The 112419-nt window shown below is 62.8% G+C and carries 110 protein-coding genes, 1 tRNA gene and 3 pseudogenes (1 of these 114 only partly in view); 50 read left to right on the top strand and 64 right to left on the bottom strand.

Annotated elements, in window-relative coordinates:
* On the top strand, positions 1–237 hold a 237-nt coding region (locus NP945_RS25180), incomplete at its 5' end, for a hypothetical protein (protein WP_256747854.1).
* Between the two features lie 56 nt (positions 238–293).
* Here NP945_RS25180 and NP945_RS25185 read toward each other — a convergent pair.
* From NP945_RS25185 to NP945_RS25220, 8 genes are all read right to left on the bottom strand, one after another.
* The gene (locus tag NP945_RS25185) at positions 294–1727 is read right to left on the bottom strand and encodes an aldehyde dehydrogenase family protein (RefSeq protein WP_256747855.1); all 1434 of its coding nucleotides are present in this window, start codon (positions 1725–1727) and stop codon (positions 294–296) included.
* A gap of 161 nt (positions 1728–1888) precedes the next feature.
* Positions 1889–2272, bottom strand: coding sequence for an ACT domain-containing protein (locus tag NP945_RS25190; RefSeq protein WP_256747856.1), 384 nt, complete (start codon positions 2270–2272; stop codon positions 1889–1891).
* Positions 2273–2287: 15 nt separating this feature from the next.
* Entirely contained in the window at positions 2288–2767 is a 480-nt protein-coding gene (locus NP945_RS25195) for a GNAT family N-acetyltransferase (RefSeq protein ID WP_128288590.1), read from the bottom strand.
* Between the two features lie 218 nt (positions 2768–2985).
* Entirely contained in the window at positions 2986–3726 is a 741-nt protein-coding gene (locus NP945_RS25200) for an SDR family oxidoreductase (RefSeq protein WP_128362937.1), read from the bottom strand.
* Positions 3727–3790: 64 nt separating this feature from the next.
* Positions 3791–4360 (bottom strand): flavodoxin, encoded by a 570-nt coding sequence (locus NP945_RS25205; RefSeq protein WP_256747857.1) that lies wholly within the window; start codon positions 4358–4360, stop codon positions 3791–3793.
* A gap of 54 nt (positions 4361–4414) precedes the next feature.
* Complete coding sequence (locus tag NP945_RS25210) at positions 4415–5404, bottom strand: aldo/keto reductase (protein ID WP_256747858.1); 990 nt, start codon at positions 5402–5404, stop codon at positions 4415–4417.
* Between the two features lie 5 nt (positions 5405–5409).
* A complete protein-coding gene (locus NP945_RS25215) occupies positions 5410–5745 on the bottom strand; it encodes a carboxymuconolactone decarboxylase family protein (RefSeq protein ID WP_256747859.1) in 336 nt (111 codons plus the stop codon).
* Positions 5746–5802: 57 nt separating this feature from the next.
* The gene (locus NP945_RS25220; protein ID WP_256747860.1) at positions 5803–6198 is read right to left on the bottom strand and encodes a cupin domain-containing protein; all 396 of its coding nucleotides are present in this window, start codon (positions 6196–6198) and stop codon (positions 5803–5805) included.
* A gap of 153 nt (positions 6199–6351) precedes the next feature.
* On the opposite strand from NP945_RS25220, the gene NP945_RS25225 reads away from it, so the two are divergent.
* The 3 genes from NP945_RS25225 (at position 6352) to NP945_RS25235 (ending at position 8953) form a co-directional block, all read left to right on the top strand.
* Positions 6352–7245, top strand: coding sequence for a LysR family transcriptional regulator (locus NP945_RS25225; protein WP_256747861.1), 894 nt, complete (start codon positions 6352–6354; stop codon positions 7243–7245).
* A 151-nt stretch (positions 7246–7396) separates the two neighbouring features.
* Positions 7397–7774, top strand: a complete 378-nt coding sequence (locus tag NP945_RS25230; protein ID WP_256747862.1) for an ester cyclase — start codon at positions 7397–7399, stop codon at positions 7772–7774.
* A gap of 123 nt (positions 7775–7897) precedes the next feature.
* Positions 7898–8953 (top strand): YeiH family protein, encoded by a 1056-nt coding sequence (locus NP945_RS25235; protein WP_256747863.1) that lies wholly within the window; start codon positions 7898–7900, stop codon positions 8951–8953.
* Positions 8954–8966: 13 nt separating this feature from the next.
* Here NP945_RS25235 and NP945_RS25240 read toward each other — a convergent pair whose 3' ends face one another.
* The 3 genes from NP945_RS25240 to groES form a co-directional block, all read right to left on the bottom strand.
* Positions 8967–9464, bottom strand: a complete 498-nt coding sequence (locus tag NP945_RS25240) for a GAF domain-containing protein (RefSeq protein ID WP_127271638.1) — start codon at positions 9462–9464, stop codon at positions 8967–8969.
* Positions 9465–9726: 262 nt separating this feature from the next.
* Positions 9727–11358 carry a chaperonin GroEL gene (gene groL / locus NP945_RS25245; protein WP_127255944.1) on the bottom strand — a complete coding sequence of 544 codons (1632 nt, stop codon included), beginning with the start codon at positions 11356–11358 and terminating at the stop codon, positions 9727–9729.
* Between the two features lie 33 nt (positions 11359–11391).
* On the bottom strand, positions 11392–11730 hold the full coding sequence (groES, locus tag NP945_RS25250) for a co-chaperone GroES (protein ID WP_127383388.1): 339 nt from the start codon (positions 11728–11730) through the stop codon (positions 11392–11394).
* 250 nt (positions 11731–11980) lie between these two features.
* Between groES and NP945_RS25255 the strand changes: the two genes are divergently transcribed.
* Positions 11981–12229 carry a hypothetical protein gene (locus NP945_RS25255; RefSeq protein WP_127269690.1) on the top strand — a complete coding sequence of 83 codons (249 nt, stop codon included), beginning with the start codon at positions 11981–11983 and terminating at the stop codon, positions 12227–12229.
* Positions 12226–12492 carry a DUF1488 domain-containing protein gene (locus NP945_RS25260; RefSeq protein WP_127269692.1) on the top strand — a complete coding sequence of 89 codons (267 nt, stop codon included), beginning with the start codon at positions 12226–12228 and terminating at the stop codon, positions 12490–12492. The genes NP945_RS25255 and NP945_RS25260 overlap by 4 nt, the downstream gene beginning before the upstream one ends.
* 28 nt (positions 12493–12520) lie before the next feature.
* Here NP945_RS25260 and NP945_RS25265 read toward each other — a convergent pair whose 3' ends face one another.
* The 3 genes from NP945_RS25265 to NP945_RS25275 form a co-directional block, all read right to left on the bottom strand.
* Positions 12521–12712, bottom strand: a complete 192-nt coding sequence (locus NP945_RS25265; protein WP_127269694.1) for a hypothetical protein — start codon at positions 12710–12712, stop codon at positions 12521–12523.
* 5 nt (positions 12713–12717) lie between these two features.
* Positions 12718–12921, bottom strand: coding sequence for a hypothetical protein (locus tag NP945_RS25270; RefSeq protein ID WP_127326527.1), 204 nt, complete (start codon positions 12919–12921; stop codon positions 12718–12720).
* A 190-nt stretch (positions 12922–13111) separates the two neighbouring features.
* Positions 13112–13187 (bottom strand) — tRNA-Cys (locus NP945_RS25275).
* A gap of 422 nt (positions 13188–13609) precedes the next feature.
* On the opposite strand from NP945_RS25275, the gene NP945_RS25280 reads away from it, so the two are divergent.
* The 5 genes from NP945_RS25280 (at position 13610) to NP945_RS25300 (ending at position 19903) form a co-directional block, all read left to right on the top strand.
* Complete coding sequence (locus NP945_RS25280) at positions 13610–14653, top strand: LacI family DNA-binding transcriptional regulator (RefSeq protein WP_256747864.1); 1044 nt, start codon at positions 13610–13612, stop codon at positions 14651–14653.
* Positions 14654–14715: 62 nt separating this feature from the next.
* A complete protein-coding gene (locus NP945_RS25285) occupies positions 14716–15963 on the top strand; it encodes a sugar ABC transporter substrate-binding protein (protein WP_127326526.1) in 1248 nt (415 codons plus the stop codon).
* Positions 15964–16134: 171 nt separating this feature from the next.
* Entirely contained in the window at positions 16135–17055 is a 921-nt protein-coding gene (locus NP945_RS25290) for a carbohydrate ABC transporter permease (protein WP_127381884.1), read from the top strand.
* Positions 17055–17912: a carbohydrate ABC transporter permease gene (locus NP945_RS25295; protein WP_127272570.1), complete on the top strand. Its 858-nt coding sequence runs from the start codon at positions 17055–17057 to the stop codon at positions 17910–17912. Before NP945_RS25290 ends, NP945_RS25295 begins: the two co-directional genes overlap by 1 nt.
* A 14-nt stretch (positions 17913–17926) precedes the next feature.
* A complete protein-coding gene (locus tag NP945_RS25300) occupies positions 17927–19903 on the top strand; it encodes a glycoside hydrolase family 127 protein (protein ID WP_256747865.1) in 1977 nt (658 codons plus the stop codon).
* Here the strand turns inward: NP945_RS25300 and NP945_RS25305 are convergent.
* Complete coding sequence (locus NP945_RS25305) at positions 19890–20624, bottom strand: gamma-glutamylcyclotransferase (protein ID WP_127322398.1); 735 nt, start codon at positions 20622–20624, stop codon at positions 19890–19892. The genes NP945_RS25300 and NP945_RS25305 overlap by 14 nt on opposite strands.
* Positions 20625–20776: 152 nt before the next feature.
* On the opposite strand from NP945_RS25305, the gene NP945_RS25310 reads away from it, so the two are divergent.
* Positions 20777–21469 (top strand): DUF2270 domain-containing protein, encoded by a 693-nt coding sequence (locus NP945_RS25310; protein ID WP_256747866.1) that lies wholly within the window; start codon positions 20777–20779, stop codon positions 21467–21469.
* Positions 21470–21573: 104 nt separating this feature from the next.
* Here the strand turns inward: NP945_RS25310 and NP945_RS25315 are convergent, their stop codons facing one another.
* On the bottom strand, positions 21574–21717 hold the full coding sequence (locus NP945_RS25315) for a hypothetical protein (protein ID WP_023809352.1): 144 nt from the start codon (positions 21715–21717) through the stop codon (positions 21574–21576).
* 417 nt (positions 21718–22134) lie between these two features.
* Here NP945_RS25315 and NP945_RS25320 point away from each other — a divergent pair, with 417 nt between their 5' ends.
* From NP945_RS25320 to NP945_RS25330, 3 genes are all read left to right on the top strand, one after another.
* Positions 22135–22578, top strand: coding sequence for an SRPBCC family protein (locus NP945_RS25320; RefSeq protein WP_256747867.1), 444 nt, complete (start codon positions 22135–22137; stop codon positions 22576–22578).
* A gap of 149 nt (positions 22579–22727) precedes the next feature.
* Positions 22728–23876, top strand: coding sequence for an amidohydrolase (locus NP945_RS25325; RefSeq protein WP_256747868.1), 1149 nt, complete (start codon positions 22728–22730; stop codon positions 23874–23876).
* A 43-nt stretch (positions 23877–23919) separates the two neighbouring features.
* Complete coding sequence (locus NP945_RS25330) at positions 23920–24393, top strand: VOC family protein (RefSeq protein WP_174800353.1); 474 nt, start codon at positions 23920–23922, stop codon at positions 24391–24393.
* Between the two features lie 20 nt (positions 24394–24413).
* Here the strand turns inward: NP945_RS25330 and NP945_RS25335 are convergent, their stop codons facing one another.
* From NP945_RS25335 to NP945_RS25345, 3 genes are all read right to left on the bottom strand, one after another.
* On the bottom strand, positions 24414–25415 hold the full coding sequence (locus tag NP945_RS25335) for an NADP-dependent oxidoreductase (protein WP_256747869.1): 1002 nt from the start codon (positions 25413–25415) through the stop codon (positions 24414–24416).
* A gap of 59 nt (positions 25416–25474) precedes the next feature.
* Positions 25475–26341: an alpha/beta fold hydrolase gene (locus tag NP945_RS25340; RefSeq protein ID WP_256747870.1), complete on the bottom strand. Its 867-nt coding sequence runs from the start codon at positions 26339–26341 to the stop codon at positions 25475–25477.
* 85 nt (positions 26342–26426) lie between these two features.
* On the bottom strand, positions 26427–27242 hold the full coding sequence (locus NP945_RS25345; protein ID WP_127395716.1) for an oxidoreductase: 816 nt from the start codon (positions 27240–27242) through the stop codon (positions 26427–26429).
* A 103-nt stretch (positions 27243–27345) separates the two neighbouring features.
* On the opposite strand from NP945_RS25345, the gene NP945_RS25350 reads away from it, so the two are divergent.
* Positions 27346–27909 (top strand): TetR/AcrR family transcriptional regulator, encoded by a 564-nt coding sequence (locus NP945_RS25350; protein WP_256747871.1) that lies wholly within the window; start codon positions 27346–27348, stop codon positions 27907–27909.
* Between the two features lie 52 nt (positions 27910–27961).
* Here the strand turns inward: NP945_RS25350 and NP945_RS25355 are convergent, their stop codons facing one another.
* From NP945_RS25355 to NP945_RS25380, 6 genes are all read right to left on the bottom strand, one after another.
* Complete coding sequence (locus NP945_RS25355; protein ID WP_256747872.1) at positions 27962–29593, bottom strand: ABC transporter ATP-binding protein; 1632 nt, start codon at positions 29591–29593, stop codon at positions 27962–27964.
* Positions 29583–30467 (bottom strand): ABC transporter permease, encoded by an 885-nt coding sequence (locus tag NP945_RS25360; protein WP_256747873.1) that lies wholly within the window; start codon positions 30465–30467, stop codon positions 29583–29585. Before NP945_RS25360 ends, NP945_RS25355 begins: the two co-directional genes overlap by 11 nt.
* Positions 30464–31510: an ABC transporter permease gene (locus NP945_RS25365; RefSeq protein WP_127395714.1), complete on the bottom strand. Its 1047-nt coding sequence runs from the start codon at positions 31508–31510 to the stop codon at positions 30464–30466. The genes NP945_RS25360 and NP945_RS25365 overlap by 4 nt, the downstream gene beginning before the upstream one ends.
* Positions 31511–31598: 88 nt before the next feature.
* Positions 31599–33206 (bottom strand): ABC transporter substrate-binding protein, encoded by a 1608-nt coding sequence (locus tag NP945_RS25370; protein ID WP_256747874.1) that lies wholly within the window; start codon positions 33204–33206, stop codon positions 31599–31601.
* A 121-nt stretch (positions 33207–33327) separates the two neighbouring features.
* Positions 33328–33681 (bottom strand): Rieske (2Fe-2S) protein, encoded by a 354-nt coding sequence (locus NP945_RS25375; RefSeq protein WP_023809364.1) that lies wholly within the window; start codon positions 33679–33681, stop codon positions 33328–33330.
* An 11-nt stretch (positions 33682–33692) separates the two neighbouring features.
* Positions 33693–34775, bottom strand: coding sequence for an amidohydrolase family protein (locus NP945_RS25380; protein WP_127381872.1), 1083 nt, complete (start codon positions 34773–34775; stop codon positions 33693–33695).
* 134 nt (positions 34776–34909) lie between these two features.
* Here NP945_RS25380 and NP945_RS25385 point away from each other — a divergent pair, with 134 nt between their 5' ends.
* Together NP945_RS25385 and NP945_RS25390 are read left to right on the top strand one after the other, a co-directional pair.
* Positions 34910–35767 (top strand): LysR family transcriptional regulator, encoded by an 858-nt coding sequence (locus NP945_RS25385; protein WP_023809366.1) that lies wholly within the window; start codon positions 34910–34912, stop codon positions 35765–35767.
* A gap of 212 nt (positions 35768–35979) precedes the next feature.
* Positions 35980–36936 carry a hybrid-cluster NAD(P)-dependent oxidoreductase gene (locus NP945_RS25390; RefSeq protein WP_206517159.1) on the top strand — a complete coding sequence of 319 codons (957 nt, stop codon included), beginning with the start codon at positions 35980–35982 and terminating at the stop codon, positions 36934–36936.
* A gap of 108 nt (positions 36937–37044) precedes the next feature.
* Here the strand turns inward: NP945_RS25390 and NP945_RS25395 are convergent, their stop codons facing one another.
* A complete protein-coding gene (locus tag NP945_RS25395; protein ID WP_127270219.1) occupies positions 37045–37242 on the bottom strand; it encodes a hypothetical protein in 198 nt (65 codons plus the stop codon).
* A gap of 119 nt (positions 37243–37361) precedes the next feature.
* Complete coding sequence (locus NP945_RS25400; protein WP_127270217.1) at positions 37362–37595, bottom strand: hypothetical protein; 234 nt, start codon at positions 37593–37595, stop codon at positions 37362–37364.
* 412 nt (positions 37596–38007) lie between these two features.
* Between NP945_RS25400 and NP945_RS25405 the strand changes: the two genes are divergently transcribed.
* Genes NP945_RS25405 through NP945_RS25420 form a run of 4 tightly spaced genes read left to right on the top strand, consistent with a single transcriptional unit; the run spans position 38008 to position 41896 of the window.
* A complete protein-coding gene (locus NP945_RS25405; RefSeq protein WP_127271023.1) occupies positions 38008–39012 on the top strand; it encodes a substrate-binding domain-containing protein in 1005 nt (334 codons plus the stop codon).
* Positions 39009–40010, top strand: a complete 1002-nt coding sequence (locus NP945_RS25410) for an ABC transporter permease (protein WP_127319368.1) — start codon at positions 39009–39011, stop codon at positions 40008–40010. Before NP945_RS25405 ends, NP945_RS25410 begins: the two co-directional genes overlap by 4 nt.
* Entirely contained in the window at positions 40007–40771 is a 765-nt protein-coding gene (locus NP945_RS25415; RefSeq protein WP_127396575.1) for an ATP-binding cassette domain-containing protein, read from the top strand. The genes NP945_RS25410 and NP945_RS25415 overlap by 4 nt, the downstream gene beginning before the upstream one ends.
* 39 nt (positions 40772–40810) lie before the next feature.
* The gene (locus NP945_RS25420; RefSeq protein ID WP_256747875.1) at positions 40811–41896 is read left to right on the top strand and encodes a Gfo/Idh/MocA family protein; all 1086 of its coding nucleotides are present in this window, start codon (positions 40811–40813) and stop codon (positions 41894–41896) included.
* A gap of 15 nt (positions 41897–41911) precedes the next feature.
* On the opposite strand, the gene NP945_RS25425 is transcribed toward NP945_RS25420, so the two are convergent.
* Complete coding sequence (locus tag NP945_RS25425) at positions 41912–42187, bottom strand: hypothetical protein (protein ID WP_027035353.1); 276 nt, start codon at positions 42185–42187, stop codon at positions 41912–41914.
* 148 nt (positions 42188–42335) lie between these two features.
* On the opposite strand from NP945_RS25425, the gene NP945_RS25430 reads away from it, so the two are divergent.
* The gene (locus tag NP945_RS25430; protein ID WP_256747876.1) at positions 42336–44360 is read left to right on the top strand and encodes an amidase; all 2025 of its coding nucleotides are present in this window, start codon (positions 42336–42338) and stop codon (positions 44358–44360) included.
* 10 nt (positions 44361–44370) lie between these two features.
* Here NP945_RS25430 and NP945_RS25435 read toward each other — a convergent pair whose 3' ends face one another.
* From NP945_RS25435 to NP945_RS25475, 9 genes are all read right to left on the bottom strand, one after another.
* The gene (locus tag NP945_RS25435; RefSeq protein WP_127269153.1) at positions 44371–44784 is read right to left on the bottom strand and encodes a hypothetical protein; all 414 of its coding nucleotides are present in this window, start codon (positions 44782–44784) and stop codon (positions 44371–44373) included.
* A gap of 93 nt (positions 44785–44877) precedes the next feature.
* Positions 44878–45222 (bottom strand): hypothetical protein, encoded by a 345-nt coding sequence (locus NP945_RS25440; protein ID WP_256747877.1) that lies wholly within the window; start codon positions 45220–45222, stop codon positions 44878–44880.
* Between the two features lie 59 nt (positions 45223–45281).
* Entirely contained in the window at positions 45282–45929 is a 648-nt protein-coding gene (locus NP945_RS25445; protein ID WP_256747878.1) for a ThuA domain-containing protein, read from the bottom strand.
* Between the two features lie 37 nt (positions 45930–45966).
* Positions 45967–46989, bottom strand: coding sequence for an LLM class flavin-dependent oxidoreductase (locus NP945_RS25450; protein WP_256747988.1), 1023 nt, complete (start codon positions 46987–46989; stop codon positions 45967–45969).
* 70 nt (positions 46990–47059) lie between these two features.
* Positions 47060–47947 carry an ABC transporter permease gene (locus NP945_RS25455; RefSeq protein WP_256747879.1) on the bottom strand — a complete coding sequence of 296 codons (888 nt, stop codon included), beginning with the start codon at positions 47945–47947 and terminating at the stop codon, positions 47060–47062.
* Positions 47944–48903, bottom strand: a complete 960-nt coding sequence (locus tag NP945_RS25460) for an ABC transporter permease (RefSeq protein ID WP_127269148.1) — start codon at positions 48901–48903, stop codon at positions 47944–47946. The genes NP945_RS25455 and NP945_RS25460 overlap by 4 nt, the downstream gene beginning before the upstream one ends.
* A 7-nt stretch (positions 48904–48910) precedes the next feature.
* Entirely contained in the window at positions 48911–50548 is a 1638-nt protein-coding gene (locus NP945_RS25465; RefSeq protein ID WP_256747880.1) for an ABC transporter substrate-binding protein, read from the bottom strand.
* A gap of 34 nt (positions 50549–50582) precedes the next feature.
* Positions 50583–51359: a DUF427 domain-containing protein gene (locus NP945_RS25470; protein WP_256747881.1), complete on the bottom strand. Its 777-nt coding sequence runs from the start codon at positions 51357–51359 to the stop codon at positions 50583–50585.
* 21 nt (positions 51360–51380) lie between these two features.
* Positions 51381–52739 carry an LLM class flavin-dependent oxidoreductase gene (locus tag NP945_RS25475; RefSeq protein WP_256747882.1) on the bottom strand — a complete coding sequence of 453 codons (1359 nt, stop codon included), beginning with the start codon at positions 52737–52739 and terminating at the stop codon, positions 51381–51383.
* 190 nt (positions 52740–52929) lie between these two features.
* On the opposite strand from NP945_RS25475, the gene NP945_RS25480 reads away from it, so the two are divergent.
* The 4 genes from NP945_RS25480 to NP945_RS25495 all read left to right on the top strand — a co-directional run bounded on the left by NP945_RS25480 (position 52930) and on the right by NP945_RS25495 (position 59563).
* Entirely contained in the window at positions 52930–54738 is a 1809-nt protein-coding gene (locus NP945_RS25480; protein WP_256747883.1) for an ABC transporter ATP-binding protein, read from the top strand.
* A gap of 256 nt (positions 54739–54994) precedes the next feature.
* On the top strand, positions 54995–55417 hold the full coding sequence (locus tag NP945_RS25485) for a cupin domain-containing protein (protein WP_127270176.1): 423 nt from the start codon (positions 54995–54997) through the stop codon (positions 55415–55417).
* Positions 55418–55808: 391 nt separating this feature from the next.
* A complete protein-coding gene (locus NP945_RS25490) occupies positions 55809–57671 on the top strand; it encodes an ABC transporter ATP-binding protein (protein WP_256747884.1) in 1863 nt (620 codons plus the stop codon).
* Positions 57671–59563, top strand: a complete 1893-nt coding sequence (locus NP945_RS25495) for an ABC transporter ATP-binding protein (protein ID WP_127408479.1) — start codon at positions 57671–57673, stop codon at positions 59561–59563. The genes NP945_RS25490 and NP945_RS25495 overlap by 1 nt, the downstream gene beginning before the upstream one ends.
* A gap of 26 nt (positions 59564–59589) precedes the next feature.
* Here the strand turns inward: NP945_RS25495 and NP945_RS25500 are convergent, their stop codons facing one another.
* The 8 genes from NP945_RS25500 to NP945_RS25535 form a co-directional block, all read right to left on the bottom strand.
* Positions 59590–60372 (bottom strand): ABC transporter ATP-binding protein, encoded by a 783-nt coding sequence (locus NP945_RS25500; protein WP_127269920.1) that lies wholly within the window; start codon positions 60370–60372, stop codon positions 59590–59592.
* 10 nt (positions 60373–60382) lie between these two features.
* The gene (locus tag NP945_RS25505; protein WP_256747885.1) at positions 60383–61150 is read right to left on the bottom strand and encodes an ABC transporter permease; all 768 of its coding nucleotides are present in this window, start codon (positions 61148–61150) and stop codon (positions 60383–60385) included.
* Positions 61151–61250: 100 nt separating this feature from the next.
* Positions 61251–62258, bottom strand: coding sequence for an ABC transporter substrate-binding protein (locus NP945_RS25510; RefSeq protein WP_127269923.1), 1008 nt, complete (start codon positions 62256–62258; stop codon positions 61251–61253).
* 200 nt (positions 62259–62458) lie between these two features.
* The gene (locus NP945_RS25515) at positions 62459–63757 is read right to left on the bottom strand and encodes a hypothetical protein (RefSeq protein WP_256747886.1); all 1299 of its coding nucleotides are present in this window, start codon (positions 63755–63757) and stop codon (positions 62459–62461) included.
* Positions 63758–63863: 106 nt separating this feature from the next.
* Positions 63864–64595, bottom strand: coding sequence for a histidine utilization repressor (hutC, locus tag NP945_RS25520; RefSeq protein WP_013530484.1), 732 nt, complete (start codon positions 64593–64595; stop codon positions 63864–63866).
* A gap of 32 nt (positions 64596–64627) precedes the next feature.
* A complete protein-coding gene (locus tag NP945_RS25525; RefSeq protein ID WP_256747989.1) occupies positions 64628–65653 on the bottom strand; it encodes a zinc-binding dehydrogenase in 1026 nt (341 codons plus the stop codon).
* Between the two features lie 15 nt (positions 65654–65668).
* Entirely contained in the window at positions 65669–66991 is a 1323-nt protein-coding gene (hisD, locus tag NP945_RS25530) for a histidinol dehydrogenase (protein WP_127326496.1), read from the bottom strand.
* 206 nt (positions 66992–67197) lie between these two features.
* Positions 67198–67971, bottom strand: coding sequence for an SDR family NAD(P)-dependent oxidoreductase (locus tag NP945_RS25535; RefSeq protein WP_128309466.1), 774 nt, complete (start codon positions 67969–67971; stop codon positions 67198–67200).
* Positions 67972–68103: 132 nt separating this feature from the next.
* On the opposite strand from NP945_RS25535, the gene NP945_RS25540 reads away from it, so the two are divergent.
* Both NP945_RS25540 and NP945_RS25545 read left to right on the top strand, forming a co-directional pair.
* Positions 68104–69207, top strand: a complete 1104-nt coding sequence (locus NP945_RS25540) for a histidinol-phosphate transaminase (protein WP_256747887.1) — start codon at positions 68104–68106, stop codon at positions 69205–69207.
* Positions 69208–69419: 212 nt separating this feature from the next.
* Complete coding sequence (locus tag NP945_RS25545; RefSeq protein ID WP_127272455.1) at positions 69420–69680, top strand: hypothetical protein; 261 nt, start codon at positions 69420–69422, stop codon at positions 69678–69680.
* A 138-nt stretch (positions 69681–69818) separates the two neighbouring features.
* On the opposite strand, the gene NP945_RS25550 is transcribed toward NP945_RS25545, so the two are convergent.
* From NP945_RS25550 to NP945_RS25570, 5 genes are all read right to left on the bottom strand, one after another.
* On the bottom strand, positions 69819–70502 hold the full coding sequence (locus NP945_RS25550; RefSeq protein WP_127271777.1) for an SGNH/GDSL hydrolase family protein: 684 nt from the start codon (positions 70500–70502) through the stop codon (positions 69819–69821).
* Positions 70503–70566: 64 nt separating this feature from the next.
* Positions 70567–71520, bottom strand: a complete 954-nt coding sequence (locus NP945_RS25555; protein WP_256747888.1) for an ABC transporter permease — start codon at positions 71518–71520, stop codon at positions 70567–70569.
* 3 nt (positions 71521–71523) lie between these two features.
* Positions 71524–72486, bottom strand: a complete 963-nt coding sequence (locus tag NP945_RS25560; protein ID WP_256747889.1) for an ABC transporter permease — start codon at positions 72484–72486, stop codon at positions 71524–71526.
* 8 nt (positions 72487–72494) lie between these two features.
* Positions 72495–74006, bottom strand: coding sequence for a sugar ABC transporter ATP-binding protein (locus NP945_RS25565; RefSeq protein WP_256747990.1), 1512 nt, complete (start codon positions 74004–74006; stop codon positions 72495–72497).
* An 81-nt stretch (positions 74007–74087) separates the two neighbouring features.
* Positions 74088–75167: a substrate-binding domain-containing protein gene (locus NP945_RS25570; protein WP_127271056.1), complete on the bottom strand. Its 1080-nt coding sequence runs from the start codon at positions 75165–75167 to the stop codon at positions 74088–74090.
* Positions 75168–75510: 343 nt separating this feature from the next.
* On the opposite strand from NP945_RS25570, the gene NP945_RS25575 reads away from it, so the two are divergent.
* The 9 genes from NP945_RS25575 (at position 75511) to NP945_RS25615 (ending at position 83829) form a co-directional block, all read left to right on the top strand.
* Complete coding sequence (locus NP945_RS25575; protein ID WP_023809404.1) at positions 75511–76161, top strand: SGNH/GDSL hydrolase family protein; 651 nt, start codon at positions 75511–75513, stop codon at positions 76159–76161.
* A gap of 57 nt (positions 76162–76218) precedes the next feature.
* Positions 76219–77313 (top strand): ROK family transcriptional regulator, encoded by a 1095-nt coding sequence (locus NP945_RS25580; protein WP_127326628.1) that lies wholly within the window; start codon positions 76219–76221, stop codon positions 77311–77313.
* A 135-nt stretch (positions 77314–77448) separates the two neighbouring features.
* On the top strand, positions 77449–78141 hold the full coding sequence (locus tag NP945_RS25585; RefSeq protein ID WP_127319887.1) for a helix-turn-helix domain-containing protein: 693 nt from the start codon (positions 77449–77451) through the stop codon (positions 78139–78141).
* Between the two features lie 3 nt (positions 78142–78144).
* On the top strand, positions 78145–79224 hold the full coding sequence (locus NP945_RS25590) for an extracellular solute-binding protein (RefSeq protein ID WP_127319889.1): 1080 nt from the start codon (positions 78145–78147) through the stop codon (positions 79222–79224).
* 24 nt (positions 79225–79248) lie between these two features.
* Positions 79249–80157 carry an ABC transporter permease gene (locus NP945_RS25595; RefSeq protein WP_256747890.1) on the top strand — a complete coding sequence of 303 codons (909 nt, stop codon included), beginning with the start codon at positions 79249–79251 and terminating at the stop codon, positions 80155–80157.
* On the top strand, positions 80154–80942 hold the full coding sequence (locus NP945_RS25600; protein ID WP_256747891.1) for an ABC transporter permease: 789 nt from the start codon (positions 80154–80156) through the stop codon (positions 80940–80942). The genes NP945_RS25595 and NP945_RS25600 overlap by 4 nt, the downstream gene beginning before the upstream one ends.
* A gap of 1 nt (position 80943) precedes the next feature.
* Positions 80944–82053 (top strand): ABC transporter ATP-binding protein, encoded by a 1110-nt coding sequence (locus NP945_RS25605; RefSeq protein ID WP_127267128.1) that lies wholly within the window; start codon positions 80944–80946, stop codon positions 82051–82053.
* Positions 82054–82080: 27 nt separating this feature from the next.
* Positions 82081–83463 (top strand): FAD-binding oxidoreductase, encoded by a 1383-nt coding sequence (locus NP945_RS25610; RefSeq protein WP_256747892.1) that lies wholly within the window; start codon positions 82081–82083, stop codon positions 83461–83463.
* Positions 83464–83472: 9 nt separating this feature from the next.
* Complete coding sequence (locus NP945_RS25615) at positions 83473–83829, top strand: cupin domain-containing protein (protein ID WP_127267126.1); 357 nt, start codon at positions 83473–83475, stop codon at positions 83827–83829.
* A gap of 250 nt (positions 83830–84079) precedes the next feature.
* Here the strand turns inward: NP945_RS25615 and NP945_RS25620 are convergent, their stop codons facing one another.
* From NP945_RS25620 to NP945_RS25645, 6 genes and pseudogenes are all read right to left on the bottom strand, one after another.
* On the bottom strand, positions 84080–84337 hold the full coding sequence (locus NP945_RS25620; RefSeq protein WP_127267125.1) for a BrnA antitoxin family protein: 258 nt from the start codon (positions 84335–84337) through the stop codon (positions 84080–84082).
* A 95-nt stretch (positions 84338–84432) separates the two neighbouring features.
* The gene (locus NP945_RS25625) at positions 84433–87264 is read right to left on the bottom strand and encodes a nitrate reductase (protein ID WP_256747893.1); all 2832 of its coding nucleotides are present in this window, start codon (positions 87262–87264) and stop codon (positions 84433–84435) included.
* A gap of 3 nt (positions 87265–87267) precedes the next feature.
* A complete protein-coding gene (gene nirD, locus NP945_RS25630; RefSeq protein ID WP_127267123.1) occupies positions 87268–87597 on the bottom strand; it encodes a nitrite reductase small subunit NirD in 330 nt (109 codons plus the stop codon).
* A gap of 5 nt (positions 87598–87602) precedes the next feature.
* Positions 87603–88352: pseudogene (locus NP945_RS25635) on the bottom strand (nitrite reductase large subunit); the annotation flags it as partial.
* A gap of 59 nt (positions 88353–88411) precedes the next feature.
* Positions 88412–89191: pseudogene (locus NP945_RS25640) on the bottom strand (branched-chain amino acid ABC transporter permease); the annotation flags it as partial.
* A gap of 1 nt (position 89192) precedes the next feature.
* Positions 89193–90110 carry a branched-chain amino acid ABC transporter permease gene (locus tag NP945_RS25645; RefSeq protein ID WP_023809431.1) on the bottom strand — a complete coding sequence of 306 codons (918 nt, stop codon included), beginning with the start codon at positions 90108–90110 and terminating at the stop codon, positions 89193–89195.
* A 193-nt stretch (positions 90111–90303) separates the two neighbouring features.
* On the opposite strand from NP945_RS25645, the gene NP945_RS25650 reads away from it, so the two are divergent.
* The 6 genes from NP945_RS25650 to NP945_RS25675 all read left to right on the top strand — a co-directional run bounded on the left by NP945_RS25650 (position 90304) and on the right by NP945_RS25675 (position 97105).
* The gene (locus NP945_RS25650; RefSeq protein WP_256747894.1) at positions 90304–91434 is read left to right on the top strand and encodes a branched-chain amino acid ABC transporter substrate-binding protein; all 1131 of its coding nucleotides are present in this window, start codon (positions 90304–90306) and stop codon (positions 91432–91434) included.
* A 92-nt stretch (positions 91435–91526) separates the two neighbouring features.
* The gene (locus NP945_RS25655) at positions 91527–92621 is read left to right on the top strand and encodes an ABC transporter ATP-binding protein (RefSeq protein ID WP_256747895.1); all 1095 of its coding nucleotides are present in this window, start codon (positions 91527–91529) and stop codon (positions 92619–92621) included.
* Positions 92618–93517, top strand: a complete 900-nt coding sequence (locus NP945_RS25660; RefSeq protein ID WP_256747896.1) for an ABC transporter permease — start codon at positions 92618–92620, stop codon at positions 93515–93517. Before NP945_RS25655 ends, NP945_RS25660 begins: the two co-directional genes overlap by 4 nt.
* Complete coding sequence (locus NP945_RS25665) at positions 93514–94302, top strand: ABC transporter permease (RefSeq protein ID WP_256747897.1); 789 nt, start codon at positions 93514–93516, stop codon at positions 94300–94302. Before NP945_RS25660 ends, NP945_RS25665 begins: the two co-directional genes overlap by 4 nt.
* A 104-nt stretch (positions 94303–94406) precedes the next feature.
* Complete coding sequence (locus NP945_RS25670) at positions 94407–95438, top strand: extracellular solute-binding protein (protein ID WP_128308734.1); 1032 nt, start codon at positions 94407–94409, stop codon at positions 95436–95438.
* 56 nt (positions 95439–95494) lie between these two features.
* Positions 95495–97105 carry a GMC family oxidoreductase gene (locus NP945_RS25675; protein ID WP_256747898.1) on the top strand — a complete coding sequence of 537 codons (1611 nt, stop codon included), beginning with the start codon at positions 95495–95497 and terminating at the stop codon, positions 97103–97105.
* 165 nt (positions 97106–97270) lie between these two features.
* On the opposite strand, the gene NP945_RS25680 is transcribed toward NP945_RS25675, so the two are convergent.
* Both NP945_RS25680 and NP945_RS25685 read right to left on the bottom strand, forming a co-directional pair.
* Positions 97271–97459, bottom strand: coding sequence for a hypothetical protein (locus NP945_RS25680; RefSeq protein ID WP_127380980.1), 189 nt, complete (start codon positions 97457–97459; stop codon positions 97271–97273).
* Between the two features lie 85 nt (positions 97460–97544).
* Positions 97545–97727, bottom strand: a pseudogene (locus NP945_RS25685) (GntR family transcriptional regulator); the annotation flags it as partial.
* A gap of 530 nt (positions 97728–98257) precedes the next feature.
* Here NP945_RS25685 and NP945_RS25690 point away from each other — a divergent pair.
* Positions 98258–99391, top strand: a complete 1134-nt coding sequence (locus NP945_RS25690) for an NAD(P)/FAD-dependent oxidoreductase (protein WP_256747899.1) — start codon at positions 98258–98260, stop codon at positions 99389–99391.
* Here NP945_RS25690 and NP945_RS25695 read toward each other — a convergent pair.
* The 6 genes from NP945_RS25695 to NP945_RS25720 all read right to left on the bottom strand — a co-directional run bounded on the left by NP945_RS25695 (position 99381) and on the right by NP945_RS25720 (position 105869).
* On the bottom strand, positions 99381–100202 hold the full coding sequence (locus NP945_RS25695) for a carbohydrate ABC transporter permease (protein WP_127321544.1): 822 nt from the start codon (positions 100200–100202) through the stop codon (positions 99381–99383). The two genes, NP945_RS25690 and NP945_RS25695, sit on opposite strands and share 11 nt — an antisense overlap.
* Before the next feature lie 2 nt (positions 100203–100204).
* Positions 100205–101071, bottom strand: a complete 867-nt coding sequence (locus tag NP945_RS25700; RefSeq protein WP_127399326.1) for a carbohydrate ABC transporter permease — start codon at positions 101069–101071, stop codon at positions 100205–100207.
* A gap of 56 nt (positions 101072–101127) precedes the next feature.
* On the bottom strand, positions 101128–102423 hold the full coding sequence (locus NP945_RS25705; RefSeq protein WP_256747900.1) for a sugar ABC transporter substrate-binding protein: 1296 nt from the start codon (positions 102421–102423) through the stop codon (positions 101128–101130).
* Between the two features lie 81 nt (positions 102424–102504).
* A complete protein-coding gene (locus tag NP945_RS25710) occupies positions 102505–104082 on the bottom strand; it encodes a putative N-acetylmannosamine-6-phosphate 2-epimerase (RefSeq protein WP_256747901.1) in 1578 nt (525 codons plus the stop codon).
* Positions 104083–104150: 68 nt separating this feature from the next.
* Positions 104151–104900: a GntR family transcriptional regulator gene (locus NP945_RS25715; RefSeq protein ID WP_127380992.1), complete on the bottom strand. Its 750-nt coding sequence runs from the start codon at positions 104898–104900 to the stop codon at positions 104151–104153.
* Between the two features lie 129 nt (positions 104901–105029).
* On the bottom strand, positions 105030–105869 hold the full coding sequence (locus tag NP945_RS25720) for an IclR family transcriptional regulator (RefSeq protein WP_164749416.1): 840 nt from the start codon (positions 105867–105869) through the stop codon (positions 105030–105032).
* Between the two features lie 40 nt (positions 105870–105909).
* Here NP945_RS25720 and NP945_RS25725 point away from each other — a divergent pair, with 40 nt between their 5' ends.
* The 5 genes from NP945_RS25725 to NP945_RS25745 all read left to right on the top strand — a co-directional run.
* Positions 105910–107013 (top strand): succinylglutamate desuccinylase/aspartoacylase family protein, encoded by a 1104-nt coding sequence (locus NP945_RS25725; protein ID WP_256747902.1) that lies wholly within the window; start codon positions 105910–105912, stop codon positions 107011–107013.
* Positions 107003–107941 carry a threonine/serine dehydratase gene (locus NP945_RS25730; protein WP_256747903.1) on the top strand — a complete coding sequence of 313 codons (939 nt, stop codon included), beginning with the start codon at positions 107003–107005 and terminating at the stop codon, positions 107939–107941. Before NP945_RS25725 ends, NP945_RS25730 begins: the two co-directional genes overlap by 11 nt.
* A 158-nt stretch (positions 107942–108099) precedes the next feature.
* On the top strand, positions 108100–109119 hold the full coding sequence (locus NP945_RS25735; RefSeq protein WP_013530435.1) for a sugar ABC transporter substrate-binding protein: 1020 nt from the start codon (positions 108100–108102) through the stop codon (positions 109117–109119).
* 116 nt (positions 109120–109235) lie between these two features.
* Positions 109236–111779 carry an ATP-binding cassette domain-containing protein gene (locus tag NP945_RS25740; protein ID WP_256747904.1) on the top strand — a complete coding sequence of 848 codons (2544 nt, stop codon included), beginning with the start codon at positions 109236–109238 and terminating at the stop codon, positions 111777–111779.
* Positions 111780–111789: 10 nt separating this feature from the next.
* Positions 111790–112419 carry the 5' portion of a Gfo/Idh/MocA family protein gene (locus NP945_RS25745; protein ID WP_127271524.1) on the top strand. 393 nt of this gene lie beyond the right edge of the window, so 630 of the gene's 1023 nt are visible here — the first part of the coding sequence; its start codon is at positions 111790–111792; its stop codon lies beyond the right edge, outside the window.

Genomic DNA, 112419 nt, shown 5'->3' on the forward strand with positions numbered 1-112419 from the left:
CCGCAGCGCCGCGCCAACCCAACCGTTTGGCGCTGCCGCGAACCCATCATAAGGGGGAAAACTGTTACCTATCTATCCGGTTCAAACTGTTACCCATCTATCGGCTGGACAGATGGCCGCATCGCTGGCGCCTATTCTGCAACATTGGAGATTGGCGAAACCGTCCATGACGGCGTCTTTCTCCCCCGTCACTATACGGGGAGAAATGCCCGGCAGGGCAATGAGAGGCGGCGCTGACCTCGGCGATACCGGACGGACAGCGCGCCACATATCGTGGCGCGCCCTGACCAATTTTACTCCGCCGCCTCATACCCCGCGATGCCCTTGATCTCCAAAAAATCCTCGAGCCCGTATTCGGCATATTCGCGGCCATTGCCGGACTGCTTGTAGCCGCCGAACGGCAGGCCGGCGTCCCACTGGGGATAGTTGATGTAGACATTGCCGGTGCGCATGCGCGCCGCGACTTCGCGCGCCTTCTTCATGTCCTTGGCCTGGATGTAGGAGGCGAGACCGTAGACGGTGTCGTTGGCGGTCTCGACCACTTCGTCGACGCTGTCGTAGGGCATGATCGCCAGCACCGGCCCAAAGATCTCCTCGCGCGCGATGCGCATGTCGTGGGTGACGTCGGCGAACACCGTCGGCCTGACGTAATAGCCGCGATTGAGTTCGGCCGGACGGCCGGGGCCGCCGGCGACCAGCGTCGCACCTTCATCGATGCCGGCCTGGATCAGGTCCTGGATCTTGTCGAACTGGACCTGGCTGACGACCGGGCCGAGCTTGGTGCCGGCGGCGTCGGCGGGGCCGACGGTGAACTTTTCCGCAGCCGCCTTGGCATAGCCGGCTGCCTCGTCATGACGGTCGCGCGGCACGAACATGCGCGTCGGCGCGTTGCAGGACTGGCCGCTGTTGCTGAAGCAGCCGGCGACGCCCTTGCTGACGGCGCTTGCGAGGTCGACATCCCCGAACAGGATGTTGGCCGACTTGCCGCCAAGCTCCTGATGCACGCGCTTGACCGTGTCGGCGGCGGCCTTGGCCACCAGGATGCCGGCACGGGTTGAACCGGTGAACGACATCATGTCGATGTCAGGATGGCTGGACAGCGCCTGGCCGACGCCCGGTCCGTCGCCATTGACGAGGTTGAAGACGCCCTTCGGCACGCCGGCCTCGTCGAGGATTTCGGCGAAGATGATGGCGTCGAGCGGCGCGATCTCGGAGGGCTTCAGCACCATGGTGCAGCCGGCAGCAAGCGCCGGGCCGACCTTGCAGGTGATCTGGTTGAGCGGCCAGTTCCACGGCGTGATCAGCCCGACGACGCCGATCGGCTCCTTGACCACCAGATGGTTGCCCTTGACGTGGCGGAATTCGAAAGTCTTCAGCACGTCGGCCATCTTCTGCAGATGCGCAAGACCGATGCCGACCTGGCTGTCCAACGCCATCTGGCGCGGCGCGCCCATTTCGCGCGACACAGCGACAGCAAGATCGGCGCTGCGCTTCTTGTAGACGGCGACGATGCGGTTCAAGAGGTCGAGCCGCTCGCCAACCTCGGTGAAACCAAAGCTGTCGAAGGCGTGCCTGGCGGCGGCGACCGCCTTGTCGACATCGGCCTTGGAGCCGAGCGAAATCTGCGCGAAGGCATCCTCATTCGAGGGATCGATGACGTCGAATGTGTTGGGCACAACAGGATCGACCCACGCGCCATCGATATAGAACTGCAGATTGTGTGACATGGTTTTCTCCTTGGCCGCATCGTCGCGCCGGGCCGTCATATCTGGCTGGAGATAACGATGCACAAACGCCGCTGTCAAACGCAACCCCCGAAGTGGTTGAGCCAGTGCGGCAGTGATTGAGCCAGAGCGGTTGGGCCAGCAACCGGCTTGGTGAGGATGGACTACAGCAGGATATGCCCGGCCTCGACCAGAAACCGCCTCGCCGCGGCCTGATCCGTCGCTTTCACCAACAGATGGTCGCCATCGAAAGTGGACACCAGGAAGATGCCCAGCCCGTTTTCCGACAACGGCCTGATGACCGAGAGCACGATACCGGTTTCGTCGAAGGCAAACGGGCCCACGAGTTTGAAGGCCACCCAGTCACCGTCCTGCCTGACACTATCCGGCACACGATCCTGCAGGCAAACGATCGAAAGCTCGTCGTCAGTCCTTGTGATGCTGACGAAGCCTGGCCCGTCCGCCCAACCGGGGATGGTCTCCCCCGCCGCCAGCCGGGCAACCGCGTAAAACCCTGGGAGTTGTTTGAGCCTGACGCAGATGGCCATTGTCGAACCCCTCCCTCAGATCGCCGGTGATCCCGCCAGCTTCTTGCTCATGTGGACCGTCATACCGTTCATGAACGGCTCTTCCCGGTCCACGATATAGCCCTGCCTCTTGTACAGCGACACATTCGCCGCGAACGCGCCATTGGTCAGCAGACGAAGCTCGGCACGTCCTGCTTCGATCGCCTTGCGCTCGGCAAGCTCCAGCAACAACCGGCCAATCCCCCTTCCCTGCGCATCCGGTGCCACGCAGACATTCTCGATCCACAGGTGGTCCTCGGCCAGCACGGTTTCGATCATCCCGACGATCCGATCATCCTCGACGGCGAGATCGAACGGATGCTCGGCAACGGCCTTGTCATAGTCGGCGCGCATAGGCAGCGGCTCGCGGCCGATCACCGGCACCCATTTGGCATAGGCGGCACGAACGATATCCCGGATCGCGGCGGCGTCAGCGGGCTCGGCCGGCCGAAGCCGGATGGAAAAATTGTTGGTCATCAAAGTGCTCCAGACATGAAAAACCCCGCCGGCGGTTTCGCGGGCGGGGCTGGAAACGAACGAACCGGGTCTATCCTGCCGGTCTTTGTCGTCGCGCAATCAGTCTGCCGCTCCGCATTGTGCAGGGGCGACGTCGCTTGGTGTTGGTGGGCGCGAGGAAGAACATGGCGCCAAGCTGGAACAGGAAGCGCGGCGCGTCAAGACACCTACAACGGCTTCTAGTATTCCTGCGCCGTCGGCCGGAACAATATCTCGTTAATGTCGACCTCGTCGGGCTGGCTCATGGCGAACACCACCGTCCTGGCAAAAGAATCGGCCGGAATGGCCACCCGGTCGTAGAGTGCGCGTACGCCCTCGGCGACATCGGGCTCGGTGACGCTGCCGGGCAGTTCGGTCGCCACGGCACCGGGCGAGATGATGGTGGTGCGGACGTTGTAGGGTTTCACTTCCTGGCGCAGACCTTCCGAGATGATGCGCACCGCGTGCTTGGTCGCGGCATAGACCGCTCCGCCCGGCCCGACCTTGTGGCCGGCGACCGACGACACGTTGATGATGTGGCCGCTTTTCTGCGTCTTCATGTGCGGCAGTGCCGCGGCAATGCCGTAGAGCACGCCCTTGATGTTGACGTCGATCATGCGGTCCCAGTCCTCGACCTTGCCGCGCTCCAGTGGCGAGTGCGGCATCAGGCCGGCATTGTTGATGACGACGTCGACGCGGCCGTGCGTCTTGACCGCATGGTCGACCAGACGCCGGACCTGGCCGACATCGGTGACGTCGGTCTGAAGGATGGCGCCCTCGCCAAGTGAAAGCGCGCCGGCCAGCGCCTGCAACCGGTCGAGGCGGCGTGCGCCCAGCACCAGTTTCGCGCCCTCCCTGGCCAGAAGCCGTGCGGCGGCTTCGCCCAGCCCGCTGCTGGCGCCAGTGATGACGACGACTTTGTCCCTGATGTTCTCGGCCATGATTCTTTTCCTTCTGATCTTTGGCTTCGCTGCCCCCGGCAGCCTGGGCGGTCGCGTTGGCGGCTCAGCCGGGCAATTCGACCCGACCGAGCCAGCCGGTGACCTCTTCAAGCGTCTGGCGTTCCTGGTCGCACTGCTTGGAAAAACCCTCGATGAGCCGAGCCCCTGGTGCATGATCTGCGAGGACTTTCAGGCTCTGCCCTGTTCCGTAGCCGCCATGGGTGATGAACGGCACCAAGGTCTTGCCGGCCAGATCGTGTTTCGACAGGAAGGAGCGGATCACCGAAGGCGCGGTCATGCCCCAGATCGGAAATCCGAGGAACACCGTCTCGTAGGTTCCGATATCAGGCACCGTGGCGGCCAGCGCCGGTTCGAAACCGGACTCCCGCTGCTGCTCCGCCACCGCAACCTGCTGCTTGTAGTCTTCCGGGTAGGGATCGACGGTCGCGATCTCGAAAATATCCGCTCCCAGAGCCCTGCTGATCTGGGCCGCGATGACCCGCGTGTTGCCGGTGCGGGTGTAGTAGGCCACCAGCCCCTTGGCACCGCCCGCCAGTCGCGCGCTCGACGCTCTGGCGGGCCGGCTCGATCCGGGACTCAATCCGGCGCCCAAAGGCAGTGCAAGCATGGTCATCAGTGCACCTCGTCTTGAGACCGGTTGACGCATATGGCTCTCCTGCGCATGGCTCTAGCGATCGATCCTTGCTTCCTGTTGCGGAGAATAGCGCGCTCCCTTCACCGCGATCGCCGAGACCGCATTCTCGATGTCGGCAAGATCGTCCGCCGTCAGCGCGATGATGGCCGACGCGATGTTCTCTTCGAGGCGATTGAGCTTGGTGGTGCCGGGGATCGGAACGATCCAGGGCTTCTGCGCCAGCAGCCAGGCGAGAGCGACCTGTGCTGATGTCGCCTTCTTCTCGGCAGCGATCACGCCGATCGCGTCGACCAGCGCCTGGTTCGCCTTGCGGGCGTCTTCCGCAAAACGCGGCACGGTGTTGCGGAAGTCGCTGCTGTCGAACGTCGTGCTGGCATCGATGGCGCCGGTGAGGAACCCCTTGCCCAGCGGGCTGAAGGGCACGAAGCCGATCCCCAGTTCTTCAAGCACCGGCAGGATCGCCTCTTCCGGTTCACGCCACCAGAGCGAATATTCGCTCTGGACCGCGGCGACCGGCTGTACCGCATGCGCGCGCCGGATCGTGCGTACGCCCGCCTCGGAGAGACCGAAATGCTTCACCTTGCCTTGGCTGATCAAGTCCTTCACAGCGCCCGCCACCTCTTCGATCGGCACGACCGGATCGACGCGGTGCTGGTATAGGAGGTCTATGTGGTCGGTCCTCAGCCGCCTGAGCGAGGCCTCGACGACGTCACGAATATGCTGCGGCCGGCTGTCCATGCCATCATGTCCGGCTGTCCCGGCGATGTCGATGCCGAATTTGGTGGCGATCACCACCTGGTCGCGGATCGGCTGCAGCGCCTCGCCGACGACCTCCTCGTTCGTGAACGGTCCATAGACCTCCGCGGTGTCGAAGAAGGTGATGCCACGTTCGAACGCCGCCCTGATCAGGTGGACTGCATCCGCCGTCTCCATCGGCTGCCCGTATGACTGGCTCATTCCCATGCAGCCGAGCCCGATGGCCGAAACGTCGAGACCGCTGTTTCCAAGTGTGCGCATCTGCATTGTCGTTATCCCTTCTTCTCGGCGTCGGCTTGTTCGAAGACCTTGCGGGCAATGCCGATCGCAGTGCTTGCAACGGGCCATCCGGCGTAGAAGGCGAGATGCGTAATGGTTTCGATGAGTTCGTCGCGGGTGACGCCATTGTCGAGCGCGCGCTTCATGTGGAAAGGCATTTCGTTGATCCGGTAGCCCGAAATCAGGCTGGTGACGGTGACGAGGCTGCGGTCCCGCGGCGATAGGCCGGGGCGCTCCCAAACGTCGCCGAACAACACATCGTCTGTGTATCTGCCGAGCGCCGGAGCGATATCGGAGAATGGGCTTTTCAGCCTTGGAACGTCGGTCATGGTGGTCTCCTTCGTAGAGTTCGGGCGTTGAACTCGGCGCCACGCGCCGATACTTGGTCAAACCCCGTATTGTTCGTCGCTGACATGCTCCAGCCAGTCGACGACCTTGCCGTCGAGCGCTTCGGCGATAGCGATGTGGCTCATCGCGGTGGTCGGCGCGGCGCCATGCCAATGCTTCTCTCCGGGCGCGAACCAGACGATGTCGCCGGGCAGGATCGGTTTGATCGGGCCGCCCTCGCGCTGCACCAGGCCGGCGCCCGAGAGGACGATCAGCGTCTGGCCAAGCGGATGCGTGTGCCAGGCGGTGCGCGCACCGGGCTCGAAAGTCACGGTGGCGCCGCCGACGCGGGCGGGCTCGCTGCCCTTGAACGGCGCGTCGATGCGCACCGCGCCGGTGAAATAATCGGCCGATCCCCTGGCCGAGGCTTGAGAGCCGTTTCGCGTGATGTCCATGGTTTTGTCCCTTCCTGGCAACAGGCGTGACACGACCGCCGGTCTTCAGAGGCTGCCGGTAGAGGCGCCCGGTGTGATGACGCCTATCTAGGGTCTGCGATTGGTGCCGATTAGGTGCTATATCCAGCATGATCTTATGAAAGGGGCTCATGAATGCCGCGAGACAATCTGAATGAGCTAACCGCATTCCTCGCCGTCGCGCGCGAGGAAAGCTTCACCAGGGCGGCGGCCAAGCTCGGGGTTTCCCAATCGGCGCTCAGCCACACGGTGCGGGCGCTGGAGGAGCGGCTGGGCGTACGGCTCCTGACTCGCACCACGCGCAGCGTGTCGCCCACCGAAGCCGGCGAGCGGCTGGCTCGCACCGTGGGGCCGAGGCTCGATGAGATCGAGGCCGAGATCGCGGCACTCAGCGCCTTGCGCGAAAAACCCGCCGGCACCATCCGCATCACCGCCGGGGAGCATGCCGCCGATGCGATCCTGTGGCCTGCCCTGGCGACATTCCTGCCCGACTACCCCGACATCAAAGTCGAGATCATCGTCGACTACAGCCTGACCGACATCGTTGCCGAGCGCTTCGACGCCGGCGTGCGGCTGGGCGAACAGGTGGCGCGCGACATGATCGCGGTGCGCATCGGCCCCGACATGCGCATGGCGGTGGTCGGATCGCCGGCCTATTTCGCCAAATGGCCGAAACCGCGCACGCCACAGGACCTGACCACCCACAATTGCATCAATCTGCGGCTGCCCACCTATGGCGGGCTCTACGCCTGGGAGTTCGAGAAGGCCGGGCGCGAGCTGAAAGTGCGGGTCGAGGGCCAGTTGGTGTTCAATACGTCCGCGCTGCGCATGAACGCGGTGCTCGCCGGCCTCGGCCTTGCCTATCTGCCGGAGGAACAGGTAACGGCCCATCTGGCCGACGGCCGGCTGGTGCGGGTGCTCGCCGACTGGTGCGCGCCTTTCCCCGGCTACCATCTCTATTACCCCAGCCGCCGGCAAGCGACGCCGGCCTTCTCGCTGCTGGTCGACGCGCTGCGCTACCGAGGCTAGAACAGGAAACCGGGTTTCCGAAAAAGATCATGCTCAAAACGAGCAGATAGAGCCCCATCCCGATTCGGGAACAGGCTCTCCATCTGGACTGTGCCCGCCGTCGTTCTATCTTCCGGATCGAGCAGATCTGACGAAATCCGGAGCTATCGCCGTGACCGTGACCGACCTTTATCGAGGCTACATCGCCTGCCTCAACAATCAGGACTGGCAGAAGCTGAATCGCTTCGTTCATGACGAGGTGCACTACAATGGCGACCGCGTCGGGCTGTCGGGATATCAAGAAATGCTGGAGCGCGATTTTCGGGAGATCCCAGACCTCTATTTCGACATCCAACTGCTGATCGCCGAACCGCCGTTCATAGCCAGCCGGCTCCAGTTCAACTGCACGCCGAAGGGAACCTTCTTCGGCCTGCCCATCAACGGCGGGAAGGTGTCCTTCAGCGAGAACGTCTTCTATGAATTCCTCGACGACAGGATCAGGAACGTCTGGTCGGTGATCGACAAGGCGGCCATCGAAGCGCAGCTTTAATTCAGGCCGGCCAGAAGATGACGCCGATCGTTCGTAAAAATCGATCATTATGACGAAAATAATTCGTTGGAAAGATTATTTGAGGAATGGCATTCCTCCGGCACACCCCCCTGGAGCATTGCATTGTCTTCCGTTTCCCACTTCGCGAACGATATTCCGAAAAGCGCGTTTCCTGCCGATCTGACACAAGGGCGAAAATCCCTCAACTGGAATGGCATCGTCCCCGGCATCGTCTTGGTCACGATGATCACTGCGGTCGCCTTCTCGGCCCGCAACGTCTCCGGCTTCGCTTTGTTCAGCCCGATGATCCTTGCCGTCGTTGCCGGCATGATCTACTCCAACGTGCTGGGCACACCGGTGCACGCCAAAGCCGGGATCGCATTCTCGCAAAAGCGCCTGCTGCGCTTCGCCATCGTTCTGCTCGGCTTCCAGCTGACGCTGGGCCAGGTGATCTCGATCGGCGCCGGCGGCGTCGGCATTGTCGCGGCGACGCTTGGCGCCACCTTCGTTTTCACCATCACGCTCGGTCGGCTGATCGGCGTCGACGCCAAGCTGGCGCAGCTGATCGCCGCCGGCACCTCGATCTGCGGCGCCTCGGCCATCGTCGCCACCAACATCGTCACCGATGCGCGCGACGAGGACGTCACCTACGCCGTCGCCTCGATCACCTTGTTCGGCACCGTCGCCATGCTCGGCTTCCCGCTCATGGCGCCCCTGCTCGGCCTCGACCAGCACGCTTTCGGCCTGTGGGCCGGCGCCTCGATCCATGAAGTGGCGCAAGTCATTGGCGCTGGCTTCCAGAACGGCACCCAGTCCGGCGAGATCGCTACCGTCGCCAAGCTGACCCGCGTCACCATGCTGGCGCCGATGGTCGTCGCGCTCGGCCTGATGGCGCGCCGCAGGAGCAGCAGTGAGGTAGCGGCGCGGCCGCCCATGCCGTGGTTCGTCGCCGCCTTTGTCGCCATCGTGGCGCTGAACAGCCTCGTCACGGTGCCAGCCGAGGTGAAGTCGGCCATGGCGCTCGCCACCACCATCATGCTGACCATGGGGCTGGCCGCCATGGGCCTGCAGGCCGACATCTCGCAGCTGCGCTCGCGCGGCCTGCGCCCGCTGGCGCTCGCCTTCTCGGCCTTCCTGTTCATCGGCTGCTTCAGCCTGATGCTGGTGAAATTCACCTAGTCTAAACCGGGCCTCAGTCCTCGAACGAACTCGACGCGGCATAGATCGCCGCCAGCGTCTCGATGCCGGCCTGGTCGGCCTTGTCGAAGCGGCCGGGCAGCGGGCTGTCGAGATCGAGCACGCCGAAGACGCCTTCATCGTCCTCGAGCAGCACCACCAGTTCCGAGCGCGAGTCGGCATCGCAGGCGATGTGGCCGGGAAAATCATGCACGTCCTTGATCAGCATCGAGGTGCCGAGTTCGACCGCCGTTCCGCACACGCCCTTGCCGACGGCGATGCGCACGCAGGCTGGCTTGCCCTGGAACGGCCCGAGTACCATTTCCTCGTCCGATTGCAGGAAATAGAACCCGGCCCAGTTGAGGTCCGGCACCATCTGGAAGATGAGTGCTGCGGTGTTGGCGGCGTTGGCGATCGAATCGCGCTCGCCGTCGAGCAGCGCCTTAAGCTGAGTGGCGAGGTCGCGGTAGAACGCGGCCTTGTCTGAGGTGTCGATGGCCTTGGCCGCAAACATGAACGTGTCTCCGTATAGGGGATGGCGGTTCGTCCGATCGCTTGCCAAAGTCCGGCGAGCTCCGCAACCAGACGGCCGCCTGGACAGTCTAGCGTGGATTGCGTCCTCTCCGAAAGCCGCAAGATCAGGATTGCCTCCCGGCGCTGAGCCGGTCGGCAAGGCAGCTATGCGTAAACTTTGCGATGGATCATCTTGAGAATCATGACGGCCCCGATCGGGGGCCGCCATTCACATCTCAAACAGGTCGAACAAGTCCTGGGTTTTAGTAGCCGCCCATGCCGCCACCGCCGCCACCCGCAGGCGCGGCATCCTTGGCCGGGATGTCGGTGATCATCGCTTCGGCGGTGATCAGGAGGGCTGCGATCGAACCGGCATCCTGCAGTGCGGTGCGCACCACTTTCGCCGGATCCACGATGCCTGCCTTGATCATGTCGACATAGACCTCGTTCTGGGCGTCAAAACCCTGATTGTGGTCCTTGCTGTCGGTGAGCTTGCCGACGACGATGGAGCCCTCGACGCCGGAATTCTCGGCGATCTGGCGGATCGGCGCTTCAAGCGCCCTAAGCACGATCGTGATACCGGCCGTGACATCGGCATTGGCGCCGGTCAGGCCGCCAAGCACCGAGCGGGCACGCAGCAGAGCCACGCCGCCGCCGGGCACGATGCCTTCCTCGACCGCCGCGCGGGTGGCGTTCAGCGCATCGTCGATGCGGTCCTTCTTTTCCTTGACTTCCGACTCGGTGACGCCGCCGACGCGGATGACGGCTACGCCGCCGGAGAGCTTGGCCAGCCGCTCCTGCAGCTTTTCCTTGTCGTAGTCGGAGGTCGTCTCCTCGATCTGGCCCTTGATCTGGGCGACGCGCGCCTGGATGGTCGCCTTGGTGCCGGCCCCGTCGATGATCGTGGTGGTGTCCTTCTCGATCAGCACACGCTTGGCGCGGCCGAGCATCTCGATGGTGACGTTTTCGAGCTTGATGCCGAGGTCTTCCGAGATCATCTGGCCTGATGTCAGCACGGCGATGTCTTCCAGCATTGCCTTGCGGCGATCGCCGAAGCCCGGCGCCTTGACGGCCGCGACCTTGAGGCCGCCGCGCAGCTTGTTGACGACCAGCGTCGCCAGAGCCTCGCCCTCGACGTCCTCGGAGATGATCAGCAGCGGCCTGCCGCTCTGCACCACCGCTTCAAGGATCGGCAGCATCGCCTGCAGATTGCCGAGCTTCTTCTCGTGGATGAGGATGTAGGGCTCTTCCAACTCGACGCGCATCTTGTCGGCATTGGTGACGAAATAGGGCGAGAGATAACCGCGGTCGAACTGCATGCCTTCGACGACGTCGAGTTCGGTCTCGGCCGTCTTGGCTTCCTCGACGGTGATGACGCCGTCATTGCCGACCTTGTCCATCGCCTTGGCGATCATCTCGCCGACGCTGGCATCGCCATTGGCGGCGATGGTGCCGACCTGTGCGATCTCGGCCGACGACTTGACCTTCTTGGCGCGCGCCTGGATTTCCTTGACCACGGCGGAAACCGCCTGGTCGATGCCGCGCTTCAAATCCATGGGGTTCATGCCGGCGGCGACCAGCTTGGCGCCTTCGCGCAGGATCGAGGCGGCCAGCACCGTGGCGGTGGTGGTGCCGTCACCGGCGAGGTCGTTGGTCTTCGAGGCCACTTCGCGCACCATCTGGGCGCCCATGTTCTCGAACTTGTCGGCAAGCTCGATTTCCTTGGCGACGGTGACGCCGTCCTTGGTGATGCGCGGCGCGCCATAGGCCTTGTCGATGATGACGTTGCGGCCCTTGGGGCCGAGCGTGACCTTCACCGCATTGGTGAGGATCTCGACGCCGCGCAGCATGCGGTCGCGCGCGTCGGTGGAGAATTTGATTTCCTTGGCAGACATGATTTTTATCCAGTTCGTTCGGAGAAAATGAGGTCAGGCAGCTTTCTTGGCGGCCACGGTCTTGTCGGTTGCGGCCGTCTCGCTCTTGTCGATAACGCCCATGATGTCGGCTTCCTTCATGATCAGAAGGTCCTCGCCGTCGATCTTGACCTCGGTGCCCGACCATTTGCCGAACAGGATGAAGTCGCCGGCCCTGACGTCGAGCGGAACAAGCGTGCCGTTTTCGTCGCGTGCGCCAGGGCCGACGGCGATGACTTCGCCCTCCTGCGGCTTTTCCTTGGCAGTGTCGGGGATGATGATCCCGCCCTTGGATTTGATATCGCCTTCGGCGCGACGAATGACGACGCGGTCGTGGAGTGGCCGAAATTTCATGGGAACTTTCTTTCTGGGGCCGGCACAGGCGGCCACGCCCCTCCTCTATAGACGCGTTGGCACTCGATAGATAGGAGTGCCAAAAATTATTCGCGGGCCAAATTAAATATTCAAAAGTATTATTTCAGCTGGCCGTTTCGTGATATCCGCAGAATGTCAAATAATTCAAAAGATTGAATTTTGCCGATCGAGTGCCTATTTATCGGACAAGTTCACTTTCACGATTTCAGGCACAAGGGAGATTTCTTCGATGGCCGAAGGCAATCAGACGATCATGGAAAAAGCTGAAGCCCGCTTTGTCGACAAGCAGAAGAAGACAGCGGAGAAAAACAAGGCGACCGCCGAATATATGTCCGAGGCAAGAGCCAGGGAGATCAAGACGGCAAGGCTGAGGGAGCTTCGGCTGGCCAAGGAAGAGGCCGATCGTGTCGCCGAGGCCCTCAATCCTACGCCGAAGAAGAAGCGGGCGACCAAGAAAGCCACGGAGGCCAAGACATGAGCCTCACCTTCCCCAACCCCAGCCGCAGCTATGACGAAGCGGGCCAGCGCATTCGTTTCGTCGGCCATGACGGCATGTTCCAGATCTCATTTTCCGTCGCTGCCGACGCCATGGCCAAGATGCGGCCGGGCACTGCTGCCGATGAAGCCGGTTATCTCCAGACATTCGACACCGAGAGCAGCGCCATCCGCGAGGTGGCGTCGAAGGCCTACGACCGCACCCGCAAGAGCATGTATGTGCTGACGGCGGCCGATTTCGGCTGAAATGGCGGCGAGTTGGCGCTGACCGCGATCAGGTCTTGCGCTCGGCCCTTTCGCGGCGTTTGACGTCGCGGACATTCATCTGCACGACCATGTCCTCGGCCTCGCGCGGCCCCATCCCGACCATCACCTTTTGCCGGACAACCGCAGGCTGGCCGGTGAAGACATCGATGATGCTCCAACTCTGGGGAAGCTCCATGCGCACCGTGTAGCGGTTGGCCATGCCGGTCAGCCTTGCATCGTGAAAAACACGGCGCCCAGGATCAGCACCGTCCAGGCGACGACCGACAGTTTCAGCACCATGCCGCCATGCGCGGCCAGAAGCTTCCGCAGGTGCGGCACACCTGCCGGCGAGACCGGTGCCGCCGCCAAGGCGACAGGGGTCTTGAGGCCAAGTTTTCCAAAAACGGGCAGCAGCGACGGTTCACGCACGAAAGGCCTCGAATGTCAGGAAAAAGCGAAGCAACAACGCTCGCCTCCCTTCCATAGCACTCTTTTCGCGAGCGCCTGCATGCCAAATTCAAGACAGGACTGCTTTGACGGCCGGTCCGCACTGCCTTCGCAACACACAATCTATTCGTGGGAACTGACTGCGCTCGGGGCAGATTGGGACGCGAAATTTTGGAGGCCTCGCCTCGGGATCGAACCGAGGCTTCAGAGATTTGCCGTCTCCAGCGTAGCCGCTCCGCCACGAGGCCATGGCTGTCGAAGTAGCGGCCAAATATTTACGGAAAGGTTAATCCCGAGGGATTGTTCAGAATTTTCGGCATCGAGTTTCAGAGCGTTCGTCAGCAAACCTTGCCGGGCCTCGCTTCCGGCGCAGAGTTGCGATCCTTCACGCCCCAAGCGGCAGCCCGCCCCGTGTCGACCGAGGGCCTCCAGCACTGCGACTGACGTTCTTCCCCTGAGCTACCGCTTCCGAGGCTGCTTTTACCCCGCGTTGCATTTCGGAGGAGAGGAGCGGAGGCCAACCAACTTTCCCCTTGAACAGCGATTCGATCTGGCTTAGCTTCATCTGAGAAAAGGTTTTCCCAAGCAATCGTCGTCGGGCTCGGCCACCTGCCGGGCCTCATCCGGCCCGGTAAGAGAAAACCTTTTCCCAACCAAGGATCTCGGCGCGATGCCATCGGACGATCTGCCTGCTCCGGTCTTTTCCAAGCCAGTCACCTTGCGTGACGTGGCCGCCCAGGCCGGAGTCAGCGTCGCCACCGCATCCAAGGCGCTCAACGGCCAGGGCCGGATGACAGCCGAGACGCGCGAACGCATTCGCGAGACCGCCCGGCGGCTCGGTTTCCGGCCCAACAGCCTGGCGCAAAGCCTGCTCCGGCGCCGCAGCTTCACCGTCGGCCTGCTCACCAACGATACCTATGGCCGCTTCTCGCTGCCGCTGATGTCGGGCATTTCGGACGCGCTGGTCGACAATGGCGTCTCGGTGTTCCTGTGCAATGTCGAGGAGGATCCGCGGCTGGGCCAGATGCATGTCGACGCCATGCTCGACAAGCGCGTTGACGGCATCATCGCCACCGGCAAGCGCATCGATCGCCATCTGCCCGTCGACCTCTCCAATCTGCGCGTCCCGGTGATCTATGCCTTCACGCAGCCAGATCCCGGCGCCGTCGCCTTCGTCTCGGACGATGTTGGCGGCGCCCGGCTGGCCGTCGAGCATTTCTGCCGGCTGGGCCGCAAGCGCATCGCCCATGTCACCGGGCCGGCGAGCTTTGCCGTGGTGCACGCGCGCGTCCAGGCTTACCGCGACGTGCTGGTCGAAAACGGCCTGACGGTCAGCGAGCCGCTGCTCGGCTCCTGGTCGGAAGCCTGGGGTCACCAGGCGGTTGCGCAACTGTTCGACGGCAAAAGCGAAAGGCCGGACGCGGTCTTCTGCGGCAACGACCAGATCGCGCGCGGCGTCATCGATGCGCTGCGCGAACGCGGCCTCGACGTCCCCAGTGATGTCGGCGTCATCGGTTTCGACAATTGGGAGATCGTGGCCGAGGCGACGCGCCCGCCGCTGACCTCTGTCGACATGAACCTTGTCGCGCTCGGGCGCGAGGCCGGGTTGACCCTGCTTTCGCTGGTCGGCGGCAAGCCCGCCGCGCCAGGCATTCGAAAACTGCCGTGCCGGCTGGTGGTGCGGCAGTCATGCGGCCATCCGCCGGGTGGCTGAAAACGAAGCGCCGCGCAATCGGCGCCAAGCCGCGGACCGCGGCAACCTTGGAGGAGGAGAACATGAGGAACCTGATTGCCAAACTGACCCTGGCCGCTGCCGTTCTGGGTGGCGGTCTCGGCACTGCCGCCGCCGAGACGGCCAACATCTGGGTGCGCGCCGACGGCTCGAATTTCATGCCGAGGATCGTCGATGCCTACAACAAGGCGCACACCAACCAGGTCAAACTCGACATCATTCCCAATGCCGAGATCATCCCGAAATACGGCGCCGCGGCCGCCGGCGGCACGGCGCCCGACGCGCTGTCGCTCGACTTGATCTACACGCCCTCATTCGCCGCAGCCGGCCAATTGGAGGACATTACCGACTGGGCAAAGTCCCTGCCCTATTTTGCCAGCCTGTCGCCTGCGCATGTGAAGACCGGCACCTACAAGGACCACATCTACGGCCTGCCCTTCTCCGCCGACGCCTCGGTGCTGATCTGGAACAAGAAACTGTTCAAGCAGGCCGGCCTCGACCCTGAAAAAGGCCCGGCCAACTGGGCCGAGATCGCGGCCGATGCCGAGAAGGTCAACGCGCTCGGCGGCAACATCAAGGGCTTCTACTTCTCCGGCAATTGCGGCGGCTGCAACATCTTCACCTTCACACCGCTGATCTGGGCGTCGGGCGGCGACATCCTGAGCGAAGACGGCTCGAAGGCGACGCTGGACAGCCCGCAACTGCGCGGCGCCATCGATCTCTACCGCTCGATGGTCAAGAAGGACCTGGTGCCGGCGGGCGCGCAGACCGATACCGGCGCCAACTTCTTTGCGGCATTTGCCGCCGGCAATATCGGCATCTCGCCGTCCGGCGCCTTCGCCATCGGCGCGCTCAACACCCAGTATCCCGATATCGACTACGGCGTCACCTTCCTGCCGGGCAAGGACAGCGGCTGGTCGTCCTTTGCCGGCGGCGACAATTTCGTCGTCACCAAGGGCACCACGAAACTGCCCGTGGTGAAGGAGTTCCTCGACTTCGCCTATTCGCTTGAAGGCCAGACCATCCTTGCCAAATACGGCAGCCTGCCGGTGCGCGGCGACATCGCCAAGGAGGCGCTGAAGGATCTCGATCCGCGCTACCAGGTCGCCGCCGAGGCCATGACCAAGGGCAAGACGCCCTATTCGGTGGTGTTCAACGACCTGATCAACTCCGCCAACGGGCCGTGGACGCAGATGATCAACGAGGTCTTCTTCGGCGACGATGTCGACGGCGCCATAGCCAACGCACAAGAGACGATGCAATCGATCATCGACCAGGCGCCGCAGAAATAGCCCAACCTCACCTCCCCTTGAGGGGAGGTCGGACCGCAGGTCCGGGTGGGGTCGCCACCGCAGTGCTCGACGTTTCTTGATGTCGGCGCGCTCCGCAGAGGACCCCACCCCCGGCCCACGGCCGGACCCTCCCCTCAAGGGGGAGGGGGACGCAGCGCCAAGGGAACAGCCATGACCATCACCGCAGCAACCCCCGCCCCGCCCCGCGCCCGCAGGGTCGCCAGCCGCCAACAATGGATCGGCCTGCTCTATGTCGCGCCGGCTGTCGCGCTGGTCGTCGTCTTTTTCCTGATCCCGCTCGGCATGACGGCGTGGATGTCGCTGCACAATTGGCCGCTGATGGGCGAGCACAGCTTTATCGGCCTCGGCAATTACGTCGCCATCCTGCGCGACACCAGGTTCTGGAACGCGCTGCGCTTCACCGCCTTCTACACGGTGATCGTCACCATCGCGATCTTCGTGGTGGCCTTTCCGCTGGCGCTGTTCGTCGAACGGCCGCGGCCGCTGACCAATCTCTACCGCACCATGTTCTTCATGCCGGCGGTTGTCGGTTTCGCCTCGGCCAGCCTGCTCTGGTCGTGGTTGCTGAATGTCGATTCCGGCCTGTTCAGCCCGGCCGCTTACGACCTCGGACTGATCGACAGGAAGTTCAACCTTCTGGCCACCTTCCAGCCGGCCTTCTGGTCGATCATCGCCATGGTCGTCTGGAAGGTCGCCGGCTTCACCATGATCATCCTGATGGCCGGCCTGCAATCGATCCCGCAGGACCTGCAGGAGGCGGCCGTCATCGACGGTGCCGGGCCTTTCGCCAGGTTCAGGGCGATCACCTTGCCGCTGATGCGCCGCACGCTGGCGCTGGCGCTGATCCTGTCGGTCGCCGGCTCGATCCTCGCCTTCGACCAGTTCTACATCATCCTGCGCGGCGGCCCGCGCAACCAGACGCTGACGGCGGTCTACTGGATCTTCAACCAGTCCTTCGTGTCGTTCAAGCTCGGCTATGGCGCGGCACTTTCCATGGTGCTGCTGGTCATCCTGGTGGCGCTCAGCCTCGTCCAGCTATGGTTGTTGCGCAAGCCGGAGGGTCTCGACTGATGGCGCAGGCCGCCTCCCGTAGCCGCCGGCTCCTGAGCCGCGTCGCAGAGCATTCTACCGGCATCGTCGCCTCGGTGCTGTTCGCCGCGCCGATTGTTTGGGCGGTGCTGTCGGCGTTCAAGCCGGCGGCCGAAGCACGCCTGCCGCCGCTGCCGCCCTGGCCGACATCAGGCTTCTCGCTGGAGAACTATGCCACGCTCAACAGCTTCGGCGACGGGCTGTGGGTCTCGGCGCAAAACAGCATCTATGTCTCGGTGATGACGGTCGTGCTGTCGGTCGCCGTCAGCGTGCTGGCCGGCTACGGCTTTTCGCGGTTCCGGTTTCCGTTCAAGGACCTGTTCTTCATCCTCATCCTGTCGACGATCATGATCCCGTTCCAGTCGATCCTGACGCCGATCTTCCTGGTGCTGACCAAGCTTGGCCTGCACAACACCCTGACCGGCCTGGTCGGCGTCTATGTGACGCTGCAACTGCCGTTCTCGATCTTCATGATGCGCAACGCCTTCGACGCGGTGCCGCGCGAGATCGAGGAGGCCGCCCGCATGGACGGCGCCAGCAATCTCACCATGCTTTTGAAAGTGATGCTGCCGCTGGTCTGGCCGGGCGTGGTCACCATCGCCCTGTTTGCCTTCCTCGGCGCCTGGAACGAATTCCTCGCCGCCCTCGTGCTGATGACCGACCAATCCAAGTTCACGCTGCCGGTGATGATGACCGCACTGCAGTCGGGCCGCTTCGGAGCCATCGACTGGGGCGCGGTGCAGGCGGGCGTCACCGTGATGATGGTGCCGTGCCTCATCCTCTTCCTGGCGCTGCAGCGCTTCTACATCCGCGGCCTGATGGCCGGGGCCGTCAAATAGAATGGAGTAAGTTCATGACCCCATCGCCATCCGCAAAAGGAAAACCGAAGCTCGCCTTCCGCCCGCTGCCGGTGCCGCAGGTCGACGTGCACGGCTTCTGGGGCGACCGCGCCGACGCTGTCGCCACACGCACCGCCGACATCCTCTACGAGCGCTGCGTCGAGGCCCGCATGCTGGAGCAGATCGATCCGGACCGCCCCTCGCCCGGCATAGTCATCCCCTTCCACTCGCCCTCCCCCGACGAAGCCGACCGCCAGGGCGCGGAATTCACCGGATCGACGGTGACCACGCAGATGTTCTGGGATTCCGATCTCGGCAAGACGATCGAGACCGCGGCCTATTCGCTTTACCGGCGCAAGAACCCCGAACTGGAGAAGAAGATCGATGCCGTCATCGACATGTATGGCAAGCTGCAGCAGGAGGACGGCTATCTCTCGAGCTGGTATCAGCGCATCCAGCCCGGCAAGCGCTGGACCAATCTGCGCGACTGCCACGAGCTCTATTGCGCCGGCCACCTGATCGAGGGCGCGGTCGCCTATTACCAGGCGACGGGAAAACGCAAGCTGCTCGACATCATGTGCCGCTATGCCGACCATATCGCGTCGGTGCTCGGCCCCGAGCCCGGCAAGAAGAAGGGCTATTGCGGACATGAGGAGATCGAGCTGGCGCTGGTCAAGCTGGCGCGGGTGACAGGCGAGCGGAAATACATGGAGCTGGCCAGATACTTCATCGACCAGCGCGGGCAGCAGCCGCATTATTTCGACGAGGAGGCCCGCGCCCGCGGCGCCGACCCGAAGGCCTATCATTTCAAGACCTATGAATACAGCCAGTCGCACATCCCGGTGCGCGAGCAGGACAAGGTCGTCGGCCACGCGGTCAGAGCGATGTACCTCTATTCCGGCATGGCCGACATCGCCACCGAATATGGCGATGACACGCTGCGGTCGGCGCTCGACCTTCTGTGGGACGATCTCACCACCAAGAGCCTCTATATCACCGGCGGGCTCGGGCCATCGGCGCACAATGAGGGGTTCACCAGCGACTATGACCTGCCCAACGAGAGCGCCTATGCCGAGACCTGTGCAGCGGTGGGCCTGGTGTTCTGGGCCAGCCGCATGCTCGGCATGGGGCCGAATGCGCGCTACGCCGACATGATGGAACGCGCCCTCTACAACGGTTCGATCTCGGGCCTGTCGCTCGACGGCTCGCTGTTTTTCTACGAGAATCCATTGGAAAGCCGGGGCAAGCACAACAGGTGGAAATGGCACCGCTGCCCGTGCTGCCCACCCAATATCGGGCGCATGGTCGCCTCGATCGGCAGCTATTTCTACAGCCTGGCCGACGACGCGTTGGCCATCCACCTCTATGGCGACTCGACCGCCCGTTTCGACATATCGGGCGTCCCGGTCGGCGTGACGCAGACGAGCCGCTACCCCTGGGACGGCGCCGTCGAGATCGCGCTCGAACCGCAGGCGCCGGTCGAATTCACCTTGCACCTGCGCATTCCAGCCTGGAGCGCCAGTGCCCAGTTGAAGGTGAACGGCGAGGCCATCAAGCTGGCTGAGATCACCAGCGACGGCTACGCCGCGATCAAACGGACATGGACGAATGGCGATGATGTCCGGCTCGATCTCGAAATGCCTATCGAGCGGCTTTATGCCAACCCGCAGGTGCGCCAGGATGCCGGCCGCGTCGCGCTGTCGCGCGGCCCGCTGATCTATTGCGTCGAGGCATCAGACAATGACAGCCAGCCGCATCGCCTGACGCTGCCGCGGACGGCCACCATCGAAGCGCAGCACCGGCCGGAACTTCTCGGCGGTGTGGTGACGCTGTCGACCGCGGCACTTGCCGATGCCGCCGACGGGTGGCGGGACGGGCTCTACAGGCCCGAGCCGCCGGCCACCGCCGAGACGCGCCTGACCGCCATTCCTTATTTCGCCTGGGACAACCGCGAGCCCGGCGAGATGCTGGTATGGCTCAGGGACGGGTGAGTTGTGATGTTAGCCCGATCTCTTCGGCCACCAGTTCCTGCAGCCGCCACAAATTGCGGTCGCGGATGCCGCAGGCTTCGAGGTGGCGGATCGTCTCGAAAAGATATTGCGCGCCCGAGCCCCAATGACCAACGGCTGTCACCAGCGTCGCCGCGATCGCCTGCTTGTCGAGGTTGCCGGCATAACGCGGATTGGCGGGATCGACGACGAAGCCAAGCGCGCGACATGGGCCGCCTTCGGTCCTGACCTGCAGCCAGCGCGGCACGTTGACGGCGGGCAGGATAGTCATTTCGCGGCGCAGGAGCGCTTCGAGGTTAGCCGCCACCGGTTCCGCGATCTCGAACACCATGCCCTGGCACTGGCCGCCGCGATCGAGCGCCATCATCAGGCCGGGCTGCTCGACCGTGCCGCGAAAACGCTGCACCGTGAAGCAGAACGAACGATGCCAACCGCTGGCCACCGCGCGTTCTCCGCCCCTCACCTCGCCGGCGGGCTTCCACAACAGCGAGCCATAGGCAAATAGTTTCAGCGGCCCGGCCGGAGCGCCGGCCAGCACCTCGTCGCGGATGCGCGCATAGTCGGCATCGGTCATGTGAACCATGCCCGGCGTCGGCCCGGCATCCTCGACAGCACGCATGGTGCGCGCGACCAACGCCTCGGTCAGCGCCATCGGCGTGTTGCGCGGGACCCTCGATGATGCGGTGGAAATGGCCTTGCTCATCTTCGCGCTCCCAGTCCTACCGCCATGTTGCCGAAGGCTGAAGGATTCTCAAGGGCCGTGCAGCCGAGATCGAGTGGCCGATGCCGCTCTTGCGTGATGCGTCTTGGAACGATGTTGCCGGCAAACTGTTCTGTTCCTTGCCGGAGGATGCCATGAACGACGCGTCGGCACAGCCCGCTGGCCCCGTCCTTTCATCGGCGGAGCGCGTCAACACGCTGTCCCATTTCCACCGCGCCGAGATCGCTCGCATGGCGGGATGGCGCGACCGGCTCGACCTGACGACCAATTGGGCAATCACGGTGGTGGCGGCGCTGCTTTCGGTATCGCTGTCGACGGCCAGTGCGCATCACGGCGTGCTGCTGTTCGCCATGCTGCTGATCCTGCTGCTGCTATGGATCGAGGCGCGCCGCTATCGGTTCTTCGATTTCTATCGGGCGCGCGTACGCCAGTTCGAGCGTCACTATTTCGCCCAGATCTTTTCCCCACAGCCCGACTTCGCCTCGGACTGGCTGCTCATCGTCGGCGAAGGCCTGCGCGCGCCGAAATTCCTGCTGTCGCAGCGCGTCGCGCTAGCCCGTCGGCTGCGGCGAAATTACATCTACCTGTTCCTGATCCTCTTGCTGGCCTGGGTGCTCAAGATATCCACACCCAGCCTTCAAACCGTAGGCGTCAGGACCGGCTTTGCCGGCTCGCTTCGCGAGGCGGTGGACAGCGCCGCCCTTGGCCCCGTTCCCGGTGTGGCGATCGTGGTTGTTGTGGCCGCATTCTATGTCGGGTTGCTTGCCATCGTCTTTTTCACGGCCGATGACGACGGCGAACTGTCCTTTGGCGACGTGCATGTTTGACGTTGATGTCCGGCGACACGCCGCTGCAATGTCAACGGCACCCTGCGGCGTTGACATGGTTGGTCCGCCGGGACGTTTGGGGACGGAAGACCCTGTCTTCGCGGCTAGATGCCGAAGAACTGCTTGCCAATCATGTAGCCCAGTGCCGCCACGACCAGCGGAAAAAGTGCCGGCGCGGCTTTGCCTAGAAGGGAGACCTGCTGGTCCTTCGCCGGCGTATGACGTGCATTGCCGAGATTCTTGGTCATTGCTTGCCTCGGGTTCGAAAGACTCATTAGCAAGCGCTGATTAACAGCATGGCCGCATTAACGGCCTGATAGGAAATCAACTCTGATCAGATGCAAATTCTAATGATCGGCACATGGACGGCAAAGACGCGCTGCCCTATTTAGCGCGTTCGAAGCATTGGCCGGGACGCGCGGCCGTTCGCGCCAATCGGTAAAACCGCGCCTGAACAATAAGATAGCTCAGGAACCCGATTTAGCAGATGACGCCAGATCCAGAGCCGCCTCGCCCGAGCCTGGTGTTGATAAGCGCTGGTCGAACGGCAGGCCCGCGGCGTACACAGGCCGCACGCTGTCAAAAAATTCGCAAACCAATGTCGGACTGGCCAGGCTTCGTCCGTCCTTGGGGTATCCAACAGGCATTGATGAAAGGATCCAGCTATGCCCGGCACCGTACGTTTGCACCGCGTCCTGACGACCAGCCCGGAAAAGGTCTATCGCGCCTTCGTTGAAGCGGACGCGCTGGCCAAGTGGCTTCCGCCAAACGGCTTCACCTGCACGGTCCATAGTTTGGAGGCAAAGGTCGGCGGCACGTTCAAGATGTCGTTCCGCAATTTCACCACGGGCGACAGCCACTCCTTCGGCGGCGAGTATCTCGAACTCGTTCCGGGCGAGCGCCTGCTCTACACCGACAGGTTCGACGATCCCAACCTGCCCGGCGAGATCCGGGTGACCGTGATCTTGAAAAAGGTGTCGGTCGGCACGGAAATCGACATCACCCAGGCCGGCATTCCGGACGTCATTCCGGTCGAGGCCTGCTATCTCGGCTGGCAGGAGTCGCTCAGAAACCTGGCAAAGCTCGTCGAACCCGAAATCAAGCAATAGGCTGGGGCCGGAAGAACGGGTCGTTTCTGGCCTGCCGAAGCGTGAGACTTGGACTGTGGCGGGAACTGCCCTTTGTCGCTAGCAATTCATCATCGACATCCCCTGTGACTGGACGTGTCAATGAAGAATGCAGCGGAGGCTGAAAAAGCATGACTCTGACCAACCGAGACATCATCGAGTTGACCGCGTGGCGGCGCCAGCTGCACCAGGCCCCGGAAATCTCGAATGAAGAGGAAAAGACGGCAAAGGAGGTCGTCGCCTTCCTCGCCGATACGGGGCCGGACAAGGTGCTGACACAACTCGGCGGGCATGGCGTCGCGGCCATATATGACAGCGGCAAAGCGGGGCCGACGGTGCTGTTCCGTTCGGAACTCGATGCCTTGCCTATCGAAGAACTTTCAGGCGTACCGCATTCGTCGCGCGTGCCGGGCAAGTCGCATATGTGCGGCCATGACGGACACACCACGATCCTGGCATCCCTCGGTCGTCAGTTGGGGCGCGAGAGGCCTGCAAGCGGCCGCGTCGTGCTGATGTTCCAGCCGGCGGAGGAAACCGGCAATGGCGCGGCCGGCGTCGTCGCCGATCCGCGCTTCGGCGAGATCGCTCCGGATTTCGCTTTCTCATTGCACAACCTGCCCGGCGTGCCGTTCGGCGAGGTGCGGCTCAAGCCCGGCGTGGTCAACTGTGCGTCACGCGGCATGCGCATCGTGCTGGAGGGCAAGACCGCCCATTCGTCCATGCCGGAGACCGGCATTTCGCCGATGCTGGCGATCAGTGAGCTGATGCCGGCGCTGCCGGCGCTCGGGCGCGGGACCTTCGCCGACGACGACTTCTCCATGCTGACGGTCACCCATGCCGCGATGGGCGAAGCCGTGTTCGGCATCTCGCCGGCTCACGCCGAGGTGTGGGCCACGCTGCGCACCCGGCGTGACGAGCGCATGGCAAACCTGTGCGCTGCTGCCGAAGCACTGGTCGCCAGGATCGCGGGCGAGCATCGCCTTTCCGTCCGCTGGGACTATCACGAGATCTTCGTCGCCAGCGTCAACGCGCCGGACGCGGTGGAGCATCTGCGGCGCGCACTTGATGAAGAGGGCGTCGCGCACGGCGAAGAAGCCCTGCCGATGCGCGCCTCTGAAGATTTCGGCCTGTTCGGCCACAGTGCCAAGTCGGCGATGTTCTTCCTCGGTGCAGGCGAGCGGCACCCTGCCTTGCACAATCCCGACTATGACTTTCCCGACGACCTGATCCCGATCGGGTCAAGGATCTTCATGCGCACGGCACGTAATTTGCTGGGCTGACCTCCGCCGACCCCAACACCGAAAGGAACACGCAATGCCAACGATGCCAAAGAACACGATTTGCCTCTGGTTCGACAAGGACGCCGAGGCTGCGGCTCGCTTCTACGCGGAGACCTTTCCCGACACCAGGGTGGGCGCCGTTCACCGTGCGCCGAGCGACTTTCCGTCCGGCAAGAAAGGCGACGTGTTGACGGTCGAATTTACCGTTGCCGGCATTCCCTGCATCGGATTGAACGGCGGCTCCACATTCAAGCAGAGCGAGGCCTTCTCGTTCCAGATCGCCACCGACGATCAGCAGGAAACCGACCGCTACTGGAACGCCATCGTCGGCAATGGCGGCCAGGAGAGCGCGTGCGGCTGGTGCAAGGACAAATGGGGCGTGTCCTGGCAAATCACGCCGCGCACGTTGACCGAGGCCATGGCGGCCGGCGGCGAGGAAGCCAAACGCGCCTTTGATGCAATGATGGAGATGACGAAGATCGACGTTGCGGCGATCGATGCAGCCCGGCGCGGCTGACCTCGATCGCAGCTGAGTTGCTATCGGACCTTGATGACGACCTTGCCCTTGGCACGTCCTGTTTCGACATAGGCCAGCGCCTCGTTGGTCGCCTCGAAGGGAAAGACCCGATCGACGACGGGGCGGATCGCGCCGGATTCGATGAGCGATGCGATCTTGCTCAACTGCTCGCCCTGCGCCCACATGAAGAGAAACGAGAACGTCACGCCACGGCGCTTGGCTCTCGCTCGAATACCGCGGCTCAGCAGGCGAAGCACCAGCCTCAGCACCATGTTCAGTCCCTTTTCCCTGGCGAAGTCCGGATCCGGTGGGCCGGAGATGGAGATGAGCTTGCCTCCCGGTTTCAGCACATTCAGTGACTTTTCAAGTGTCTTGGCGTCCTGGCTGTTCAAGACGACGTCGTAGCCCGACAGGACTTTTTCGAAATCGTCTTTCCTGTAGTCGACGACGACATCGGCGCCGAGCCCCTTGACCAGACCGGCACTCGCCGCGCTGGCGGTGGTCGCAACGGTCGCGCCGAGATGCTTTGCCAGTTGGATGGCGAATGTCCCCACGCCGCCGGATCCGGCTTGAATGAAGACCTTCTGTCCCCTCTTCAGGCTGGCCCTTTCGATGAGCACCTGCCAGGCGGTCAGGCCGACCAGCGGGATCGAGGCCGCCTCTTCCATGCTGAGGTTCCCGGGCTTCAGGGCCACGTCGGCTTCATCCATGGCTATGAACTCGGCGAACGTCCCGATCCGGCCATCGCGCGGCCGCGCATAGACGTCGTCGCCGAGTTTGAACTTGCGGACTTTCGATCCCACGCGGACAACCCTCCCGGCCACGTCGTGACCCAGGATGAACGGCCGGCGATAGGGCAGGATCAGCTTGAACTCTCCGGTTTTGACCTTGGAATCGAGCAGGTTCACCGCCGCGGCGTGGACCTCGACCAGGACATCGCTGTCCCCGAGTTTCGGCTCCGGCATTTCGGCCAGCCGCAGCGTGCCGTTCTTGCTGTATTTGTCGACGACGAATGCCTTCATGGCAGTGACTTTCTGAGAGATTGTTGATGTTCGGGACGAAAGCCGCCCGGTGAGAGGTGTCAGGCCTCGAGAAAGGCCAATGCTTTCGGAACGAAATTCGCGTGGTTCTGGAACACCCCGCCATGGCCGGCATCCGCATAGATCACCAATTGCGCCCCCGGAATGCGGCGGGCGAGATCGTGGGTATTGACGCTCGGCACCATCCTGTCGTGATCGCCATTTGCGATCAGCGCAGGGACGCGGATGGCGCTCAAATCTTGCGGCGCCTGTAGTCCATAAGCCTTCACCGCCCGGAGTTGCGCGCCGAACGCGCTAAGCGATATCGGCCTGTCGCGGTCGGCCTTGCGCTCTGTCAGCCGCTGCAGGAACGCCTTCGCGGCGCGGCTCCCGTTCACCGTTCTGGTGAAAAACAGATAGTATTTCGGATCCCGAAAAGTCAGCGCACCCTTGATCATGTCCACGATCGTCAGTGGCGTCATCTTGTCGATGCCTTGGCCGCCGGCCGGCCCGGTGCCGGCCAGGATGAGCTTGCGCACAAGCCCGGGCTCGGTCAGCACGATCTCCTGCGCCACGAAGCCGCCGAGTGAGAAACCGAAGAGATCGACTTGATCGAACCCCAGCGCCCGGACAAAGGCGACCGCATCCCGTGCCATCTCGGCGATGCGTGACGGCGTTTTGCCGCCTGAAGCACCAACGCCCCTGTTGTCGAAGGCAATCACCCACCGGGTCGCGGCGAGGCCATCGACGATGCGTGGATCGAAATTGTCCAGTTGAGCGCCGAGATGGTTCAGCAGGATTACCGGCACGCCCGTCCTTGGTCCGAGCTGCCGATAGACGAATGCCGTGCCGCCGACATCGACGGAGTGCGTTGGCGCGTCCTGGAACGATGCCCGTAAGTGGGGCGACCGCTTGAACCCATGTGTCATGCTTGGCACCTCCGCCTTGCGGGGGCTGGCCAATCGTGTTGTCGTTGCCAGTCGCATGTGCGTAAAATCCTCTGCTCGCTTTTGGTCAAACCGGCAGGCGGAACTGTTTGCGCAGGCTCTTGTCGAATATCCCCGCGGGAGCAAAGCGGCGCAGCAGACTGACCTGGCGCGCTGCCCTGCCGGCGGTGTAGCGCCGTTGCGGACGGGCATCGGTCGCTGCTTTGACGACCACCTGCGCCACCACTTCGGGCCGATCGGCTACGGGCATCACATCGCGAAGCAGCGCTTCCAGCGTAGCTCGAGCCTGATCGTATTCCTGCAACGGCGAATCCGGTTGGATCCCGTTCTGGTCGAAGACAGTGCGAACGAATGCCGGCTCGATGACCGAGACGCGGATATTGAAGGCACGAACCTCGTGGTCGAGCGATTCCGAATAGCCCTCGAGCGCGTGCTTGACCGCCGAATAATGCGCTGAATACGGCGCCGGCACCAGTCCCAGCACAGAGCCGATATTGACGATGCGCCCCTCGCCACGCCGCCGCATCGACGGCAGCACCGCATTGGTCATGCGAATGACGCCGAACAGATTGACGTCGAACAAGGCCTGCACCTGTGCAATCGAGAATTCCTCGGCGCCTCCAAGCTGGCCGACGCCGGCATTGTTGACCAAGAGGTCGATCCGGCCGGTCTGCGACAGCACCGTCGAAACGAGTGCGGCAACGGCCTCACCGTCGGTCACGTCGCAAACCAGCATGGTCACCCCGTCCGGGCCGTTGTCGGCCTTGCGCCGGCTGGTTCCGAAGACTGTGAACCCCGCCTTTGCCAGAGCCTCGGCACTGGCGCGGCCAATGCCCGAAGAGGCTCCCGTCACAACAGCGGTTTTTTCGGAATTCGCATTCATTTCGTGCTCCAAAATCATGAGGGCTAGCTTTTTTGCGCCCGTTGAATTACAGTCGTAATATCAGATTACACTCATAATGCAATAGCAGAAAGGAATAGCAGCCATGCGCTACGAAAAGGGCCGGAAGGACGCCTCGCGCGGACGGATCCTGGAGGTCGCGGCAGAACGCTTTCGCGGCGACGGCATCGCCGCGTCCGGACTGGCGACCATCATGGGCGACGCCGGGCTTACGAACGGCGCCTTCTATCCGCACTTTCAATCCAAGGCGCAGCTTGTCCGCGAAAGCGTGGCGGCGGCGATGGAGCTTCAGGCGCAGCAACTGGCGGAAGCATTGGCTTCGGGCGTGGAGATGGCCATCGGCACGTATCTGTCGGCCGAGCACCGGGACAATCCCGGAAAGGGCTGCGCGTCAGCCGCGCTGCTGCCGGAGCTCGCCCGTCAGCCGCCTGAGACGCGTGAAGCCTATACAGACCACCTGCTGGCTTTGGTGCGCCAGTTGGCGCAAGCGCTACCGCAGGCCAAGGATCCGGAGGGCGTGGCGCTGGCTGTCTTCGCAACGCTCCTCGGCACGCTGCAAATGGCCCGCGCCGTGGGCGGAACGGAATTGTCCGATCGCATCCTCTCGGTGGGGAAAGATGCGGCGAAGACGCTGATCGAGCAGCGTTAGCGCTCCAGGAAGCTGACAGTGAGGAACATGCCGGGCGCGGATAGCCGATCCGTCAGATCTTCCGGCTGGCCAGCAGCCTTGTCAGCCAGTCCGGATTCATTTCCGGAACAGAGGACAAAAGCCGTTCGGTATAGGCCGCGTGCGGTGGCGTGAGAACTTCGCTCTTCAATCCCTGCTCGACGACTTTGCCGCGGTGCATGACGACGATTTCGTCGGCTATCGCGCGCACGGTAGCAATGTCATGGGTAATGAAGATGTAGCTCATTCCGAGTTCACGTTGGAGACGTATGAGAAGCTTGAGAATTTCCTCTTGGACGATCTGGTCGAGCGCGGACGTGATCTCGTCGCAGATGATAAGCTCCGGATCGGCAGCCAACGCCCGGGCAATGCAGACGCGCTGTTTTTGGCCACCCGACAGCTCGCCAGGCAGGCGTTCCAGAAAATCTTCGCTCATCTCGACCATGTGCATGAGTTCGCCGATCCGGCGATCCCTCCGCGCGCCCTTAAGGCCGAGGTAGAATTCGAGCGGCCGAGCTATGACTTCTTCGACCGTTTGGCGCGGATTCAGGGCGTTGTCGGGCATCTGATAAATCATCTGTATGCGGCGCAGGACCTCTTTCGGCCGCGTCTTCAGGCTCGTGGGAAGAAGCTGGCCGGCAAAAGAAATCGAACCTGAAATTGGCGGCAAAAGGCCGGTGACGACTCGAGCGAGCGTCGATTTCCCCGAACCGGATTCGCCGACCACAGCCACGGTTCTTCCGCGCGGAACCTTGATGGAGACATCCTGGAGCACCTTGACCTTTCCTGCATAGGCCGCGGTAACGTTGTCTATCGTCAGCAGATAGTCATCGGCTGGAACTTCGGGCTTGGCGAGCTTGCGTACGGCCCACAGCGTTTTTGTATATTCCTGGCTGGGCGAGGCCAGCATCTGGCGTGTGTCTGCCTCCTCCACGGTACGTCCGTGGCGCAGAACCATGATACGATCCGCCATTTGCGCCACCACCGCCAGGTCATGCGTCACATAGATTGCAGCGGTGCTGAATTCCTCCACGATGTTGCGAATGGAAGCTAGAACTTCAACCTGCGTGGTCACATCGAGCGCCGTTGTTGGCTCGTCGAATATTATGAGGTCCGGACGACAAGCCATTGCCATCGCTGTCATTGCCCGTTGCAACTGCCCGCCGGAGACCTGATGAGGATAACGAAAGCCTATGGTCTCCGGTTCTGGGAGTTGAAGGCGTCGATAAAGATCGACGGCGCTCCGGTTCGCCTCTTCCCGGCCAGCAAGTCCATGCGCCACCGCGGTTTCGACGGTTTGTTCCAAGAGCCGATGTGCCGGATTGAAAGAGGCAGCCGCGCTTTGCGCGACATAGGCAATGCGGGAGCCCCTGAGGCGACGGCGCCCTTTTTCATTGACTGCCAGAAGATCAATCCCGTCGAACAGGACCGAGCCTTGCGTGATCCGGCAGCCCGGCTTGGCATAACCCATTGCGGCAAGGCCAATGGTGGACTTGCCGGCGCCTGACTCTCCGATCAGCCCAAGAACCTGGCCCCGCTTCAGCGTCAGATCGATCCCGTGGACAATGGGATGCCACCGCTCATCCGAGAACCCCTCCACATGCAGATTGCGGATTTGAAGCAGATCCTTTCCTTTTTCGCGTGGGCCTGGGCCGCTACTTTTCATCCCGCAACCCGCTTGTTGCGTGCAGGAACCAGTCCACAACGAAATTCACGGACACCGTAAGGAGAGCAATCGCGCCGGCCGGAAGTAGCGGGGTGACATCGCCGTAGGTGATCAGGGTCGCGTTCTCGCGCACCATTGATCCCCAATCGGCCGTCGGCGGCTGAATACCGACGCCGAGAAACGACAGCGCCGCGACTGTCAGGAACACGAAGCAGAATCGCAAGCCGAACTCGGCGACCAGTGGCGGCATGACATTGGGAAGTATTTCCTTGGCGATGATCCATTTCGGTCCCTCGCCGCGCAATCGTGCCACCTCGACATATTCCATCACCGCCACGTTAAGCCCGACGGCGCGAGAAAGCCGAAAGACCCGGGTGGAATCGAGAAGCGCAATGATGACAATCAGGCTGGTGAGCGACGAGCCGAAGATCGTCAGCAGCACCAGCGCGAAGATCAGACTCGGGATTGACATCAGCACGTCCACCGCACGCGACAAGATCTGGTCGAGCCACCCCCTGTACAATGCGGCAAGAAGGCCGAGCGAGACGCCGACCGCGAAGGACAGCAACGTGGTCGCGACCGCGATAGCGATGGTGTTGCGCGCACCGTAGATCAAGCGGGTGAGCATGTCGCGGCCGAGCTGATCGGTTCCCAGTTTGAACTCCTGGCTCCACGGCGCGAAGGCTTCGCTGAAAACCTGCGTCTCGCCATATGGGGCTATCCAGTGCGCTAAGACCGCAACAAAGACGTAGCCGAGGATCACGACGATGCCGAACCATGCGCTGAACGGTGCCTTCTTCAGCGCAGTTTTCGCCCGGGTGGCACGCGAGCGCCTCAGCCTTTGAACCGCCGCGACAGATTCGGATCTGGTCATCGCGGGTGCAAGAGCCTGGGATTGGTGGCGATGGAAATAATGTCGGCCAGCAGGTTGAGAAGGATGTAAGTCGCGGCGAAAATCAGGGCGCAGGCCTGGACAACCGGAACATCCCTGGATTTCACCGCGTCAACCATCAGCTGGCCGATGCCGGGGTAGACGAAAACGACCTCGACCACGACCACTCCGACGATGAGATACGCCAGGTTGAACGCCACCACAGTGACGATCGGAGCCCAGGCATTGGGCAGGGCATGCCTCAGCACGATCACCATCGGGGACATTCCCTTGAGGCGCGCCATATCGATATAGGGGCTTGCCAGCATGTTGATGATAGCCGCTCGGGTCATGCGCATCATGTGGGCCACGATTACGAGCGTAAGCGTGATTGCCGGCAGGGCGACTTTCCAGAGATGCTCCCAAAATGGCGTCTGATCGTTCACATTCGACAATGTCGGAAATTTGGGAACCGCATTGAGCATCCAGTTCAGCAAGACAGTGAGCCAATGAGGCAGCGTTTGAGCGAAATCGGATCCGATGAACGTGTCGCGCGAGATCACCAGGTAGGCGAGCATATAGGCGACGAAAAATTCCGGGAATGAAATGGTTGTCAGTGTCGCGACATTCACCAGCCGGTCGAACCAGCCGTTGCGGTACAGCGCAGCCAGAATGCCAAGCCCCAAGGCCAGAGGAACAGCTATCAGCGCAGTCACCGCTGCAAGGAACATTGTGTTGTAGAGGCGTGGTGCGATGATCTCGGCCACGGTACGCCGATATCCGGTGCGGCTCGCAAACGAAGAGCCGAAATCGCCATGGAGCATCTGGGCGACCCAAACGAAGTAGCGCTCGACAGGCGGACGATCGATGCCGATTTCCCGCTGGAACGCGGCGACCGTTTCGGGCGTCGCCGATTGCCCGAGCGTGGCCTTGGCGAAGTCGCCTGGAAGCATTGCGATCGCAGAGAAGATAATGATGGACACGATGAACAAAGTGACCAGGCCGAGGCCAAGGCGCTGCAGGACCGTTCTTGCGACGGGGTTCATGTGCGTGGCGTTTCCCTTTGGGCGGCAGCCCTGCACTCGGAGCCAGCTGACCGGAGCCTCAAAACCATCGCGGCTCCGGCCCGCCATCTCATGCCGTGGCGATCCACCAGCGTTCGGCCATTTTCAGTCCATCGTTCTCCCAATTGGGCGCCACATCACCGTGTGCGAGCTTTTTGGATTGGGCGCTGACGAAATTGTTGAAGACCAGCACGATGCTGCCGCCGTCATCGTGGGTTAACTGCTGCATCTCGGCATACATCGCCGCTCGCTTGGCCTCGTCCGTCTCGGCGCGCGCCTGGACAAGCAGTTCGTTGAAATGGGGATTTTTCCAGAAGGACTCATTCCAACTGGAGTCGGCGGCGAAGGCTTGCGTGAACATCCAGTCGGCCGTGGCCCGACCGCTCCAATAGGAAGCGCACCAGGGTTTCTTCAGCCAGACATTGTCCCAATAAGCGTCCTCGGCCTCACGCACGACATTGACGTCGATGCCGCATTGGGCTGCCGTTTCGCGAATGAGCGAAGCCGCGTCCACGGCGCCGGCAAAAGCGGCATCGGCGACCGAGAGGTCCACCTTCAGGTTCTCCATTCCTGCCTTTTTCAGGTAGTGCTTGGCTTTTTCCGGATCGAAGCCGTGTTGCGGTTGCGGATCCTTGGCGAATTTGATGGCCGGCGCGATCGGGTTGTCGTTGGCCACAGTGGCGTGGCCAAGAAAGATCTTGTCGACGATTTCTTGGCGATTGATCGCCCATTTCAATGCCATTCGCACGTCCGGATTATCAAATGGCGCCATCGTGACATTCATCGGCAAGGTATAGTGCCCATAACCAGTGACTTCGACGATCTCCACCTTGGGATTGCGTTTCAACATGCCGAGGGTCTTCAGGTCGGCGCGGCCGATATAGTCCACCTCCCCCGTGGACAGCGCCGCCATGCGAGCGGCAAGATCCGTGATGGCGATGAACTCCACCTCATCGAGATAGGGCTTGCCGTTCTTGAAGTAGTTTGGATTGCGCTTGAGCTTGGCCGAAACGCCGGGCTGGAAATTCTCGACGACGAAAGCACCGGTGCGAACGCCTGAAGCCCAATCCGCCTTGCCATCCTTGGCCGGCATGATGACCAGATGGTAGTCACTCATAATGTAAGGGAAATCGGCGTTGCCGCTCTTGAGCGTGAAAACCACCGTTTCCGGGCCATCCGCCTTGATGTCGGCGACGGAGTCCAACAGCGATTTCGCCGCCGATTTGGTGTCCTTGCCCATGTGATATTGCAAGGAGGTCACGACGTCATCCGCCGTCACGGTCTTGCCGTTGTGAAAGGTTGCGCCTTTGCGCAGCTTGAAGGCCCAGGTTTTGGCTCCATCCGAAGTTTCAAAGCTCTCGGCGAGGTCCGGTTGGACATTGCCTTTGGCGTCGACCTCAGTGAGGCTGTTGGACAGCGAGCCCGAAAATGCGGTTTGTGTGAACGTGTCGGGGTAGCCGGCCGGATCGATCGAATCCGTCGTCGCGCCATGAGCCATGCCGAGCTTGGCGAAGCCGCCCTGCATTGGTTCGGCCCGCGCCGTGCTCACGAACAGCCGGTCGGCGGCGGCAACGGTCAGGCCCGCGGCCAGCCCAAGATGAATGAAGTCGCGGCGGGAAACCTTGCCGCCTCCGATCAGGCTTTGCGCGATACCAAGCTTGTATTCAGATTCTGACATTTGACTCTCCCATTGCGGAGTTCTCCGCGTTATTTCTCGTCAAGCACCGGCGAACAAATCTGCTTATCGGCTCCCGCCACCTTTCCTTCGAATTTTTCCAATCCCAATCGGCTTGCGCCAATCAGGCCGTCACGTAGATGCCGCCGGCTTCGACGGTGACTGGAAATGTGCGCGCGCGAACGGACGGATCGACCAAGGCCGCGCCTGACTTGATGTCGAACTCCCAGCCGTGCCAGGCGCATCGAACGATCTCGTTTTCGCGATGATAGATGAATTGCGCCTGTTCAACGGGCGCGGTTGTGCCGCATTGCGGCCCCTCGCAAAGCGGAGCGCCGCGGTGCGGACAGACATTCAGCAGCGCGTGGAATGAATCTCCGATGCGGAAAATCCCGACCGAAAGGCTGCGGATCTTGGCGATGAACGGAGACCCTGTTTCGATCTCGTCGACGCGGCAGATATATGTCTTCTCGGGCATCGTATGCTTCCTCAGGCGGCATTCGCGGCTTGCGCGCGGGGGATGCGTTTGTAGACTTCCAGCGCGTTCAGTCCCATGATCTTGCTCCTCCAGGCAGGAGGGATTTGCAGCGTGTTGGCATCGTCGTAATCCCAGTGCGGATAATCCGATGCAAACATCAGCGTGTTTTCTCCGTCCATCGCTTCGAGCGTGGACCAGAGATGTTGGATGTTTGCAGGCTGCTCCAGCGGCTGCGTGGAAAAGCGGATGTTGCGCCGGCAATATTCAGACGGCAGCATCTTCAGCCATGGCGTCTCCTTGCGCAGCGCTTTGTAATCAGCGTCCAGGCGCCAAAGGACCGACGGAACCCAGGCGACGCCGCATTCGATGATCACGAAGTAGAGGTCCGGCCATTTCTCGAAGACGCCATGGGCGATCATGCTTGCCACGTGCGACATCGCCGACATGTGCAGAATGGCATGCGTTTCCCAGAAGAATGTTGTCGGGGCGGGAGCAATGGCAGTTGAATTCACGCCGCCATGCCCGCCCAGATGAATGGCGAATGGCAACCCCACTTCCGCGCAGGCTTCGTAGATCGGATGGTAAAACGGGTCGCCATACGGCTTGACGGACCCCTGGGAGGCGAGAACCTGGACCATGCGCGGATGACTGCCAAGACGGCGTATCTCGGCGGCAGCGAGCTTCGGATCCTGTGGCGCGATGATGATCGAGCCCATGAAACGATCGTCTTTCGGCAACCACTGATCGATCTGATAATCGTTGTAAGCGCTGACCAGAGCGCTGGCATAGTAAGGGTTAGCCAGGGTCGACGCCTCGATAGGCTCATCGCCGGTCAGGATCGCCACGTCGACCTTGTATTTGTCGAGGTGCTTCTCTTTCATGATGAGATAGTTGTCGGCTTCCGTTTTCGGACGGATGTCCTTGCGGGAGAAGTCCTGCGGGTGGAACCAGGGCCGATGGCCATGCGGAAAGGCGCCAACGGGACCTGTTTTCTCGCCCTCGATGAACATGTCTTTCCACAAGCCGGAGAGATAGGGCTCCAACACGGTGGCGCTTGACCAGTAATTATGACAGTCGCAGTCGACTATGAACACTTCTTCCGCTCCGTATCCGTATCTCGTCCCGGCGGCGCTGCCGGCCGTTGATCTGCTGCAGCTTCCGCCTTGAGTATTGTTTGATCAAGCTTATGATACGTGGAATATGATCGAGTTTTTCGATTGGAGATTTCATGCAACTTGATCACATCGAGACCTTTCTCGACATCATCGAATCGAGAAACTTCAATCGCACCGCGGATCGGCTGGGATTGACCCAGTCGACGATCAGCACCCGCATCAAGAACCTCGAGAGCGCAATCGGGTCCGAACTGTTCCAGCGCGGACGCGCCGGGGCGGAGCCGACCGCCGCAGGGCGCCGGTTCGAAGCTTATGCAAGATCCTTGCTGTCCACATGGTCGCAGGCTCGCCACGATGTCCGGGCGTTCAATCGTTTCGAAGGCACCTTGCGCGTCGCCGCGCAGGTCGGGATGACCCGCTCGGTTTTGCCGGGTTGGGTGGAGACGCTGTGTCAGGCTCTTCCCAAATCGTCGATCCATGTCGAGTCGGATTATTCAAACCAGATGGTCAGCGACCTGAGCATGGGAAATCTCGATATTGCAGTGCTTTATGCCCCGCGATACCTACCCGAAATCTCCTATGAGCATTTGATGGTTGAGGAATATGTGATGGTTTCCACGGTGGCCAGAACCCTCTCCGAGGTCGATCCCGAAACCTACATTCGTCCGGGCTATACGGTCCTGCTGGAGAAGGCCCATGCCGAATTGCTCGGCGAGTTGGCGATCTGTCGCCTTTCCATGGGATCGGAAACCTTGGCGGAGATGATGCTACGGCGCACGGGCGGCACCTGCTATATGAGAAGTGACGATGCGCGCAGGTTCGCCCTCGAACGCCCATCGTTCATCGTCGAAGGCGCTCCGACGCTGCATCAGCCGGTCCACACGGCCATCCTGGCGCGCCGCAAACACGAACCGATCATCCGCAAGGGAATCCGCGCCCTTCACGTTGCCGTGATGTCACTGGATATGTAATCGAAATAATCGATCATAACTCGGGAGGGATGCTTCTGTTGCGGGAGGCCTGGAACTGGCATCTTGGGTTCGACTTCGAACCGAGATGAATGATGAACGCACACGTTTCCTTGGGGGCCCCCGACCTCCTGCCGATGAGGCATCATCGGCAATGGGCACAAACCACATCGCAGCTTGTACTCTGCCGTCGTGTAATCGAGGAAACGCCCGATGTGAAAACTTTCGTTTTCACATCCCCGACGGATCGGATGTTCTGCTTCAGCGCGGGCCAGTATGTACTCGTGCACCTCAAGATCGAGGGTGCCGCGGTGACACGCTCCTACTCTGTTTCGTCACCACCGACGCGACCGCTCGACCTGCAGATCACGGTGAAGCGAACACCGGGCGGCCTGGTTTCGAATTGGCTCCACGACAATTTGGGGGCGGGCGACGAGATCGAGATCGAAGGGCCGCTCGGCTCATTCAATCTCGATGACCTACCCTATGAAAAGCCGCTCTTCCTTTCGGGCGGCAGCGGGATAACGCCGGTGATGTCCATGCTGCGTGCGCTTACCGACCGCGCGGCCGACCAGGATATCTCATTCGTTCATAGTGCCAGAACGCCTGGTGATATAGTCTTTCGACGGGAATTGGACGCACTTGCCTCTCGCTTTCCCAACGTAAAAGTAACGTGCGTTTGCAGCCAGGAAGATCCCACCTGGAGGGGGCCGACTGGCAGAATAGACAGTCAGATGCTGCTGACCCTCGTTCCCGATCTCCACAACCGCACTATCTTTGCCTGTGGCCCTGAAGCGTACATGAAAGCCGCACGTGCCTGCCTGGATGCGATTGGCGTGGCTCCGTCACGGTACCACCAGGAGAGCTTCGGCGGCGGCAGCAGCCCCCAGTTGGAACCGGCCCCGACAATACCATCTTCGGTCCGTTTCGTCCGCTCCGGGATCGTGCATAACTGCTTGCCCGGAGAGACGCTGCTGGAGGCGGCGCGCCAATGTGGCGTCTACGTCCCAACCGCCTGCCAGCAGGGAGTTTGCGGCACATGCCGCATCGCCAAGCTGTCCGGCGAAGTCGCCATGGAGGATCTCGGCGGGCTGGCCCCTGAAGAGAAGTCGGCCGGCTATGTCCTGGCATGCTGCAGCCACCCTCAGGGCGCGGTTTCGCTCGATCTTTAACCCCGGGTGCTTGGTTCAGCATTGAAGCCGGCGCAGTAAGTGTTGAACTGCCGGTGAAGGCGTTGCGGGCGTAGCGGACTGATGCGCATCGACCTCAGCCGATATTGCTCAGAAGTCGAGAGCAACCATCATGCCACGGACTTCGGCCATTTCCAGCAGCAGGTCCTGCAGTCTGTCGTCCAGCGCGGCACCGGTCAGCGCCAGAAGCTCGGTGATGCTCTCTCTCATCGATATGACGGCGGCGCCTGTCTTCTCGGCGAGCAGCCGTCCGATGGCAGCCCGGATCAGCTCGTCCTGATCAGACATGCTTCACCTCCCGACGCACTGCAACCTCCCCTTGCTTTCCATGCCTCACCACCGCTTTCGACAACAGGGCGTGATTTCCCATACGGTATGTTTTTTGATGCGATCCCCGGCGGCTTTGCTCACGCCAGCAGATCGTCTTTATCGACCTGCCAGTCGTTCAAAGCCGCCAATGAAGGCAGCGGCGAAAAATCGCCGGGTTGGACCGTTTCAACCGCTGCAAGCAGCTCCTGCGGCACTTCGTGCCGATAAAGCCCGGTGCATGCGCCCTCTTCGACCATTGCCGGCAACCCCGTGATCGCGTCGAAAATCGAAAATGTACCCGTTGGTTCTTCCAGGATCTCTAAACGCCTCACCCGAAACCTCCCTCTTGCGCAAAAGTAGCGACTAACGCCGCTATCCCCAAGTGGTTCCCCAGGCCGGCACATTTTTTCGCGCCTTGGTTGTAGCGCATGCCGGCAGGGCAGTCATGCCCCCAGGGTGCATAGCCAAAATCGCTACGCACCACTTTTAAATCTTGACGCGTGTCAATTTTTTATAAAACATGCGCAAATGCCGGATTGGCATCGGCCGGCGCTCTGGGAGGAGCAATGCCTGACATCGAAAAGTGCCCGACCTGGGCTGCAGTCCGCACATTCCAAAGCGGGCAGCAATCTGTTGGCGAACCATCGCGCCAGGCGCCGGGATCGCTTGCGCGCCGTCTAACATTGCAGTCACCGGACAGCGACATTGATGCAGCCCATAAAACAATCAGGAGGAGGAAAAACCATGCGTATGTTCAATTGCCTGAAGCTTGGCACGAACCTGCTTGGCGCAGGCATGCTTGCAGCCATCGTCGCAGCGCCCGCCCATGCCGAGGATACGGCGAAAGTCGCGGCCATCGTCAAAGGCCTCGACAATCCGTTCTTCCAGACCATGCAGAAGGGCATCGAGGAACAGGCCAAGGCAAACGGCGTGAATGTCAGCGTCCAGGCCGCCGCCAATATGGGTGACGCCACCGGCCAGGCCGACCGCCTGACCGCCATGGCCATGCAGGATTTCGATTGCTACCTGGTCAACCCGATCAGCGTCTCCAATCTCGTCCAGGCGCTGGTGCCGGTCGCCCAGAAGAAGAAGCCGATCGTCAACATCGACTCGACCATAGACCCGGAACAGGCCAAGGCCGCCGGCTTCGCCGTCTCGACCTATATCGGCACCGACAATGTCGCCGCCGGCGCGCTGGCCGGCGAAGAGATGCTGAAGCTGGTGCCGAAGGGCTCCAAGGTCGCGCTGGTCGCCGGCATAGTCGGCGATGTCGGCTCCAACGCCCGCATCAAGGGCTTCAAGCAGGCGGTGGAAGGTAAACTCGACATCGTGGTGATGGTCAGCGCCGACTGGGATCGCGAAAAGGCGCTGACCGCCGCCACCGATATTCTCGCTGCCCATCCGGACCTCGCCGGCTTCTTCGCCGCCAACGACATCATGGCGCTCGGCGTCGAGCGCGCCGTGCGAACCTCGGGCAAGGACGTCAAGGTGATCGGCCTCGACGGCATCGTCGACGCGCTCAAGTCGATTGCGGCAGGCGAACTCACCGCCACCGTCGCCCAATATCCCTATGTCGTCGGCGCCATGGGCCTCGAGGCCTGTGCAGTGGCGGCCAAGGGCAAGGAACTGCCGGCCAACGTGCCGGCGCCGGTGCTGTTGATCAACAAGGACAATGCCGAAGCCTCGCTGAAGAACTTCCCGCGTCCCGGCGGCGACTATCCCGATCCCTTCCGCGAGATGCTGAAGTGAGCACACCTGCAGACAACGCACCCGCCGCCCATTCGGCGGGTGCGGAGGAGAGCCGCCCCTCCCTGGCGGCTCTCCTCCTCGATCCCTCCTTCTGGGCCGACTGGGCATCCGTCGTCGGCCTGGTCGGCCTCGTCATCGTCTTCGGCATCGCCCAGCCGGTCTTTCTCAGCGTCGCCAATCTGCAGGCGCTGCTGCTGGCGGCTGCGATCCTGGTCGTGCTGTCGATCGGCCAGACCTTCGTCATCGCCACCTCGGGCATCGACCTGTCGCTAGCGGCAGCCGTCATGCTCGGCGCCATCATCCTCGGCCTCGTCAACGCCGCCGGCTACGGCATCTTTGTCGCCTGCGTGCTCGCGGTTCTCGCCACCAGCGCCGTCGGCTTCCTCAACGGGCTGATCATCACCGCAGGCAAGATCCCCGACTTCGTGGTGACGCTCGGCACGCTGTCAGGCATCACCGGCCTTGGCCTCATCCTGTCGGGCGGCGAGCCGACCATGGTCGGCTCGACCTTCCTGCTCAGGCTCGCTTCCGGCTCGCTCGGACCGTTCGGTTATCCGGTCTGGGTAGCAATCGCAGCCGTCATCGTCGCGCATATCGCACTCTACCACACACGCTTCGGCGTGCATCTGCTGGCGACCGGCGGCCAGACCGAAAGTGCCGGCGCGCTGGGCATCCGCACCAACCGGGTCAAGATCGCCGCCTATACAATCTCGGGCTTCTGCGCCGGCATCGCGGCCATTCTTCTGGTCGCCCGCATCGGCTCGGCCGAACCGCAGATCAACACCAGCCTGCTCTTGAACTCGGTGGCGGCGGTGGTGCTGGGCGGCGTCAGCCTGTTCGGCGGCCGCGCCAGCATTCTGGGACCGGCGATCGGCGCGCTGATGCTCACCGCACTCGTCAACGGCCTGACCTTGCTCAACGTCTCGGCTTTCTACCAACCGCTTGCCGTGGGCGCCATCGTGGTGCTGGCGGCCCTGATCATGCGGTATCAGAAATGAGCGCGCCCCATCACATCCCCGCCGCTGAGGCGATCATCGCCTGCGAAGGGCTGAGCAAGCATTTCGGCGGCATCCGCGCCTTCACCGACGTCGCCTTCCAGGCCCGCCGCGGCGAGGTCACCGCCGTCATCGGCGACAATGGCGCCGGCAAGTCGACGCTGATCCGCAGCCTGGTCGGCGTGCATCAGCCGGACACCGGCAATTTGTTCTTCGACGGACGGGCGCGGCCCTTCGCCAACCCCGACGAGGCACGCAAGGCCGGCATCGAGACCGTGCACCAGAACCTGGCGCTGATCGACGAATTGACGGTCGCGCAGAACCTGTTCCTCAACCGCGAGATCGTGCGCCGCATCGGGCCGTTCGCTTTCCTCGATCGCAAGGCGATGAAGCGCGAGGCCCGTTCCATGCTGTCGCGGCTGTCGATCAACGTGCCGTCGATCAACCAGCGTGTGCGGCGCTTGTCGGGCGGCCAGCGGCAGGCGATCTCGATCTGCCGCGCTGTCGGCTCCGGCGCCAAGCTGGTGGTGATGGACGAACCGACGGCAGCACTCGGCGTGCAGGAGACCGCCAATGTCGAGGCTCTGATCCGGCGTCTGCGCGAGCAGTCGGTCTCAGTCATCCTGGTCAGCCACAATTTCGATCAGGTCCGCCGCCTGTCCGACCAGATCTGGGTGATGCGGGCGGGAAAGATGGCGGCGACCGTGCGCGCTTCCGAAACGTCCGGAAACGAGCTCGTCGCGCTGGTAACCGGCGCGGCATAGTCCTGCAGCATCAGACTTGAAATCAAAGGGAGTTCGCCTGTGGCACCAATTCGTGTCGGACTGATAGGTCTTGGAGAGGTCGCGCAGTCGATCCATCTGCCTGTGCTGGGCGATCAGCGCGACCGCTGGGTGATCGCGGGCGTGTACGACGTGTCGCCCAGCCTGGTGTCACTCGTCACCTCCGAATTTGCGACGGCAAAGGCCTTCGACACGGCCGAGGCGCTGATTAATTCGCCCGACATCGACGCGGTGTTCGTGCTGTCGTCCGACGACACCCACAGCCGCTTCGTGCGGGCGGCGATTGCTGCCAACAAACATATCCTGCTGGAAAAGCCCGCCTGCCTGACAGTGCGCGAAATCGACGATCTGCTGGCGCTGATGCCGGGCTACGACAAGACCCTGTTCGTCGGCTATATGCGCCGCTACGCGCCGGCCTATCTGGCGGCCAGGGACGAACTGCCGGCATACGCCGACATCACCCATGTCCGAATCTTCGACCTGATCTCGGAAGGCCGGCACTTTCTCAAGAAGAGCCAGAACGTCCTCTATCCCAACGATATAGACCCTACCCTGCTGGCGCGTGGCGCAAGCGAACGCGACGCACTGATCCGCGAAGTCGTCGGCGCCGACGCGCCGGCCGACCTGGTGCGCGCCTATCGCGGCCTGACGGCGCTCTCCTCGCATCACATTTCGGCGATGCGCGGGCTGATCGGCGAGCCGGCGCGCGTGCTGGCCGCGCACCGCACCAATGGCGGCGCCAACACATCAGTCACCTTCGACTACGGCCATTTCGCTTGTCTCTACGACGCGGTGGTCGACGATCTCGGCCTGTTCGACGCCATGATCGAGGTGCGCTCGAACACCAGGCGTGTGCGCATTCTCTACGACACGCCCTACATCCGAAGCCTGCCGACGCGGCTGGAGGTCACCGATGCCGGCCCGCTCGGCCCGGTGACGAAAACCTTCGGGCCTCTCTACGGCGATGCTTTCTCGAATGAACTCGAGATTTTCCACCGCCACATCACCGAAGGCACAAAGCCTCTGACCGACCTCGCCGATTCACGCCGCGACCTCGCGCTGATGGCCGAGATCATCGAGCGGATGAAAGAAAGTGGCGGGCGCTGAGGCGCCGCCTGCCGCCTACTTCCCACAGTGATGGTCGTTGATCTTGTTCACCGCATTCGCGTCGGGTCCGACGCGATGATAGGAGCACGCGCCGGCGGCCGTCGTCACCAACTGCTGATCGTAGTAGCGCGGGCCGCCGAACAGGATGTCGATGAGATCGCCTTCGGCGGGAACGTAGCGTTCGGATTGGACCCGGCGGTCGTGGTGCCGGTCGCCAGCGAAAGCCGGGGCGCAAACGCTTGAGCCCATGGCGACAGCGAGTGCTAGGATCGCTACGCATTTCGTGGTCATCGCCAATACCTCCTGGCCATTCCGGAATCACACCATACATCCAAAACCGCCAGCCGGACAAAAGTTCCGGAGAAGACCGCGATAGGCTCTTGCCGAAGCCAGCTGCCTCGCTCATCCATAGGATTGTAACGAAAGCCTGGAACCAGTGATGACCGACGCCAGCCTTCACCTCGTCGAAGCGACGATAGACCAACTGCGCCGAGCGCTCGATGACGGCACCGTCACCAGCGTCGAACTGGTCGGGGCTTATCTCAGGCGCATCGGGCATTTCGACCGCCACGGCATCAGCCTCAACGCCGTCCCAGTGCTCAACCCTGACATGTTTAAGGAGGCGGCAGCCTCCGACCGGCGCCGAAGCAATGGCGCCGTGCTCGGACCGCTCGACGGCATCCCCTACACCGCCAAGGACAGCTACAAGGTGTCAGGCCTGACGGTGGCCGCCGGTTCGCCCGCCTTCGAGCATCTCATCGCCAATGAGGACGCCTTCACCATCGCCCGGCTGCGCGCCGGCGGCGCCGTGCTGATCGGGCTGACCAACATGCCGCCAATGGCCAATGGCGGTATGCAGCGCGGCGTCTACGGTCGCGCCGAGAGCCCCTACAATGGCGACTATCTGACCGCCGCCTTCGCATCGGGCTCATCCAATGGCTCCGGCACGGCGACAGCAGCCAGCTTCTGCGCCTTCGGGCTTGGCGAGGAAACCTGGTCGTCCGGCCGCGCGCCGGCCACCAACAATGCGCTGGTCGCCTACACCCCGTCGCGCGGCGTCATTTCGGTACGCGGCAACTGGCCCCTGGTGCCGACCATGGATGTCGTGGTGCCGCACGCGCGGACAATGCCCGACATGCTCGAATTGCTTGACATCATCGTCGCCGACGATCCCGAGACGCGAGGCGATTTCTGGCGCGCGCAGCCCTGGGTCAAGCTGCCGAAAAGCTCCGATATGCGGCCGCCCCGCTATACCGATCTCGCACTGGCGGGATCGTTGAAAGGCAAGCGCCTGGGCGTGCCCAGAATGTATATCGGCCGCGACAGCGAGGCCGATGCGCCGATCGAAACCCGCGCCTCGGTGCTTGCCCTGTGGGAGCGGGCCGCGGCCGATCTCACGCGGCTTGGCGCCGAGGTGGTCGAGGTCGATTTTCCCGTCGTTTCCAACTATGAGCGCGACCGCCCCGGCACGCGCACCATGGTCGAGCGCGGGCTGATGCCCCAAGAGTTCGCCGAGCGCGAACTCTGGGATCTCTGCATCTGGGGCTGGGACGACTTTTTGCGCGCCAATGCCGACCCGGCTTTGCCCGATCTCATCTCGGTCGACGGCCCAAAGATCTTCCCGCAGCCGCCGGGCACGCTGCCCGACCGATATGAAGGCGGCTTCGACCTGAGGGAATATGTCGAGCGGGCGCGGTCCGGCGTCACGCCCGTCATGGAAATCCCGACGATTGAAGATGGCCTGAAGGGCCTCGAAGCGACAAGGCGGATCGATTTCGAGGACTGGCTGGACGCGCAAGGCATCGACGCCGTGGTGCTGCCCGCGGCCGCCGATGTCGGACCGGCCGATGCAGACATCGACGAGGCGTCCGCCGCCCTTGCCTGGCGCAATGGCACCTGGGTCGCCAACGGCAATCTGGTCTGGCGCCATTTCGGCATCCCCACCGTCACCGTGCCGATGGGAACCATGGCCGATATCGGCATGCCGGTCGGCCTGACTTTCGCCGGCAAGGCCTATGATGATGTCAGGTTGTTGCGCATGGCCGGCGATTTCGAACAGTCGACCCGGCGCCGCACCCTGCCCCCACGCACGCCGGAACTGACTGAAGATGTATTTTCCCGCCGGCCCACGCAAACCGGTGACGGCAAGGCACCTCCGCTCGTCATCGCGCTTGCCGCCGAGACGCGCACGACGGGCGATCAGGACGAGATCACCATCACGCTCGAACTGCCGATCGACGCCGAGGCGGAAAACGCCAGTGTCAAGGTGCATGTCAACGGCGAGCCTGTCGCGATGCAGCGAAGCGGAGCGCGCTCCTGTGGACAGGCATTGGTTCCGGCCGCAGAGCACCAGCGGTTCCACAGCGTCTGGCGTGGCTCGTATGGCTCGATCGTGACGGCTATTGTGCGGCTGGAGGATGGGCGCAGCGCCGGCGCCTATCTGGTAACCGGAGGGATTGGATGAACGCCAGCCGCTAGGAAGGCAGCGAAGTCAGCCATTCTTCCCAAAATTCCTGCTGCATATGGACGAAAACCGGAACCACGTCGACGCCATCATCAAATATGTCGACCAGATCGCTCTCTTGCGGAAATCGCCCCGTCTTCACCTTGCAGGCTATCAATCCGCGACTTTTCTCCATCACGGTATTTTCCGGATAAACATTGGCGCTTGCTCCGTAACAGAAGGGTAGCAGGCCATCGACTTCGAGTGCCTGACGGATTTGGAACAGAGCCTCGAAAAAGTCTTCCTCTTCTGCCTCGATCACCTTGTCCCGATAACTGCATTTCAGATTGCAGGCAGCGCCGTTCACGTGCAGCGTGAACACAGCTTGCTCGTCGTCACCAACGGAACCTGCGCCGATCAGAAAAACAGTACGCTGATGGTCCATCTCATCCCCCTCGCCATGTGACGGGATGGTAGTACGACAACGGCCGCTTTTCCAGCATGGCAGGGATTGGGACGGCCGCACTCCCTCCCGTCGTCATCCGCTGGCCGGGCGTCCCTCCGCAAAGGCAAGGTCCCGCCGAATGGCGTCCAATTTGTCTTGCGCCAGACCGGCAAGCAGCTTTTCATCGAGGTAGCCTGCTCGGATGAGATGAGCGAAGACATAAAGGAGCTGCGAATAGCGGTAGTCGAACGTCCGATCGATATCCCGCCGCTGTTCACGCAAATAGGCTTCCAGCTCCCACATCTGGGAGGGAACCGTCACCGCACTGGCCTTGCTCTTGAATTCGGCCATCGTCTTTGCGAGGGCCGCCTCAAGAGCCTTATCGAAGGCGTGGCGGGCGAGCTTCTTTTCGGAAGCGGACCAACTGAAATCGTTCACTGGATATCTCCGTAGATGTCCTGTGAATTCCACCAGATTTTCACGAACTTCGCCTGCTGCTACCCCCGCGCCGCCCAAAGCAAACCCCGCTCCACCATCAGCGCCATTTCCGGCACCGCGAACTCATCCGCAGTGTGACCAAGGGAACTGTAGAAAACCTTCCCCGCCCCATAGCGCCGTTTCCAGACGACCGGCATGACGACGCCGCCTATCCCAGGAAAATGCGCGTCGGTGAAGGTGGTGGTCGCCAGCACTTCGTTGCTCGGGTCGACATGCATGTAATACTGCTCCGACCGGTAGGCGAAATCGCTGATGCCCGATGTGATCGGCTCGTCCGGCCTGGTGATCGCGACAGTATAGTCGATGATATTGCCGGGGTGCGCCACCCATTGGCCGCCGGTCATGAACTGATAGTCGGGCTCATTGCGGAAACTGTCGCCCATCGTCCCGTGGAAGCCGCCGAGTCCGCTCCCCCCGCGAACCGCATGCATCAGGTTCTGCAGTTCGGTCTTCTCGATCGTCGACATCGTGATGACAGGCACGATGAGATCGAAGGAAGCAAGTTCCGGATCGGCGAACATCGCGGTGCCCTCGCCGAGCGTGACGTCGAACCCGTTGCGTTCAAGCAGGTTGCGAACGATCTTCGCGCTCTGCTCCGGCGTATGGCCCTCCCAGCCACCCCAGGCGATCAACGCCTTCTTCGCCATGCTATCCCTCCCTGGAATGTTCCGCCTTGATCCGGCGTCAGCGCCAGCCCAGCGCTGGAGCGACATGGGTCAGGATCGCCTCGATGACATGCGCATTGTAGTCGACGCCGAGCTGGTTCGGAACGGTGAGCAGCAGCGTGTCGGCCTCGGCGATCGCCTCGTCCTGCGCCAATTCCTTAATCAGCACATCCGGCTCGGCCGCGTAGCTGCGCCCGAAGATCGCCTTGGTGTTCTCCTCGATGAAGCCGATCTGGTCGCGGCTCTCATTGCCGCGACCGAAATAGGCGCGGTCGCGATCGTCGACCAGCGCGAAGATGCTGCGGCTGACCGAGACGCGCGGCTCGCGGCTGTGGCCGGCCGCTTTCCAGGCCTCGCGATAGATCCGAATCTGCTCGGCCTGCTGGATGTGGAACGGCTTGCCGCTCTCGTCGAATTTGAGCGTCGAACTCTGCAGGTTCATGCCGAGCTTCGCCGCCCATTCCGACGTGGCGTTGGTGGCCGCGCCCCACCAGATCCGCTCGCGCAAACCCTCCGAATGCGGCTCGAGGCGCAAGAGGCCGGGCGGATTGGGGAACATCGGCCGCGGATTGGGTTGGGCGAACCCCTCGCCCCGCAGCGTCTCGAGGAAGACCTCGGCATGATGCCGCGCCATGTCGGCGTCGCTTTTGCCTTCCGGCGGCGCGTAGCCGAAATGGCGCCAGCCATCGATCACCTGCTCGGGCGAGCCACGGCTGATGCCGAGCTGCAGGCGGCCGCCGGCGATGATGTCGGCAGCACCGGCGTCCTCGGCCATGTAGAGCGGGTTCTCGTAGCGCATGTCGATGACGGCGGTGCCGATCTCGATGCGGCTGGTCTTGGCGCCGACGGCCGCCAGCAGCGGGAACGGCGACGCGAGCTGGCGGGCGAAGTGATGTACGCGAAAATACGCGCCGTCCGCGCCCAGATGCTCGGCGGCCACAGCCAGCTCTATGGATTGCAAAAGCGCGTCCGAAGCCGAGCGTACTTGCGATTGCGACGAGGGCGTCCAGTGCCCGAACGACAGGAAACCGATTTTCTTCATAGCCATGCGATATAAGGATGCGCGTCAGGCTTCAATGCAAAAGAGATTTTTCGACGCGCCCAATCCAGGCTCATGCATCGCTATTTTCAAACGCGCCGATGCCTTGCGCGATCAGGTTGGTCGCCATGACCAGTGAGACGATTGCCGCGGAATTGAAGACGACGACCCACCATTTGCCCCCGGTCAGGAAGCCGTAGCCGTCGGCGACGGCCAGCCCCCAATCGGCCGATGGCGGCTGAATGCCGAGGCCGAGAAAGCTCAGCGTCGCGATCGAGAAGAACGCGTAGCCCAGCCTTGTGACCAGCTCGATCAAGATCGTTTCCCTGATGTTGGGCAGTATCTCCAGAAACATGATGGCGAGCGGGCCCTCGCCGCCAAGCCGCGCAGCGTTGACATAGTCGCGCTCCTTCTGCTCGCGCACGGCGGCGCGGACGGTGCGCGCCACCAGCGGCGCGTAGGCGATGCCGATCACCAGGATGACCGTTAGATTGGACGGGCCGATGGCCACCAGCGTCATGGTGACGAGAACGATGAACGGAAACGCCATCAGCGTATCGAGCAGCCGCGCGCCGATGGCATCGACCAGGCCGTCGAAATAGCCGAGCACCAACCCGATGATGCTGCCGGCGGCGACACCGGCCAGCGTCGCCAGCGGCGCAACCAGCAGGATGTCGCGCGATCCGACGACTATGCGGGACAGCACGTCGCGGCCGAGCTGATCGGTCCCGAACCAGTGCAGCGCGTCGGGCGGCGTCAGCATCGCCAGGAAATCCTCGGCATAGGGATCGTAGGGAACGAAGAGGTTGCCTGCTATGGCGCACACGACCCAGAACAGAAGCAGCAGCGATCCGACCACGACCGACGGCGGCAATCCGGCGAAAGCACTGCGGATCCGGCGCACTGCCGGAAAGCCGGCCACGGAGCGCGGTGGTGCGGGAAACTCCGCCAGATCTGTCATGGCGAGGTCCGGCGGCGTTGCCGCGGATCGAGCAGCGCCAGTACGAGGTCGCCGGCCGCCGCCGACAGCACGAAGATTGCCGCCATCACCAGCACGCCGGCCTCGAGCATCGGGAAATCGCGTGCCTTGGCCGCATTCAGAACCAGATTGCCAAGCCCCTGGATGCCGAACAGCGCCTCGATCACCACCAGCCCGCCAAGCATGTAGCCGGTCTGCGTCGCCAGCACCGCGATGGTCGGCGTCAGCGCGTTGCGCAGCACGTGCCGAAAGATGATCTCGCGCCGCTCGAGCCCTTTCAGGACGGCGGTGCGCGTATAATCGGCGGCCATTGCCTCGATCACCCCTGCCCGCGTCATCCGGGCGATGTAGCCGGCAAGGTTCAGCACCAGCGGCAGCGCCGGCAGGATCAGATAATAGCCATGCGTCCAGAAGCCCGCGCCATCGGGCGCAACACCGGAGATCGGGAACCAGTTCAGCCACAGGCCGAAAACGATGAGCAGCATCAGGCCAGAAACGAAATCAGGCACAATGCCGAAGGAGACGCCTGCCATCACGATCAGCCGGTCGATCAAGCGGCCCGCATTGAGACCGGCAACGACGCCGGCACCAACGCCAAGCGGAATGAGAAAAATCAGAATAATGCCGGCAAGGGCGGCGGAGCGCTTGAGGCTTTCCAGCACGAAGGGCGCCACCGGCCCGCGCATCGACAGCGAGGTGCCGAAGTCACCGGTGACGGCCTTGCTGAACCAGAGCCAGTACTGGACGAGAACCGGCTGATCGGCGCCCAGCCGCTTGTTCAGTTCCGCCACCGCCTGCGCATCGGCAAAAGGCCCGAGCATCACACGGCCGACATCGCCGGGCAGGACCTGCCCGGCGAAGAACACCAGGATGCTGACCAGCCACAGCGTGAGGACAAGTGTGCCCAGACGCGCTGACAGAATGCGACCGGTCAGCATGTCGCGATCATGCCTGGACGAAGGAAACGCGGTCGAGCAGCAGATGCGAGATCGCGGTGAAGCGCACGCCCTCGACCTTCGAGCTGACGATCCGGCTGTATTGCGAGAAGTAGCTGATGATCGCCGGCGTCTCGTCGAGCAGCAAGGTCTGGATCTTGCCGGCAACGAGGCGCTGTGCCTGCAGATCACGCGCCTTAGAGTAGTCGAGCAGCAGCGCATCATAGGCCGGGTTGTTGAAATGCGCCGCGTTCCAGGCTCCCGAACTCTTCAGCGTGGCGTTGAGGAAGATGTCGGGCGTGCCGCGATGGCCGTAGTCGGTGATGCCGAGCACCGAATCCAGCCAGGGCGAGCTACCGAAGGTCGCCGAGCCGTAATAGGCGTCCTGCGGCAGGACGTTGAGCTTGATGTCGATGCCGGCCTTCCTGGCGAAGTTCTGGATGATCACCGCATAGTCGGGAATGTCATAGGCGCGCTCGGTGGTCAGCGTCACCTCGAAGCCGTTCGGCACACCCGCCTCGCCGAGCAGCCGCTTGGCTTCCGCAATGTCCTGCTTGCGCTGCGGCACCGACGGATCGGCCGATGGGAAGATCGGCGCGAACGGGGTGTCGTTGCCGACGATGGCGCGGCCCTTCAGCAGGCCCTTGACCACCGCCTCGCGGTCGATGGTGAGCGCCAGCGCGCGGCGGATGCGCTTGTCGGTGAACGGCGCCTGGTCGGTTCTGAGATGCACCTGATCATGCGAACTTGCCTGCACGCTCAACAGCTTGAAGTTGGGATTGCCCTCGATCGCCAGTTCCAGGCGCGTCGTGCTCGGGATGACGTCGAGCTGGCCGGCCTGCAGCGCCAGCACCTGCGCCTGCTCGTCGTCGAAAAACTTGATCTCGACCCGGTCGGGCAGCGCCTTGTCGCCCCAGTAGTCCTCATTGCGCACGAAGCTTGCGCCTTGCTTGGGACGGAAGGATTCGAGCTTGAACGGACCGGTGCCGTTGAACGTCTTCTCGAAATCGCCGGCATAGTCGGCCGGCAGGATGACGGCATTGTAGACGTCTGAGGAGACATAGAAGGGGAAGTTGCTGTTTGGGCCATCGAGGTCGAAGGCGACGGTTTCGTCGTCGACCAGCTTGGCGCCGCCCTTGGACAGGATGCCCTTGTAGGCGGACAGCGCCGACGAGCCGCTGGCCGGATCGACCAGCCGCTCGAAGCTCGCCACAACATCCCTAGCGGTGACCGCGCGGCCATTGTGGAATTTCACCCCTGGCCGCAATTTGAAAGTCCAACGACTGGCCGTCTCGTTTGCTTCCCAGGACAGAGCCAGCTTCGGCTGCAGACCATCCTTCGGATCGTCGAGGATCAGATACTCGCCGACCTGGCTGATCACCCCGATGCTGGCCGGATCGGTGACCGAAACCGGATCGATCGCCTTGGTCGGCTGGCCGAGCCCGACACGCACCGTGCCGCCGGCAGCGGCCGCGGCGCGCGCATCTCCAAGCCCCTGCGAGGCGGCAAAGCCGGTCAAGCCGAGCAGTGCTGCATATTTCAGGAGATCGCGGCGTTTGAGAAAGCCGCCCTGATATTCATCGACGGCGACATTCCAGATGTCCCCCGACAGGTTGCGAACTGCGTCGATATCTCTGCGTTTGGTCATGTCAAACCCCTGCTCTGAAATGAAGATTGAAAACCTATGCGATGGGTTCGCCGTCGAGATGGATGCGGTCGACGGCCTGCGGATAGAAGGCGATGAGGCCCTTGATCTTGGGTATTTCCTCTATGGGATCCCGGTAGCTCCAGGCGATGTCAGGGCGCACCGAGCCGTCGCTCAGCAGGCCGGACCAATAGGAGGCGATGCCCTTGTAAGGACATCGCGTCGTTGTGACGGACGCCGTCAGCCGCTCCAGCCGGATGTCTTCCGCGGGCAGATAAAAACGCGTTGGCAGATGCGTCTCGAACAGCAGAACCGGGCGGTGGCTGTCGGCGATCGGCTCGCCGTCGAACCAGACCTGCACATGGCTGGAGCTCTGCAGCACATCGATGCGTGCGTAGGGATCGCGGGCGTGGACGAAGACTTCCTCTTCCTCCTCGAACCATTGGTCGACGGCTTTCCAGGTGAAGGCGATGCGGCCGGCCAGAGGCGCCAGGTTTTCATCCGGTGGCGACACGAACGCCCAGGCCGCGTTGGCGCTGCGCCTGTCACCGCTGTCGATATCCCAATAGGCGGTTTCGCCACCGACCGGGTGCGGTTCGCGATGCAGTGAGGGTCTCAGCACCGACGGGTCGACCGCTGACGGCGGGAAGAAATAGATCGGCAGGAAATGGTTGGAGCGCAGCACGAGCACGTTGCGGCTGTCGGCGATGGTGCGGCCGCCGAACTTGACGCGCACGCGCTTGGGGCTGTGCAGGACATTGACGAGCTGCGGCGCGGTGGCTTCGCGGGGCTGCAATCTTGGTGCAACGGTCATGATCGTTCTCCCGGCCTGACGTCAGGACACCGCGCGCGCATTGTCGCGTTGTTCGGCGAAGCGATTGGCTGGTCGCGCCAGGCCGAAGCGGTCGCGCAACGTTCCCGGCGCGTATTCGAGGGGGAATACGCCGCGCCGCTGCAGCTCCGGCACCACCTGTTCGGCGAAATTCACCCAGTCCTCGGGCAGCAGCGGGAACATCAAGTTGAAGCCGTCGGCGGCACCGGAAACGAACCAGTCCTGCAACTGGTCGGCGATCTGTACCGGCGTGCCGGCGACGGTCGGCACCGAACCGCTGTTGGCGAGTTTGCGGGCGATCTCGCGCAGGCTGAGATTCTGCTTCGCCCATTGCTTGACCCGGTTGAGCGACGTGCGTCCGCCGTTGAACGTGCTCTCGTCCGGCAGCGGCGGCAATGGCCCGTCCGGCGGGAACAGCGACAGGTCCAACCCGCTCCAGCTGGACAGAAGGTCGATGCCGACCTGATCCGGCAGCAAGGTCTGCAGGTATTCCTGCTTTTCCCGGCCTTCTGCTTCGGAGGCGGCGACAACAGGCAGGATGCCGGGCAGGATCTTGAAGCTCTCCGGCCGCCTGCCGTGGCGGGCCAGCCGCTCGTTGATATCCTGACGGTATTTGATGCCATCTTCCTTGGTGCTGTAGATGGCGAAGTGCGCATCGGCCTGGGCGGTGGCGAAGTTCTTGCCGTCCTCCGAGGAGCCCGCCTGGACGATCAGCGGATGGCCCTGCGGCGGCCGCGAGACGTTGAGCGGGCCGCGGACCTTGAAGTGCTTGCCCTTGTGATCGATGGGATGGACCTTGTCGGGGTCGGCGAAATAGCCCGACGCCTTGTCGATCAGCAGCGCCTCGTCTTCCCAGCTGTCCCACAGCAATTTGACGATATCGAGGAATTCGGCCGCACGCTCGTAGCGGAACGCATGTTCGATATTGCCGTCGCGGCCGAAATTGCGCGCCTCCTCGTCCATGGCCGAGGTGACGACGTTCCACGACGCCCTGCCCTTGCTGATGTGGTCGAGCGAGGCGAACATGCGCGCCACATTGTAGGGCTCGCTATAGGAGCTCGATGCCGTGGTGATCAGGCCGATATGCTTGGTCACGCCCGCCAGCGCCGAGAGCAGCGTCAGCGGTTCGAGGCGCGCATTGGCGTAGTGGGCGACGCCGCTCTTGACCGAATCCCAAATCGAAACGTGGTCGGCGACGAAGATGGTGTCGATCCTGGCGCGCTCGGCCGCCTGCACGAGATCGCGGTAGAATTCGAAATCCAGCACCTCCCGGCCCGGTGCCCTGGGATGGCGCCACGACATCCGATGATCGCCCTGCGGGTTGAAGAAAAATGCGCTGAGGATCATGTGGTCTCTAGCCATGACGGCCTCCTTCCAGATCTGCTCCGGAGACCGTCGCGCTGCTCGCCTAAGCCGCGACAATCTCTCCTGAGGCATGAAAGGTAGATTGCGCTTCGGCTTAATCCGAGTAATTTTATAGAGATAATGCACTCCGAAAGCGGAAGCGATTGCCCTCGATGGCGGCGCTCGAAGAAAGTGGTTTCAAGTCCCCATGTCCTCCTCGGTTCTGAACGTAGACCAGCTGTCCGTCGCCTATGACGGGCGCAAGGGATCGCATCCCGCCGTCAGCGGCGTGTCGCTGCACATAGGCCAAGGCGAGGCGCTCGGCCTGGTCGGCGAGTCAGGATCGGGCAAAAGCTCTGTGGCGCTCGCCATCCTGCGTTATCTCCCGAAGAACGCCCGTATCGCGGCCTCAGCGCTTGAATTCCAGGGCCGCGAAATCCGCGACCTTTCCGCCGAGCAACTCCGCCGGCTCAGGGGAAATCAAATCGCGGCCGTCTACCAGCATCCGGGCGCGGCCCTCAATCCAAGCATGACGATCGGCCGCCAGATCACCGAGACGATCATGCGGCACCGCCCGGTGCGCCTCGACGAGGCGCGCGAGCGTGCCGCCGAACTGCTGGGCCGGGTCCGGGTCAGCCATCCGGAGCGTGTGCTGGATCTCTATCCGCACGAACTCTCCGGCGGCATGCAGCAGCGCGCCAACATCGCCATTGCGATTGCGCTCGACCCGTCGCTGCTGGTGCTGGATGAGCCGACGACGGCGCTCGACGCCAGCGTCCAGTCCGAGATCATCGCCATCCTCTCCGACCTGCGCAAGGATCACAAAACCAGCATCCTGCTGATCAGTCACGATATCAACATGATCCGCCGCTCCTGCGACCGGGTGGCGGTGATGCAGGCGGGAACCGTGGTCGAAAGCGGCGTTGCGGGCGATGTCTTCGACAACCCCTCTCACGCCTACACCAAAGCGCTCATCGCCTCGATCCCGGCGCTCAACTACACCAAGCGGGACGGAAGACTGGCGGAGACGGACGGCATGCCAGCGCACCCCACAGCCCAAGGCGAAGACGCCGGCTTGCCAAAAGAACGCCGGATCGCGATCGCCTGCAAAGGCATCAGCCATGTCTTCGGCAGCCAGCCAGTGCTGCACGGCATCGATCTCGACATCGGCCAGGGCGAAACCTTCGGGCTGATAGGCGAGTCCGGTTCGGGCAAGTCGACCCTGGCACGCATCGTCACCGGCCTGCAGACGCCCAGCGCCGGATCGGTCGAGCTGTTCGGCAGGACGGTCGCGCCGCGCGTCGAGAAGAGAAACCTTGCCGAACGCCGCGACGTGCAGATGGTCTTCCAGTCGCCGGATCGCACGCTCAACCCGCGCCAGCGGATAGGCCGCATCCTCGGCCGTCCGCTGCGGCGGCTCGCCGGCCTGCGCCGCAGCGAGGTGAGAGCCCGCGTCGGCGACCTGCTGGCCTCGGTTCGCCTCGCCGGCGCCACGGCCGAGCAGAAGTCGCGCTCGCTGTCCGGCGGCCAGCGGCAACGGGCGGCGATCGCGCGCGCCTTCGCCGGCGTGCCGAAGGTCGTCGTGCTCGATGAACCGACCTCCGCGCTCGACGTCTCCGTCCAGGCGACCGTTCTCAACCTGCTCAACGACCTGCAGCACGACAAGGACACGACCTATCTGTTCATCAGCCACGACCTCAGGGTGGTGCGCTACATGGCCGACAGGATCGGCGTGCTCTATCGCGGACGCCTGGTCGAAACCGGCACATCCGACCAGATCTTTCGCGGCCCCAACCACCCCTATACGGCACTACTTCTGGCGGCATCTTCCGATGAGGCCGAGCCGAAACTATCCGCTCCAGCCGAGATCGAGGCCACCGGTGTCCCGAACACCGGATGCGCCTTCGCCGACCGCTGCCCCCTGGTTCTGCCTGACTGCCGAAAGGCGGAACCATCAGCCGTGGAGGTCGCGGCCGGCCACCGGATCGCCTGCTGGCGGCACGGCCAGGGTTTTTGAGCGGCTCAACAGCAGTCCGAAGGTCCGCAGCAACTCGGTTTCAGCGGCAGGCAGGTCGTCCGATGCATGGAACCTCTCCGACGGCTGGCGAGGCGGTGCAACATTGTCATGGCGTGCTGATTTGCCGACACTGGAAGCCCGGAGTTCCTGGTGCCCGCGCTGGGCCTGGGTGTTTCCTCGCATACAAATATATTCGTTCATGCTAATATATTGTGGTCATGCACATTCGTTCGTGACGAACATGTGGGAGGATGCAATGAAAACCATAAATCGCAGGTCTGCAATTGCTCTCGGTGTGACGGCTGCCGCGATAACGCCTCTGTTCACCCTGGCGGCGTCCGCGAAGGTCAAGAAATACGGCCCGAAGGAAGGCAAGGAGATTGCGCCCGGTGTCAGGGTGGTTGAGGTCAGCACCGGCGACTCCGACATTCCCGCCTACAAGAGCATCGCAGTCGTCGACGTGGTGTTCCAGCCCGGCGCACACGCGCCTCAGATGGTGATGGATAATGACATGGTCTGCACCATTACTTCAGGCGCATTCACGATCAAGAAAGCCGACAAGGAATTCAAGCTCAAGGAAGGCGACATGTACACCTGCGCCAAAGGCAAGACCGACGAGGCGACGAATACAAGCAAGGAGGTCGGCGTCCATCGTATCGCCGTCCTGATACCTGCCTAGAGCATGATGCCGAAAAGTGTGAAGCGGTTTTCGGACGACATCATACTCTATCTCTTTGATTTAGAGACGGATTCAGATTTCAGCTCGATTCGACCTGAAATCATCCGGCTCTAGCAGACCGGATTCCGGCCGGATGGAAGATCGCACGCCGTCCGGCCGTCGCTTGCGTACAGCCGGATGCTGGCCTCGTCCGGCCAACGCCCTTCAGCAAGAGGATTCCGTCGTTGGTGCCAGCCGGATCGCAGTCGCATGCTCGCTTTCCGTTCAGGCACAGTGCGATACCGGAATTGGCTCTTGAACGGCCAAGTCGGACACGCGTAACATCGCGCCATCTGAATTGAGTCTGCTTTATTAGTCCGGACTAACCTCCGGATTGGTTTGGATATTTCCCTTGAACACGCAAGCAATCGGCGGCGCGCCGGAGCGCGGCAAATCGTTTGCCCATGTGGCGGAAGCCTCCTGGGGCAAGGGCCTCAGCACCTTGCTCCGCATCGTACGCATGACGCTGCGCCATCCCTGGCAGGTCGCCATCACCATCGTCTCGACCTTCATCGCCGCGACCTTGCAGCTCTTCATCCCACGCCTGCTGGGACGCGCCATTGACCAGGCGCAGGGCGTCATGGCGGCCGGGGCCGGTACTGCTGCGCAACAGGCGCTGTGGAATACGGCGCTGACGCTGCTCGTCGTCTCGATCCTGCGCGGCCTCTTCACAATGGCGCAGAACTACTATGGCGAGGCCGTCGGCCATCGCACCGGCTATGAACTGCGCCTGGCTTTCTACGAGAAGATCCAGCGCCTGAGCTTCGCCTACCACGACAGGGTCCACACCGGCGATCTCATCACGCTCGGCCTGCTCGATCTCGACGGCGTGCGCATGTTCTTTTCCACTGGCATTTTGCGCGTGGTGCTGCTCGGCGTGCTGATCGGCGTCGGCGCCTATCTCCTGATCAGCACCGATCCCATGCTCGGGCTGCTCAGCCTGAGTTTCGTGCCCTTCGTCGCCTGGCGGTCCTCGGTCACCCAGCTCAAACTGCGCAGCACTTGGCTGACGTTGCAGGAGCGCCTCTCGGTGCTGAGCCGGGTGATGGATGAGAACCTCGGCGGTATCCGTGTCGTGCGCGCTTTCGCAGCGCAGCGGCATGAGCTGGAAAAATTCGACCGCGCCAAGCTGTCGGCGCTGGAGCTTGCCAATCAGCGCGTCGACATCCGCGTCGCCAACACCAGCGCCATGAACTTCTCGTTCCTGGCTGCCATGGGGCTGGTCCTGTGGTTCGGCGGTCAGAAGGTGATCGCAGGCCAGATCAGCGTCGGCACGCTGGCGCAGTTCCTCACCTTCATGACCATCCTGCAGATGCCGGTACGCCAGCTCGGGCTGATGGTCAATTCCTTCGCCCGCGCCTCGACCTGCGGCACCCGCCTGTTCGAACTGCTCGACGCCGAACTCGACATCGAGGACGCGCCCGGCGCCAGGGATCTCGTCGTCAGCGACGGCGTGCTGCGCTTCGACAATGTCGGCTTTCGCTATGAGGGCGCGGGCGGCCGGTCGACACTGTCCGGCATCTCCTTCGAGGCCCGGTCCGGCGAGACCATCGGCATTGTCGGCCCACCGGGCAGCGGCAAGTCGACCATCGCGCATCTGATCCCGCGTTTCTACGACGTCACTTCGGGTTCGATCACCATCGACGGCCAGGACATTCGTGAGGTGACGCTGAAATCGCTGCGCAAGGCCGTCGGCGTCGTGCAGCAGGACGCGTTCCTGTTCACCACCTCGATCGAGAACAACATCGCCTATGGCAATCCCTGGGCGCGCGAGACCCGCATCGGGCAGGCAGCCGAGTACGCCCAGCTGCACAATTACATCATGGGCCTCCCGGCCGGTTACACCACGGTTGTCGGCGAGCGCGGCGCGTCGCTTTCCGGTGGCCAGCGGCAGCGCCTGACCATTGCGCGGAGCCTGATGCTGCGGCCATCGGTGCTGGTCTTCGACGATTCGACCGCGGCAATAGATGCCGGTACCGAACAGCGCATCCGGGCGGCGATGAAGCGCTTCGCCAGGGACCGCGTCACGCTCATCATCTCGCACCGGCTGAGCTCGCTGATGCATGCCGACCAGATCCTGTTCGTCGAAGGCGGCCGGATCGTCGAGCGCGGCACGCACGAGGAACTGCTGGCGCTCGGTGGCCGCTATCGCGCGCTCTACGATTTGCAGCTGCGGCCGGACGATGAGCGGCCTGTCGTGGCGGGAGCCGCATGATGTCGACACAGGCCGACGACGACAAGGAAGATACCAGCCGCCGGCCGACAAGGGCCGTCGTGGGCTCGCATCGCGACGAGGAAGAAGTCTTCGGCAAGGCCTACGACCCCCGCATCGTCAGGCGCATCTGGAGCTTCGTGCAGCCGTATCAGAGCCGGATCTTCATCTCGGTCGCCGCCGTACTGGTGTTCACGCTGACCCAATTGGCGATTCCGCTGGTCATCCGCTACGCCATCGACCACGGCATGACGGCAGGCAAGCTCGACCAATCGGTGATCATCGCCGCGATCGGCGCTTTCTCGGCGATCATCCTCATCAACTATGCCGCCTCCTATGTGCAGGAAAGCGTCGTCGGCAAAGTGGCCGAGAACGTGCTCTCCGACCTGCGCCGGGCCATGTTCAGCCATCTGCAGCGTGTCTCGTTGAGCTTCATGGACAAGACCGAGGTCGGGCGGCTGATGTCGCGCCTGCAGGGCGACGTCAATTCGATGCAGGAATTCCTCGAAACGTCGGTCATGTCGGTGGGCGACATCGTGCTGCTGTTCGGCATCGTCAGCGTGCTTTTGTGGCTGGATTTCCGGCTCGGCCTGCTGACGCTGTCGACCATGCCGGTGCTGTTCATCGTGCGCCTGTTCTGGCTGCCGCGCGCCAAGGTCGCCTTCATGGCCGCGCACGAAACCAACTCGATCGCCAATGGCGCGCTGGCCGAAGGCATCCATGGCGTGCGCACCGTGCAGAGCCTGGAGCGCCAGCACGTCAATTTCGACCTCTATGACGAGAAGGTGCTGGCCAATCTCAATGCCCATCTGACCTCGGCGAAATACGCGCAGGTGATGGTGCCGATCGTCGACACGCTGACCGGCATCGCCATGGCGACCGTCATCGTCGTCGGCGGTTCGATGGTGCTGTCGCACAGCCTCGACATCGGCGTCATGGTGGCGTTCCTGTTCTACATCCAGCGCTTCTTCGACCCGATCCGCTCGCTGACCATGCAATACAGCGTCATGCAGCGCGCCATGGCTTCGGGCCAGCGCATCTCCGAAGTGCTCGACGTGCCGGTCGACGTCAGCGACAAGGACGGTGCTATCGCGCTGTCGCGCGACATGGACGGCTCGGTCGAGTTCAGGAACGTCACCTTCGGCTATAGGCCGAACCAGCCGGTGCTGAAGAACATCTCCTTTCGCGTCAATCCGGGCGAGACCGTGGCCCTTGTCGGCCCGACCGGGTCGGGCAAGTCCAGCTCTATGGCGCTGGTGCACCGCTTTTACGATGTCTGGTCGGGCGAGGTTCTGGTCGGCGGCCATGATGTGCGTGACCTGACCCAGGATTCGCTCGGCGATCAGGTGGCGATGGTGCTGCAGGAGCCGTTCCTGTTCTCCGGCTCGGTGCTGGAAAACATCCGCTACCACAAGACATCAGCCAGCCGCGAAGAGGTGGTGCGCGCCGCACAAGCCGTCGGCGCGCACGATTTCATCGAGAACCTGCCAGATGGCTACGATACCGAACTCGAGCAGCGCGGCGGCAATCTCTCGCTGGGCCAGCGCCAGCTGATCAGCTTTGCGCGTGCGCTGGTGGCGGATGCCAAGATCCTGGTGCTCGACGAAGCCACGGCCAGCATCGATTCCTACACCGAGATGCTGATCCAGAAGGCGCTGATCACCCTGCTGGAAGGCCGCACCGGCCTGGTCATCGCCCACCGTCTGGCGACCATCCGCGGCGCCGACCGCATCATCGTGCTGCAGAACGGCGAGATTGTCGAAAGCGGCAACCACGAACAGCTAATGGCAAGGAAAGGTCTCTACGCCCGCCTCTACAACATGAACTACGCCTCGTTCGACGACATTTCGGAAGGCGAGCTGGAGTTGGATGCGGCGGTCGGCAAGGCGACGTGATTGGGCCTACTGATGACCACAGGCGCCTACGCCATTTCGGGGCGTTTTGAACCCTCGCGGATGGCCTTGTGCACGCCGCGCTGCAGATCCATGAATGCAGGGCTTTCCATCACCTCTTCGCGGCGCGGGCGCTCGATATCGACGTTGAAGGTCTGCGTGATGCGTCCCGGGCCGATCCCCATGACGACGATGCGGTCCGACAGATAGACGGCCTCCTCCACATCATGAGTGACAAACAGGACGGTCAACCTGTGTTCCTCCCAGATCTGGGTCAGCAGTTCCTGCATCTGATGCCGGGTCAAGGCATCGAGCGCGCCGAATGGCTCGTCCATCAACAGCATCTTGGGCCGGTAGGAAAGCGCGCGCGCAATGGCGACGCGCTGTTTCATGCCGCCCGAGAGTTCGGCCGGATAGCGGTCGGCGCTGTCGGACAGCTTGACGAGTTCGAGATGCTCCAGCGCGATCCTGCGGCAGGTCGGGCGATCGTAACCGGCGGCCTTAAGGGCAAATTCGATGTTCTGCCGCGCCGTCAGCCAGGGAAGCAGCGTGTAGGACTGGAAGACGACGCCACGGTCGAGACCCGGCTGCAGGATCGGCGCGCCATCGATGCTGAGATCGCCGGCGTCGAAGTCCTGCAGTCCGGCCACGATCGACAGCAGCGTGCTCTTGCCGCAGCCCGACGTGCCGACCAGGGAGACAAACTCGTTGTCGGCAAGATCGAGATTGATGTCGCGCAGCACTTCCGTGCGCCGCTCGCCGGTGCCGAAGCTCTTGTGGAGACCGGCGATCCGCAATTTGGGGGGGCTCATCGGCTGGACCTCATTGCGAGCGGCCCTCTTGCTTGAACAGCACCTTTTCCAGCGCCTTCATCACCTGGTCGGTGATGAGGCCGAGCAGGCCGAGCAGCAGGATGTAGCCGATGATCGTGTTTGTCTGGAAATAGCGCTGCGACACGGTGATGCGATAGCCGAGCCCCGAAGTCGCGGCGACAAGTTCGGCCAGCACCAGCCAGGTCCATGCCCAGCCGAGGCTGATGCGCAGCGTATCCCAGATGCCCGGCAAGGCGCTGGGAACGACGATGCGCGTCAGGATCTTGCGATCCGGCAAGCCGAGTGTACGCCCAAGGCCAATGAAATCGGCTGGAACCCGTTTCACATTGTCCATGATCATCAGCACCTGCTGGAAGAAGGTGCCGATGAAGATGATCAGGAACTTCTGCGAATCGCCGGTGCCCGCCCACAGGATGGAGAGCGGCACGAAGGCTACGACCGGCATGTAGCGGATGAAATCAACCAGCGGCTCGATGGCCGCTTCCCAGGACCGGAAACTGCCGATCAGCACGCCGATCGGTATCGACAGTGCCGAGGCGATGAGGAAGCCGATGGAGATACGATACATTGAGGCTTTGAGGTCCAGCCACAACGTGCCGTCGGTCGCGAGCTTGGCGATCTGCATAGCTACGCTGCCCGGCGACGGCAGGAAGATCGGCTTTACCAACCCCAGTCCGGTCGCCGCCCACCAGGCAAGGCCGAGCCCGATGAACACGGCCACCGCGATGATCAGGAAGCGCGACCTGGCGATGGGCACGCCGATCCCGGAGGATCGGCGGCGCCTCGCCGGTTTCGTGACCGGTCCTGCCGCCGGTCGCTCCCGGGGCATCTGTGTCACCACCGCGATCCGGCCTTCGTCATTCCGCTGCCTTGACGAAGGCCGGGTCGATCATCTGCTCCGGCGTCACATCGGCCTGCAGCAGCTTGGCGTTCTTGGCGGCGGCTTCGACATCGGCGAAGGTCTTGGTGGTGAAGTCGCCTGTCAGCGCCGTCTTGTTTTCGGCGAGTGAGTAGTAGCGCACCCCGTCAAAGGCGGTGTTGAGGTCCTTGACGTCCGAACCGACAGCCTTGGCGATGATGGCGCGGCCACCGGGCGTGTCGGCATTGTAGTCCTTGAGAGCCGCGTCCCAGCTCTTGATCATGGCCAGCACCTGGCCGGGCCGCGACTTGATCACCTCGTCACGCACCACCAGCACGTCGCTGATCAGGCCGGGATCCTCGCCGGCGGTGAACAGCAGCTTGAGGTCCTTGTTCTGCGCCATGGCGACGGTGAGGTACGGTTCATAGGTCACCGCGACCGGCACCTGGCCGGCGATCAAGGCGCTGCCGGCGTCGGACGCCGGCATCGGAACCGGCTTCACATCGTCGATCGACATGCCGTTCCTGGCGAGCGCGTATTTGAGCAGGATGTCGCTCGTCGTGCCTTCCTCGAAGGCCACCTGCTTGCCCTTGAGGTCCGCGATGGAGGTGACGTCCTTGCCGGCGATGATGGCGTCGGCGGTCATGGAGACGTCGAGCAGCAACACGATCTTCACCGGCAGGCCGGCCGCAACCATGCCCATCGCCGTGTGGGTCGCGATGTTGGCGGCGTCGAGCTGGCCGCTTGCAAGTGCTGCGTTGATGTCCTTGTCCTCGGCGAAATTGACGATCTGGACGTCGCTCAGCCCGTTTGTCTTGAACAGGCCCTTGGCCTCGGCGACATGCCATTGGCCATAGCCGAGCCAGGGCTCGATCCCGATCTTGAACGCTCCTGCCTCGGGCGTGGTGGGAATGGCCGCATCGGCTGCGTAGGCTGCCGGGGCGGCGGCCAGCCCGATGGCGGCGGCCATCACGAGCGCGCGAAATTGTCCTGTTAGGTTACGCATCATCTTTGTTCCCCTTGATGATCAGACCGCTTTTTCTGACTAAGGCAGCCGGTCTGGTGAGACTGCGGGTTTCTGCTCTTGCGGCACTGTGCCTCGGCATCTTACCTGCCACTTCATGGTGAAGTGCGAGGATATTTCAGCGTCAGCGGGAGCGGATGTCAAGGCTAAAATACATACATGCATATACAAGTTGGAAAGACTCAATTTTCACGCTTTTCCGGATCGATCCGGTCGAGGAAATCTGTCGCCCGATCAGCTCCGGCAACGGGTTCGCTGCCGACCATGACCGCGACTGAAAAGGCAATAAGGGAGGAGACCGGCGTGTGGCTGCGCGCGCCGGCCCGCAGGTTCATAACCAGCGTCGGCGACAGGAAAAGACCGGCCCGCAGCACCGCGCGCCAATCGGCCGGCAGCATGCCGCGCCGTTTGAGCTCCAGCAGCAATGGCCGCCACAGCGCGGTCGCCTTGACCTCCAGCAGGTCGCGGCGGACGGGGCTCAGGTCCCAGTCCGTGTCGACATGGAGCAGATTTCCGTCCAGCCGCGCCTGGGCGCGAAAAGCCTCTGTCGCGGTCGCTGGATCATAGAGCCAGAACGGGTGGGCGAAGATGTTGTGGAACGTCGCCTTCACCTCCGCCAGCAGCGTCGGGATATGCGAGCCGGCAAAGGCGGGATCGAAGAAGGACAGTTCCGCCCTCCCCGCCTTAGCCGTGTACCAGACATTGGCGTTGTGGGCGTCGCCATGCGCGACCACGCCGCCGGCATCGGCGAGCCGGTCGGGCCGCAAGCGCACCGCGGCCGCATCGAAAAGCTCACCGACGCTGTGGGTGTACTGCTGGCCGTTGATGACGAATTTCAGCCGGGAAAACCGATCCCAATCCAGCTCGACGCCGGGAAAGACGAACGGCTTGCCGACATAGAAATCGGCCAGCCGGCCGCCTGGTGACAAGCGTGTCTCGGCATCGATCAGCCGCTCATGAAACAGCCTGTGGATCGGCTCCGCCGCCACGTCCTCGCCAGTGACGGGATGCAGCGTCTCGAGATAGACCTTGAGCAGCCTGGCCGACAGGTCGCGCTCGGCAAGAACGGCTTCTTGCCGCTTGCCGGCATCGTCCTGCGCATCCAGCGCGAACAGCACATCCGAAAATCTCGGATCCGTGCGGCGGCGGTAGACAAGGATCTGCTCGCCGGGCTGCGCCGACATGTGTATGGGTTGGTCGACCGGCAGGCCGGCGCGCGACAGAATCTCGGCGCGGTAATACTCGCCCGTCATCGCCTCCTCCCGCTCCTCCTGATGGAACTTGAAGAAGTAGGCCTTGCCGTCGTCTTCGAAGAAGCCGTTCAGGGAATTGAGGCTGTATTTGTCGAAGTTGATGCGCACATTGCGGGGACTCATCGCAAACAGGTCGCCCAGCAATGCCGCCAGCGCGCTTTGTGCTTCGGCAACATCATGCTGCGCGAGTGCCCGGATCTGCGCCGTGCGACTCGGTGTCTGCGTCATCTGTTGTCCTTCTTGGCCCGTCCATTCGAGAGCGAAAGCGTTCTCGTCAGCACATGTATATACATTGACAACGAAACCGCTCCGACTTGCATTCGTCCTGCTTCCGTTAGCTGCTTTTTGAAGGGGAATAGCGGCTGCCGAGCGAGTAGCGGCTGCCGGCATAAGTCAGCTTGCTGATGGTGGCCACCACCGCGCCTGTCCATGTCCGGCGGTGCAGGAAAAGGCAGCAGGCGCCGACATCGATGCCCAGATGCCGCGCCGTCTCGGCGTCGGCCGGGATCGCCGAGATGATATGCTCGACTTCGGTCACCGGGGTTTTCTGCATGAGATAGTCGTAGGTCGCCGTCTTCGAAAAATCCTGCTTGTCGTAATCGGGAATGAGGCTCGGATTGACGAAGCGCTCTTCCAGCTGCACCGGCAGATCATTCTCGAAATTGACGACGACGGAATGATAGATCGAGACGCGCTTTGGAAACTCGAACGACAGCGCCAGCTCCTTTGTCGGCATGATGGTTTCGAGGACGAGGACTTCGGAACGATGCCTGTTGCCGCGCTCGACGATCTCGGCTGCGATGTTGTTGATCTCGATCAGCGTCGATTGCGGCCGCGGCGGCGCGATGAAGGTTCCCACACCTTGCAGGCGGATCAGGAACCCAGCCGAGGTCAACTCTCTGAGCGCCCGGTGAACCGTCATCCGCGACACGCCAAGCGACGCCACCAACTCGTTCTCGGACGGCAGCTTGCGATCCTTGCCCCACCGGCCCGTTCCGATGTTCGCCAGGATGTAGTCCTTCACCTTCTCGTAAAGAGGGCTGGCCGTGTCGGGCAAAGTGATCATTTCAAAAGTCCTTTCCGGCGATTCATCGGAAATCACGACTGCTCGACAGGTTGCCGCATGCGGATGATTGTTTTCAAGCCGTCGCTGTGTCCCGCCAACAGCCGCTCATAGGCAGCCGGAATGTCATCCAGGCCGATCTCCTGGTCGATCAGCGCCAACAGCGGTTCGCTGAGTTCACCTAGCATCCGCACCGCCTCGGGCAGCTCATCGGCAAAGGCGTGGCATCCCAGCAAGCCGATTTCGCGTTCGACCAGCGTATTGGGATCAATGTCGAGGCGGCCATGGAAGATGCCCACCATGGCGATGGTGCCGCCGGAATCGACAACGCCAAGCAACTGGTTGAGCGCCGCGACGCTGCCGGTCGCCTCAATGGCCGCGAGCAGCGGGGCATTGGCGGTTGCGGCGGCAACGGCATCCCGGTTCAGATCGACGATCCTGGCACCCGTCACCTGCGACACGCGGGCGCTGCGAGCTTGGTTGCGGTCGGCGACGAGCACGGTGCCGGCGAAGGTTCGCGACAGCAATAGCGCGGCAAGACCGCCGATCGGCCCGCAGCCGACGACCAGCACCGAGCCGGCCGTTTTCGGCAGGCGCCGCACCGCGTGCAGCGCCACCGCCAGCGGCTCGGCCATCGCCGCGACCCGCTCGTCGAGCCCGGCATCAATGATATGCAAGAGCCGTGCGGGCAGCACCGCCTGTTCGGCAAACCCGCCGTCGCAGACCTCTCCGACGAAGCCCAGTGACGCGCAGAGATGCCGCCTGCCGCCATGACATTGCGCGCAGTCTCCGCACCAGAACCGGGAATCAGCGACCACCCTGTCACCGATGGCGAAGGCGTCCACGCCCGCGCCGATGGCAGTCACCGTGCCGGTCAGCTCATGGCCGGCCGTCGAAGGCGACCGGCTTATCCACTGTCCCGTGCGGAAATTGTGCAGGTCCGAACCGCAAATGCCGGCGGCGTCGACTTTGAACTTCACCCAGCCCGCATCCGGCACGCCCGGCGTGGCGATGTCCTCGATGCGCAAGTCACCAGGTCCATACAGTCGTGCGGCCTTCATCACGATCGCTTCCGCTCAACCGGCGAGATAGCGGTCGCGGATTTCCGAGACCGCGTTCTCATGCGAGCTGAAGCCCTCGTAGCGGGCGAGCCTGCGGGCGTGCAGAGCGAGTTCCGGATAGGCCACCGAGGTGACATAGCCGACCGACGAGCGCTTGACGAAATCCGTTACCGAAAGCGGCCCGTAGGTCCGCGCCCAACGGCTGGTCGGCAGCACAGCATTGGGACCGAGAACGAAGTTGGCCAGCGTCACCGGCGTGTGCGGGCCCATCAGAATTTCGGCCGCCTCGGTGATGCGCCCGAGATGCGCGAACGGCTCCTTCGACAGGATCTCGAGATGTTCGGGCGCATAGTCGTTGATGAAGCGGTAGCTGTCTTCCAGCGACGCGGTCAGCACGATGCCGCCGCGCTTGCCGGTCAGCACCGCGCGCGAAAACTCGACACGCTGCTCGGTCATCCGCGACCAATGCTCGGGAAGTGCAGCAAGCGCTGCTTCTGCAACCTTGCGGCTGTGCGTCACCAGATAGGCCGAGGAATCCGGCCCGTGCTCGGCTTCGATCAACAGGTCGAGCGCGGCAAGGCCGCCGTCAACGCTGTCATCGGCAAAGATGATCGCTTCCGACGGGCCGGCCGGAAGGCCTGTGTTGATGACCGACGACAGCACGCTCTTGGCCGCGACCACCCACGGGCTGCCGGGGCCGACGATCTTGAGCGCGGGCTTCACCGTCTCGGTGCCGTAAGCGACGGCGGCAACTGCCTGGGCGCCGCCGCATTTGTAGACCGTGCCCACGCCGGCGAGACGCGCGGCGACGAGCGTTGCCGCATCCACCGAACCATCCGATGTCGGCGGCGTCACGATGGCGATCTGCGGCACGCCGGCAATCACCGCCGGCACCGACGTCATCATCGTCACCGATGGAAAGGCGCCCTTGCCGCGCGGCACGTAGAGCGCAACGGATGCGATCGGCGTGTACCTGTCGCCGGCATAGGCGCCCGGCCGGACTTCCTTGAGCCACATCGTCTCCGGCTTCTGCTCCTCATGGAAATGCCTGATATTGTCGATGCCGAACCGGATGCTCTGGACGACATCCTTTTCCACCTTGTCGAACGCCGCGTCGAACTCGGCTTCCGACACCTGCAGTTCGCCCTCGGCGACATTGGCCTTGTCGAGTTCCCTGGCGAAGCGGATCAAGGCGGCATCGCCTTCGTCCTTGACGGCCTGGATGATCGGCCGGACCTTCTCGACGAAGACCGTCAGATCGGCCTCGGCGCGCTTCAGCAGACTGGCGCGCTGGTCGGCATCGATGGATGACAAATCGTGGAAGCTGATGTCGGACATAACTGCTCGTCTCCTGGAACTCTTGGAACGCAATGACGGTTGGCCCGTGGATGGCCATAGTTCTGCGGGTCGACAGGCCGACCGGGGCAAGGATCAAAGCCGTCGAGAGGCTTCCCCGGACAAAAGTATATACATGTATGTATGATAGTCGCCAGCAATTTTTCCATCATCCTTCCCGTCGAAACCACGGAGACAAACCTGCCTCGTCAGATCGAGGCGAGAAAGCCGCCATCGACCGGAATGGACTGGCCGGTTATGTAGGCAGCCGCATCCGAAGCGAGGAACACGGCGATGCCATGCAGGTCGTGGAGGTCGCCGAAACGACGCTGCGGGATCTTGGCCAGCATGGAGTGCTGCCATGCCTCGTTGCTGTAGAAAACGTCGGTCATCGCCGTCCTGAAATATCCCGGCGCGATGGCGTTGACCCTTATGCCAAGCTCCGCCCACTCCGCCGCAAGGGCGCGGGTCATGCCGAGCAGGCCCGACTTCGACGAGCCGTATGGCACCGCGGTGGGAATTCCGACTTCGGATGTCAGCGAGCACAGATTGATGATGGCACCAGGACGGCCGGCATCGCGCATCTGCCGCGCGGCGGCCTGGGCGCAGAAGAACGCTCCCTTGAGATTCGTGTCGACGATCCTGTCCCACAGCGCCTCGTCGACATCGAGCGAGGGCCGCACCTCCTCCATCCCGGCATTGTTTACGAGAATGTCGAGACCGCCAAGCAGGCCGGCAGCCTCGTTGGTGGCTGCGCGGCAGCGGCCGACATCGGTGACGTCGAGAGCGATGGCGTGCGCCACTCCGCCGGCGGCGCGGATGGCTGCCGTTGTGTCCTGTAATGACGCCAGGCTGCGCGCCGAGACCGCGACGTCGGCGCCGGCGGCACTCAGCGCTTCGGCGATGCTGCGCCCGATGCCTCGGCTTGCGCCGGTGACAAGCGCCTTCCTGCCGGAGAGATCGAAGAGAGAAGCGTTGCGCATGTGATCCTCCTGGTCGGTGTTGGCCTCGGCGCCGGTATCAATGCTATCAGATCGCAGGTTACATATACAAGCATATACAAATCATTTCAGCTGCGGTACGGATGACGAAATCCACCGCAGAGGAGCCCGCCCGTGTCGAAAGCCTCGGACATGGTCCGCACCGAAGTCAACCGTTTGTCGCCCTACAATTCCGGGCTCACCATTGACGAGGTCATGGAGCGATACGCACCGGCCAGGACCGCCAAACTGGGCTCCAACGAAAACCCGCTCGGGCCCAGCCCGACGCTAGCCACGACGATGCATGCCGGCTCCGAGATGTTCCGCCTCTATCCCGACCCCGCCGGGCGCAAGCTGCGCCAGGCGATCGGCGACAAATATGCCGTCGCCGAGGGCCAGATCATCCTCGGCAACGGTTCCGAAGACCTTCTCTCCGTCATCAGCCGTGCCGTGTTGCGGCCGGGCGACGCGGTCGTCACGCTCTATCCGTCGTTCCCGCTACATGAGGACTACGCAACGCTGATGGGGGCGACCGTCAAACGCGTTGTCGTCAACGACGATCTCACCATCAATGTCGATGCGCTGGTCGAGGCGGTGCGCGAACGGCCGCGCATGCTGCTGTTTTCGAACCCGATGAACCCGGTCGGCAGCTGGCTCTCCGGCGGCGATCTGTCGAGGGTTCTGGATGCGGTCGGCGACGAGACGCTGATCGTCATCGACGAAGCCTATGCCGAATATGCCAAGGGCGACGATTATGCATCGTCCCTGCCCTATCTCGAAAAGCTGGGCCGGCCCTGGATCGTGCTGCGGACCTTTTCCAAGGCGTTCGGTCTGGCCGGATTGCGGATCGGCTTCGGCATCGTCGGTGACCCGGAGCTGCGCGCGCTGCTCGATCGCGTCCGCACGCCTTTCAACGCCAACGCGATGGCCCAGGCGGCCGCACTCGCGGCACTGGCCGACGACGAACACCTTGCCAGGGTCGTCGCGCTGGCCAATGCAGAGAGAAAACGCGTCGAGACTTTCCTGGCGAGCAAGGGCCTCGATGTCGCTGCCTCCAGGGGCAACTTCCTGTTCTTCAACTGCCGGCAAGATGCTTCCGCCTTCGTCGAAGGCCTGCTGCGTCACGGCGTCATCGTCAAGCCGTGGAAGCAGCAGGGTTTTGACACCTATGTGCGAGTCAGCATCGGCTCGACAGCGGAGAACGACCATTTCATGGCCGTTCTGTCGGAGCTGTTGTGAATACACGCTTTGGTCGGGATTCGGACGGGCAAGTTGACCCGCGCCTTGCGGCTGCGATGTGCCAGTTCGGACACGATGACACTCTGCGGTGCAGTTCGTTGAACGAAGGCAATAGATTTTTTGGGCTTCAAGCCGACAGCAGGCCTTAACTTTCGCGGCGTGGGTTTTTACATCTCGGGGGTCTGCAAACGATCGACGCTGAGGAGGCTCCCTTGCAGCAACCAGATGACATCGCCGCCCGCCGATTGGGCATTCTCATCGAGCAATATGTGGAAGCGCGCAAAAAGCGCTACGACTATGTGTCGACCGAGCAGGCCTATCGGGCCATCCGGCAGGTCCTCAAACCCGCCATTCCCGATCGCGAACTCGACGACATGGTCGCCTCGCTTGCCGTGAAGAAGGGCCTGGCGGTCGTTTTCGACCGCCAAACCAAATCGTCTGCCGATCATGTTCCTCGGGGCACAAGGCCCTAGATCAACGCAGGTCTGCAGGCGTCGAGCGCCACATCGATACGGGGCCAAACGGCCCCGTATCGATATGCATCGCCGGAGGAACGAGCGATACACCCGCGCCGTAGGCCTGTGTGCCGCGAGCCGACGGGCGTGGCGGCTTCAGGCGGCAGTGCTGACCTTGCCCGGCTCAAGGATCGACTTGACCTTGTCGGCGACGGCGCGTCCCAGATCGGCGTTGTTTCCGGCAGTAAAATGGATGCCGTCAACACCATCCGTGGTGAGGTAATCGCCGGCATTGAGGAAATCGATCTTCATGAAATCCGCCATCGCCTTGTACTGCCTGGCCAGATCCCTGGATTTTTCGTGCCCGCCACCAAACATGCCCTCGAACCACGGATCGGGCATCGGGGTCAGCGGCGGCGGCGCAATGACCAGCGCCTTGGGAGCCGGATAAGGGGTGCCGATGCCGCCGGCACTGGTCAGGATCTGCCCGACCAGTTTCGCCATTCCATTGGCGATCTCATAAGGCGTCCGGCGGAAATAAGACTTGGTGTCGTTGGTGCCGAGCATGACGATGACCAGGTCGAGCGGCAGATGGCTGGCGATGGCCGAGGGCAGATAGTTCGCCCCGTTCAGGCGCGGATCGTTGGGGTCGTCGAGACAGGTCGTGCGCGCGCTCAGGCCTTCTTCGATGATGTGGTAGCCCGCCCCCAGCGCCGCCGCCATCACACCGGTCCAGCGCTGATCATAAGGGTAGCGGTAGGTCGGCGACCCTTCCTTGACCGGAACCCAGCCCCAGGTCAGCGAGTCGCCGTAGCACATGATGTTTTTTGGCGGTGACATCCATGTTTCTCCATCTGTTTGCAATTGTCTGAACGCCGGCGCACTTGCTCTTCGCCGTTTCAAATCAGGGGTTTCGCACGCGCACTCCGTAGAAGATCGCCGCGCCGAGGATGATGACGCCCTGCGCGATGAGCTTGCCGGGCTCGTCGATGCCGAGCACCGTCATCACCACGAACAGCAGCGCAAAACACAGCGCCCCGAAGAAAGGCCCCCAGACGCCGCCGTCGCCACGACCGAAGACGACGCCGCCGAGGATCGTTGCCGCGACCGCCAGGATCGGCAGGTCGAGGCCGATACGGACGCTGCCGACGGCGATGGAACCGGTCTGCACCAGGGCGGCGATCGCCGCTATCAGGCCGGCGAGCGTATGCGCCAGGATGATCGTGCGCTGGACCGGCACGCCAGAAAAATGCGCGGCTTCGGCATTCTCCCCGACCGAAGCGACGTAGCGGCCAAAGATGGTCCGCGACAGAAGCAGCCACACCGAAGCGGTCAGCAGGACCCAGAACAGCACCGGCGTCGGAACCGACAGGAATTTCGTGTTGTATAGGTCGTTGAACAGCTTCGGCACATCGCCGGGCGGATTGCCGCTCGACAGGAACTGCACCAGCCCGACCAGGATGATGCTGACCGCCAGCGTGACGATGACCGCCGACACCCGCCGGTTGCCGATCATGAAGCCGTTGAACAGGCCGATGACGAGGCCGGTGGCGAGCGCCAGCACGACGAAGAAAGGCATCGACGCGCCGGGGAAAGTGCCCGACGAGATGAAATAGTTGATGAGCAGGATGATGCCGCCGCCAGAGAGGTCGATCGACTTCACCCGCATGACGACGAGCTGCCCCAGCACCAGGATGCCGAGCGGCACGATCTGCCTGACGAAGATGCCCATGATGTTGAGGTTGAGCATGTTCGGCCGCGCGATCCACAGCGTCGCCAGCAGCACGATGAAGACAAAATAGGACGGCGGGATGCGCAGCAGACGCCGGGCGATCGGATTTGCGAGAACGGCGGCCATCGCTCAGAGCCCCATTTTCTTGCGGGATTGCAACCCGACCACCGCCAGCAGGATGCCGCCCTTGATCGCTGTCTGAACAAAGGGCGAGACGTTGGCGAGGTTCATGCCGTTAGCCAGCAGCGCCATGACCAGCGCGCCGATCACTGTGCCGTGCAGGCTGCCGATGCCGCCGGAGAGCTGGGTGCCTCCGAGCGCCACGGCGGTGACGGTATCGAGTTCGAAAAGCAGACCGACATTCGGATCGCCCGACACGATGCGCCCGGCCAGGAAGACACCGGCAGCGGCCGCGAAACAGGAGCAGACCACATAGGCGAGGATAATGTTGCGGCGGTCGGAGACGCCGAAATTGCGGGCAGCGCTTTCGGCGCCGGACGCGATGCCGCCGCCGATCGCAAACAGATGCAGCCCGTACCGAGATCCGTAGAGCAGTTTCCACGCTGCCAGGATCACGATGATGCCCCAGAAAACCGGATAGGGAATGCCGAGGAAACTGCCCGAGACGGCATCGATGACGATCTCCGGCACGGTGCCGCCGGAGACGGGCCGCAGGATGCGCGTGATGCCGAGCACGATGTACTGCGTCGACAGCGTCGCGATGATCGGATGGACGTTGAAGCGGGTGATCGCCAGGCCGTTGATCAGCCCGATGAGTGCCGCCAGCAGAAAGACCGCCGGGATCAGCACGATCGCCGGCTGGTCGAGCGCCAGCACCGCCGTGGTGAAGCTGATGACCGAACCGACCGACAGGTCGAGCCCGCCGATGAGCACGACGACGAGCTGTCCGATCGCCGCGATGATCAGCGGCATCGCCTGGGCCACCAGGTTGAAAAGGTTTTCGGCCGTCGCGAACTGCGTCGTCTCGACGGTCAGCCACAGCGAAATGAGCAAGGCGACCAGAAGCGGCAGGCCCCACAGGCCTTGCCGGGTGTTCCGGCCACTCAGGATGTTGAAAAGCGAACGATGCATGGAGGCCCCTAATGCTGGCGCGTGGAACCGCCCATCAGGGCCGCGTCGAGGATCTTGTGTTCTGTCGCCTGCGCTGCCGGCATTTCGGCAACGATGGTATCGTCGTGGACGACGTAGATGCGATCGCAGAGCCCGATCAACTCGATCGTCTCACGCGACAGCACCAGCACGGCGCCGCCCTTGGCGGTAAAGTCGCGCAGCAGGTGGTAGATCTCGGACTTGGCGCCGATGTCGACGCCGCGGGTCGGCTCCTCGACCAGCAGAAGATCGAGATCGGCGGCCAGGTAGCGGCCGAGCAGGACCTTTTGCTGGTTGCCGCCCGACAGCGAACCGACCGCAGCCGATGGCCCCGCCGCCTTTATGTTCATGACCTTCATCATGCGGGCGATGATGTTTCGATACGGCCGCGCCGGCGCGAGTTCGGATCGCCTCGAATGCAATCCGATAGCGATGTTGTGGGCGATCGGCAAAGCAAGGAAGAGCCCCTCTTCCTTGCGGTCCTCTGGAACGAAGCCGACCCTCAGCTGCTGCAAATGGCGAACGCCTGATGATGCCGGGAGCGGCATTTTCAGCGCTTTGCCGTTGACGGAAATCGTCCCGGCGGAGGGATGATAGCGGCCGATCAGCGATCTCAGGAAGCGCTGCTGGCCCTGTCCCTCCAGGCCGGCCAGGGCGACGATCTCGCCCTTGTGCAATGTCAGCGACAGCGGCCGCGATGTCTCGGTGATCCTCAGGTTCTCGACGCGCAGGATCTCGTCGCCTTTGTTATCAGTACGATCGGGAAAAAGGTCCTGGAGTTCGCGTCCGACCATCATGGCGATGAGTTCGTCGGTGGTGATCTCGGACACCATTCTTGTGCCGACCAATGCGCCGTCCTTCAGCACCGTCACCGTGTCGCACAGCTCGAATATCTCCTCCATGCGATGCGAGATGTAGACGATGGCTTTTCCCTTATCGCGCAGCCGGCGGATGTTGCGGTTGAGCACATCGACATCGGCCGCGTTGAGCGCCGCCGTCGGTTCATCGAGGATGAGCACGCCGGCGTCGGCCTGGATGCAATGCGCGATCTCGACGAATTGCCGCTCGGCTATGGTCAGGTTGGAAACGAGTTGCGACGGGTCGAGCGTGAGGCCGAGTTCGCCAAGCGCCCTGGCGGTCTGGCTTTTCATCGCGGGATAGTCGATCGAGCCGAACCGTGTCGTCGGCTCCCGGCCCAGAAACATGTTCTCGGCGATCGACAGATTGGGCAGCAGCGAATGCTCCTGGAAAACGGTCGAAATGCCGGCATCGAGTGCGGCTCGCGGCGACTTCAAATCGAGCTTCTCGCCGTTCATGAAGATCTCGCCGGAATCGGGCTGATGCACGCCCGCCAGGATCTTCATCAACGTCGATTTGCCGGCGCCGTTCTCGCCCATCAGGGCGTGGACGCTGCCCGCCTTGAGATCGAGGGAAACGGAATGGAGCGCCCTGCTCCCTCCGAACGCCTTCGAAATGTGGGACATCTCGATAAGATTGGTCACGAAACCCTCGAACGAACCGGATTCGACAGATGGAATGGCCTGCGGGGAATGCTTGTCCACTCCCCGCCAGCCACGGCGCCGTCACTTCTTGCCGTAATATTCCTTGAGCTTGTCTTCTGGCAGTTCGCTCGGCCACCAGACATTGGCGGTGAGGTCGTCGCGATAGTATTTTTTGGCCTTGTCCTGGTCCCATCCGTCGGGATTATAGACATAGCGTTTGTAGAGCTGATTGCCTTCCAGAAGGGCAACGGCGGCGCGCACGCCGGCCGCACCTTGGGCGGGGCTGTATTCCGGCGAGATCGACTTGAACCCGTCCGTGATCCACTGGCCGAAATAGCCATTGTTGCCCTCGCCCGAAATCGGCGGAACGGGCGTGCCGAACTGCTTGAAGACATCGACGCAGGCGCGCGTCATGTCAGCGCCGGACGACCAGATGCCGTCAACCTGTGGGTTGTTCAGATAAAGCGTCTCGCACAGCTTCTTGGCCTTGTCGTACTGCCAGTCACCATGCTCCTCGGCGATGATCTGCACGTGGGTGCCTTTAAGTGATTCCAGTAAGCCGTTGTAGCGGTTGGTGTCTTCCGGATGGCCGGCCAGGCCACGCAGGACCCAGATCTTGCCGTTGTCGCCGACGGTCTTGACCAGCCAGTCGCCCATCACCTTGCCGAAATGCTCGGCGCCGCCCTGGATTTCGGTGGTGTAGGCGTCGGAATCGATGCGGCCGGTGTGAAGGATGACCGGGATGCCGGCGGCGACCGCCTTGGCGATGCTGGCATTGGCCGATGTGCTGGTCACCGGCTGAACGATGATCGCGTCGACATGCTGCGCGATCAGGTCCTCGATGTCGGCCACCTGCTTTTTCTGGTCGAAGCCGGCATCGAGCAGGATGAATTTCGAGATGCGCTTGTCCTTGGCCGCGGCGTTCTCCGCCTCATGCGCCACCTGTACTGTCCAGGTGTTGGCGTTGACGCCGAAGTCGCTCATGCCGATGACCCAGGGCGGGTCCTTCTTGAACGCACCGGCCGCGGTCATGCGCGTGTCGTCGGGGCGCGGCGCCACGCCGTCCATCAGCTTGATGTCTTCCGCATGCGCCAGCGACGTCACGGCAAGCGTGGACGCAACGAGCATCCCCAGGCCGACGGTTTTCAGCAATCCTAACATTAAACTCTCCTCCTTGTGGTTGCCCCGGCCTACGAATTCGTATGGCCGGCCGTACGAATGCGTACGGCCATGAGACGCTCTCCCAATGCATGCTCGTTGTCGCAAACCGACCGATGCACGCAATTCTCCCGCCCCCGAACACATGCGTGCCGAAGCCCAATTCCTGCTGGACGATGATGACGGTCGAGAACTCCTCCGGGCACTTTAGAAGCACAGCGGATTCGCCCTGTCAATAGTTAGTCATGTTGAATGACTATTCCCTTGCTTGCCTTTCATCGCTCCTCTATCCATCATGATTGGCGCTCGCCGGCTTCGGCGCGCTGTCAGTCCCGGCGGGAAAAACATGCGATCAGTCTTGTGCTACGGCGACTCCAACACGCACGGGCAGATCCCCGGCAGGGGGCCGCTCGAGCGCTATGGGCCGGGTGAACGCTGGCCGGGGATATTGCGTTCTCAGCTAGGCCCCGACTGGTATGTCATCGAGGAAGGATTGAGCGGCCGCACCACCGTCCACGACGACCCGATCGAGGGCGCCCACAAAAACGGCAGAACCTATCTTCGCCCCTGCCTGCAGAGCCATGCGACGCTCGACCTCGTCATCATCATGCTCGGCACTAACGATTTGAAGATCCGCTTCAACAAGCCGCCGTCGGAAGTGGCGATGGGGATCGGCTGCCTCGTCTACGACATCAAGGAGCTGGCGCCTGGGCCAGGCGGCTCGACGCCCGAGATCATGATCGTGGCGCCGCCGCCGATGCAGGACGACGTCAAGGAATGGAAGTCCATCTTCGCCGGTGCGCCGGAGAAATCGCGCCTGCTCGCGCTCGAGTTCGAGGTTCTGGCGGACTCGCTCGAACTCCACTTTTTCGATGCCGGCTCGGTGGTCTCGTGCAGCGAAGCGGACGGCTTTCACATCGATGCCGAGGCGCACAGATTGCTGGGCACCGCACTTGCCCGCGCGGTCGATGCCATCGGCTGGAGCCGCTCGACATGAGCAACCATACCGCCGCGAGGCAGCGCGCTCTTACCGACGGGGCGACCCTTGCCTGACATGAGGTTCGCACCACCCAATCCATTGCGCATCGCCGATCGTGCGAGCGGGCTGAATGCGTTGAGCGTGCGCAGCTACAATGAGCGGCTGGTGCTGTCGCTGCTGCTTCAGAACGAGGGCATTTCGCGGATGGAAATCGGCGAAAAGACCGGCCTGTCGGCGCAGACGGCCTCGGTCATCGTCCGTTCGCTCGAGCAGGAAGGCCTGGTCTCGCAGGGCGAAGCGCAGCGCGGCCGCGTCGGGCCGCCCACCATCCCGCTTTCACTCAATCCGGAGGGCGCCTATGCGGTTGGCGTCGGCTTCAGCCGCCGCAGGATCGACATCGCACTCATCGATTTCATCGGCACCGTGCGCTTCCACACGCAATTGCCGGCGGATGAAGCCAATCCCTTTCCGCAAAGCAGCGATCTGTTCGGCGCGATCAGGCAAGCCATGACCAGCCTGCCGGTCGAGGCGCGCAGCCGGGTTGCCGGCATCGGCCTGGCCGTTCCCGACGATGTCGACACGATGGCTGCAACCCGCAACGGATCGAGCACCTCGCTGAAAGCCTTGCAGGGGGAGATCGAGGAACAGATCAAGCTGCCGGTTTTCGTGCAGAACGACATCACCGCGGCGGCCGGCGGCGAGAGCATGTTCGGCGTCGCCAAGCCGCTCAACGACTATTTGTTCTTCTATCTGGGAGCACGGCTGCAGAGCAGGCTCATCCTCAACCACCAGATCTACAAGGGAAACTCCAGCGCCAGCTTCGATCATGGCCTTGTGCGCCTGGAGAGCGAACTGACCAAGCGCCGGCGCCCGTCCGAAATCATCTGGAGCAGCAGCCCCGAGTGGCCTGACCTTGGCGAGGCCTACAGCGAATGGCTAGGGGAATGCTCCAACCGCCTGAAAGCCTCTATTTCCGCACTGACCCAGTTTGTCGAATTCAGGACGGTCGTCCTGTCCAGCTACGCGCCGCAGAAGATCGCCAAGGCCTTGTGCGCCGACATCGGCCGGGAATTCCCCGGCATCGAAGCGCTGCCCGCGCGGGTCAGCATCAGCCCGAAGGCCGTCGGCGCGGCAAGCCTGCCATTCAGTTCGCGCTTCATGATCCAGTGATCGAGCCGAACCGGCGTTGCCGGTCGGCCGATTACGGGCTCTCTGCAGGTCCATCGATGATTTTCAAATGACAAGGCGATTCCGCTTGCCAGGACGCCTCACTTAATAGCATGTTAAGTGAACCCTGAGATCGCCATGAAAATCGCTGCGGATCACGCACTCAACGACAATGCCGCAACCAGCGCCGAAGCGCGCCGCTCGACGGTATTGGGCGATCGCATCAAGGCCTATCGCACCACGCGGCGCCTGACGCTGCGCCAGCTCGGCGACATGATCGGCACCACCGCCAGTTTCCTGAGCCAACTCGAGCGCGGCCTTTCGGGAGCCAACACCAGCACGCTGATGCTGATCGCCAACGCGCTCGGCATCAGCCTCGCCGATCTTTTCGACGAACGCGAGGTGTCGCCGCACGCGGTGCTGACACGGGCCGAACGGCCGGCGCTGCCGACCAGCGAAGGCTACCGCAAGACGCTGCTGTCGCGCCGGCCGATCCGCGAGATGGAAGTCTATTGCGGCGAGTTCGCCGTCGGCGGCTCCACCGGCGACGTGCCCTACACGCATGGCAACGCGAACGAGATGTTCCTCGTGCTTCGCGGACGCGTGCAACTGACGCTCGGCGACGAGAGCTTCACCCTCGAAGAGGGCGACAGCATCGAATATTCGACCTCGACGCCGCACCGGACGATCAATGTCGGCGATGCGGTGGCCGAAGTGCTGTGGATCATTGCGCCGCCGACAAGCGGCGCCGTCGACCTCGACCAATATGTAGCCCGGAAAACGCTCGCGCCCGGTCTGCCAAAATCAAACAGCGAGCCATCGGAGGGTTAGAAAATGGGAAGCAGATCAAGATTGGCCGGGTTTTTCGGCGCCGCCGCACTGGCCTTGCTTGCGGCCGCCGCTCACGCGCAGAACGCGCCGCCGGCCGGGACCGTGGTGGACGGGTCGCTGAAGGGCAAGACGCTGACCTTCGTCTCCTATGGCGGCATCTACCAGGACGGCCAGGTTGCCGCGCTTAAGGAATTCGTCGACAAGAGCGGCGTCAAGCTTTTGAACGACGGACCGACCGAAATCGCCAAGCTTCAGGCGCAGGTCGAATCAGGCAATGTGACCTGGGATGTCGTCGACACGGATGATTTTCCGCCCTTCGTGCATTGCGGAAAACTGTTCCAGAAACTCGATCTGACCAAGCTCGACATCTCGCACATCCCGCCCGGACAGGTCGGCGAGTGCAGCGTGCCGGCGATGAATTACGGCATGGTCCTGATGTACAAGAACGACACCTACAAGGACAATCCGCCAAAGGACTGGAAGGATTTCTTCGACACCGCGAAATTCCCCGGCACCCGCGCCATCGACGGCAGCGGCAGCCCGCTCGGCGGCCTGATCGAACAGGCCATCCTGGCCGACGGCGGCAAGGTCGACGCCATGACGCCTGCCGATATCGACAAGGGCATCGCCAAGATCAAGGCGATCGGCCCCGACACCATCTTCTGGAAGACCGGCGCAGAATCCCAGCAGCTTGCCGAATCCGGCGAGGCCGACATGATCATCATGTGGACCGGCCGCGCCATGACGGCGGTCAAGAATGGCGCTGCCTATACGCCGGTGTGGAAGGACTGGCTGGTCGTCATGGATCAGCTGACCATCCCGGTCGGCGCCAAGGACCCCGATGCCTCCTACGCGCTGATCAACGCCTATCTCGGCAAGAAGTCGCAGGAGATTCTGACCGAGCAGACCTCCTACTCGCCGATCAACAACGAGGCACAGCCAAAGGTCGACGCGTCCGTCGCCGCCTTCCTGACCAACACGCCGGACCACGCCAAGCTCGGCTATCAGCAGAACATCAAGTTCTGGGTCGCCAACTTCGCCGCTGCGTCCGACAAGTGGACGGCGCTGATGGCCGGCAACTGAGCCGGCTACCACTGAGGTGACGGCGTGAGCCAGACATCGCATACGCTGACGGCCGGGGGTGATTATCCCCGGCCGTCAGGTGCCGTGCAGGGGCCGCAGCGGCGCCTGCGCCTTGCCGCCTATCCGTCGCTGCTGGCGATGCCGGCCCTGCTCCTGCTTATCGCGGCTATGGGCTATCCCTTGCTGACCGTCACGCTGCGCAGTTTTTCGGACCCGGCCTGGGGCCTGCAGAACTACGTCTGGTTCTTCTCCACGCCGGTGAACGTCACCGTCCTGTGGCGCACCTTTTCCATCGCCGCCTGGGTCACCATCGTCTGCGTCATCGCCGCCTATCCCTACGCCTATCTCATGACGGCGGTCGGGCCGCGCCTGCGGCTGGTCCTCATCCTGTGCGTGCTCGTACCGTTCTGGGTCAGCGGCGTGGTGCGTACCCTGGCCTGGGTCATCCTGCTGCAGGATTCCGGCATCATCAATTCGGTCATCAGGCTGCTCGGCTTCGACGGCGTGAAGCTGATCCGCACGCAGACCGGAGTCGTCATCGGCATGGCGCAGGTGTTGCTGCCGTTCATGATCCTGCCGCTCTATTCTGTCATGCGCGGCATCGATTTGCGCCTCGTGCAGGCGGCGCGCAGCCTCGGCGCGCGGCCCGCACGTGCCTTCCTGCAGATCTATCTGCCGCTGTCGCTGCCAGGCGTCTTCGCCGGCGCCATCATCGTCTTCATCCTGTCGCTCGGCTTCTACATCACCCCTGCCCTGCTCGGCGGCCCGCGCAGCACCATGCTGTCGACGCTGGTGCAGAGCCAGGTGCTCAGCCTGCTCAACTGGGGACGCGGCGGCGCCATGGGGGTCGTCCTGCTGGTCGCGACCTTCGTGCTTCTGGCGCTCGCCGCACCGCTGATGCGCCAGCGCCACAAGCAGGCGGCCAGATCATGAGGCTGGCCCCCTTCCGCATCCTGCTCGGCCTGTTCTGCCTGCTGGTCGCCGTGTGGCTGGTCATGCCGACGCTGGTCATCATCCCGATGTCGTTCAACGAGAAGAAGTCGTTGGCCTTCCCACCCTCCGGTTTCTCCTGGCAGTGGTACGCGAATTTCTTCACCAATCCCGATTGGCTGTCGAGCTTCTTCAATTCGCTGAGGGTCGCGGGCCTCGTCGCCGTTGCCGCCACGCTGATCGGCACGCTGGCGTCGCTTGGCCTCAGCCGCATGAAACATTCCGGCGCCGGCCTGCTGCGCGCTATCCTGATCACGCCGATGATCGTGCCCGGCGTGGTGCTGGCGATCGGCATCTATGCTGTTTACCTCGACTGCCAGCTTGTCGGCACCACCACCGGCTTCGTCATCGCGCACACGATGCTGGCGATCCCCTTCGTCATCATCGCCGTATCGGCAAGCCTCGAAGTCTTCGACGTGCGGCTGGAAACGGCGGCGGCCAGCCTCGGCGCCAACCGCTTCACCACATTCCGCACCGTGACCTTGCCGCTGATCGCGCCCGGTATCCTGTCCGGGCTTTTGTTTGCCTTCGTCACCTCCTTCGATGAAATCATCGTCGCGCTGTTCATCACCAGTCCCTACCTCAAGACCTTGCCGGTGCAGATCTTCACCAGCATCACCCGCGACGCCGACCCGACGGTGACGGCCGTCGGAACCATCATCTTCATTGCCACGACGCTGATCATCAGCGCCGGGCTGATCATCAGCTCGAAATCGACGAGGAGTTGAGATGACTGCGAGGGAACGTGGCGCGGCCATCGACATCAAGGGCGCAACCAAGCGTTACGGCAATTTCACCGCGCTCGATGATGTCAGCCTGCATATCGAGCCGGGCGAGTTCATGACGCTGCTGGGGCCCAGCGGCTCCGGCAAGACGACCACGCTCAACGTCGTTGCGGGCTTCACCGACCTCACCGCAGGCGATCTTGCCGTCGGCGGCAAGAGCATCGTCGCCCTGCCGGCGCACAAGCGCAACATCGGCGTCGTCTTCCAGCACTACGCGCTGTTTCCGCACATGACGGTCGGCAAGAACGTCGCCTATCCCCTCACCTTGCGCGGCATGGACAAGCAGGCGCGCGACCGTCTCGTCGTACGAGCACTGGACATGGTCAAGATGGCCGATTTCGCGCATCGCTATCCCTCCGAACTTTCCGGCGGCCAGCAGCAGCGCGTGGCGCTGGCGCGCGCCATCGTGTTCGATCCGCCGCTGCTGTTGATGGACGAACCGCTCGGCGCGCTCGACAAGAAACTGCGCGAATGGCTGCAGCTGGAGATCAAGCGGATCCACCGCGAACTCGGCACCACCTTCGTCTATGTGACGCACGACCAGGAAGAAGCGCTGGTGCTCTCCGACCGCATCGCTGTGTTCAATCAGGGCCGCATCGAACAGGTCGGAACCGGCCGCCAGCTCTACGACGAGCCGACGACCTTGTTCGTGGCGAAGTTCATCGGCGAATCGACCAGTTTGCGCGGCGAGGCCCAGGCGTCCGGAGACCAGACCAGCCTGACGATCGCCGGCCAGAAGATCGTGGCCTACGGCAAGCTCGCCGGCGGCCGCAAACCGGTGGTCCTGCTGCGGCCGGAGAAGCTGTCGCTTGCCGGCACCAACACGCCTCCCGCCGCCGGGCAGAACAGCCTCACTGGTGAGGTCAGCGAAGCGATCTATCTGGGGTCGGGTTCGAAATACCAGGTGACGCTTCGCGACGGCTCGGTCGCCATCGTGCGCTCGTCGCTGGAAGCCACACCGTTCTCGATTGGTGACACGGTCGATCTGCGCTGGTCCGTCGTCGATGCAAAACTTCTTGCCGACGACGACCGCGCCGACATGACGATGACCTGACCGCTTTTCCCCGCAGGATTTTTAGACATGGACGCCAAAGTCAACGGCAACGTCTCGTTCTGGTATGCCGACATCGGTCTGCCGGCCTACCGCGCGCCGCTTTCAGGTGATCTCGAAGCCGATGTCTGCATCGTCGGCGCCGGCTACACCGGCTTGTGGACGGCTTATTATCTGAAGAAGGCCGATCCTTCGATCCGCATCGCCATCGTCGAGAGGGAGTTCGCCGGCTTCGGCGCGTCGGGCCGAAATGGCGGCTGGCTGTCCGGCGGCTTCAGTTGGTCGCGCGAAAAATATCTGCAGACCTCGACGCGCGGCGCCGTCATCGACATGGAAACGGCCATGCATGGCACGGTCGACGAAGTGATCGCGGTGACCGAGACCGAAGGCATCGATGCCGACATCCGCCGGGTCGACAATCTGACGGTCGCCACCAACCCGCCGCAGCTCGAACGGATCAAGGCCGCCTATGCCGATGCGATCGGCTGGAGCGTGCCGAGCGAGCGTGTCAGCCTGATCGGTCAGGAAGAGGCCAGAGCCCGCATCAACATCAGAAATGTGCTTGGCGGCTATATCCACCACGGCACCGCGCGCGTGCAGCCGGCCAAGCTGGTGCGCGGCCTGTCCGAAGCCGTCGAACGCATTGGCGTGCCGATCTACGAGCAGACCACCGTGACCGGCATCGAGAAGGGCAAGGTCACGACGAGCCGCGGCACCGTGCGCGCGCCAATCATCATCCGTGCCACGGAAGGGTTCACGGCCGGCATACCAGGCAATGAGCGGCTCTGGCTGCCGCTCAACAGCGCGCAGATCATCACCGAGCCGCTGCCGCAATCGCTATGGGACGAGATCGGCTGGGAGGGCCATGAGCTTCTCGGCGACGCCGCGCACGCCTATTGCTATGCACAGCGCACCAGGGAAGGCCGCATCACCATGGGCGGACGCGGCGTGCCCTACCGCTACGGCTCGCAGACCGACGTGCGCGGCCAGACGCAGCAGGCGACGATCGAAAGCCTGCACGCGATCCTCATCCGCCTTCTGCCACAGACAGCCAAGCTTCGCATCGACCACGCCTGGTGCGGCGTGCTGGGCGTGCCCCGCGACTGGTGCACGACGGCCGGTCTCGACCCTGAGACCGGCATCGGCTGGGCCGGCGGCTATGTCGGGCTCGGCGTATCCAGTTCCAACCTGTCGGGCCGCACGCTGCGCGATCTCATCCTGCGGCGCGACACTGAGCTGACCCGCCTGCCCTGGGTCAACCGCCAGGTCAGCAAGTGGGAGCCCGAGCCGATGCGCTGGCTCGGTGTCCACTCGATGTATCAGCTCTACCGCGTCGCCGACGAACGCGAGGAGGCCGGCCTCCAGCACACGTCGAAACTCGCCGCAATCGCCGATCGCATCACAGGACATTAAGAGACTGCCATGACCGATTTCCAGACCTTCGCCCATCTCGCCTCGATCGATCTCGGCGAGCCCGAGCCCAAGCCGACCTCGATCAGCGGCAATCAGTTCGAAGCAGCGAAGACGCTGTGGACCTCGCCCGACGGCACGTTGGAAGTCGGCGTCTGGGAGTGCACGCCGGGCCGCTTCACCGCATCGCGCGACAGCAATTCCGAAACGTGCCACATCGTGTCAGGCCGGGTCTCGCTGCATGGTCCCGATGGCCGCAGCAAGGACGTCGGCCCGGGCGAAATGCTGGTGCTGCCGAAAGGGTGGAAAGGCGAATGGACGATCCACGAGAAGACGCGGAAGCTCTATATCCTGCACTTCGAGGCGTGAGCCGACGTCCGCTTTGGCCGAAGCCTCCCCAACTTCGTCATCCTAGGGCGAAGCAGGAGCGAAGCTCCGTCGCGGAGACCCTGGGATCCATTCCGTGACAGCCATCGAGGAATGCAGCGGAACAGAATTCTGCACCGCTGCAGCGCTTTGAGGTCGCGGCATGTATCCCTTGGGCTGCGGAGCAGCTCCAGGGGTCTGCGCCGCGTCGCTACGCTCCTTGCTCCGCCCGTGGATGACGAAGCGATGGGCGCTACTCGTCGCCCAAACCGCCGGCCGTCGGCTTGCCTTCTATCGCCTGCCGCAAGGCGTCGTTGATGCGGTCCTGCCAGCCCGGCCCATCCTCCTGGAAGTGGTCCAGCACGGCGCGGTCGATCCGGATCGAAACAAGCTCCCTGACGCCTGGAGCGGCGGAGGGCTCACGAACCGGCGCGGCCGGCTTCTTCACCGGCTTGAAAGCCGCTTCGGCGGCCGCCATCGGATTTGTCGGTCGGCGCGGGGGATTTGCCATTGGGATGACCCTGACTGAAGGCGATTCGTGCGCAGCACGCTTACGCCACCATAGCCCAACCAGCGCCGTCGCGCAGGCCCCTTTGGTCGAGACAATCACTCGGCTGCTTGAAGACTTTGCGCGTCGATGATGACCCTGATCTCCGCGCGGCAGGAGCCGCAATTCGTACCGGCATGCAGGGCCGCGCCGATCCCCGCGACGCTGCCGCAGCCGCGGCGCACCGCTTCGGCGATCTGGTTGGCGCCGACGCCGAAGCAGGAGCAGACAATGGCGCCGCGATCGACGTCGACCCCGCCCGGCCGTCCGGCCACGATCGCCAGCCTTCCGCGCCGGTCGACATGATCGGCACTTAACTGTTCCGCCGCCCAGCCGCGCGACACGGCGACCGGGCCGGGCGCGACGAACAAGGCGCCTGACAGTTGATCGCCGTCGAAGGCGGCGATGCGATGCTGGCCGGCGTCGCAGTCATGATAGGCGAGCATTTCCGCACCCGGTGACGCGCCGAACAGTGACCCGGCAAAGCCGGCCCAGTCGATGTCGTCTTCGGCAAAGGCAAGCTCGACCCGCCAGCCGCCCTTGCATTTGGCCACGGCCCAATAGGCCGCGGCATCGGGCGACGGCCTATGCCGCGTCACCGCAAAGCCGAAGGCTTTTGCGGCGAATTTCTCGATGCGGACGGCGACATGTTTCAGCGCCGGCTGGCCGGAAATGGGATCGGTCAGCGGCGCGGTCAGCGTGTCGAGCCGGCCCTTTGCCGAGAACTGATCGGTCCAGTGCATCGGCGCAAACAGGCTGCCCTGGCGCTGGCGTATCGTCACCAGCGCGCGCACCAGCACGTCACCGCGCGGGCTGGAAACGCGCACGATGTCGGCGTCACCGATGCCGAAGCGCTGCGCATCCACCGGGTGGATCTCGACGAATGGCTCGGCGATGTGCTGCGAAAGCCGCGGGCTTTTGCCGGTCCGCGTCATGGTGTGCCAATGGTCGCGGATACGGCCGGTGTTGAGGATCAGCGGATAGTCGGGACTGGTGCGGACTTCCGTGGTCGGACGGATGGCGATGAAGCGCGCCTTTCGATCGGGTGTGTAGAAATTGCCGTCGGCGAAGAAGCGAACCTGGAGCCCAGTCGTGCCGACCCCTTCTGGCCTGCCGGCCATCTCCCCCTCGAGGGGGGGGACTAGCAGCTTTGACACCGGCGCTTCTTCCGCAGCGTTGGCGATTGGCGAAAGCCGAGCGGCAGGCTGATCTCCCCCCTTGAGGGGGAGATGGCCGGCAGGCCAGAAGGGGTCGGCACGACCGGGCGCCGGCCACTGGAACGGCTCAAGCGTTGCGTAGGTCTCGCCATCAACTCCGCCGTAGACGCCAATATCGAAGTCCCGCACACCATCATTCTCGAACCCCGACAGCGCCGCGTGTTCAGCAAAAACTTCCGCCGGCGTCGCATAGGAAAACGCCTCGCCGAACCCCATCCGCTTGCCCACCTCGGCGACGATCCGCCAGTCGGGCAGCACCTCGCCGGGCAGCTCCAAAAACGCGCGCTGGCGCGACACCCGGCGCTCTGAATTGGTGACGGTGCCGTCCTTCTCGCCCCAGGCGGCGGCGGGCAGCCGGACATGGGCATGGCGGACGGTGTCGGTCCGGGCCAGCACGTCCGACACCACCACGAAAGGGCACGCCTTGATCGCCGCTTCGACGGCATCGGCGTCCGGCATCGAATCGACCGGGTTGGTGGCCATGATCCACAGCGCCTTGATGCGCCCGTCGGCCAGCGCCTGGAACATCTCGACTGCCTTCAGGCCGGGCTTTCCGGCAATGGCCGGCGCGTTCCAGAAGCGCTGCACACGGTCGCGATGGTCGGGGTTTTCGATCTCCATATGGGCGGCGAGCATATTGGCCATGCCGCCGACCTCGCGGCCGCCCATGGCGTTGGGCTGGCCCGTCACCGAAAACGGCCCTGCTCCGGGTTTGCCGATGCGGCCGGTGGCGAGATGGCAGTTGATGATGGCGTTGACCTTGTCGGTGCCGGATGACGACTGGTTCACACCCTGGCTGTAAACCGTCACCGTTTTCGCCGTCGCCGCAAACAGGCTGTAGAAACGGCCAAGCTCGTCCTCGCTCAGGCCGGTGGCGGCGGCGACGCCGGCCAGGTCGAGCGCGGAGGCCGCGAAAAGCGCTTGCCCGAAGCCGGTCGTGTGCGTCGTGATGTAGGCGCGGTCGAGCGCATTGTGCTGGCCGAGATAAGCGAGCAGGCCCGTGAACAAAGCGACGTCGCCATCGGGCGCTATCGCCAGATGCATGTTGGCCATGTCAGCGGTCATGGTGCGACGCGGGTCGACCAGGACGATCTTCATCTCCGGCCGCTTTTCCCGGGCAGCCGCGATGCGCTGGTAGAGCACCGGATGGCACCAGGCGAGGTTGGAGCCGACCAGCACGATCAGGTCGGCCAGCTCCAGATCCTCATAGGTTCCCGGCACGGTGTCGGAGCCGAAAGCGCGGCGGTGGCCGGCGACCGAGGAGGCCATGCACAGGCGCGAATTGGTGTCGATGTTGGCCGAGCCGACAAAACCCTTCATCAGTTTGTTTGCGACATAATAGTCCTCGGTCAGCAACTGGCCGGAGACATAGAAGGCGACCGCATCGGGCCCATGCTCGGCGATGGTCTGCGAGAAGGTCGAAGCGACCAGGTCGAGCGCCTCGTCCCAGCCGGCGCGGCGACCATGGATCTCCGGATGAAGCAGCCTGCCGTCGAGATCGATGGTCTCGGCCAGTGCCGAGCCCTTGGAGCAGAGCCGACCGAAATTGGCCGGATGGTTGGGGTCGCCGCGCACGGACACCTGCCCGTCCGCGGCGACCTTCGCCAGCACGCCGCAGCCCACCCCGCAATAGGGGCAGGTGGTCCTCACCTCGCGCGCTTCCTCAATCTCCATGGTTCAGGCCGCGCGGCTGGCCAGCGCTTCCAGCGCGATGAACAGACGTTCGCCTTCGACCCGCACCGGAATGGTGCGCACCGCGCCCTCGTCGGCGCCGAGCGCTTTGCCCGTCTCCAGCGAAATCACCCAGTTGTGCAAGGGACAGGTCACCGCCGCACCGTGCACGATGCCCTGGCTGAGCGGTCCACCCTTGTGCGGGCAATGGTCGTCGATGGCATAGACCTGATCATCGGCGGTGCGGAAGACGGCGATCTTGCCTTCCGGGGTGGCGACGCAGCGCGCGCCGCGGCGGGGGATGTCGGCGATAGAGCCGATGGCGATCCAGTTCATGATTGTCACTCCGCCGCCTGCGCAAACCCGACCGAGGCCATCGGCCGGAATTCGTGCTTGTCCTTGCCGGAAACGCGTTCCGACCACGGATCGACCTGGGCGAATTTCTGGCTGAAGACGAAGCGGTCGTAATAAGCCTTGCGCTTCTCGCCATCGTCCATGATCTGACGCTTGATCTCGGGGATGCCGATGCGTTTGGCCCATTTGTAGATGCGCTCGAGATAGCGACCCTGCTCGCGATACATCTGCGTCAGCGCCACGATATGCTCCAGCGCCTCATCCTCGGTCTTGACCAGGCCCAGCACCTCGGTGCCCTTGATGTCGAGGCCGGCCGCGCCGGCGAAATGGATCTCGTAGCCGGAGTCGACGCAGATCACGCCGACATCCTTGCAGGTCGCCTCGGCACAGTTGCGCGGACAGCCCGACACCGCCATCTTAACCTTGGCCGGGGTCCACGAGCCCCACATGAATTTTTCGATGCGGACGCCAAACCCCGTCGAATCCTGCGTGCCGAAGCGGCACCAGTCGGAGCCGACGCAGGTCTTCACCGTGCGCAACCCCTTGGCATAGGCGTGGCCGGAGACGAAGCCGGCCTGACCGAGATCGGCCCATACCGCCGGCAGGTCTTCCTTGCGGATGCCGAGCATGTCGATGCGCTGGCCGCCGGTGACCTTGACCATCGGGATTTCGAACTTGTCGACGACGTCGGCGATAGCGCGCAGCTCCGCCGCGTTGGTGACGCCGCCCCACATGCGATGCCTTGCGCCTTGGCGGCGATCTCGTCGGCGCGCAGCGCATTCCAGGCCAGACCGATGCGCGAACCGTGCAGCCGATGCGCGGTGACGATGGCGACGACGACCAGTGCGGCCGACAAATAATAGAAATTCGCCTGGCTCGGCAGCTTCCAGCCGAAGATCACCAGCGGATCGGCAAAGGAATGGCCGAACAGGCTGGGCGCCGGAATGCCGACCAGTCCGTTGGGTCCGCCGGTCCAGCTGAAATTGTTCAGCAATTGCTGGACCACGACGCCGAAGGCGATGGTGACGAGCGCGAGATAGGTGTCGCGCGTGCGCATCGACGGGATGCCGATGATGAAACCGAACAGGGTCGCCGCCAGCGCCGCGACCGGCAGCGTCAGCCAGAAACTGACACCGAAATTGACCGCCAGCAGCGCCGACACATAGGCACCGATACCGTAGGAAGCGCCGGTGGCGAAGTTCGGAATGTTGGCGCTGCCTAGCTGGAAATTGAGCGCCAGCGCCAGCACCGCATAGAGCTCGGCGACGATCAGCAGATGGAGGATATAGGTGTTGGATCCGACGAAGAACGGAAAGGCCAGGACGATGACCGCCGCCGTGATCATCGCCACGAGCGGAACCCGGGCAAAGCTCGCCAACGCATAGTCGGCGATCCACGGCAGCCTCTCCAGCAGATAGAAACCGACGCCGAGCAAGGCCAGCAGGCCGACCACCTGCCAGCCGCCGTCGACTCTGAGGATGAGGTACAGGAACGCTGCCCCGATGATTTGCGAGGCGATGGCGAAGACCGTGGCCGCGGCTATGCCCGGCAGGTCGGGTGAAGCACGTCCCTGCATGCTAGACTTTCTCCATGACGGTGCGCCCAAGCAGGCCGGCGGGGCGGAAGATGAGCACGGCGATGACCAGCAGGAAGACGAAGACCAGCCGGTAGGAGGCGCCGTCCGGCACGAATGTCTGCGCCAGCACTTCGATGCCGGCAATGATCAGTCCGCCCAATATGGCGCCCGGCATCGAGCCGAGGCCGCCGATAACCGCGGCGGAAAAGCCGAGCAGGCCGGCCATGACGCCGAAGTCGAACCGTGTCACGCCGGCATAGCTTGCGAACAGAAGTCCTGCGATGGCGCCGATAGCCGAGGCAATGAAGAACGTCGCACGGAAGACGCGTGCATCGCGGATGCCCATCATGCGCGCCACGACCCGGTCCTCTGAGGCCGCCCGGATGCGCAGCCCGAGCGGGGTCATGCGCAGGAAGACAAACAGCATGGCGACCAGCGCGACGGTCAGCACCACCACCAGCAGCGCGAACCAACTGATGGCAACGCCGGAGATTTCGAAAGCCATGCCCGACACCAGGCGCGGGAAGGCATGCGGGTTCGATCCCTGCGGATAGAGATGGCGGATCAGCTCGCGGATGACGATGCCGAGCGCCACCGTCGCCACCAGCGCCATCATGGCGGGCGCATCGCGGAAGCGCCTGATGACCACCTTGTCGAGCAGGACGCCGATCAAACCGACGGCGAGCACGGCGACCGGAACCGCAAGCACCAGCCAGGCGGGGCCCGAGGCGCCAAGAGCGGTCGCCAACGCCTGGGCAAGCGCCAGCGTGATGAACGGCGCCGTCATCGCGACATCGCCATGCGAGAAATGAATGACGTTCAAGACACCGAAGATCAGGCTGAATCCGATCGCCAGCAAGGCATAGATGCAGCCAAGGGTTATCCAGTTCACCAGTTGCTGGACAAGCAGTTCCGCCATGCGGTCGGTCTCTCGATTGAAGCCGACAGGTATCAATCGCCATCCCGGGCGGACAGAACGAATCTCCGAACTCACGAGTCACAATTTCCGAATTTCGTCACTGAATACGCGCCCGTACACTGATGATCAGCCGACGATCACGATCGGCCGGGTCGCTACGACGGCGGCAGATAATTCTGTTTGAGGTGGAACCATGCAAAACAGGCGCAGTGCGCTTATCCGCGTATCGTCAATTCTGGCCGGCTCTCTGTTTGCCATCGCCCTGGGCGCCGCCCAGGCGCAGGCCGACCGGATCAAGCTCGGCTTCATCGGGCCGCTCTCCGGCGGCAACGCCCAGCAGGGCCTCGGCGCCCGCAACGGCTTCCTGCTCGCCATCGAGCAGGCCAATGCCAGCGGCTATCCGCACCAGGTGGAAGGCGTCGTGCTCGATGACGCCTCCGATCCGGCCGTCGGCGTTTCGGCGGCGCAGAAGCTGGTCAACGATCCCGCGGTGGTCGCGGCAACGGGGCATTGGAACAGCTCGGTCGCGTTGGCGACGATCCCGGTCTTCAACCGCTCGCAGATGCCGTTCATCGTCTGGGGCGCGGTCAGCCCGAAGATTACCGAACAGAACTTCCCGAACGTGACCCGCGTCACGCCGACGCTGGTCAACGAGAACAAGCCGCTGGCCGAAGCCATCGCCAAGCAAGGCAAGATCAAGAAGATCGCCATCATCTCCGACACCACCGACTACGGTGCGGCCAACACCAAATGGTTCGGCGATTTCTTCAAGGCGGCCGGCGGCGAGGTCGTTTCTTCGGATGCCGCGGCTGTCGGCACGACCGATTTCCGCGCCATGCTGACTACCGCGAAGGCAGCGTCGCCCGACGCGGTCTATTTCGGCGGCGTCGTCACCGAAGCAGCGCTGGTGCGCAGCCAGATGGCCGACCTCGGCATGGGCAATCTGCCGATGTACGGAATTTCAGGCATCTACGATCCTAAATTCATCGAGATCGCGGGAGCTGCCGCCGAGGGCACCATCGCCGGAACTCCGGCCGTCCAGTCGAACCCCAAGCTCGAGGAGTTCAACAAGGCCTATGAAACCAAGGCTTATCCCGATCCCGCCGGCTCCTATGCGAAATATGCCTACGAGGCGACGCAGATCCTGCTTCAGGTCATCAAGGAAAAAGGCCTCGACGACAAGGAGGCGCTGAGCAAGGCTATTCGTGATATCCACCACGACGGCATTCTGGGAGACGTCTCGTTCGATGCCAACGGACAGACCAACATGGCCATCGACATCGACATGTTCGTCGTCCGCAGCGGCAAATGGGAGAAGATGTAACCACCTGATCGACGCCGCGCCCGTTCTCAGTGGCGCGGCGTCGATCACCTTCATCGCCGAGCTCGCAAAAGTCCTGATCGGAGCGCCTGACCATGAATGACGAGGCCGGCCACGGCGCACCTCGAAAGGCCGTCGAAATCAAGGGCGTCTCCAAGGTGTTCGGCACCTATCAGGCGCTGAAGCCTGTTTCCTTCGACATCTACGACAACGAGTTCTTCACGCTGCTCGGCCCGAGCGGCTGCGGCAAGACCACCCTGCTGCGCATGATCGCCGGTTTCGAGCAGCCGACGGCGGGGCAGATTTTCCTGCACGGCTCGGACATACAGGGACTCCCCCCGCATAAGCGGCGGGTCAACACCGTCTTCCAGAGCTACGCCCTGTTTCCGCATATGAGCGTCGAACAGAACATCGGTTTCGGGCTCGAAAACCTCGGCTGGTCAAAGGACCGCCGCGATGCGCGCGTCGCCGATATGCTTCGTCTCGTCCATATGGAGGCCTTTGCCTGGCGCAAGCCGCAGCAATTGTCGGGCGGCCAGCGCCAGCGCGTCGCGCTCGCCCGCGCCCTGGCGCCGGAACCGGAAGTGCTGCTGCTCGACGAACCGCTCTCCGCACTCGACCTGAAGCTGCGCCAGGCCATGCGCGACGAACTGCGCATTCTGCAGCGTAAAACCGGCATCACCTTCGTCTTCGTCACCCACGACCAGGAAGAAGCGCTCGACATGTCGGATCGCATCTGCGTTCTCGGCGATGGCGAGATCCAGCAGCTTGGCACACCCGCGGCGATCTACGAGGAGCCGTCGAACCGCTTCGTTGCCGATTTCATCGGCGAGACCAACTTCCTCGATGCTGACGTGATTGCCGTGGACGGCGAGCAGGCGACCGTGAAAACGCAGCTCGGCATGACCTTGACCGCTTCGCACAAGAAAGCGGTCGCCGGCCAGAAGGCCTTTATCTCGATACGTCCGGAGAAAATCAGCCTGCCCGCCCAGGACAACCCGATCGCTGTCGATGGCACGATCATGAGCACCAATTATCTTGGCGGCTACACATACTATCTCGTTGAAGCGGGCGGAACCAAGCTGCGCATCTCCAAGCGCAACAGCGTCAGCCGCGGCCAGATGTTCGAAATCGGGCAATCGGTAAAAGTTGGCTTTGCCGCCGAATCCGTGCGGATCCTCGGCGCATGAAGGCACGCACAAAAAGTCCTGACTGGAATGTCCTCGGCCTGCTGCCGGCCCATCTCATCATGCTGCTGACGCTGATCATCCCGATCGGTATCATCATCGTGGTGTCGTTCTCGACGCGCGGACCTTACGGCGGGTTCGAATATGTGTTCACCACAGCGCCCTACAAGCAGCTTTTGTTCAACGAAGGCTGGACCGGCGAGATGGAGTTCAATCCGCAATATCTCATCGTTGTTGCCAGAACGCTGGTCCTGTCGGCCGTGACAACATCGATCTGCCTGCTCCTGAGCTTCCCGGTCGCCTATTTCATAGCGCTGCAGCGGCCGGCGATCAAAGTGCTGCTGATCTATCTCGTCACGCTGCCATTCTGGGTTTCGATGATCGTGCGCGTCTATTCCTGGATCATCATCCTTGGCAAGGATGGTGTCGTCGAAAAGACCCTTCGCGGTCTCGGCCTCGTCGACAACATGGACTCGCTGCTGTTCGGCAACACCGCCATGCTGCTCGGTCTCGTCTACAGCTACATTCCGCTGATGATCCTGCCGATCTTCGCCTCGATCGAGAAACTCGACCCTGCGCTCATCGAGGCGTCGCATGATCTCTATGGCAACCGCGTCACCACATTGCGCCGCGTTATCCTGCCCCTCACCCGGCCCGGCATGATCGCCGGCGCGATCCTGGTGTTCGTTCCAAGCCTCGGCGCGGTCCTGGAGCCGACCCTGCTCGGCGGCGGCAAGACCATGATGATGGGCAATCTCATCCAGCTACAGTTCGGTGGCGCCCGCAACTGGCCGCTCGGCGCCGCCATCGCCATCGTGCTGATGGCCGCGGTCATGGGCTTCCTGATTTTCCAGGGTCTGCGCTCGATGCGCACCGAAGGCCTGGAGCGTGCGGCATGAACGCGGACGATGATGTCAGGCGCTATCCGGGCTTCGGTCTCTTCAGCGCGATCTTCTTCGCCTATCTCTATTTGCCCATCGCCGTCGTGGTGTTCTACTCTTTCAATGCGAACCGGATCGTCTCCAATTGGGGCGGCTTCTCATTGCACTGGTACGCCACCGCTTTGTCCAACGCCAACCTGATGACAGCGGTGAAGACCTCCCTGCTCGTCGCCACGGTCGCCACAGTCGCCTCGACCGTTGTCGCGTTGATGGCGGCATTGGTGCTGGTGCGCGGCCGCGATGTCCGGTTCCGCCGCATCTCCGAAGCGGTGGTGAACCTGCCGCTGCTCCTGCCCGAAATCGTCGTTGCTGTCGCCGTCCTGATCCTCTTCTCCGAGATCGGGCTCGCCAACGGAATGGTGAAGCTGATGATCGCCCACACCACGTTCTGCATCCCGTTCGCCTTCCTGCCGATACGCGCCCGCCTGCAGGGAATGGACTTCGATCTGGAGGAAGCCGCCCGCGATCTCTATGCAACCGGTTGGGTCGCCTTTCGTCGCGTCACGCTGCCGCTCATCCTGCCGGGTGTGTTCGCCGGCGCCATGCTCGCCTTCGTCATCTCGATGGATGATTTCATCACCAGCAACCTGTTGAATTCCGGCGGCGCCACCACGCTGCCGGTCTACATTTTCTCGCTGATCAAGCAGGGCGTGTCGCCGCAGCTCAACGCAATCTCGACCTTGATCATGATTGTTTCGGTGGTGCTGGCGACCGTGGCCTTCCTGCTTCAGCGACGGCAGTAGCAGCGGCGTAGTTTTTCCTAATCAAGGCGTCGGGCAAATCGAATTTATCGAACCCGACGGTTTGTTATCGTCGCCCCTGGGAGAACAACAAACAGGGGAATGACATGACGACTAAAATTGCAGCGCTCACCATGGCCGGTGCCATGAGCCTCGCCTTTAGCGTGCCCGCTCTCGCCGAGGGCAGCCTGGCCATCTACGCATGGGCGGATTCCATCTCGCCCGAGATGGTCACGAAATTCGAGAAGGAAACCGGCATAAAGGTCACGGTCGACGCCTTCTCATCCAACGAGGACCTGCTCACCAAGCTGCAGGCCGGCTCGTCGGGCTACGACATCGTCACGCCTTCGCAGCACTTCGTGAAGATCATGATCGACAGCGGGCTGCTTGAGGATTTCGGCGCCAGCTCGATGGCGGCCTACAGCCAAGTCCTGCCGGACTGGCAGAAACCGTGGTGGGATGCGACAGGCAATCATTCGATCCCGCTCGCCTTCGGCAATGCCGGCTACACCGTCAACCGCGACCTCTACAAAGGCCCGGTCGACAGCTGGAAGACCTATTTCGAGCCACCGGCGGAGCTGCGCGGCAAGATCGCCAGCCTGGCGCAGCCCGACGAAGTCATACCGGCAGCGGAAAACTATCTCGGCATCAAATATTGCAGCGAAGACCCGCAGGAGATGAAGCGCGTGCTCGACCTCTTGCTGGCGCAGAAGCCATTCGTGGCAGCCTATTCCAGCGACAACATCGAAAACCGCATCGGCAGCGGCGAGGTTGCCGCCCATTTCTGGTGGGACGGCAACACCATGAGGCTTCGCCGCAACGACAAGGCCAATGTCGAATACGCGATGCCGAAAGAAGGTCTGGTCGGCTGGCTGGATTCCTATGTCGTGCCGAAGGGCGCAGCCAATATCGAGAACGCCAAGAAGTTCATCGATTTCATGACCCAGATCGACAACGCGACGGCGCAGTACAATTATTACGGCCACTCTTCGCCGGTGAAGATCGACGAGAGCAAGGCGCTCTACAACAAGGAGAACGCTCCGGAGCTGTTCCCGACCGTTCCCGTCAAGATGGGCCAGGCCTGCTCGCCGGCGGCGCAGGAACTCGTCACCAAGGTCTGGACCCAGCTTCTGCAATGAGCCGCTCAGCCGGGGCGCGCGCCGCCCCGGCATCTCCATTCTCAAAGGGGCTGGCCATGCAGACCGAAAATCTTGACTACGATTACATCGTCATCGGCGCAGGCTCGGCCGGTTGCGTCCTTGCCAATCGCCTGAGCGCCAACCCGTCCCACAAAGTGTGCCTGATCGAAGCCGGCGGCAGCGACAGCGGCCTGCGGGTCAAGGTGCCTGCCGGCATCCTCTCGCTCTACGGCAATCCGAACTATGACTACTGCTATGTCGGCGTGCCTCAGTCCAACCTCAACGGCCGCAGGATTCCGGTCAATCGCGGCAAGGCGTTGGGCGGCTCCAGTTCGATCAACTCGATGGTCTACATCAGGGGCGCCGCGCAGGACTATGACGAGTGGTCGCGACTCGGCTGCGCAGGCTGGGCATTCAGCGACGTGCTTCCCGTCTTCAAGAAGCTAGAGCGCAACCTGCTTGGCCAGGACCCGCACTACCACGGTACAGGCGGGGAACTGCTGGTCGACAAGCCGCGCGATCCGAATGTGCTGTCGTCGATGTTCGTCAAGGCCGGCAACAATGCCGGTCTTCCGGCCAACAGCGACTTCAATGCCGAAAGCCAGTTCGGCCTCGGCATCTACAATGTCACCCAGGATCGCGGCCAGCGCTTCAGCAGTTTCACCGCCTTCATGCGCCCGGTGCTCGATCGCAAGAATCTCACAATCCTCAGCGAATGCGAAGTGATCGACCTCGATATAGCCGAGGGGCGCGCGACAGGGGTACGGGTGCGGCACAGGGGCGAGCAGAAGACGCTGTCGGCCCGCCGCGAAATCGTGCTTTCGGCCGGGGCGATCAATTCACCGAAGATCTTGCTGGCGTCCGGCATCGGCGCAGCCGCCGAGCTGCAGGCGATCGGTATAGAGCCGATTGTCGATCTGCCGGGCGTGGGCAAGAACCTTCAGGACCATATCGACGGCATGATCACGGTCCGCTCCTCGAGCACGAAGACGCTCGGCCTGTCGCTGCCCAACCTGCCCCGCGTGCTGGCTGCGCCCTTCCGGTATTTTGCCGGCCGCAAGGGCATGTTCACCACCAACTACGTCGAAGCCGGCGGCTTTGCCCGGACGAAGTATACGAACGGCATTCCCGACATCCAGTTCCACTTCGTGCCCGGCTATCGCAGCCATCGCGGCAGGCTGGTGGAGTACGGCCATGGCTACGCAATCCACACCTGCGTGCTCAGGCCCAAAAGCGTCGGCGAACTCAAACTCTCAGGCCAGGCGTCGAACCGGGATGTGCTGATCGATCATCGCTTCTTCTCGAACGACGAGGACGCCAGGGTGTTGGTCGAAGGCATCAAGATCGCGCGTCAAATCTTTGCCGCATCCGAGTTCGACCCGATCAGGGGGACGGAGATGCTGCCGGGCAAGGATGTTCGCAGCGATGACGAGATCCTCGCCTATCTGCGTGCCGAAGCGCTCACCGTCTATCATCCGGTGGGGACGTGCAAGATGGGGACCGATGCGATGGCCGTCGTCGACCCGGCAACGCTCAAGGTGCGCGGCATCAGTGGCTTGCGGGTCGCGGATGCGTCCGTGATGCCGAAGCTGATCGGCGGCAACACCAATGCCCCCAGCATGATGATCGGGCACCGGGCAGCGGAGATGATCCTGGGCCGGGGATAATTTCTGTAGCGCAACTCCAGGAAAGGCGTGCAGCGGCCTTCCTTCAGTAGCCGCGCAAAAACAATGAGTTGGAACGGTTCAGTGAATCAAACACTGAAGCGCCGATTTTGCAGCTGGGCTGCGGCGGGCACGCGCCGTCGAATTCAAGCGGCTTGATCGTCCCGCTCATCCGCCTCGCCGTTGATCTCGCGCAGCAGCCTTTCGATGTCGGCCTTCGGGAGACGGTTCGGCGAGTTGGTCGCGCATCAGCCGGCGCAACGTCGAGGTCAGCGCGCCCGGCGTCGCATTGTAGCGCGCCAGCAGTGCCCGCTCGCTGATGATCCCATCCAGGACACCGAGTGCCATGTCGCGCATCACTTTCTCGTCGAGAGAAAGCGATCCCACCTGATCTTGGCGAGCGCCCGGCTGGGTCGCTTCGAGCAATCGAGCCGCGGTTGGGCTCGTAAGTTACGACCCCTTCGCCCTGCAATTGCACCAGAGCGTGACGCACAGGTGTACGCGAGACGCCAAGGGTCGCCGCGATCTCCGCCTCGTTGATCCGCTCACCGACTTGAATTCGCTCGAAGAACTGAGCCCGAAGCTGATTGCGAATGCGTTCCTGGAGCGGCGAGGCTGCGGTCATACTGACCCTGCATGAGCGCCGCCGGGCCGAGCCGGATCGAAGCCGAACCGCATGCGTATTCCGAAGACATGGACACGACAAACATGGCGCGCCACTACATCGCAACTTGGCTATCGTGGCCTTGGGAGACGCGGTTTACCACCGAAATGAAATCCGCGACCAGCTTGTCCGGCGTGCCTCGATAATCGATGGCGATGACGCATTCCTGCATGGTCGGGCTTATTTGGCAGCCTGATCGTAGCCTTCGTGCTGTCGCTCAATGGCCGGAAATATCTCGTTCTACCCGGCGCCACGCCTACCATGCCATCAGTCGCCTGGAGCGCACTGCGCTATGGCGTCAAGCCGGAGCTCTATGCGCTTCGTCGATCACCAACATTATGGTATTTGCCGCAATCGCGGTGCTTATTTCGTTGCACGCTCGGACAGAAACGGCCGATGGAGTGACATGTCATGCTTGTGGTGCTTTCGGCGGGCCGGAATTCTGGTGAGGCCTGCTTGCACGTCCTGCATTGTGCCCCAGGGGCTGGCGAATGACGATGGGGGTCCCCGACGAGAAAGTCGATTGCATCGTCATCGGCGCCGGCGTCGTCGGCTTGGCGATTGCGCGGCGGCTGGCGCTCGAGGGACGCGAAGTTCTTGTCGTGGAGGCCGAGGACAGCCCCGGGCTGGGCACGTCGAGCCGCAACAGCGAGGTCATCCATGCCGGCATCTACTATCCGAAGGGCAGCCTGAAAGCGCAGCTATGCCTCGAAGGAAAGAACGCGCTTTACCGCTATTGCGAAGCGCGCGGGATTCCGCACAAACGCATCGGCAAGCTGATCGTCGCCGCCAGCGACGCGGAATTGCCGATTCTGGAGGGGATCCGGACCAAGGCTGCGGACAATGGTGTTGCGGACCTGGAGATGCTCAGCCGCGCGGATGTGGAACGCCTTGAGCCTGAACTGGACGTTGCCGGCGCGCTTTTGTCCCCAAGCACGGGGATCGTCGACAGCCGCGCGCTGATGCTGGGGCTACAGGGCGATGCCGAGAATGCCGGTGCCACCTTTGCGTTTCGCGCGCCGGTTCTCGGCGGCAGCGTCGACGAAACGGGCTGCGAGCTCCAGTTTGGCGGCGATATGGAAGGCTATAGGATCGCCGCAAATCTGGTCATCAATGCGGCCGGATTGTCAGCCCATCTCGTTGCCCGGAGCCTTGCGGGCGGGCATGGCGGCAAAATCCCAGATGTCACCTACGTCAAAGGCAATTACTTTGCGCTTGGACGCCAACCGTCCTTCAACCATCTTGTTTATCCGGTTCCGGAACCAGGCGGCCTCGGAGTTCACCTGACGCTGGATATGGCCGGATCGGTTCGTTTCGGGCCGGACGTCGAGCCCGTCGATGAGGTCGGCTACGCGGTCGACCCAACTCGGGCCACACCATTTTACGCGGCCATCCGACGCTATTGGCCGGGGCTGAGGGACGGGGAACTGGAGCCGAGCTATTGCGGGCTGCGGCCTAAAACGAACGGGTTGCAGTTCGGCGATTTCGACATTCTGGCAGATCCGTCCGGACGGCTGATCAGTCTTTTCGGAATCGAGTCACCTGGCCTGACAAGTGCGCTCGCCCTGTCGGATAGGGTTGTCCAACTAGTCAGAACGACGAACTCGTCTTGCTTTAGCCTTTGACCGCTCCAGCGGTCATGGATCCTGATATCTGCCGATACATCACAAGACCCAGCAAGGCCGGCGGCAAGGCACCCAGCATCATGACCGCGGAAGCGGTTCCCCATTTTACGCCGCCGCCGCTTGCGGCGAAGAAGAAGGACGCGCCGACCGTCATCGGCACGGCACGGCTGGTTGTCAGCATGAGACCGAAGAGGAACTCGTTCCAGGCAGTGATGAAGCCGAAAATGAAGGTTGTGACGAGCGCCGGTCGGATGACGGGCCGGACGATCATCATCATCACCTGCAAGGAACTTGCGCCATCGACTTTCGCCGCCTCGTCGAGTTCGACCGGTACATCTGAAATCGCGTTCACCAGGATGACGAGCGCAAGCGGCGCGTTGACGATGGTCAGGATGAGCCCGAGCCCGATCCGCGTATCGAGCAGGCCCAGCCACTGGTACATCATGTAAAGTGGGATCGCGAAGATGATCAGCGGCACGGCGCGAAGATTGATGACGATCGGCAGGACCAAGCGCTTTCCCGCCTCGCTACGCGCGATCGCATAGGCAGCCGGGAACGCGAGCACGATCGCAAGGCCGGTTCCGATCAGCGCCGCCACGGTGCTGTTCAGCAGGTAGGCATAGATGTTGAAGCGGCTGGTCTGCGTCAGGACCTCCAGGTAGTTGTCGAGCGTCGGTTGGCTGATCCACAAACCGGGGTTCGTCGAAAGCTCGCGCTGGCTTTTGAGCGATGTGATCAGCGTCACGATAATGGGGAAATTCATCGCCAGCACGGCGATGGCAAAAACGATCCAGCGCAGTGCCCTGACCATCGTCAACGCTTCCTGCGGCCGGCAAGCCGGTTAAGGCCGTGGAGAACGATGAACGACGCCAGGAACAGGATAACCGAAGCGGCGACCGCCTTGCCGATAGCCCCTTCCTTGAAGAAGGCCTGGTAGATGTAGATCGACAAGGACGTCGTTGAACCGCCAGCGCCACTGCCGGTCAGCGCATAGACATTGTCGAACACCCGGAAACCGTCGATGAAACGGATGAAAAACGCGATGACCAGCGTCGGCTTCATCAAGGGCAGATCGATCCAGCGGACGATCTCAAACGGTGATGCGCCATCGAGCGAGGAGGCTTCGCGCACGTCGAGCGGTATGGCCGAATAGGCCATGTAGAAGAGCAGGAAGGCGAAAGGCGTCCATTGTAGCGTCTCCACGACGACAAGGGTGCGGAAGGCATTGTCGATGTCGAGGAAGGCCGGGCTGTCGCCGAACCATTCGAAGAGATAGTAGGGGACGGGGCCCGCGAATTCATGCAGCACCAGCCGGTACATGAGACCGACCATGGCCGGCGCGACCATCAGCGGCAGCATCAACGGCGCCATCAGGACTGGACGCTTGCTCAGAAGCGGCGCCAGGAAGATGGCAAGGAAAAGGCCGATCAGACATTCCGCTGATGCGGTAAGAATACCGAAGCGCAGAGAGAACCAGGCCGAGCTCCAGAATTCGCGGTCGTTCAACACCGCGACATAGTTACCGAAACCGCTCAACACCGGACTGCGCAAGGTCTCGAATGTAACGGTCGAAACGGAATAGATCAGATTGACGATCGCCGGAAAGCCGAGAAACAGAAGCAGGAAGCCGACCAGTGGCGTCAGATACATCCTGCCTTCGGCACGTGTCACAAGGGCCATGTCGATCCGCCAAACGCGCCGGACACCGGGCCTCGGCCCGGCGTCCGGCAAATGGTTCATTTCTTGAGAAGGTCCTGCATGCCCGCCTTGGTGTGGGCGAGCGCGTCCTCGAGGCTCTGCTGGCCGGACCAGTAGCCGGTGAACTCCTTTGCCTGCAGTTCATAGACCGGGAGCGCACTCGCGGACGTCGCTCCGGTCATGACATAGCCGTACTTGCTGGCGAATTCGCCGAGCTTGACGAGGTCGGGACGTTCCTTCGCAACCTTGGCGACGACATCGGGAGACAATGCCGGCGAACCGCCGCTGCGCGCATAGAGCAAGGCCGCATCCTCGGTGGCGAGCCACTTCAGGAACTTGACGGCGCCTTCCTTGTTCTTGGCGTTCTTGTTGAGGCCCAAACCAAGGCCGTGGATGTGATCGGCGCGTCCGTCGGGACCTGTTGGCGGCGCGACGATCCCGGTCATCTCGGCGACGGCCGGGGATTTTTCGGTGCTGGTCAGATCCGCCGCCGCGGCATTCCACTGCAGCGCTGTTGCGGCCTGGCCGGATGCGAAGGCCGCGTTGGTTTCAGCATATTCGTAGCTAAGCGAATCCTTGGGCGAAGACCCGGCATCATAGAGTTTCTTGTAGAGCTCGAGGCCGGTCCTGTAGGCATCGGAATCCACCATGACATTGCCGTCCTTGTCCATCCAGTCGCCGCCGTAGGAGCGCGGCAGCGACTGGAAGACCATCATGTTGAACAGCAGGTTTTTCATCTGCAGGACCGTGCCGTAGCGCACCGGGCTGTCGGGGTTCACCTGCTTGGTGAAATAGAGGGCGGTGGCCGCCCAGTCGTCCCAGGTCCAGCTGTCCGGGTCTTTCGGCTGCAGCGGCTTGCCGAGATATTTCCGGGCGATTTCACCATAGGTCTTCCTGGCGGCGTCATCCCTGATCAAGGCGTCGATGAGATCCTTGCGGTAGTACATGAAGTGCAACGAAAGGTCTGTCGGGACGCCGTATTGCTTGCCGTCGAACTGCATCGTCTTGAGAACGGATTCGCCGAAAATCTTGGCCGCGTCCGCGCCAAGATCGACCGGCTCCATATAGGGCGCGTAGCGACCGAGCGAGTAGGTGGCGACGAGGTTCACGTCGAAGGCGTTGGATCCGGCCGCCATGTCGGCCTGCAGCTTGTCGTAAAAGCCTTCGCGGTTGAAGAACAGCAACTCCACCTTGTCGGCATCGCTGGCCTGCTTGTTGTAGGTTTCCACGGTTGCCCGCAGTGCGGTTTCCTCGGAGCCGCCAGGCCAGCCGAGCACGGTCACGGTTGCGTTGGCAAAGGTCGGCAAAGCCGTCCCCGCAAGGAGGGTGGCCATAAGCGCAAAAGATGTCCTGCTCAATTTCATGATCGTTCCCTTCTTTTTTGATGATTTTTGCATGACACGACCGGGGCGCCGTTACCTTGCCCATTCGGCAAGATCGGCAACACCGATGACGCCGGCGTGGCCTCCGAGCTTCGCCGCCACGAGATGGGGGGAAAGGCGCGGCGGGACCTCGCTCAGATGTGCGCGCACCCGGTCGAGATAGCCTTCTGCAAGACCGATGCTGCCGCCGATGACGATCAATTTCGGATCGAACATCATCTGAATGTCCCGGCATAGCGCCGCGACCCGCGAGGCGCTCCGCGAGACGATGGCGCCGGCCCAGTCCTCGCCCTTCAGCGCGTGTCCGAACACATCGGCGGCGTCCGCCTTGGAACCGGCCTTGAGGGCCTCCGAAGCGATCCAGCGGCCGGAGGTGCTGTCTTCGAGCGGAGCCCGGTCTTCAGACAGACCACGGATCAGACCGAAGTGACCGGCTAGACCGGACAGCAATCGGTCGTTGCAAACGATGCCGCCGCCAATTCCGGTCGAGATGGTCAGAAAGACGATGTCGCGACCTTGCCCGGCGCCGAATTTGTATTCGCCCCAGGCAGCCGCCTGGGCATCGTTGAACGCACAGACCGGCTTGCCGAAAACAGCGGATGCCCTTTCGACCAGCGGGTAGCCGTCGGGAATGCCAAGGGTTGCCGGATTCAATGCCGACCAGCGTCCATCCTGCACCAGTCCGGTCACCGCAATGCCGATGCGGCTGAAGCGGCTCGACCAGGCTGACGTGCTTTGCGCGAGGGATGCCAGCCAGGCGTCGGGTCCAGCCTCTCGCGCGGTCCGCACGATCTTGTCCTCGATCACCGTGCCATCGCTGACCAGCGCGGCCATGGTCTTGGTTCCCCCGATGTCGATGCCCAGGACGGATGGGCCCAGGACGGATGGGCCCAGGACGGTTGGGCCCAGGACACTTGTGCCAAGGGCGGTTTGCGCGCCCCTCGCCGCATAGGCGTCGGAAAGCGCCTGGTGGAACCATGAGGTGACGTGCTCGGTACGGGTGATCGCCGAGCCGACAACCACGGCATAGGCGCCGGCGCGCGCGGCGGCAGCCGCCTGCTCAGGCGACCGGATACGCCCTTCGGCAATGACGTAGGGGGTCAGGGTTCGCATTTCAGCGATGAGGGCGATATCCGGATCCTGCGGCTCCGGCCCGCCGACATAGCCGGAAAGCGTCGTGCCGACGAAATCGACACCCGCGGCAAGGGCCCGGCGCGCATCGTCAAGGCAAGAGCAATCGGCCATGGTCAGCTTGTTCCTGGCCTTGACGGCTTTCACAAGCGCTTCGACAAGAACGGGACGGACACGCTCCGTCGCATCGAAAGCGATGATATCGGCGCCCGCCTCGGCCAGGGCCTCGACATCGGCCAGATAGGGTGTGATGCGCACGGGGCTGTCGGTGAGATCGCGCTTGACGATACCGATGATCGGCACGCGGACAGCCAGGCGGGCGGCCGCGACATAGGGCACGGATTCGATGCGCAGGGCCTTGGCTCCGGCTTCAACAGCGGCCCTGGCAAAGCCCGTCACGAATTGCGCACTGTCCATCGGGCCGCCGGGAACCGGCTGGCAGGACACGATGAGACTGTTGGCGATGTCTTGTCGCTGCACGTCGGCACTCCCTTGTCGCCATCACGATAAATGGAAAATACCAGATTACAACCAGTTCATAACTGGTATTACCTTTGCAGCTCGAAGACAAAATCGTAGACGTCGCCTTTGTATCGTGTCTCGCAGTATTCCACGATCTGTCCGTCGGCGAGAAAGCAGCGGCGCTCGGTCATCAGCAGCGGTGCGCCCATCTCGCAATGAAGGTGTTTTGCATCCTCCAGCGATGCGCCGCGCGAGCGCATGCGCTGGATTGCCCTCTGAGGCAGGAAGCCGCGTGCATCAAGCGCTTCATAAAGGGAATCCTGAACCATCTCGGGCGAAGGAAGGAAGCGAACCGGCACGGCCGAGACCTCGACAGCGATCGGCGCGCCATCGGCTGTCCGCACACGACGCATGCGAACCACATTGGTATTGCCCGCAATACCCAGGGCCATCATTTCGGCCGGGGATGGACGGCTTATCTGCTTGGAAAGCCATAGACATCCAGGCTTCAGGCCGCGCGCCAGAATGTCCTCCGAAAAGCTCGTCAGCGTCGAAAGCGATTTTTCGACCCGCGACCCGATCTCGGTTTTGGAACCATGCCGGCGATTGAGCTGCCCTTCCTCTTCGAGCAACGCCAGAGCTTTTCTCACGGTGACACGCGAGATCGACAGGGCTTCCGCCAGAACCCGCTCGCCCGGCAGAACCGCGCCGGCTTTCAACGCATTGGAGCGGATCGCCGCCTCGATCGCCGATTTCAACCGTCTGTAAAGCGGCACATCGGACGCTGTCGCTTCCATTTCCCGACTGACAAGCCCGATCAGGTTCACGGTTGTCATTGCCCTTCCTCCCGCGCGAGAAGCACCCAGGATCAAAACATTCCTGACTGGACCTATACTGGTATTATCAATCCGGTGCAAACGGCCAGCGGACGGTGCTTCGCCGCGCCCTCAGCGCATCACGATCCCTTAGCGAACCCTCGGTGACAGCTTCATGGAGATGCGATCGCAGGCAGCCCGCAGGACCTCCAGAGTATAGGCATGGCGGCTTTCACGCGTATGGCGATTGATATAGGCGACGATGATGGAGGCGACGGCACTGCCGTCCGGCCCGATGACCGGACAGCAGATATCGGTGATGCCGACGAAGTCGCGGCTCTCGCGCATCCAGTAGCCGTCCGCGCGGATGGTACGAAGCTGCTTTTCCAGCGCGTCACGATCCAGCGGCGCCGGTGAATGCGCCGCACATTCATCGATCATCCGCGCTGCGACCTTTGGTGACTGGAAGGCAAGTATCACATGGCCGGAGGTCGCGTCGGTGGCCAGGCGGCCGTAGCCGAGGCGCAGCGTGAACGCCATGTCCTCGCCGCCGGGAGCGGCCGCGGTCACGACGGTCAAGCCATGATTGAAGACGACCAGGTGCGGCGACTGATTTGAGTCCCCGGCAATCTGCGTCAGCTCGGGCATGGCGGCGGACATGAGATCCTGAGCGCTCGGCGTGTGCAGCCCCAGCTTGAAAAGCTTGTCGGTCAACGAATAGGCGTCGGTCTCGGCGTTGCGCTCGATATATTGACGCTCCTGCAGCGCGATCAGCATCCGGAAAATCTCATTCTTCGAACGGCCGAGGCCTTCCGCGATCTCCTTCATCGTCAAGGGCGCCCGCGCCTCCGCCAGCAGTTCCAGGACATCCAGACCCTTGGTCAGCGCCGGGGCCGAATAGGTCGGTTTGCCACTCTCTTTTGCGTCATCTGCCATTCGAAGAATCCCCGGTGGTCCCGCACGATAGAGACAAGAAATCGGAATTGCCATTGGTTTTATATCCAAACTTGACACCATATATAAAACTGACATGATGACGGGGACAATGAATTTCGAGGCCGACCCGATGACCGTCCAGAGACCTGCAAACACTGTCCGCGCGACCATCATTCCCCGGAACAACAGTGTTTACACGTCCGTCGATTTCGATCGCGAGGGCAAGCAGATGGGCTTCTTCCATGTGCCCCAATCGCCGCACGACGATGCCTGGGGTACGGTCCGCGTTCCGCTCGCCGTCATCAAGAACGGTGACGGTCCAACGGTCCTGATCGAGGGTGGCAACCACGGCGACGAATATGAGGGGCCGATCGCGCTCGGCGAGCTTCTGCGCGAGATCGATCCACGGGATATTGCCGGACGCATCATTGCGATTCCGGCCATCAACATTCGGGCCGTCGAGGCCGGCACCCGCACCTCCCCGGTCGACGGGTTGAATTTCAACCGCAGTTTCCCGGGCGATTTCAACGGCACGCTGACAAGCCAGATCGCGGCTTACGTGCATGACGTCCTGTTTCCGATGGCCGACTACTTCCTGGATCTCCATTCCGGCGGTTCGTCCCTGATGATCCTGCCGAGCGCGATCATCGAGCCCTCCCCGACCGCGCAGGGGCATCGCAAGAACATCAGGGCGACGCTCGCCTTCGGGGCGCCGACCGTTGTCATGGTCGACAATCTCGGTGAAACCCGGACCTCGACCGCGTCCGCCAACCACCAAGGACTGATCGTTATCGGCAGTGAGATGGCCGGCGGCGGCCTTGTCAGTCCGGATGCGCTGGCCATCTGCCGCAGGGGCATCCGCAATGTGCTGAAACATGCAGGCGTTCTGAAGGGCGCGCCTGACATCGCCCCTGGCGCCAACGCACGCGTGCTCAAGGTTCCCGGAAGCGAAGGCTATCTGCTTTCCGAGGAGGACGGTGTCTTCGAGCCCTTGAGCCCGCTCGGCAGTGCCGTCAGCAAGGGCGACCTTGCCGGACGCATTCACTTCCTCCACACGCCGTCACGCGCGCCCATCGATCTCCTTCACCCCATCGACGGTATCGTTTTCGCCAAGCGTCAGCCCGGCCGTGTGCGCCCGGGGAATTGCTGTTTCGTGCTTGCCAACGAATATCCGGAGGCACTGACCGATGGGCCATAAGGACATCGAAGCGGCTGCCCGGCGCATTGCCCCCTTCATACGGCGCACCCCGGTCGTCAAGCTCGACCATGCCACGGGGGCAAACCTTCAAAATGATGTCTATTTGAAACTCGAATGCCTCCAGGTGAGCGGCTCCTTCAAGATCAGGGGCGCCACGAACCGGGTGAAAACGCTCGAGCCAAGCCGGATCGAAAACGGACTGGTCGCCGCATCCGGCGGCAATCACGGCCTGGCCACCGCCTATGTGGCTGCCCGGGCCGGCGTTCCCGCCACCATTTACCTGCCGAACAATGCAAGCCCGCTGAAGGCGGAAAAGCTTCGCAAATGGGGGGCTGACGTTCGCTTCGAAGGCAATGTCTGGGATGAAGCGCATGAGGCTGCATCGGCCGAGGCAAAGGCGTGCGGCGCCTTCTACATGCATCCCTTCGCCGATGCGCAGATCGTGTCCGGTCAGGGAACCGTGGCGCTGGAGATGGTCGATCAGATTCCCGATGCCGACATCTATATCGTCGCGATCGGCGGTGGCGGGCTCATCAGCGGCATGTCCGAAGTCCTGAAGCACGTCAAACCCGAAGCCAGGATCATCGGTGTCGAGCCGACCGGTTCACCGACCCTTCACGCCTCCGTGGCTGCCGGCCGTGTCGTTCGCTTGCCCGAGATAACGACGAAGGTGGCGACCATGGCCTGCGGCCGCACGGACGAAAGCATCTACGAGATCGTCGCCAAGCACGTCGACGACATCGTCCTTGTCGAGGATGCGGACATGCAGAAGGCCGCTGAATTGCTCTGGTTCGAATTCGGCATCGCCGCCGACCTCAGCGGCGCGGCATCGCTGGCCGCCTTGATGAGCGGCGCTTTCAAGCCACCGCGCGGCGCTCGCATCGCCGGGCTTGTCTGTGGCGCCGGTGTCGAGGGCCTGAATGGCTGAGGTTGAGCAAGGCCGGTCCACGCAGACGCGGCCCTGACATGGATACGGCACGAGTGCCGCGAAATACCGCCGGAATGCCTGTCACTGGGACGGTCGTCGTGCGGGACATGAAAAAGAGGCGAAGAATCGTCCTGTCGCAACAAGAGGAGAACTGAAACATGCGCATTTCCCTGAAAGCATCCATTGCTCTGCTCGCACTCGCCATCGCGACGCCCTCGCTTGCCGCGGAAAAGGTTTTGGGGCTTGCGGCAATCGACCTGCAGAACTCCTTCTTCGTCCGCATGAAGGAAGCGGGCGACGTGGCTGCCGCCGACTATGGGGTGAAATCCACTTGGCAGAGCGCCGAGGGCAGTCTGGAAAAACAGGTCAGCATCATCGAGAATTTTATCAATCAGGGCGTCAGCGCGATCCTGATCGATCCGATCGACAAGAACGCGGTCATTCCGGTCATCCAGAAAGCCACCGCCGCCGGCATTCCGGTGATCACCATGGGCAACAAGGTCGAGGCCGGCTCGAACTATTCGACGCTCTATCCGGACTACGACAACATGTCGATGGTTGCCCGCGCGCTCGGCAAGTCGCTTGGCGGCAAGGGCGAAGTCGCCCTGCTTGTCGGTTCGCGTGGCAACTTCGTGTCCGACACGCGCGAAAAAGGCTTTGTCGAAACCCTAAAAAAGGAGTTTCCGGACATCAAGGTTGTCGGCATCGAGCCGACCGGCTGGGACGCAGCCAAGGCAACCAATGCCGCCCAGACCTGGCTCACCACCTATCCGGATCTGAAGGCCATCGGCTGCATCTCCGACAGCCTTTGCCTGGCCGCCGATTCCGTTGCCAGCTCGATGGGAACCCAGTTGCTCTACGGCGGCTATGACGGCGACGCCGAGATGAAGCCGCTGATCGACGACGGCAAGATGGTGATGGACGTGCTGACCGGCGCCTATCGTGTCGGCTACTGGAACATCGCCGTTGCCGCTCGCCTGGCCAACGGCGAAAAGCTGCCGCAGGATCTCTACATGCCGACCTATTTCGTGACCTCGGATGCGACGGCCGCGAAGCTCAAGGCGGATGGCCTCACCTTCGAATACATCAACACCGACAAAGAGGCGGTGGAAGCCAAGAACTATACCGAGCAACTCGGTCCCAAGGTTCCGGCGACCGCCATGACCCTGGCAAAGTAACAGCCTAAAGCGGCTCAAGCGCCGGATGACATATCATCCGGCGTCCCCTTTTCCTGACGATCGCCGTCGCCGCTTCCGTGGTGACCGCGCATGATGCTCGATAAGAGGACCGACCCATGTTCCAGTCCTGGACCTCTCCGTTACTGCGGCGCAACGAACCGGTTCTCATCGCGGTGCTACTGGTCGCCATCGCCGTCTTCGGCTGGATCGATCCGCGTTTTCTGTCGACCGGCAATCTTGTCAGCATCGCGCAGCAGAGTGCGGTCATCGCCCTCATCTCTTTTGCCATGACGGCCGTGATCATCGCGCGCGGCATTGATATTTCCGTCGGCAGCAATCTTGCCTGCTCCGGCATCGCAGCGGGTCTTGCCTACACGGCAACCGGCTCGGCGAGCTTGAGCCTTCTCGCCGCGATCGGTGGCGGTGCCGCAATCGGTCTGCTCAATGGAACGCTGATCGGCTTTGCCGGCATCTCCCCATTCATCGCAACGCTCGCCACCATGGCGTTTGCGCGCGGCCTGGCGCTCAGCCTCTCCGGCGCATCCAGCATCGCGGTCGCCGATCCGGTCCTGCTTTTCGCGGGACGCGAGACGATCGGCCTCCTGCCGGTCTCCGTCATCATCGCCGCCATCTGCCTGGGCCTCTGGTGGTTCGTGCTCAATCGTACGGTCTACGGACGCTGGATCTATGCGGTCGGCGGAAATGCGGGCGCGGCGCGGGCCTCACTGGTTCCCGTCGACCTCGTGCGCATCTCCGTCTACCTGATTGCCGGTGCGACAGCCGGACTCGGCGCGATCCTCACCATCGGTCGTCTCGGTTCGGCACAGCCGCTTGCCGGCACCGGGCTCGAATTTACAGCCATTACAGCCGCGATCATCGGCGGCACGAAACTGTCCGGCGGCCAGGGCTCCATCTGGGGAACGGCGATCGGGGCGCTGCTGCTGGGCGTCATCAACACCGGCCTGTCCTTCCTGCAGGTGCCGCAGATCCTGATCTATTTCGTGACCGCGAGCCTCATTCTGGTGGCCGTTCTTACCAGCCAGCCGGAGAGTGTCGCCGCCCTGTTCAAGACCGGTGGCCGCAAGTCCACCCCGTCGCCCCGCAACATCGCCGCAACACCCGTCGGCAAACACAGCATCGCCTTGCGCGGGCTTGGCAAGTCTTTTCCGGGCGTCAAGGCACTCGATGGTGTCAGCTTTGCCGTCTCGGCCGGTGAGGTGGTGGGACTTGCCGGCGAGAACGGGGCCGGGAAATCGACGCTGGTGAAGTGCATTTCCGGTCTGCATCGCCCGGACGAGGGTGAGATCATGATCGACGGCAACGCCGTCCAGTTCCACTCCCCCAGCGACGCCAAGGGCATCAGCGTCATCCATCAGCATTTCAGCCTTTCGCCGGACCTGACGGTGGCCGAGAATCTCTTCATCGGCCGCGAACCGCATACCCGCCTGGGATTTCTCGACCGGGCCCGGATGCGGCGCGATGCGAAATCCATCATGGACGAGCTGTCGCTCGATATCGACATTGGCGCGGAGCTGCGAACGCTTTCCGTCGGGCACCGGCAGATGGTGGAAATTGCCCGTGCCGTTCTGTCCGATGCCTGGTTCTTCATCATGGACGAGCCGACCAGCGCGCTCTCCAACCGCGAGCGCGATCAGCTCTACGACCTGATCGACAGGCTGAGAGCTCGCGGCGCCGGCATCCTCTACATCTCCCACAAGATGGAAGAGATCTTCAGCCAGTGCGACCGCGTCGTCGTTCTGCGTGACGGGCGCTTCATCGGCGAACGCCAGACCCGCCAGACCAGCGAGGCCGAGATCGTCTCGATGATGGTCGGGCGCGATGTCGGCGACATCTTCCCCTATCTCGAAGCGCAAGTCGGCGAAACCGCGATCGAAATCAGCAACATCTCCGATGGCAAGCTCTTGAAGTCGGCCACGCTCAGCGTGTGCAGGGGCGAAATCGTCGCGCTCGCCGGCCTGATGGGAAGCGGCCGCTCCGAGGTGCTCAGGCTGATTGCCGGCCTCGAGACCATGTATGGCGGCACGCTCAGAATTTTCGGCGGGCAGCAGACCGGCGGCGACACCAAGGCCGCCAATCGCGCCGGCATCGTCTACATACCCGAAGACCGGCACCTGGAAGGATTCGTCGGCACGATGTCGATCAGGGACAACCTGTCCCTCGCCTGGATTCGCGACAACAGTCACTTCGGCCTGCTGAGACCTCGCCGCATCCTGGCACTCGCCCGCGATCTCATCGGCTCACTCGGCGTGCGGCCGGCCCAGCCCGACAAAATGACCATCGAGCTTTCGGGCGGCAATCAGCAGAAGGTCGTCATCGGCAAATGGCTTGCCACCAAACCGAAGATCATCCTGCTCGACGAGCCGACACGCGGCGTCGACGTCGGCGCGAAGTCCGAACTCCATCACCTGATCGCAAGATTGAAGGCCGAGGGCGCGGCGATCCTCATGGTGTCGAGCGAGTTGCCCGAGGTTCTCGGCGTTGCCGACCGCATCGTCGTCATGCGCGAAGGCCACTCTGTCGGCACGCTGGCTCGTGGGGCGACGGAAGAAGACGTGATGACGCTGGCCTTCGGTGATCGCACGATCACACCGCCAGCCTGCGCACCCCGGCCAGCATTCAACCTTGCACCATGCCTGTAAGGAGAACCCTTTGAGCAAGCTGAAGATCGCCATTGTCGGTGCCGGCTACATGGGCCTCCTGCATGCGCAGGTGGTTGCCGCGAGCCCTGTCGCGGAACTGTCGGCATTCGTTGATCCGAATGCTGCCACGGGGAGCAAGGCCGCGTCCGATTTCGGTGCCCGGCATTTCCGCGATGCCGCCACCGCGCTGGCCGCCAATGCCGCCGACGCCTATATCGTGGCGGCACCCGACACGCTGCATGAAGACGTCTGCCGCACGCTGCTCGATGCCGGCAAGCCGGTGCTGCTCGAAAAACCGATGGCTCACGATCTTTCCGCTGCCAAGGCGATTGCTAGAGCGGCGGAGAGAAACGGCGCGCGCCTGTTGGTCGGCCACATCCTGCGGTTCGACCCGCGCTATTGCGAGGCCGCGGCAGCGGTGAAATCCGGGCGGATCGGCGAGCCGATCCACGGCAGCAGCGGCCGTTTCACCAATCGCGAAGTCGGTCTTCGCATGAACGGAAACTCGAGCGTCTGCTTCTACCTCGGCGTGCACGACGTCGATGCGCTGCAATGGATCTCAGGTTCGGACATCATCGCCGTCTACTCTCGGCCCGTCGCCAAGCTCATGCCTTCGCTCGGAGTTCGATCCGAAGACGCG

It is taken from the genome of Mesorhizobium sp. LMG17149 (assembly GCF_024518695.1).
GTDB lineage: Bacteria > Pseudomonadota > Alphaproteobacteria > Rhizobiales > Rhizobiaceae > Mesorhizobium.

What these genes read in the sequence shown, in the direction of transcription:
- NP945_RS25285 (WP_127326526.1), top strand. Translation starts at nt 14,716, where the DNA reads ATGAGGAACCTGATTGCCAAACTGACCCTGGCCGCTGCCGTTCTGGGT.
- NP945_RS25345 (WP_127395716.1), bottom strand. Translation starts at nt 27,242, where the DNA reads ATGAATGCGAATTCCGAAAAAACCGCTGTTGTGACGGGAGCCTCTTCG.
- NP945_RS25365 (WP_127395714.1), bottom strand. Translation starts at nt 31,510, where the DNA reads ATGAACCCCGTCGCAAGAACGGTCCTGCAGCGCCTTGGCCTCGGCCTG.
- NP945_RS25240 (WP_127271638.1), bottom strand. Translation starts at nt 9,464, where the DNA reads ATGTTTGCGGCCAAGGCCATCGACACCTCAGACAAGGCCGCGTTCTAC.
- NP945_RS25485 (WP_127270176.1), top strand. Translation starts at nt 54,995, where the DNA reads ATGAAAACCATAAATCGCAGGTCTGCAATTGCTCTCGGTGTGACGGCT.
- NP945_RS25480 (WP_256747883.1), top strand. Translation starts at nt 52,930, where the DNA reads ATGTCCTCCTCGGTTCTGAACGTAGACCAGCTGTCCGTCGCCTATGAC.
- NP945_RS25280 (WP_256747864.1), top strand. Translation starts at nt 13,610, where the DNA reads ATGCCATCGGACGATCTGCCTGCTCCGGTCTTTTCCAAGCCAGTCACC.
- NP945_RS25465 (WP_256747880.1), bottom strand. Translation starts at nt 50,548, where the DNA reads ATGACCAAACGCAGAGATATCGACGCAGTTCGCAACCTGTCGGGGGAC.
- NP945_RS25675 (WP_256747898.1), top strand. Translation starts at nt 95,495, where the DNA reads ATGCAGACCGAAAATCTTGACTACGATTACATCGTCATCGGCGCAGGC.
- NP945_RS25625 (WP_256747893.1), bottom strand. Translation starts at nt 87,264, where the DNA reads ATGGAGATTGAGGAAGCGCGCGAGGTGAGGACCACCTGCCCCTATTGC.
- NP945_RS25715 (WP_127380992.1), bottom strand. Translation starts at nt 104,900, where the DNA reads ATGACAACCGTGAACCTGATCGGGCTTGTCAGTCGGGAAATGGAAGCG.
- NP945_RS25620 (WP_127267125.1), bottom strand. Translation starts at nt 84,337, where the DNA reads ATGGCAAATCCCCCGCGCCGACCGACAAATCCGATGGCGGCCGCCGAA.
- NP945_RS25515 (WP_256747886.1), bottom strand. Translation starts at nt 63,757, where the DNA reads ATGACGCAGACACCGAGTCGCACGGCGCAGATCCGGGCACTCGCGCAG.
- NP945_RS25355 (WP_256747872.1), bottom strand. Translation starts at nt 29,593, where the DNA reads ATGAAAAGTAGCGGCCCAGGCCCACGCGAAAAAGGAAAGGATCTGCTT.
- NP945_RS25305 (WP_127322398.1), bottom strand. Translation starts at nt 20,624, where the DNA reads ATGAGCAAGGCCATTTCCACCGCATCATCGAGGGTCCCGCGCAACACG.
- NP945_RS25375 (WP_023809364.1), bottom strand. Translation starts at nt 33,681, where the DNA reads ATGCCCGAGAAGACATATATCTGCCGCGTCGACGAGATCGAAACAGGG.
- NP945_RS25350 (WP_256747871.1), top strand. Translation starts at nt 27,346, where the DNA reads ATGCGCTACGAAAAGGGCCGGAAGGACGCCTCGCGCGGACGGATCCTG.
- NP945_RS25425 (WP_027035353.1), bottom strand. Translation starts at nt 42,187, where the DNA reads ATGACCACGAAATGCGTAGCGATCCTAGCACTCGCTGTCGCCATGGGC.
- NP945_RS25335 (WP_256747869.1), bottom strand. Translation starts at nt 25,415, where the DNA reads ATGAAGGCATTCGTCGTCGACAAATACAGCAAGAACGGCACGCTGCGG.
- NP945_RS25220 (WP_256747860.1), bottom strand. Translation starts at nt 6,198, where the DNA reads ATGGACATCACGCGAAACGGCTCTCAAGCCTCGGCCAGGGGATCGGCC.
- NP945_RS25610 (WP_256747892.1), top strand. Translation starts at nt 82,081, where the DNA reads ATGGACGCCAAAGTCAACGGCAACGTCTCGTTCTGGTATGCCGACATC.
- NP945_RS25295 (WP_127272570.1), top strand. Translation starts at nt 17,055, where the DNA reads ATGGCGCAGGCCGCCTCCCGTAGCCGCCGGCTCCTGAGCCGCGTCGCA.
- NP945_RS25670 (WP_128308734.1), top strand. Translation starts at nt 94,407, where the DNA reads ATGACGACTAAAATTGCAGCGCTCACCATGGCCGGTGCCATGAGCCTC.
- NP945_RS25705 (WP_256747900.1), bottom strand. Translation starts at nt 102,423, where the DNA reads ATGGCCACCCTCCTTGCGGGGACGGCTTTGCCGACCTTTGCCAACGCA.
- NP945_RS25555 (WP_256747888.1), bottom strand. Translation starts at nt 71,520, where the DNA reads ATGGCCGCCGTTCTCGCAAATCCGATCGCCCGGCGTCTGCTGCGCATC.
- NP945_RS25535 (WP_128309466.1), bottom strand. Translation starts at nt 67,971, where the DNA reads ATGCGCAACGCTTCTCTCTTCGATCTCTCCGGCAGGAAGGCGCTTGTC.
- NP945_RS25385 (WP_023809366.1), top strand. Translation starts at nt 34,910, where the DNA reads ATGCAACTTGATCACATCGAGACCTTTCTCGACATCATCGAATCGAGA.
- NP945_RS25320 (WP_256747867.1), top strand. Translation starts at nt 22,135, where the DNA reads ATGCCCGGCACCGTACGTTTGCACCGCGTCCTGACGACCAGCCCGGAA.
- groES (WP_127383388.1), bottom strand. Translation starts at nt 11,730, where the DNA reads ATGAAATTTCGGCCACTCCACGACCGCGTCGTCATTCGTCGCGCCGAA.
- NP945_RS25200 (WP_128362937.1), bottom strand. Translation starts at nt 3,726, where the DNA reads ATGGCCGAGAACATCAGGGACAAAGTCGTCGTCATCACTGGCGCCAGC.
- NP945_RS25370 (WP_256747874.1), bottom strand. Translation starts at nt 33,206, where the DNA reads ATGTCAGAATCTGAATACAAGCTTGGTATCGCGCAAAGCCTGATCGGA.
- NP945_RS25690 (WP_256747899.1), top strand. Translation starts at nt 98,258, where the DNA reads ATGACGATGGGGGTCCCCGACGAGAAAGTCGATTGCATCGTCATCGGC.
- NP945_RS25405 (WP_127271023.1), top strand. Translation starts at nt 38,008, where the DNA reads ATGCGTATGTTCAATTGCCTGAAGCTTGGCACGAACCTGCTTGGCGCA.
- NP945_RS25470 (WP_256747881.1), bottom strand. Translation starts at nt 51,359, where the DNA reads ATGACCGTTGCACCAAGATTGCAGCCCCGCGAAGCCACCGCGCCGCAG.
- NP945_RS25475 (WP_256747882.1), bottom strand. Translation starts at nt 52,739, where the DNA reads ATGGCTAGAGACCACATGATCCTCAGCGCATTTTTCTTCAACCCGCAG.
- NP945_RS25645 (WP_023809431.1), bottom strand. Translation starts at nt 90,110, where the DNA reads ATGGCGGAACTGCTTGTCCAGCAACTGGTGAACTGGATAACCCTTGGC.
- NP945_RS25435 (WP_127269153.1), bottom strand. Translation starts at nt 44,784, where the DNA reads ATGGACCATCAGCGTACTGTTTTTCTGATCGGCGCAGGTTCCGTTGGT.
- NP945_RS25660 (WP_256747896.1), top strand. Translation starts at nt 92,618, where the DNA reads ATGAAGGCACGCACAAAAAGTCCTGACTGGAATGTCCTCGGCCTGCTG.
- NP945_RS25445 (WP_256747878.1), bottom strand. Translation starts at nt 45,929, where the DNA reads ATGGCGAAGAAGGCGTTGATCGCCTGGGGTGGCTGGGAGGGCCATACG.
- NP945_RS25190 (WP_256747856.1), bottom strand. Translation starts at nt 2,272, where the DNA reads ATGGCCATCTGCGTCAGGCTCAAACAACTCCCAGGGTTTTACGCGGTT.
- NP945_RS25325 (WP_256747868.1), top strand. Translation starts at nt 22,728, where the DNA reads ATGACTCTGACCAACCGAGACATCATCGAGTTGACCGCGTGGCGGCGC.
- NP945_RS25695 (WP_127321544.1), bottom strand. Translation starts at nt 100,202, where the DNA reads ATGGTCAGGGCACTGCGCTGGATCGTTTTTGCCATCGCCGTGCTGGCG.
- NP945_RS25290 (WP_127381884.1), top strand. Translation starts at nt 16,135, where the DNA reads ATGACCATCACCGCAGCAACCCCCGCCCCGCCCCGCGCCCGCAGGGTC.
- NP945_RS25680 (WP_127380980.1), bottom strand. Translation starts at nt 97,459, where the DNA reads ATGCGCGACATGGCACTCGGTGTCCTGGATGGGATCATCAGCGAGCGG.
- NP945_RS25740 (WP_256747904.1), top strand. Translation starts at nt 109,236, where the DNA reads ATGTTCCAGTCCTGGACCTCTCCGTTACTGCGGCGCAACGAACCGGTT.
- NP945_RS25265 (WP_127269694.1), bottom strand. Translation starts at nt 12,712, where the DNA reads ATGGCCAACCGCTACACGGTGCGCATGGAGCTTCCCCAGAGTTGGAGC.
- NP945_RS25725 (WP_256747902.1), top strand. Translation starts at nt 105,910, where the DNA reads ATGATGACGGGGACAATGAATTTCGAGGCCGACCCGATGACCGTCCAG.
- NP945_RS25700 (WP_127399326.1), bottom strand. Translation starts at nt 101,071, where the DNA reads ATGGCCCTTGTGACACGTGCCGAAGGCAGGATGTATCTGACGCCACTG.
- NP945_RS25315 (WP_023809352.1), bottom strand. Translation starts at nt 21,717, where the DNA reads ATGACCAAGAATCTCGGCAATGCACGTCATACGCCGGCGAAGGACCAG.
- NP945_RS25340 (WP_256747870.1), bottom strand. Translation starts at nt 26,341, where the DNA reads ATGACACATGGGTTCAAGCGGTCGCCCCACTTACGGGCATCGTTCCAG.
- NP945_RS25500 (WP_127269920.1), bottom strand. Translation starts at nt 60,372, where the DNA reads ATGAGCCCCCCCAAATTGCGGATCGCCGGTCTCCACAAGAGCTTCGGC.
- hutC (WP_013530484.1), bottom strand. Translation starts at nt 64,595, where the DNA reads ATGATCACTTTGCCCGACACGGCCAGCCCTCTTTACGAGAAGGTGAAG.
- NP945_RS25650 (WP_256747894.1), top strand. Translation starts at nt 90,304, where the DNA reads ATGCAAAACAGGCGCAGTGCGCTTATCCGCGTATCGTCAATTCTGGCC.
- NP945_RS25415 (WP_127396575.1), top strand. Translation starts at nt 40,007, where the DNA reads ATGAGCGCGCCCCATCACATCCCCGCCGCTGAGGCGATCATCGCCTGC.
- NP945_RS25525 (WP_256747989.1), bottom strand. Translation starts at nt 65,653, where the DNA reads ATGAAGGCCGCACGACTGTATGGACCTGGTGACTTGCGCATCGAGGAC.
- NP945_RS25225 (WP_256747861.1), top strand. Translation starts at nt 6,352, where the DNA reads ATGCCGCGAGACAATCTGAATGAGCTAACCGCATTCCTCGCCGTCGCG.
- NP945_RS25360 (WP_256747873.1), bottom strand. Translation starts at nt 30,467, where the DNA reads ATGACCAGATCCGAATCTGTCGCGGCGGTTCAAAGGCTGAGGCGCTCG.
- NP945_RS25460 (WP_127269148.1), bottom strand. Translation starts at nt 48,903, where the DNA reads ATGCTGACCGGTCGCATTCTGTCAGCGCGTCTGGGCACACTTGTCCTC.
- NP945_RS25215 (WP_256747859.1), bottom strand. Translation starts at nt 5,745, where the DNA reads ATGACCGACGTTCCAAGGCTGAAAAGCCCATTCTCCGATATCGCTCCG.
- NP945_RS25550 (WP_127271777.1), bottom strand. Translation starts at nt 70,502, where the DNA reads ATGTCACCGCCAAAAAACATCATGTGCTACGGCGACTCGCTGACCTGG.
- NP945_RS25430 (WP_256747876.1), top strand. Translation starts at nt 42,336, where the DNA reads ATGACCGACGCCAGCCTTCACCTCGTCGAAGCGACGATAGACCAACTG.
- NP945_RS25260 (WP_127269692.1), top strand. Translation starts at nt 12,226, where the DNA reads ATGAGCCTCACCTTCCCCAACCCCAGCCGCAGCTATGACGAAGCGGGC.
- NP945_RS25560 (WP_256747889.1), bottom strand. Translation starts at nt 72,486, where the DNA reads ATGCATCGTTCGCTTTTCAACATCCTGAGTGGCCGGAACACCCGGCAA.
- NP945_RS25575 (WP_023809404.1), top strand. Translation starts at nt 75,511, where the DNA reads ATGCGATCAGTCTTGTGCTACGGCGACTCCAACACGCACGGGCAGATC.
- NP945_RS25510 (WP_127269923.1), bottom strand. Translation starts at nt 62,258, where the DNA reads ATGCGTAACCTAACAGGACAATTTCGCGCGCTCGTGATGGCCGCCGCC.
- NP945_RS25255 (WP_127269690.1), top strand. Translation starts at nt 11,981, where the DNA reads ATGGCCGAAGGCAATCAGACGATCATGGAAAAAGCTGAAGCCCGCTTT.
- NP945_RS25665 (WP_256747897.1), top strand. Translation starts at nt 93,514, where the DNA reads ATGAACGCGGACGATGATGTCAGGCGCTATCCGGGCTTCGGTCTCTTC.
- NP945_RS25455 (WP_256747879.1), bottom strand. Translation starts at nt 47,947, where the DNA reads ATGACAGATCTGGCGGAGTTTCCCGCACCACCGCGCTCCGTGGCCGGC.
- NP945_RS25655 (WP_256747895.1), top strand. Translation starts at nt 91,527, where the DNA reads ATGAATGACGAGGCCGGCCACGGCGCACCTCGAAAGGCCGTCGAAATC.
- NP945_RS25615 (WP_127267126.1), top strand. Translation starts at nt 83,473, where the DNA reads ATGACCGATTTCCAGACCTTCGCCCATCTCGCCTCGATCGATCTCGGC.
- NP945_RS25600 (WP_256747891.1), top strand. Translation starts at nt 80,154, where the DNA reads ATGAGGCTGGCCCCCTTCCGCATCCTGCTCGGCCTGTTCTGCCTGCTG.
- NP945_RS25185 (WP_256747855.1), bottom strand. Translation starts at nt 1,727, where the DNA reads ATGTCACACAATCTGCAGTTCTATATCGATGGCGCGTGGGTCGATCCT.
- NP945_RS25205 (WP_256747857.1), bottom strand. Translation starts at nt 4,360, where the DNA reads ATGACCATGCTTGCACTGCCTTTGGGCGCCGGATTGAGTCCCGGATCG.
- NP945_RS25730 (WP_256747903.1), top strand. Translation starts at nt 107,003, where the DNA reads ATGGGCCATAAGGACATCGAAGCGGCTGCCCGGCGCATTGCCCCCTTC.
- NP945_RS25720 (WP_164749416.1), bottom strand. Translation starts at nt 105,869, where the DNA reads ATGGCAATTCCGATTTCTTGTCTCTATCGTGCGGGACCACCGGGGATT.
- NP945_RS25580 (WP_127326628.1), top strand. Translation starts at nt 76,219, where the DNA reads ATGAGGTTCGCACCACCCAATCCATTGCGCATCGCCGATCGTGCGAGC.
- NP945_RS25605 (WP_127267128.1), top strand. Translation starts at nt 80,944, where the DNA reads ATGACTGCGAGGGAACGTGGCGCGGCCATCGACATCAAGGGCGCAACC.
- NP945_RS25330 (WP_174800353.1), top strand. Translation starts at nt 23,920, where the DNA reads ATGCCAAAGAACACGATTTGCCTCTGGTTCGACAAGGACGCCGAGGCT.
- NP945_RS25450 (WP_256747988.1), bottom strand. Translation starts at nt 46,989, where the DNA reads ATGAAGAAAATCGGTTTCCTGTCGTTCGGGCACTGGACGCCCTCGTCG.
- NP945_RS25310 (WP_256747866.1), top strand. Translation starts at nt 20,777, where the DNA reads ATGAACGACGCGTCGGCACAGCCCGCTGGCCCCGTCCTTTCATCGGCG.
- NP945_RS25735 (WP_013530435.1), top strand. Translation starts at nt 108,100, where the DNA reads ATGCGCATTTCCCTGAAAGCATCCATTGCTCTGCTCGCACTCGCCATC.
- hisD (WP_127326496.1), bottom strand. Translation starts at nt 66,991, where the DNA reads ATGTCCGACATCAGCTTCCACGATTTGTCATCCATCGATGCCGACCAG.
- NP945_RS25300 (WP_256747865.1), top strand. Translation starts at nt 17,927, where the DNA reads ATGACCCCATCGCCATCCGCAAAAGGAAAACCGAAGCTCGCCTTCCGC.
- groL (WP_127255944.1), bottom strand. Translation starts at nt 11,358, where the DNA reads ATGTCTGCCAAGGAAATCAAATTCTCCACCGACGCGCGCGACCGCATG.
- NP945_RS25495 (WP_127408479.1), top strand. Translation starts at nt 57,671, where the DNA reads ATGTCGACACAGGCCGACGACGACAAGGAAGATACCAGCCGCCGGCCG.
- NP945_RS25210 (WP_256747858.1), bottom strand. Translation starts at nt 5,404, where the DNA reads ATGCAGATGCGCACACTTGGAAACAGCGGTCTCGACGTTTCGGCCATC.
- nirD (WP_127267123.1), bottom strand. Translation starts at nt 87,597, where the DNA reads ATGAACTGGATCGCCATCGGCTCTATCGCCGACATCCCCCGCCGCGGC.
- NP945_RS25195 (WP_128288590.1), bottom strand. Translation starts at nt 2,767, where the DNA reads ATGACCAACAATTTTTCCATCCGGCTTCGGCCGGCCGAGCCCGCTGAC.
- NP945_RS25395 (WP_127270219.1), bottom strand. Translation starts at nt 37,242, where the DNA reads ATGTCTGATCAGGACGAGCTGATCCGGGCTGCCATCGGACGGCTGCTC.
- NP945_RS25585 (WP_127319887.1), top strand. Translation starts at nt 77,449, where the DNA reads ATGAAAATCGCTGCGGATCACGCACTCAACGACAATGCCGCAACCAGC.
- NP945_RS25570 (WP_127271056.1), bottom strand. Translation starts at nt 75,167, where the DNA reads ATGTTAGGATTGCTGAAAACCGTCGGCCTGGGGATGCTCGTTGCGTCC.
- NP945_RS25590 (WP_127319889.1), top strand. Translation starts at nt 78,145, where the DNA reads ATGGGAAGCAGATCAAGATTGGCCGGGTTTTTCGGCGCCGCCGCACTG.